Annotated in this window: 119 protein-coding genes (2 of these 119 only partly in view); 69 read left to right on the forward strand and 50 right to left on the reverse strand. The window is 66.2% G+C overall.

Translation table 11 applies throughout. The features are described from left to right. Positions 1-426, forward strand: partial view of a hypothetical protein gene (locus tag ACRYLO_RS10280; RefSeq protein WP_482660063.1) — the 3' end only. Its footprint begins 444 nt before the window's first position; the window shows 426 of its 870 coding nt (coding positions 445-870); its start codon lies off the left edge, out of view; its stop codon occupies positions 424-426. A gap of 257 nt (positions 427-683) precedes the next feature. Then, positions 684-1,430, forward strand: coding sequence for an isocitrate lyase/PEP mutase family protein (locus ACRYLO_RS10285; protein ID WP_482660064.1), 747 nt, complete (start codon positions 684-686; stop codon positions 1,428-1,430). Between the two features lie 122 nt (positions 1,431-1,552). Here the strand turns inward: ACRYLO_RS10285 and ACRYLO_RS10290 are convergent, their stop codons facing one another. Beyond that, entirely contained in the window at positions 1,553-1,831 is a 279-nt protein-coding gene (locus tag ACRYLO_RS10290) for a DUF3297 family protein (protein ID WP_482660065.1), read from the reverse strand. 81 nt (positions 1,832-1,912) lie between these two features. Beyond that, the gene (locus tag ACRYLO_RS10295; RefSeq protein WP_482660066.1) at positions 1,913-2,281 is read right to left on the reverse strand and encodes a hypothetical protein; all 369 of its coding nucleotides are present in this window, start codon (positions 2,279-2,281) and stop codon (positions 1,913-1,915) included. A gap of 179 nt (positions 2,282-2,460) precedes the next feature. Between ACRYLO_RS10295 and ACRYLO_RS10300 the strand changes: the two genes are divergently transcribed. The 13 genes from ACRYLO_RS10300 (at position 2,461) to ACRYLO_RS10360 (ending at position 9,927) form a co-directional block, all read left to right on the forward strand. Further along, on the forward strand, positions 2,461-2,847 hold the full coding sequence (locus tag ACRYLO_RS10300) for an EVE domain-containing protein (RefSeq protein WP_482660067.1): 387 nt from the start codon (positions 2,461-2,463) through the stop codon (positions 2,845-2,847). Positions 2,848-2,935: 88 nt separating this feature from the next. Continuing rightward, positions 2,936-3,403 carry a tol-pal system-associated acyl-CoA thioesterase gene (gene ybgC, locus ACRYLO_RS10305; protein WP_482660068.1) on the forward strand — a complete coding sequence of 156 codons (468 nt, stop codon included), beginning with the start codon at positions 2,936-2,938 and terminating at the stop codon, positions 3,401-3,403. A 7-nt stretch (positions 3,404-3,410) separates the two neighbouring features. After that, positions 3,411-4,124, forward strand: a complete 714-nt coding sequence (gene tolQ, locus ACRYLO_RS10310) for a protein TolQ (protein ID WP_482660069.1) — start codon at positions 3,411-3,413, stop codon at positions 4,122-4,124. After that, entirely contained in the window at positions 4,124-4,558 is a 435-nt protein-coding gene (tolR, locus tag ACRYLO_RS10315; RefSeq protein WP_482660070.1) for a protein TolR, read from the forward strand. The genes tolQ and tolR overlap by 1 nt, the downstream gene beginning before the upstream one ends. Beyond that, positions 4,558-5,373, forward strand: coding sequence for a cell envelope biogenesis protein TolA (locus ACRYLO_RS10320; protein WP_482660071.1), 816 nt, complete (start codon positions 4,558-4,560; stop codon positions 5,371-5,373). Before tolR ends, ACRYLO_RS10320 begins: the two co-directional genes overlap by 1 nt. Beyond that, a complete protein-coding gene (gene tolB / locus ACRYLO_RS10325) occupies positions 5,374-6,747 on the forward strand; it encodes a Tol-Pal system beta propeller repeat protein TolB (RefSeq protein WP_482660072.1) in 1,374 nt (457 codons plus the stop codon). It begins immediately after the preceding gene. Positions 6,748-6,833: 86 nt separating this feature from the next. Then, a complete protein-coding gene (pal, locus tag ACRYLO_RS10330; protein ID WP_482660073.1) occupies positions 6,834-7,346 on the forward strand; it encodes a peptidoglycan-associated lipoprotein Pal in 513 nt (170 codons plus the stop codon). 97 nt (positions 7,347-7,443) lie between these two features. Then, positions 7,444-7,842, forward strand: a complete 399-nt coding sequence (locus tag ACRYLO_RS10335) for a hypothetical protein (RefSeq protein WP_482660074.1) — start codon at positions 7,444-7,446, stop codon at positions 7,840-7,842. 80 nt (positions 7,843-7,922) lie between these two features. Then, positions 7,923-8,222, forward strand: coding sequence for a hypothetical protein (locus tag ACRYLO_RS10340; RefSeq protein WP_482660075.1), 300 nt, complete (start codon positions 7,923-7,925; stop codon positions 8,220-8,222). Positions 8,223-8,325: 103 nt separating this feature from the next. Then, positions 8,326-9,219 (forward strand): SPFH domain-containing protein, encoded by an 894-nt coding sequence (locus tag ACRYLO_RS10345; RefSeq protein ID WP_482660076.1) that lies wholly within the window; start codon positions 8,326-8,328, stop codon positions 9,217-9,219. 16 nt (positions 9,220-9,235) lie between these two features. Then, complete coding sequence (locus ACRYLO_RS10350) at positions 9,236-9,436, forward strand: type II toxin-antitoxin system antitoxin (RefSeq protein WP_482660077.1); 201 nt, start codon at positions 9,236-9,238, stop codon at positions 9,434-9,436. Between the two features lies 1 nt (position 9,437). Beyond that, positions 9,438-9,653 (forward strand): PF20097 family protein, encoded by a 216-nt coding sequence (locus tag ACRYLO_RS10355; protein ID WP_482660078.1) that lies wholly within the window; start codon positions 9,438-9,440, stop codon positions 9,651-9,653. 1 nt (position 9,654) lies between these two features. After that, positions 9,655-9,927 (forward strand): hypothetical protein, encoded by a 273-nt coding sequence (locus ACRYLO_RS10360; RefSeq protein WP_482660079.1) that lies wholly within the window; start codon positions 9,655-9,657, stop codon positions 9,925-9,927. A gap of 3 nt (positions 9,928-9,930) precedes the next feature. Here the strand turns inward: ACRYLO_RS10360 and ACRYLO_RS10365 are convergent, their stop codons facing one another. Genes ACRYLO_RS10365 through ACRYLO_RS10380 form a run of 4 tightly spaced genes read right to left on the reverse strand, consistent with a single transcriptional unit; the run spans position 9,931 to position 14,257 of the window. After that, positions 9,931-10,803 (reverse strand): S1/P1 nuclease, encoded by an 873-nt coding sequence (locus ACRYLO_RS10365; RefSeq protein WP_482660080.1) that lies wholly within the window; start codon positions 10,801-10,803, stop codon positions 9,931-9,933. A gap of 10 nt (positions 10,804-10,813) precedes the next feature. Further along, positions 10,814-11,875 (reverse strand): isoaspartyl peptidase/L-asparaginase family protein, encoded by a 1,062-nt coding sequence (locus tag ACRYLO_RS10370; RefSeq protein WP_482660081.1) that lies wholly within the window; start codon positions 11,873-11,875, stop codon positions 10,814-10,816. Next, positions 11,872-13,029: an acyltransferase family protein gene (locus ACRYLO_RS10375; RefSeq protein ID WP_482660082.1), complete on the reverse strand. Its 1,158-nt coding sequence runs from the start codon at positions 13,027-13,029 to the stop codon at positions 11,872-11,874. The genes ACRYLO_RS10370 and ACRYLO_RS10375 overlap by 4 nt, the downstream gene beginning before the upstream one ends. Before the next feature lie 31 nt (positions 13,030-13,060). Then, positions 13,061-14,257, reverse strand: coding sequence for an acyltransferase family protein (locus ACRYLO_RS10380; protein ID WP_482660083.1), 1,197 nt, complete (start codon positions 14,255-14,257; stop codon positions 13,061-13,063). 51 nt (positions 14,258-14,308) lie between these two features. Between ACRYLO_RS10380 and ACRYLO_RS10385 the strand changes: the two genes are divergently transcribed. The 8 genes from ACRYLO_RS10385 (at position 14,309) to ACRYLO_RS10420 (ending at position 19,803) form a co-directional block, all read left to right on the forward strand. Next, positions 14,309-15,358 carry a DUF3089 domain-containing protein gene (locus tag ACRYLO_RS10385; RefSeq protein WP_482660084.1) on the forward strand — a complete coding sequence of 350 codons (1,050 nt, stop codon included), beginning with the start codon at positions 14,309-14,311 and terminating at the stop codon, positions 15,356-15,358. A gap of 32 nt (positions 15,359-15,390) precedes the next feature. Beyond that, positions 15,391-16,515: a flavodoxin-dependent (E)-4-hydroxy-3-methylbut-2-enyl-diphosphate synthase gene (gene ispG, locus ACRYLO_RS10390; protein WP_482660085.1), complete on the forward strand. Its 1,125-nt coding sequence runs from the start codon at positions 15,391-15,393 to the stop codon at positions 16,513-16,515. Continuing rightward, entirely contained in the window at positions 16,512-17,276 is a 765-nt protein-coding gene (locus tag ACRYLO_RS10395; protein WP_482660086.1) for a hypothetical protein, read from the forward strand. Before ispG ends, ACRYLO_RS10395 begins: the two co-directional genes overlap by 4 nt. A gap of 99 nt (positions 17,277-17,375) precedes the next feature. After that, complete coding sequence (locus ACRYLO_RS10400; RefSeq protein WP_482660087.1) at positions 17,376-17,672, forward strand: AbrB/MazE/SpoVT family DNA-binding domain-containing protein; 297 nt, start codon at positions 17,376-17,378, stop codon at positions 17,670-17,672. Continuing rightward, positions 17,669-18,049, forward strand: a complete 381-nt coding sequence (locus ACRYLO_RS10405) for a type II toxin-antitoxin system VapC family toxin (protein ID WP_482660088.1) — start codon at positions 17,669-17,671, stop codon at positions 18,047-18,049. Before ACRYLO_RS10400 ends, ACRYLO_RS10405 begins: the two co-directional genes overlap by 4 nt. Positions 18,050-18,087: 38 nt before the next feature. Further along, entirely contained in the window at positions 18,088-18,987 is a 900-nt protein-coding gene (locus ACRYLO_RS10410; protein WP_482660089.1) for a DMT family transporter, read from the forward strand. Continuing rightward, entirely contained in the window at positions 18,984-19,463 is a 480-nt protein-coding gene (locus ACRYLO_RS10415; protein WP_482660090.1) for a GNAT family N-acetyltransferase, read from the forward strand. Before ACRYLO_RS10410 ends, ACRYLO_RS10415 begins: the two co-directional genes overlap by 4 nt. Continuing rightward, positions 19,453-19,803, forward strand: a complete 351-nt coding sequence (locus tag ACRYLO_RS10420) for a TfoX/Sxy family protein (RefSeq protein WP_482660091.1) — start codon at positions 19,453-19,455, stop codon at positions 19,801-19,803. The genes ACRYLO_RS10415 and ACRYLO_RS10420 overlap by 11 nt, the downstream gene beginning before the upstream one ends. 6 nt (positions 19,804-19,809) lie before the next feature. Here ACRYLO_RS10420 and ACRYLO_RS10425 read toward each other — a convergent pair whose 3' ends face one another. Continuing rightward, on the reverse strand, positions 19,810-20,685 hold the full coding sequence (locus tag ACRYLO_RS10425) for an AraC family transcriptional regulator (protein ID WP_482660092.1): 876 nt from the start codon (positions 20,683-20,685) through the stop codon (positions 19,810-19,812). A 151-nt stretch (positions 20,686-20,836) separates the two neighbouring features. Between ACRYLO_RS10425 and ACRYLO_RS10430 the strand changes: the two genes are divergently transcribed. Then, positions 20,837-21,565 (forward strand): SDR family oxidoreductase, encoded by a 729-nt coding sequence (locus ACRYLO_RS10430; protein ID WP_482660093.1) that lies wholly within the window; start codon positions 20,837-20,839, stop codon positions 21,563-21,565. 59 nt (positions 21,566-21,624) lie between these two features. Here the strand turns inward: ACRYLO_RS10430 and ppa are convergent, their stop codons facing one another. Together ppa and ACRYLO_RS10440 are read right to left on the reverse strand one after the other, a co-directional pair. Next, positions 21,625-22,173 (reverse strand): inorganic diphosphatase, encoded by a 549-nt coding sequence (gene ppa, locus ACRYLO_RS10435; RefSeq protein WP_482660094.1) that lies wholly within the window; start codon positions 22,171-22,173, stop codon positions 21,625-21,627. 111 nt (positions 22,174-22,284) lie between these two features. Continuing rightward, complete coding sequence (locus tag ACRYLO_RS10440; protein WP_482660095.1) at positions 22,285-24,201, reverse strand: M61 family metallopeptidase; 1,917 nt, start codon at positions 24,199-24,201, stop codon at positions 22,285-22,287. A gap of 124 nt (positions 24,202-24,325) precedes the next feature. Between ACRYLO_RS10440 and ACRYLO_RS10445 the strand changes: the two genes are divergently transcribed. Continuing rightward, on the forward strand, positions 24,326-25,654 hold the full coding sequence (locus ACRYLO_RS10445) for a methyltransferase family protein (RefSeq protein WP_482660096.1): 1,329 nt from the start codon (positions 24,326-24,328) through the stop codon (positions 25,652-25,654). Here the strand turns inward: ACRYLO_RS10445 and ACRYLO_RS10450 are convergent. Both ACRYLO_RS10450 and ACRYLO_RS10455 read right to left on the reverse strand, forming a co-directional pair. Then, positions 25,651-26,079 carry a hypothetical protein gene (locus ACRYLO_RS10450; protein WP_482660097.1) on the reverse strand — a complete coding sequence of 143 codons (429 nt, stop codon included), beginning with the start codon at positions 26,077-26,079 and terminating at the stop codon, positions 25,651-25,653. The two genes, ACRYLO_RS10445 and ACRYLO_RS10450, sit on opposite strands and share 4 nt — an antisense overlap. A 138-nt stretch (positions 26,080-26,217) precedes the next feature. After that, complete coding sequence (locus tag ACRYLO_RS10455; protein WP_482660098.1) at positions 26,218-27,267, reverse strand: DUF2332 domain-containing protein; 1,050 nt, start codon at positions 27,265-27,267, stop codon at positions 26,218-26,220. A 59-nt stretch (positions 27,268-27,326) separates the two neighbouring features. Between ACRYLO_RS10455 and hisG the strand changes: the two genes are divergently transcribed. From hisG to nusB, 3 genes are all read left to right on the forward strand, one after another. Continuing rightward, a complete protein-coding gene (gene hisG, locus ACRYLO_RS10460; protein WP_294018709.1) occupies positions 27,327-28,001 on the forward strand; it encodes an ATP phosphoribosyltransferase in 675 nt (224 codons plus the stop codon). After that, complete coding sequence (gene hisD / locus ACRYLO_RS10465) at positions 27,998-29,281, forward strand: histidinol dehydrogenase (RefSeq protein ID WP_482660099.1); 1,284 nt, start codon at positions 27,998-28,000, stop codon at positions 29,279-29,281. Before hisG ends, hisD begins: the two co-directional genes overlap by 4 nt. Positions 29,282-29,372: 91 nt before the next feature. Next, complete coding sequence (gene nusB / locus ACRYLO_RS10470; RefSeq protein ID WP_482660100.1) at positions 29,373-29,834, forward strand: transcription antitermination factor NusB; 462 nt, start codon at positions 29,373-29,375, stop codon at positions 29,832-29,834. Between the two features lie 43 nt (positions 29,835-29,877). On the opposite strand, the gene ACRYLO_RS10475 is transcribed toward nusB, so the two are convergent. Both ACRYLO_RS10475 and murA read right to left on the reverse strand, forming a co-directional pair. Beyond that, positions 29,878-31,611, reverse strand: a complete 1,734-nt coding sequence (locus tag ACRYLO_RS10475) for a bifunctional metallophosphatase/5'-nucleotidase (RefSeq protein WP_482660101.1) — start codon at positions 31,609-31,611, stop codon at positions 29,878-29,880. 215 nt (positions 31,612-31,826) lie between these two features. After that, positions 31,827-33,110, reverse strand: coding sequence for a UDP-N-acetylglucosamine 1-carboxyvinyltransferase (gene murA / locus ACRYLO_RS10480; RefSeq protein WP_482660102.1), 1,284 nt, complete (start codon positions 33,108-33,110; stop codon positions 31,827-31,829). A 124-nt stretch (positions 33,111-33,234) separates the two neighbouring features. On the opposite strand from murA, the gene ACRYLO_RS10485 reads away from it, so the two are divergent. After that, positions 33,235-33,969: a Crp/Fnr family transcriptional regulator gene (locus ACRYLO_RS10485; RefSeq protein ID WP_482660103.1), complete on the forward strand. Its 735-nt coding sequence runs from the start codon at positions 33,235-33,237 to the stop codon at positions 33,967-33,969. Between the two features lie 153 nt (positions 33,970-34,122). Beyond that, positions 34,123-34,599 carry a protein tyrosine phosphatase family protein gene (locus ACRYLO_RS10490; protein ID WP_482660104.1) on the forward strand — a complete coding sequence of 159 codons (477 nt, stop codon included), beginning with the start codon at positions 34,123-34,125 and terminating at the stop codon, positions 34,597-34,599. 4 nt (positions 34,600-34,603) lie between these two features. On the opposite strand, the gene clpS is transcribed toward ACRYLO_RS10490, so the two are convergent. The 3 genes from clpS to ACRYLO_RS10505 form a co-directional block, all read right to left on the reverse strand. After that, a complete protein-coding gene (gene clpS, locus ACRYLO_RS10495; protein ID WP_482661718.1) occupies positions 34,604-34,945 on the reverse strand; it encodes an ATP-dependent Clp protease adapter ClpS in 342 nt (113 codons plus the stop codon). Positions 34,946-35,116: 171 nt separating this feature from the next. Continuing rightward, positions 35,117-35,860, reverse strand: a complete 744-nt coding sequence (locus ACRYLO_RS10500) for a phasin family protein (protein WP_482660105.1) — start codon at positions 35,858-35,860, stop codon at positions 35,117-35,119. Positions 35,861-35,950: 90 nt separating this feature from the next. Beyond that, entirely contained in the window at positions 35,951-37,663 is a 1,713-nt protein-coding gene (locus ACRYLO_RS10505; RefSeq protein WP_482661719.1) for a PHA/PHB synthase family protein, read from the reverse strand. Between the two features lie 304 nt (positions 37,664-37,967). On the opposite strand from ACRYLO_RS10505, the gene ACRYLO_RS10510 reads away from it, so the two are divergent. After that, positions 37,968-39,173 (forward strand): LL-diaminopimelate aminotransferase, encoded by a 1,206-nt coding sequence (locus ACRYLO_RS10510; RefSeq protein WP_482661720.1) that lies wholly within the window; start codon positions 37,968-37,970, stop codon positions 39,171-39,173. Positions 39,174-39,230: 57 nt separating this feature from the next. On the opposite strand, the gene ACRYLO_RS10515 is transcribed toward ACRYLO_RS10510, so the two are convergent. Next, positions 39,231-39,815, reverse strand: a complete 585-nt coding sequence (locus ACRYLO_RS10515) for an outer membrane beta-barrel protein (protein WP_482660106.1) — start codon at positions 39,813-39,815, stop codon at positions 39,231-39,233. A gap of 168 nt (positions 39,816-39,983) precedes the next feature. Between ACRYLO_RS10515 and ACRYLO_RS10520 the strand changes: the two genes are divergently transcribed. Then, a complete protein-coding gene (locus tag ACRYLO_RS10520; protein WP_482660107.1) occupies positions 39,984-40,400 on the forward strand; it encodes an acyl-CoA thioesterase in 417 nt (138 codons plus the stop codon). A gap of 72 nt (positions 40,401-40,472) precedes the next feature. Continuing rightward, positions 40,473-42,248, forward strand: coding sequence for a sensor domain-containing diguanylate cyclase (locus ACRYLO_RS10525; protein WP_482660108.1), 1,776 nt, complete (start codon positions 40,473-40,475; stop codon positions 42,246-42,248). On the opposite strand, the gene ACRYLO_RS10530 is transcribed toward ACRYLO_RS10525, so the two are convergent. Continuing rightward, entirely contained in the window at positions 42,249-42,743 is a 495-nt protein-coding gene (locus ACRYLO_RS10530) for a winged helix-turn-helix transcriptional regulator (protein WP_482660109.1), read from the reverse strand. It lies immediately after the preceding gene. A gap of 145 nt (positions 42,744-42,888) precedes the next feature. Here ACRYLO_RS10530 and ACRYLO_RS10535 point away from each other — a divergent pair, with 145 nt between their 5' ends. The 3 genes from ACRYLO_RS10535 (at position 42,889) to ACRYLO_RS10545 (ending at position 46,134) form a co-directional block, all read left to right on the forward strand. Then, a complete protein-coding gene (locus ACRYLO_RS10535; protein WP_482660110.1) occupies positions 42,889-43,191 on the forward strand; it encodes a CC_3452 family protein in 303 nt (100 codons plus the stop codon). A 112-nt stretch (positions 43,192-43,303) separates the two neighbouring features. Further along, positions 43,304-45,391, forward strand: a complete 2,088-nt coding sequence (locus tag ACRYLO_RS10540; protein WP_294018729.1) for a RelA/SpoT family protein — start codon at positions 43,304-43,306, stop codon at positions 45,389-45,391. Between the two features lie 116 nt (positions 45,392-45,507). Beyond that, positions 45,508-46,134, forward strand: a complete 627-nt coding sequence (locus ACRYLO_RS10545) for a hypothetical protein (RefSeq protein ID WP_482660111.1) — start codon at positions 45,508-45,510, stop codon at positions 46,132-46,134. Here the strand turns inward: ACRYLO_RS10545 and ACRYLO_RS10550 are convergent. After that, positions 46,118-47,149, reverse strand: a complete 1,032-nt coding sequence (locus ACRYLO_RS10550; RefSeq protein ID WP_482660112.1) for a helix-turn-helix transcriptional regulator — start codon at positions 47,147-47,149, stop codon at positions 46,118-46,120. The two genes, ACRYLO_RS10545 and ACRYLO_RS10550, sit on opposite strands and share 17 nt — an antisense overlap. A 282-nt stretch (positions 47,150-47,431) precedes the next feature. On the opposite strand from ACRYLO_RS10550, the gene ACRYLO_RS10555 reads away from it, so the two are divergent. The 3 genes from ACRYLO_RS10555 to ACRYLO_RS10565 are packed head-to-tail and all read left to right on the forward strand — an operon-like array spanning position 47,432 to position 51,086. Beyond that, a complete protein-coding gene (locus tag ACRYLO_RS10555; protein WP_482660113.1) occupies positions 47,432-48,517 on the forward strand; it encodes a glycosyltransferase family 2 protein in 1,086 nt (361 codons plus the stop codon). A gap of 5 nt (positions 48,518-48,522) precedes the next feature. Further along, a complete protein-coding gene (dacB, locus tag ACRYLO_RS10560) occupies positions 48,523-49,956 on the forward strand; it encodes a D-alanyl-D-alanine carboxypeptidase/D-alanyl-D-alanine endopeptidase (protein ID WP_482660114.1) in 1,434 nt (477 codons plus the stop codon). Positions 49,957-49,985: 29 nt separating this feature from the next. Next, complete coding sequence (locus ACRYLO_RS10565) at positions 49,986-51,086, forward strand: tetratricopeptide repeat protein (RefSeq protein WP_482660115.1); 1,101 nt, start codon at positions 49,986-49,988, stop codon at positions 51,084-51,086. On the opposite strand, the gene ACRYLO_RS10570 is transcribed toward ACRYLO_RS10565, so the two are convergent. Further along, entirely contained in the window at positions 51,061-51,789 is a 729-nt protein-coding gene (locus ACRYLO_RS10570) for a class I SAM-dependent methyltransferase (protein ID WP_482660116.1), read from the reverse strand. The two genes, ACRYLO_RS10565 and ACRYLO_RS10570, sit on opposite strands and share 26 nt — an antisense overlap. Before the next feature lies 1 nt (position 51,790). Then, positions 51,791-52,174 (reverse strand): GtrA family protein, encoded by a 384-nt coding sequence (locus tag ACRYLO_RS10575; RefSeq protein WP_482661721.1) that lies wholly within the window; start codon positions 52,172-52,174, stop codon positions 51,791-51,793. A 107-nt stretch (positions 52,175-52,281) separates the two neighbouring features. On the opposite strand from ACRYLO_RS10575, the gene ACRYLO_RS10580 reads away from it, so the two are divergent. Then, positions 52,282-54,084 carry an AcrB/AcrD/AcrF family protein gene (locus tag ACRYLO_RS10580; protein WP_482660117.1) on the forward strand — a complete coding sequence of 601 codons (1,803 nt, stop codon included), beginning with the start codon at positions 52,282-52,284 and terminating at the stop codon, positions 54,082-54,084. A gap of 42 nt (positions 54,085-54,126) precedes the next feature. On the opposite strand, the gene ACRYLO_RS10585 is transcribed toward ACRYLO_RS10580, so the two are convergent. Both ACRYLO_RS10585 and galE read right to left on the reverse strand, forming a co-directional pair. Continuing rightward, positions 54,127-54,750 (reverse strand): MarC family protein, encoded by a 624-nt coding sequence (locus tag ACRYLO_RS10585; protein WP_482660118.1) that lies wholly within the window; start codon positions 54,748-54,750, stop codon positions 54,127-54,129. Next, positions 54,747-55,748, reverse strand: a complete 1,002-nt coding sequence (galE, locus tag ACRYLO_RS10590; RefSeq protein WP_482660119.1) for a UDP-glucose 4-epimerase GalE — start codon at positions 55,746-55,748, stop codon at positions 54,747-54,749. Before galE ends, ACRYLO_RS10585 begins: the two co-directional genes overlap by 4 nt. Positions 55,749-55,818: 70 nt before the next feature. On the opposite strand from galE, the gene msrA reads away from it, so the two are divergent. Continuing rightward, positions 55,819-56,373, forward strand: coding sequence for a peptide-methionine (S)-S-oxide reductase MsrA (msrA, locus tag ACRYLO_RS10595; RefSeq protein ID WP_482660120.1), 555 nt, complete (start codon positions 55,819-55,821; stop codon positions 56,371-56,373). A gap of 131 nt (positions 56,374-56,504) precedes the next feature. Here the strand turns inward: msrA and ACRYLO_RS10600 are convergent, their stop codons facing one another. Beyond that, a complete protein-coding gene (locus ACRYLO_RS10600; RefSeq protein ID WP_482660121.1) occupies positions 56,505-57,443 on the reverse strand; it encodes an L-threonylcarbamoyladenylate synthase in 939 nt (312 codons plus the stop codon). A gap of 48 nt (positions 57,444-57,491) precedes the next feature. Here ACRYLO_RS10600 and ACRYLO_RS10605 point away from each other — a divergent pair, with 48 nt between their 5' ends. Continuing rightward, entirely contained in the window at positions 57,492-59,183 is a 1,692-nt protein-coding gene (locus tag ACRYLO_RS10605; RefSeq protein ID WP_482660122.1) for an acyl-CoA dehydrogenase family protein, read from the forward strand. Here ACRYLO_RS10605 and ACRYLO_RS10610 read toward each other — a convergent pair. From ACRYLO_RS10610 to ACRYLO_RS10625, 4 genes are all read right to left on the reverse strand, one after another. After that, positions 59,150-59,896 carry an ATP-binding cassette domain-containing protein gene (locus ACRYLO_RS10610; protein WP_482660123.1) on the reverse strand — a complete coding sequence of 249 codons (747 nt, stop codon included), beginning with the start codon at positions 59,894-59,896 and terminating at the stop codon, positions 59,150-59,152. The two genes, ACRYLO_RS10605 and ACRYLO_RS10610, sit on opposite strands and share 34 nt — an antisense overlap. After that, on the reverse strand, positions 59,893-60,918 hold the full coding sequence (locus tag ACRYLO_RS10615) for a hypothetical protein (protein WP_482660124.1): 1,026 nt from the start codon (positions 60,916-60,918) through the stop codon (positions 59,893-59,895). Before ACRYLO_RS10615 ends, ACRYLO_RS10610 begins: the two co-directional genes overlap by 4 nt. A gap of 19 nt (positions 60,919-60,937) precedes the next feature. After that, positions 60,938-61,294 (reverse strand): GntR family transcriptional regulator, encoded by a 357-nt coding sequence (locus ACRYLO_RS10620; RefSeq protein WP_224921468.1) that lies wholly within the window; start codon positions 61,292-61,294, stop codon positions 60,938-60,940. A 69-nt stretch (positions 61,295-61,363) separates the two neighbouring features. Beyond that, a complete protein-coding gene (locus ACRYLO_RS10625; RefSeq protein ID WP_482660125.1) occupies positions 61,364-61,945 on the reverse strand; it encodes a nitroreductase family protein in 582 nt (193 codons plus the stop codon). Positions 61,946-62,121: 176 nt separating this feature from the next. Here ACRYLO_RS10625 and ACRYLO_RS10630 point away from each other — a divergent pair, with 176 nt between their 5' ends. Continuing rightward, on the forward strand, positions 62,122-63,897 hold the full coding sequence (locus ACRYLO_RS10630; protein WP_482661722.1) for a peptide MFS transporter: 1,776 nt from the start codon (positions 62,122-62,124) through the stop codon (positions 63,895-63,897). Between the two features lie 24 nt (positions 63,898-63,921). Beyond that, complete coding sequence (locus tag ACRYLO_RS10635; protein ID WP_482660126.1) at positions 63,922-64,614, forward strand: NnrU family protein; 693 nt, start codon at positions 63,922-63,924, stop codon at positions 64,612-64,614. On the opposite strand, the gene ACRYLO_RS10640 is transcribed toward ACRYLO_RS10635, so the two are convergent. Beyond that, positions 64,606-65,112 carry an O-acetyl-ADP-ribose deacetylase gene (locus tag ACRYLO_RS10640; RefSeq protein WP_482660127.1) on the reverse strand — a complete coding sequence of 169 codons (507 nt, stop codon included), beginning with the start codon at positions 65,110-65,112 and terminating at the stop codon, positions 64,606-64,608. The two genes, ACRYLO_RS10635 and ACRYLO_RS10640, sit on opposite strands and share 9 nt — an antisense overlap. Before the next feature lie 174 nt (positions 65,113-65,286). Here ACRYLO_RS10640 and ACRYLO_RS10645 point away from each other — a divergent pair, with 174 nt between their 5' ends. The 4 genes from ACRYLO_RS10645 to ACRYLO_RS10660 are packed head-to-tail and all read left to right on the forward strand — an operon-like array spanning position 65,287 to position 70,070. Next, a complete protein-coding gene (locus tag ACRYLO_RS10645; RefSeq protein ID WP_482661723.1) occupies positions 65,287-66,777 on the forward strand; it encodes an efflux transporter outer membrane subunit in 1,491 nt (496 codons plus the stop codon). After that, positions 66,777-68,159, forward strand: coding sequence for an efflux RND transporter periplasmic adaptor subunit (locus ACRYLO_RS10650; RefSeq protein ID WP_482660128.1), 1,383 nt, complete (start codon positions 66,777-66,779; stop codon positions 68,157-68,159). The genes ACRYLO_RS10645 and ACRYLO_RS10650 overlap by 1 nt, the downstream gene beginning before the upstream one ends. Beyond that, positions 68,152-68,862 (forward strand): ABC transporter ATP-binding protein, encoded by a 711-nt coding sequence (locus ACRYLO_RS10655; protein WP_482660129.1) that lies wholly within the window; start codon positions 68,152-68,154, stop codon positions 68,860-68,862. The genes ACRYLO_RS10650 and ACRYLO_RS10655 overlap by 8 nt, the downstream gene beginning before the upstream one ends. After that, a complete protein-coding gene (locus ACRYLO_RS10660; RefSeq protein ID WP_482660130.1) occupies positions 68,862-70,070 on the forward strand; it encodes an ABC transporter permease in 1,209 nt (402 codons plus the stop codon). Before ACRYLO_RS10655 ends, ACRYLO_RS10660 begins: the two co-directional genes overlap by 1 nt. 30 nt (positions 70,071-70,100) lie before the next feature. Here the strand turns inward: ACRYLO_RS10660 and ACRYLO_RS10665 are convergent, their stop codons facing one another. From ACRYLO_RS10665 to ACRYLO_RS10675, 3 genes are read right to left on the reverse strand one after another with little or no spacing between them, the layout of a single operon-like run. Continuing rightward, positions 70,101-70,958 (reverse strand): EamA family transporter, encoded by an 858-nt coding sequence (locus ACRYLO_RS10665; protein WP_482660131.1) that lies wholly within the window; start codon positions 70,956-70,958, stop codon positions 70,101-70,103. Further along, a complete protein-coding gene (locus ACRYLO_RS10670; RefSeq protein WP_482660132.1) occupies positions 70,951-71,523 on the reverse strand; it encodes a nucleotidyltransferase family protein in 573 nt (190 codons plus the stop codon). The genes ACRYLO_RS10665 and ACRYLO_RS10670 overlap by 8 nt, the downstream gene beginning before the upstream one ends. Next, entirely contained in the window at positions 71,510-72,427 is a 918-nt protein-coding gene (locus tag ACRYLO_RS10675; RefSeq protein WP_482660133.1) for an XdhC family protein, read from the reverse strand. The genes ACRYLO_RS10670 and ACRYLO_RS10675 overlap by 14 nt, the downstream gene beginning before the upstream one ends. Positions 72,428-72,516: 89 nt before the next feature. Here ACRYLO_RS10675 and ACRYLO_RS10680 point away from each other — a divergent pair, with 89 nt between their 5' ends. Together ACRYLO_RS10680 and ACRYLO_RS10685 are read left to right on the forward strand one after the other, a co-directional pair. Further along, positions 72,517-73,542, forward strand: a complete 1,026-nt coding sequence (locus ACRYLO_RS10680; RefSeq protein ID WP_482661724.1) for a glycerophosphodiester phosphodiesterase — start codon at positions 72,517-72,519, stop codon at positions 73,540-73,542. Between the two features lie 22 nt (positions 73,543-73,564). Beyond that, the gene (locus ACRYLO_RS10685; RefSeq protein WP_482660134.1) at positions 73,565-73,816 is read left to right on the forward strand and encodes a hypothetical protein; all 252 of its coding nucleotides are present in this window, start codon (positions 73,565-73,567) and stop codon (positions 73,814-73,816) included. A 125-nt stretch (positions 73,817-73,941) separates the two neighbouring features. Here ACRYLO_RS10685 and ACRYLO_RS10690 read toward each other — a convergent pair whose 3' ends face one another. After that, positions 73,942-74,664, reverse strand: a complete 723-nt coding sequence (locus tag ACRYLO_RS10690; RefSeq protein WP_482660135.1) for an alpha/beta fold hydrolase — start codon at positions 74,662-74,664, stop codon at positions 73,942-73,944. 77 nt (positions 74,665-74,741) lie between these two features. On the opposite strand from ACRYLO_RS10690, the gene phhA reads away from it, so the two are divergent. Further along, positions 74,742-75,611, forward strand: coding sequence for a phenylalanine 4-monooxygenase (gene phhA, locus ACRYLO_RS10695; RefSeq protein ID WP_482660136.1), 870 nt, complete (start codon positions 74,742-74,744; stop codon positions 75,609-75,611). 89 nt (positions 75,612-75,700) lie between these two features. Here the strand turns inward: phhA and ACRYLO_RS10700 are convergent, their stop codons facing one another. From ACRYLO_RS10700 to ACRYLO_RS10720, 5 genes are all read right to left on the reverse strand, one after another. After that, positions 75,701-76,678: a 50S ribosomal protein L11 methyltransferase gene (locus ACRYLO_RS10700; protein WP_482660137.1), complete on the reverse strand. Its 978-nt coding sequence runs from the start codon at positions 76,676-76,678 to the stop codon at positions 75,701-75,703. After that, on the reverse strand, positions 76,675-77,574 hold the full coding sequence (gene bla / locus ACRYLO_RS10705) for a subclass B3 metallo-beta-lactamase (protein ID WP_482660138.1): 900 nt from the start codon (positions 77,572-77,574) through the stop codon (positions 76,675-76,677). The genes ACRYLO_RS10700 and bla overlap by 4 nt, the downstream gene beginning before the upstream one ends. Then, the gene (locus ACRYLO_RS10710; RefSeq protein WP_482660139.1) at positions 77,564-78,265 is read right to left on the reverse strand and encodes an SDR family NAD(P)-dependent oxidoreductase; all 702 of its coding nucleotides are present in this window, start codon (positions 78,263-78,265) and stop codon (positions 77,564-77,566) included. The genes bla and ACRYLO_RS10710 overlap by 11 nt, the downstream gene beginning before the upstream one ends. Before the next feature lie 218 nt (positions 78,266-78,483). Then, positions 78,484-79,848, reverse strand: a complete 1,365-nt coding sequence (locus ACRYLO_RS10715; RefSeq protein ID WP_482660140.1) for a methyl-accepting chemotaxis protein — start codon at positions 79,846-79,848, stop codon at positions 78,484-78,486. A 12-nt stretch (positions 79,849-79,860) separates the two neighbouring features. After that, the gene (locus tag ACRYLO_RS10720; RefSeq protein ID WP_482660141.1) at positions 79,861-81,204 is read right to left on the reverse strand and encodes a methyl-accepting chemotaxis protein; all 1,344 of its coding nucleotides are present in this window, start codon (positions 81,202-81,204) and stop codon (positions 79,861-79,863) included. A 210-nt stretch (positions 81,205-81,414) separates the two neighbouring features. On the opposite strand from ACRYLO_RS10720, the gene sdhC reads away from it, so the two are divergent. The 3 genes from sdhC to sdhA are packed head-to-tail and all read left to right on the forward strand — an operon-like array spanning position 81,415 to position 84,079. Next, positions 81,415-81,879, forward strand: coding sequence for a succinate dehydrogenase, cytochrome b556 subunit (gene sdhC / locus ACRYLO_RS10725; protein ID WP_482660142.1), 465 nt, complete (start codon positions 81,415-81,417; stop codon positions 81,877-81,879). Further along, positions 81,879-82,277 carry a succinate dehydrogenase, hydrophobic membrane anchor protein gene (gene sdhD, locus ACRYLO_RS10730; protein ID WP_482660143.1) on the forward strand — a complete coding sequence of 133 codons (399 nt, stop codon included), beginning with the start codon at positions 81,879-81,881 and terminating at the stop codon, positions 82,275-82,277. Before sdhC ends, sdhD begins: the two co-directional genes overlap by 1 nt. After that, the gene (sdhA, locus tag ACRYLO_RS10735) at positions 82,277-84,079 is read left to right on the forward strand and encodes a succinate dehydrogenase flavoprotein subunit (protein WP_482660144.1); all 1,803 of its coding nucleotides are present in this window, start codon (positions 82,277-82,279) and stop codon (positions 84,077-84,079) included. Before sdhD ends, sdhA begins: the two co-directional genes overlap by 1 nt. Positions 84,080-84,103: 24 nt before the next feature. Here sdhA and ACRYLO_RS10740 read toward each other — a convergent pair whose 3' ends face one another. Beyond that, positions 84,104-84,439: a type II toxin-antitoxin system RelE/ParE family toxin gene (locus ACRYLO_RS10740; protein ID WP_482660145.1), complete on the reverse strand. Its 336-nt coding sequence runs from the start codon at positions 84,437-84,439 to the stop codon at positions 84,104-84,106. Continuing rightward, positions 84,436-84,678, reverse strand: a complete 243-nt coding sequence (locus tag ACRYLO_RS10745; RefSeq protein WP_482660146.1) for a type II toxin-antitoxin system ParD family antitoxin — start codon at positions 84,676-84,678, stop codon at positions 84,436-84,438. The genes ACRYLO_RS10740 and ACRYLO_RS10745 overlap by 4 nt, the downstream gene beginning before the upstream one ends. A gap of 98 nt (positions 84,679-84,776) precedes the next feature. Between ACRYLO_RS10745 and ACRYLO_RS10750 the strand changes: the two genes are divergently transcribed. The 6 genes from ACRYLO_RS10750 (at position 84,777) to zapE (ending at position 90,700) form a co-directional block, all read left to right on the forward strand. Beyond that, complete coding sequence (locus ACRYLO_RS10750) at positions 84,777-85,760, forward strand: C13 family peptidase (protein WP_482660147.1); 984 nt, start codon at positions 84,777-84,779, stop codon at positions 85,758-85,760. A 168-nt stretch (positions 85,761-85,928) separates the two neighbouring features. Further along, positions 85,929-86,555 carry an ATP-dependent Clp protease proteolytic subunit gene (locus tag ACRYLO_RS10755; RefSeq protein ID WP_482661725.1) on the forward strand — a complete coding sequence of 209 codons (627 nt, stop codon included), beginning with the start codon at positions 85,929-85,931 and terminating at the stop codon, positions 86,553-86,555. A gap of 117 nt (positions 86,556-86,672) precedes the next feature. Continuing rightward, on the forward strand, positions 86,673-88,025 hold the full coding sequence (gene creD, locus ACRYLO_RS10760; protein WP_482660148.1) for a cell envelope integrity protein CreD: 1,353 nt from the start codon (positions 86,673-86,675) through the stop codon (positions 88,023-88,025). Between the two features lie 199 nt (positions 88,026-88,224). Next, on the forward strand, positions 88,225-89,007 hold the full coding sequence (locus tag ACRYLO_RS10765; RefSeq protein ID WP_294018319.1) for a succinate dehydrogenase iron-sulfur subunit: 783 nt from the start codon (positions 88,225-88,227) through the stop codon (positions 89,005-89,007). Positions 89,008-89,028: 21 nt separating this feature from the next. Next, on the forward strand, positions 89,029-89,484 hold the full coding sequence (locus tag ACRYLO_RS10770) for a PaaI family thioesterase (RefSeq protein ID WP_482660149.1): 456 nt from the start codon (positions 89,029-89,031) through the stop codon (positions 89,482-89,484). A gap of 103 nt (positions 89,485-89,587) precedes the next feature. Continuing rightward, positions 89,588-90,700 carry a cell division protein ZapE gene (gene zapE / locus ACRYLO_RS10775; RefSeq protein ID WP_482660150.1) on the forward strand — a complete coding sequence of 371 codons (1,113 nt, stop codon included), beginning with the start codon at positions 89,588-89,590 and terminating at the stop codon, positions 90,698-90,700. Here zapE and ACRYLO_RS10780 read toward each other — a convergent pair whose 3' ends face one another. Then, positions 90,701-91,246 (reverse strand): winged helix-turn-helix transcriptional regulator, encoded by a 546-nt coding sequence (locus ACRYLO_RS10780; protein WP_482660151.1) that lies wholly within the window; start codon positions 91,244-91,246, stop codon positions 90,701-90,703. Positions 91,247-91,304: 58 nt separating this feature from the next. On the opposite strand from ACRYLO_RS10780, the gene ACRYLO_RS10785 reads away from it, so the two are divergent. Together ACRYLO_RS10785 and ACRYLO_RS10790 are read left to right on the forward strand one after the other, a co-directional pair. Beyond that, the gene (locus tag ACRYLO_RS10785) at positions 91,305-91,721 is read left to right on the forward strand and encodes a VOC family protein (RefSeq protein WP_482660152.1); all 417 of its coding nucleotides are present in this window, start codon (positions 91,305-91,307) and stop codon (positions 91,719-91,721) included. A gap of 43 nt (positions 91,722-91,764) precedes the next feature. Then, complete coding sequence (locus ACRYLO_RS10790) at positions 91,765-93,195, forward strand: transglutaminase-like domain-containing protein (RefSeq protein WP_482660153.1); 1,431 nt, start codon at positions 91,765-91,767, stop codon at positions 93,193-93,195. On the opposite strand, the gene ACRYLO_RS10795 is transcribed toward ACRYLO_RS10790, so the two are convergent. Then, entirely contained in the window at positions 93,173-93,610 is a 438-nt protein-coding gene (locus ACRYLO_RS10795) for a hypothetical protein (protein ID WP_482660154.1), read from the reverse strand. The two genes, ACRYLO_RS10790 and ACRYLO_RS10795, sit on opposite strands and share 23 nt — an antisense overlap. A gap of 139 nt (positions 93,611-93,749) precedes the next feature. Here ACRYLO_RS10795 and ACRYLO_RS10800 point away from each other — a divergent pair, with 139 nt between their 5' ends. The 5 genes from ACRYLO_RS10800 (at position 93,750) to ACRYLO_RS10820 (ending at position 97,989) form a co-directional block, all read left to right on the forward strand. Continuing rightward, positions 93,750-94,088: an ArsR/SmtB family transcription factor gene (locus tag ACRYLO_RS10800; protein WP_482660155.1), complete on the forward strand. Its 339-nt coding sequence runs from the start codon at positions 93,750-93,752 to the stop codon at positions 94,086-94,088. Beyond that, a complete protein-coding gene (locus ACRYLO_RS10805) occupies positions 94,085-94,555 on the forward strand; it encodes an ArsI/CadI family heavy metal resistance metalloenzyme (protein WP_482660156.1) in 471 nt (156 codons plus the stop codon). The genes ACRYLO_RS10800 and ACRYLO_RS10805 overlap by 4 nt, the downstream gene beginning before the upstream one ends. Before the next feature lie 10 nt (positions 94,556-94,565). After that, entirely contained in the window at positions 94,566-95,000 is a 435-nt protein-coding gene (gene arsC / locus ACRYLO_RS10810; RefSeq protein WP_482660157.1) for an arsenate reductase (glutaredoxin), read from the forward strand. A gap of 10 nt (positions 95,001-95,010) precedes the next feature. Next, positions 95,011-96,060, forward strand: coding sequence for an ACR3 family arsenite efflux transporter (arsB, locus tag ACRYLO_RS10815; protein ID WP_482660158.1), 1,050 nt, complete (start codon positions 95,011-95,013; stop codon positions 96,058-96,060). Between the two features lie 120 nt (positions 96,061-96,180). Further along, positions 96,181-97,989, forward strand: a complete 1,809-nt coding sequence (locus tag ACRYLO_RS10820; RefSeq protein ID WP_482660159.1) for an SLC13 family permease — start codon at positions 96,181-96,183, stop codon at positions 97,987-97,989. Here ACRYLO_RS10820 and metH read toward each other — a convergent pair whose 3' ends face one another. The 8 genes from metH to ACRYLO_RS10860 all read right to left on the reverse strand — a co-directional run bounded on the left by metH (position 97,990) and on the right by ACRYLO_RS10860 (position 107,602). Next, the gene (gene metH / locus ACRYLO_RS10825) at positions 97,990-100,596 is read right to left on the reverse strand and encodes a methionine synthase (RefSeq protein ID WP_482660160.1); all 2,607 of its coding nucleotides are present in this window, start codon (positions 100,594-100,596) and stop codon (positions 97,990-97,992) included. It abuts the gene before it with no gap. Positions 100,597-100,714: 118 nt separating this feature from the next. Further along, positions 100,715-101,761, reverse strand: coding sequence for a homocysteine S-methyltransferase family protein (locus tag ACRYLO_RS10830; RefSeq protein WP_482660161.1), 1,047 nt, complete (start codon positions 101,759-101,761; stop codon positions 100,715-100,717). A gap of 119 nt (positions 101,762-101,880) precedes the next feature. After that, positions 101,881-102,801: a methylenetetrahydrofolate reductase gene (gene metF, locus ACRYLO_RS10835; RefSeq protein WP_482660162.1), complete on the reverse strand. Its 921-nt coding sequence runs from the start codon at positions 102,799-102,801 to the stop codon at positions 101,881-101,883. Beyond that, on the reverse strand, positions 102,798-103,772 hold the full coding sequence (locus ACRYLO_RS10840; RefSeq protein WP_482660163.1) for an ArsR/SmtB family transcription factor: 975 nt from the start codon (positions 103,770-103,772) through the stop codon (positions 102,798-102,800). Before ACRYLO_RS10840 ends, metF begins: the two co-directional genes overlap by 4 nt. A 207-nt stretch (positions 103,773-103,979) precedes the next feature. Next, positions 103,980-105,002, reverse strand: coding sequence for a glycosyltransferase family 4 protein (locus ACRYLO_RS10845; RefSeq protein WP_482661726.1), 1,023 nt, complete (start codon positions 105,000-105,002; stop codon positions 103,980-103,982). 11 nt (positions 105,003-105,013) lie between these two features. After that, positions 105,014-105,898 carry a UDP-2,3-diacylglucosamine diphosphatase gene (locus ACRYLO_RS10850; protein WP_482660164.1) on the reverse strand — a complete coding sequence of 295 codons (885 nt, stop codon included), beginning with the start codon at positions 105,896-105,898 and terminating at the stop codon, positions 105,014-105,016. Between the two features lie 85 nt (positions 105,899-105,983). Further along, positions 105,984-106,601 carry a glutathione S-transferase family protein gene (locus ACRYLO_RS10855; protein WP_482660165.1) on the reverse strand — a complete coding sequence of 206 codons (618 nt, stop codon included), beginning with the start codon at positions 106,599-106,601 and terminating at the stop codon, positions 105,984-105,986. After that, positions 106,598-107,602: an NAD(P)H-quinone oxidoreductase gene (locus ACRYLO_RS10860; protein WP_482660166.1), complete on the reverse strand. Its 1,005-nt coding sequence runs from the start codon at positions 107,600-107,602 to the stop codon at positions 106,598-106,600. The genes ACRYLO_RS10855 and ACRYLO_RS10860 overlap by 4 nt, the downstream gene beginning before the upstream one ends. 133 nt (positions 107,603-107,735) lie before the next feature. Between ACRYLO_RS10860 and ACRYLO_RS10865 the strand changes: the two genes are divergently transcribed. After that, positions 107,736-107,927 (forward strand): DUF1192 domain-containing protein, encoded by a 192-nt coding sequence (locus ACRYLO_RS10865; protein ID WP_482660167.1) that lies wholly within the window; start codon positions 107,736-107,738, stop codon positions 107,925-107,927. A gap of 140 nt (positions 107,928-108,067) precedes the next feature. Then, positions 108,068-108,581, forward strand: partial view of an ATP-dependent Clp protease ATP-binding subunit ClpA gene (gene clpA, locus ACRYLO_RS10870; protein ID WP_482660168.1) — the start only. 1,799 nt of this gene lie beyond the right edge of the window; the window shows 514 of its 2,313 coding nt (coding positions 1-514); the start codon lies at positions 108,068-108,070; its stop codon lies off the right edge, out of view.

Below are 108,581 nucleotides of genomic sequence, written 5' to 3' on the forward strand. Positions count from 1 at the left end.
GTGGTGGTGAAAACTGTCCTTTCGCCCGGCGAAGCGGGGATCGATGAGCCAGACCTGACTATCGAAATCACGATTCGGAATCTTGGATCGACGCCAGCTAAAATCCTCTCCTTTGCCTATTCGTGCGTTGTCGATCTCAAAGAGCGCGAGGGGCAATGGCCCCGTCCCGAACCGCTCGACCGAAAGAAATTCACCGGACGTCTCTCTCAGAACGGCGAAGAGACGCTATCTTGCCCGGTTTTTGTTGGCAGCGCCCTCTGGCGCGCGAACCAACGGGAGTGGGAGGTCTACTTCTACGGCACCATACAATATGCGGACGTATTCCAGAGGACTCACACTCTGCCGTTTTCCTTCATCAAACCTGATGAGGGCTTTTGGGAGGGGAAAAAGATGCGACAGTCTCCCGAGGGGAACGACGAAGAGTAGAGCCGCCGGCAATATAAACACTCACCAGCGCCTCCCAGGGCTCGGCATTATGTCAGACATCGCATCCGCAGAATTGCGGAAAGGTGATCAGCACATCTGATACGGTGACACCCGCAGTCACGCTGTGCAATTTGCTACTTGATGCCGGTCTGCTGCGCTGACACCTCTCTCTGGCGCGGGAGGATCGAGACCCGCAAGGAATGACTTGTTCTGTTTTCGTTCCACCCCTATCATGGCCGGAACGTGGGAGGATGTCCGTGAACCGATTCGCTGAATTTGCCGCGCTGCATGCGCCGGGTGCGCCGCTGGTGCTGGTGAATGTGTGGGACGCCGGATCGGCCAGGGCAGTTGCAGCTGCCGGGGCGAAGGCGATCGCCACGGGTAGTGCATCGGTGGCGGCGGCGAACGGGTTTTCGGACGCTGAGGCGCTGCCGCTCGACCTGGCGCTGGGCAATGCGCGGCGGATCGTCGGGTCGGTCGACCTGCCAGTGTCGATCGATTTCGAGGGGGGATATGCGGTCGCTCCCGATGCAGTGGCGTCGAACGTCGCGCTGCTCGCAGCGACCGGGGCGATCGGGTGCAATTTCGAGGATCAGGTGATCGGCGGCACTGGGATGCACGCGCCGGAGGTTCAGGCCGCGCGCATCGCCGCGATCCGCGCCGCGACCGGGCCGGACTTCTTCATCAACGCACGGACCGATATCTTCCTGCAGGCGGCGGCGGAGACGCATGATGCGGTGAAGGTCGATGCCGCCATCGCCCGCGCGCATGCCTATGCGGCGGCGGGGGCGAGCGGGTTTTTCGTGCCGGGGCTGGCCGATCTCGACCTGTTGGCGCGGGTGTGCCGCGAATCGCCGCTGCCGGTGAATTTCATGGCGTTTCCGGGCGCGCCGGATGCGGCGGCGGTGGCGACGGCCGGTGTGGCGCGGATCAGCCATGGGCCGTTCCCGTTCCGCGCGGCGATGCGGGCGGTGGAGGACGCGGCGGGGGCCCTGCTCCGCTGAATAGCGATGGTCACCCCGGCCATGTGCCGGGGTCCACTGGGAGGCGAGTGCGAAACAAGAGGCTCAAGCGCCGGACGCGGGGAGCCGTGGACCCCGGCACAAGGCCGGGGTGACGCGGTATTTCAGGCTTCGGCCTCGGGATCCGCTTCGCCTTCGCCCTCAGACGTGCTCTCGAACCATGCTTCGACCGGGCCGGACAGCTTGATCGTCAGGGGATTGCCCTTGCGGTCCATGGTCTTGCCGACCTGAACGCGGATCCAGCTTTCGGAGATGCAATATTCCTCGACATCGCGGCGCTCGACGCCCTTGAAGCGGATGCCGATACCGCGCTGGAGCAGCGCCTGGTCGAAAAAGGGGCTCTTTGGATTGACCGAGAGCCGGTCGGGAGGAGTGTCGCTCATGGCGCGCGCCTCTAACCTGAAATGCGCGCAAACAAAAGCGGCGCGAAACCGGAGTTTCGCGCCGCCCTGTTATCGCGCCGTTTAGCGGCAGTAGCGCACCTTCACGCGATGCCCCAGATAGGGGTCATAGACGCGGCGAATGGTGCAGCCGCGCCAGTTGCGCCGCTCATAATCGCGATAATGATAGCTTTCGCGCGGATAATAGCCGCGCTGGCGGTAATAGCCGTCATAGCGGTCATAGCCGCGATAGCGGCGGTCATGATAACGGTCGCGGTTCGAGCTGGCGATTGCCGCGCCGATCACGACACCGGCAATGCCGGCGGCGATGGCGGTGCCGGTATTGTCACGGTCGCGATGGCGATAGCGCTGGGCCTCTGCCGGCGCGGCCGCGGTGAGCGCGGTGGCGCCGAGGGTGAGACCGAGCACCGCCTTGGTGATCATCGTCTTCATGGCTTCCTCCTCGTGCATCTGCACATTCCGACGTCTCAACGCATTTGAGGTCCGTCTGGATGCCCTTTTTGGGCGAGTCGGCCTGAACGGCTGCGGAATCGCGCATTCACTTGTGGTTTAGATAAAGTGACGCGATGGAGGCGGCGAACAAGGAGCTTGTCCCGATGAATCTTTGGCTGATGAAATCCGAACCCGATGTGTTCAGCTGGGACGATCTGGTGCGCGACGGCAGCACCGAATGGGACGGCGTGCGCAATCATACGGCTGCGGGCAATCTGCGCGCGATGAAGGTCGGCGACCGCGCCTTCTTCTATCACAGCAATATTGGGCTTGAGATCGTCGGCATCATGGAAGTGAGCCGCGAAGCCAAACCCGATGGCGAGGGCAAGCATTGGGTGTCGGTCGAGATGAAGCCGGTGGAGCCGCTGGCGAATCCGGTGACGCTCAAGCAGGTGAAGGCCGAGCCCCGGCTGGAGGCGATGGAGCTTGTCAAATATTCGCGGCTGTCGGTGGGGAAGGTCAGCGCGGCGGAATGGGATGTGGTGCTGGAGATGGCGAAAGTCTGACCCGCAGAACCACGCCGCCCCCGCCCCGTTCGTCGCGCGTGCGCCCCATCCTGCCCGTGACAGTTGAACTTCGATTCCCCCCGCCGCTATGGGCAGTGCGGTGAGCGAACTAGACCTTCCCCCCGCGTCGGGCCGTTTCGACGGTGTCGAGCATGTCTTCCCCGTCCGTGTCTATTTTGAGGACACCGACCTGTCGGGAGTGGTGTATCACGCCAATTACTTGCGGTTCATGGAGCGCGCGCGATCGGATATGCTGCGCTGTGCCGGGATCGATCAGCGGGCGGCGCATGAGGCGGGCGAAGGCGTCTATGTCGTGCGTGACATCGCCATCCGTTACGTCGCACCCGCGCGGCTCGACGATGCGTTGGTGGTCGTCAGCCGGGTTCTGCGCGTGCGGGCGGCGGCGGTGAATATTCAGCAACGAGTCATGCGGAACGGGGAATTGCTGACCCAGGCGGATGTGGAAGCGGCGTTCGTGACCCCGATGGGGCGCGCGCGGCGGCAACCGCCGGAGTGGGTCGAAGCGTTCGTGCCGCTGGTCTGGAAGGGAAACTGAGCGACACATGGACTGGTTCGCAAATCTGAAATTCGACAGCGCATCCTATATCGGCCTGTTCTTGCAGGCCGAATGGGACGTGAAGGCGATCATGATCGGCCTGGTGCTGGCCAGCATCTGGACCTGGGCGATCATCCTGTCGCTCCGCGGCCGCATCGCCGCCGCGCGCAAGGCCGCCGACCGGTTCGAGGGCGATTATCGCAAGACCGACGATATCGACGCCTTTTACAAGCTGCATGGCGACGAGGATCATCCGACCGCGCGGGTGTTCGCGGCGGGCGTGACCGAATGGCGGCGCTCCACTGGCGGGCGCGCGCTCGACAAGGACGGGACGCGCGAGCGGCTGGCGACGACGATGGGCACGGCGGTCGCGCTGGAGGTCGACCGCCTGTCCGACCGGCTGAACATCCTCGCCACGGTCGGTGCGACCGCGCCGTTCGTCGGGCTGCTCGGCACGGTGCTCGGCATCATGCGCAGCTTTACCGCGATTGCGGGGCAGCAGAGCACGTCGCTCGCGGTGGTCGCGCCGGGCATTGCCGAGGCGCTGTTCGCGACCGCGATCGGGCTTTTCGCGGCCATCCCCGCCGTGATCGCGTATAACCGCTTCAGCCATGGCATCGACAAGGTCGAAGCGCGGCTGAACCGCTTCGCCGATGGCTTCCACGCCACGCTCAGCCGCCAGCTCGACAGCGCGCCGGCGGGCAGCAAGCCGGTGCTCTGATGGGCGCGAAGCTTCCCTCTTCGCGCGGCAAGGGGCGGCGCGCGCCGATGGCGGACATCAATGTCACGCCATTGGTCGACGTGATGCTGGTGCTGCTGATCATCTTCATGGTCACCGCGCCGCTGCTGACCGCAGGCGTGCCGGTGAACCTGCCCGAAAGCCGTGCCAAGCCGCTGGAGCAGGACGAAAAGCCTATCCAGATTTCGATCGACGAACGCGGCACCGTGTTCCTCGACGACAGCGAAGTGGCGGAGGGCCAGTTGCCCGGCCTGCTAGCCGACATCGCCAGCGCGCGCGGGGAGCAGAAGCCGCAGGTGTTTCTGCGCGCCGACACAAGGCTGGATTACGGCAAGGTCATGGTCGTGATGGGCGAGCTCAACCGCGCAGGGCTGAACAAGGTGTCACTCGTCACCACGGGTGAGGGCAAGAACTGATGGCGGTGGCGATCGACCGCAGGGAAGGTGTCGGCGTCGGCGTGGCCGTGATCGGCCATGCCGCGCTGTTCGCCCTGCTGTCGCTCACGATCATGCCCAAGGTCGACCCGCTCGACATCAAGCCGACCCCGATCGAAGTGTCGCTGACCGATGAAGCGGGGCTGGTCAGCGAGGCCCCGGTGATCGAGACCGAAGCACCGGCCGAGCGGCTGGCCGAAGTCCCCGCCCCGCCCGAACCCAATTCACCGCCACCGGTGCCGGAGACTCAGCCCGAGCCGGTGGCCAAGCCCGACCCGACTCCGCCCAAGGCCGCGCCCGCCCCGGCTCCACGGCCGCAGCCCAAGGCGGAGGCGAAGAAGTCGAACCCGGCCCCCGCCAAGGCACAGCAAAAGAGCGAGCGACAGGCGGTGCGTCCGACCGGTCGCCTGACCGGCATCACCGACGGCCTGACCGACCAGGCGAGCAAGGGCAAGGCGACGACGCCCCAGGCCGCGCAGATGGGACCTGAGGTCCGCTCATCGATCTTCGGCCTGATCCGGCGGCAGGTGAAGCCGCATTGGCGCGCGCCGACCGGTGCGGACGTCAATCTGCTCGCAACGATCGTCGAGGTGCGGCTGAACCGCGATGGATCGCTCGCGGGGCAACCGCGCGTGGTCCAGCAGACCGGGCAGACCGCCAGCAATCGCCCGCAGCAGGAGTTGCACAAGGAGCGCGCGCTTGCCGCGATCCGGCTTGCCGCACCCTTTGAAGGGTTGCCCGAGGAATATTATGACGGCTGGAAAGCCTTCCGACTGTCCTTCGACAGGAGACTGTAAATGAAGTTGCGCACCCTTTTTGCCGCCACGACGACGTTCCTTGTTGCGGTGCCGGCCCTGGCACAGGAGCAGCCGACCGCCCAGCCTGCGGCCCCGGCGGGCGAGAGCCAGGAGCTGCCGACCATCGACGTGACCGATGAGAGCGCGCAGGACCTGACCATCATCATCCCGCCGATGCCGACGCAGCAGGTCGTCAGCACGGCGGCGGGCAGCACCGACGTGCTGGGCCGGCAGGTGTCGCAGATCATCGCCGACAATCTGCGCAACACCGGCTTGTTCAAGCCGCTTGGCCCTACGGGCGTCCGCGCGATTCCGGTGAGCGAAGTGAGCGCGCCGGACTTTGGCTATTGGCGCGGCGCGACCGCGCAGGCGCTGGTGCACGGATTCGTGCGGGCCAATGGCGACGGCAATCTGACTGTTGGCTGCTACCTCTATGACGTCGCGCTGGGCACCGAGCTGGCGCGCGAGGGCTTCGTTGTGCGCCCGGCCGACTGGCGGCGGGCCGCGCATAAATGCTCCGACACCGTCTATACCCGCTTGACCGGGGAGGGGCCGTATTTCGACAGCCGGGTGATTTATGTCAGCGAGACCGGGCCGAAGAACCGCCGCATCAAGCGGCTGGCGATCATGGATCAGGACGGCGCGAACCACCGGTTCCTGACCAACGGCCAGTCGATCGTGCTGACCCCGCGCTTCTCGCCGGACGAGCGGCGCATCGCCTATATGAGCTACCAGAACGACAAGCCGTCGCTCTATGTCTATGACCTCTCGAACGGCACGCAGCGGCTGTTGGTGACCAATGTCAGCCTGGCGTTCGCGCCGCGCTTTTCGCCCGATGGCCGCTGGATCCTGTTCACCATGTCGGTGGCGGGTAATGCCGATGTCTATCGCATCGCGGCGGGCGGAGGCACGCCGCAGCGGCTGACGACCGCGCCGGGAATCGACACCGGGGGGAGCTACTCGCCCGACGGATCCAAGATCGTGTTCGAGAGCGATCGTTCAGGCAGCCAGCAGCTCTATGTCATGAACGCCGACGGATCGAACCAGCAGCGGATCAGCTTTGGCAGCGGGCGCTATGCCACCCCGGCCTGGAGCCCGCGCGGCGACCTGATCGCGTTCACGCGCATGGGCGGCGGATTCCGCATCGGCGTGATGAACCCGTCGGGCGGTGGCGAAAAGCTGCTGACCGACGCCTGGGGCGACGAAGGACCGAGCTGGTCGCCCAATGGCCGCGTGCTGCTGTTTTCGCGCGGGGCGCAGGGGCCGTCGGGCAAGTCCGACATCTGGTCGGTCGATTTGACCGGCAGCACGTCGCGACGGATTCCGACCCAATTGGACGGTTCCGATCCGTCATGGGGACCGTTACGACCGTAAACGGGTTGACGCAGCGGGAACTCACCCGCACCCTGTCCGTTACGCAGGGGTATCGAAATTCAAGATAGCCAAGGGAGAATAGGCCAATGGCGAAGTTCAAAACCGCCCTGATCGTTGCGACGATGGCAGTTGCCGTCGTCGGCTGCCAGAAAAAGCGGCCCGAAACCTTGCCACCGGGCCCTGGCGGCCCGGTCGATCCCGGCCCCGGTCCCGGACCGGGCGGCGGCGGCGCACAGCCGGGTACCGCTGAACATTTCAAGCAGAATGTCGTCAGCGACACGATCAACTTCGATTTCGACCAATATGATATCGATGCGCGTGCGCGGCAGATTCTGGACAGCCAGGCGCAGTGGCTAACGCAATATCCCAACACGCGGATCACGCTGGAAGGCCATGCCGACGAGCGCGGGACGCGCGAATATAACCTGGCGCTGGGCGACCGGCGCGCCAATGCGGCGAAGAACTACCTCGCCGCGCGCGGCGTTTCGCCGACGCGGATCACGACGATCAGTTATGGCAAGGAACGCCCGATCGCGCTGGGTTCGGACGAAGCCAGCTGGGCGCAGAACCGTCGCGCGGTGACCATCGTCATCAATTGACCGGTTCAAGCTGTATCGACGAAGGGGCGCGGCAATCGTCGCGCCCCTTTTGTTTGGGCGGGCAATTCGCGCCGCCATCGCTATATCGCCGCTACGCATGACGCCTGAGCCTTCCTCCAGTCCCGCGCTGACCCGTGCGCCGCGCCACTTATGGCTGTGGCTGGCGGGGCTGTTGCTGGCGTTCAATGCGATTGCCGCGACCCCGGCGCTGCCGCAGCTTGACGGCGCCGGGCTGCGCGCGGCGGCGCTGACCGCACCCGCTCCGGTCCATGCCCAGTTTCGCGACCCAGCGTCGCTCATCAAGGCGGCGGCGCAACGGTCGCTGAAGGCACAGGATCGCCCCGATGGCGATCCGCCGCTGCCGGTGCACCATGCCGCAGTCGTTTCACCCTACCCCGCGCCGCAGCTTCGCCCGGCCGTGCCGCGTGCGGACGCCGCGCCAGGCTCGCCTCCGGCTTCGCGCTATCGCGCCCGCGCACCGCCGCTCTCCGCCTGAACCCCGCAACCTGATCGATCAAACACGCCGCCTTTGAGGCGGCCGGCGTGCGCGCGCGTGCGCCGCAACGGGAATTCAGCATGGACGACATTGTTACCGACACCAGCCTGCGCGAGCGCATCGCCGGGCTCCTCAACCGCTACCCCGCGCTCGACCCGAGCGAGCGCACGGAGTTGATCGCCTTCCTCAAATCGGGTTCCGCGATCGACCGCGGGATGCTGAAGGGCGATCCGATCCATGCCGCCGCGATCCGCCGGGTCGAGGCGGATCATCCCGAGCAGTTTCGCCTCAGCATCGCGCGCCAGCTGTTCGTGGCGGCGGCCATCGCCCTGCCCTTCCTCGCGATCTGCTGGCTGGCGTGGGAGGCTGGTGCGAAGTGACCGAACGGCCCCCGCCGGCACCGCTGGCGGGGGCCATCCGATTTCACTTGCACGCCACCCGATTCGATATAAATATGATATCATCTTTTCAGGGAGGCAAATTATGTCGGAGTTCGATTCGCGCGCGCTGCGCTCCAGTGCCGAGCGCCCCGCCCGCACTGCCAGCGGCTATGCCATGCTGCTCGTCGCACTCGCCGCATTGATCGGCATTATCGCGTCCGCGCCGCAGATCGGCGAAGCGGCATGGGCACCGTTTGCGCTGGTGCTGGGCGTGCTGATCCTCGCGTTTGTCGCGCCCGGCTTCTACCTGCTTCAGCCCAATCAGGCGGCGGCGATCCTGTTGTTCGGCGATTACAAAGGGACCGATCGGGTCACCGGTCTGCGCTGGACCTGGCCGTGGATGATCAAGAAGAAAATCTCGGTCCGCATCCACAACATCACATCGGAGCGGCTGAAGGTGAATGACCTGCGCGGCAACCCGATCGAGATCGCGTCGAACGTGGTGTGGCGCGTGGCGGATACTGCACAGGCACTGTTCGACGTCGATGACTATCGCGAGTTCGTGCACATCCAGATCGAAAGCGCGGTACGCGCGATCGGATCGCGCTACCCCTATGACGACTTCACGCATGAGGAGATGACGCTGCGCGGCAATGCCGAGCATGTCAGCGAGGAGCTGCGCGTCGAATTGCAGGAGCGGGTGCTGGCGGCGGGCGTGCATATCGACGAGTGCCGCCTGACCCACCTCGCTTATGCGCAGGAGATCGCCCAGGCGATGCTGCGCCGGCAACAGGCCGAGGCGGTGGTCGCCGCGCGCAAGACATTGGTCGAGGGTGCGGTCGGCATGGTCGAAATGGCACTGGAGCAACTGTCGGAGAAGAATGTCGTCGAGCTGGACGACGAGCGTCGCGCGGCGATGGTGTCGAACCTGATGGTCGTGCTCTGCTCCGAACGCGACACGCAGCCGGTGGTGAACGCCGGGTCGCTGTACCAGTAACGGGAGAGAAAGGCCCATGGCCGCTCCACCCAAGAAGGCGTTCCCGCTCCGCCTCGACCCCGCGCTCTATGCGGCGATCGAGCGGAGCGCGGCGACCGACCTGCGCAGCGTCAACGCCCAGGTGGAATGCCTGCTGCGCGAGGCGCTGGCGCGGCGTGGCGTGAAACTGGCGGATCCGGTGCGCGCGAAGCGCGGGCGGCCGCCGAAGGAGGAATAGGATGCGTTCACACAGCTGCCCCAAATGCCAGAGCCAGATGGTCGAGGGCTTCGTCGCTGACGAGGGCTATGGCACCAAACATGTCAGCAAATGGATCGAGGGCGCGCCGGAAAAGAGCTTTTGGACGGGCCTCAAGATCGGCAAGCGCCGCAAGTTCGAGATCCGCAGCTGGCGCTGCCGCAGTTGCGGCTTTCTCGAACATTACGCCACCGCCTGATATGAGCATGAAACGCTATCGTGACGCACTGCGGGTGCGCGAGGGTTACTGGTTTGCGCCCAAGCTGTTCGGCTGGGGCGCAACGCCGGTGACGTGGCAGGGGTGGCTGACGATGCTGCTCTTCATCCTCGCCTTTGTCGCGGTCCTGCATTGGGCGCCGACCCAGTTTGTGCGGATCGGGGTGGTGGTGCCGATGCTCGCGCTGTTCGTCTGGTTCGTGTGGACCAAGACCGACGGCGGCTTCCGCTGGCGCTGGGGCCCGGACCGGGACTGAGGATCAGCGGCGCGGCTGAACCGGCGGCGGCGGGCCAAAGGCTTCGTCGAGCAGTCGGGCGAGGCGCAGGCCGCCGCGCTTGATCTGTTCCTGCATCATCGGGACCAGCTTTTCGATATCGGCATCGTCGAGCTTGCCGCGTGCGGGGACATCGGCGCGGCACGGATCGCCGTCGAACGCGGCTTCATAGGCCATATGCGCCGCCTGCCAGTTTTCGCGGCTCCAGTCCTCGACCGTGCCGGCGCTTTCCTTGGCGCGTTCTTCGGCGGAATAGACCTGGATCACCGGCGGCGGCGTCGTGATCGCGCGCTCGGCCAGCCAGCCGTCCAGGATGCTGTGCAGGTTGAGCCGCTCGGGCGCATAGATGCCATAATCGGTGCGCGCGCGATTGCCGCCGAGGTCGCCCTTGTCGCCCGCGTGCAGCGGCTGGTGCAGGTCGCCCACGAAGTGGGTGAGGAAGGCGAGCGCCATCACCTTTTCGCGGACCGGCACATCCTTGTCCTGCAACAGCTTCACGCCGCGCTCGATCTGCGCCGACACGCAATTGCCGTCGGGGCAATTGCCCTTGAGCGTGAACGGCTTGCAGATGTTCACATTCTGATAGTGCCAGTTGTAGGCGTAGCTGAACCGCGCGCCGAGCGGCTTGATGCAATCGGCCCACACGCTCGCCTCTTCCAGCGTTTTCGCGGGACAGGTCGGGGTTTCCAGCAGGCCCTGCCGCGCCAGCAGCCGGTCGATCGCGCGGCGCGTTTCGGGCTTTGCGTTCTTGTAGGCGATGGTCGCGACGGTCTGATGCCCGAACTCCCAATAGGCGAGCGCGGGAGTGGCAGCGAAGCTGGCGGCGAGCGCGAACAGCGCGATGAGGGAGCGAATCATGACGCGGTCCTTACTGTTCGTCGCCATAGATCGCGACGGTCTTGGCACCGTTGGACGATACCTTGCCGCGGTACATGCCCGGGGTGTTGAAGCTCCAGCCGCCTGCACCTTCGGGCGTGACGAAGATCACCCCGCCCGAGCCGCCAAGATCCTTCACCTCGTCCATCACCCTCGTCGCGATATTCGATGCCGTCTGCAAGGCGACTGGTTGACGCTCCCAACAGAATGCCAGCTCGCCGCTCTCGCCTGGACATTCTACATGTTGCGAAACCCGCGCACTGCGCATGTCGGCGCAAATTTCGTGCGCCACGCCAACTCGGATGAAGAACTCACCTGCCCCGGTCGCCGACACGGCGCAGGCGCGGTTGTCGGCATAGGTGCCGGCGCCGATCAGCGGCGAATCGCCGACGCGGCCCCAGCGCTTGCCGGTGACGCCGCCGGTCGAGGTCGCGGCCGCGACGTTGCCGGCCTTGTCGCGCGCCACCGCGCCGACCGTGCCGTACTTCATGTCGACGTCGAACCAGCTGGTCTTCTGCGCCTTCATCTTTTCAAGCTGCCGGCGGCGCTCGTCGGTGGCGAACCAGTCGGGGCCGACCTGCTCCAGCCCCTTCTCCGCGCTGAACACATCCGCGCCCTTACCCGCGAGCATGACGTGCGGGCTGTCCTCCATCACCTTGCGCGCGAGACTGATCGGGTTCTTGGTCCGGGTGACGCCGGCCACCGCACCTGCCTTGCGGTCCGCGCCGTCCATGATCGCGGCGTCGAGTTCGTTGGTGCCTTCATAGGTGAAGACTGCGCCGCGCCCGGCGTTGAAGTGCGGATCATCCTCCAAGACTTTCACCGCCGCCTCAACCGCGTCGAGCGCGCTGCCTCCCGTTGCGAGCACCTTCGATCCCGCCTCGAGCGCGGCATCCAGCCCCTTGCGCGCCGCCGCCTCACGCTCCGGCGTCATCTTGTCGCGTTCGAGCACGCCAGCGCCGCCATGGATGACAAGCGTCCACTCGGGTTGCGTCTGGGCGGTGGCGGGGACGGACATCAGCAAGGCTCCGATCAACAGGGAAAGGCGGTTCATACGGCCTCCGGGGTCAGTTTTGGCGGCGCGGCGACGCGCGGGGCGTAGCGCAGGCCGATCAGCGGCCGCAGCCACGGCACGTCGCGCCCATAGCGGTAGAAGAGCCAGCAGCCCAGCGCGGTCACCGGCACCAGCACCACGAACTCGACCGCGGCGGGCAGCGACAGTTTGAGCAGCCAGTACATCGCGACGACGATGATCGTCTGGTGGATCAGGTAGAACGGGAACACCGCTTCGGTCAGCATCGGGCGCCAGCGATGGTCGCGGTTGAGATAGACCTCTGCAATCCCGATCAGCGCCGCGATCATCATCCACGCCTGGATGTAGCGCGCGGCGAGCATGATCCTGCTGGGCAGCCACGGGATCTTGCCGGTATAGGCGACGTCGATCGCGGCGGTGACGGCATATCCGGCGAGGCCGATCGCCAGCGCCGGTTTCCACAGCCGCGCGATCCACCCCATGACCGGCTTCGACCCGGCGAGCGCGAACCCGAACAGGAAGGCGGGGAAATAGGCAAGGTGCGCGACGCCGTCGCCGATCACGTCATGAGTGTCGCTCCAGCGCTGAAACACCACCACTTGGGTCATCAGCAGCCAGGCGGCGGGCAGCCACAAGACGCGGGTTCCGGCAAACAGCTGGTCGAACACCCGCTGTACCGTCGCGCCGCCGGGCAGGCTGGCGATCAGCACCAGGCCGAGCGTGTAGATGTAGAGATAGCCGACGAACCACAGATGGTTCCAGGTCGGCAGGATGAACGGGCCGAAGTCGCCGAAATACCAATAATGTTGGGTCCAGAAGGTCCAGAAATCATAGGGATAGGGCCATTGGGTGCGTAGTTCGACCCAAGCCTGCGGCGGCACGATCACGGCGACGCCGAACAGCAATGGCAGGATCAGCCGCCACGTGCGATCGGCAACGAAGTGCCCTGCTCCGCGCGACTTCAGCCACAAGGCGCGGCTGGCATAGCCCGACACGACGAACAACAGGGTAAGTCGCCACGGGTTGGTGAACAGCATCGGCACCGTCACCCATTCCGCAGGCTCGGCGGTCTTTACATGATACCCCCATGGCACAAAGACCATGCCGATATGGTAGAGGATCAGCAGGCCGAACGCCCCGATCCGCAGCCAGTCCATGCCATAATGCCGTTCCACGCGCGCGCCATAGCGCCGGCGAAGCAGCTTGTCAGGCGGCTTGCGGCGAGATTTTGGCGGGCGTGGCGCGCTGGCGGGGGCCAAGGCCGATCAACGGGCGCAGCCAGCCGATCTCCCGCCCGATCAGATAGCTGAATGTGCAGACCAGCGCGGTACCGCCGAGCAGGACCAGGAACTGCACACCCGCCGAGAGCCGCAGCGGCAATGTGTGCCAGGCGATCAGCACGATCGCGGGCTGATGGACGAGGTAGAAGGGAAACACCGCCTCTGCCGCCGTCTTGCGCCAGCGATGATCGCGGTTCCAGAAGCGGTCGGCGAGCTGGATCAGGACGAGGGTCATCGCCCATCCCATCGCCACCTGCCCGGCGCGCGCGAGCGCCATCACCCAGTGCGGCGGCACGGCGTTGCCGGGATAGGTGGTTTCGACCAATACCACGGCGACCCCGCTGACTGCAGCCAATGCGAGCGCACCGCCCCAGACGCGGCGCAGCACGGGCCACAGCATCGGAGATCCCGCGAGCACGAACCCGAACAGGAACAGCGGGAGATAATTGGCATGCCCGGCCCAGTCGCGCAGCAACCCCTGCTCATCCGCGACAACGAACTGCAGGCATAGCCGCGCGATCACCAGCATCACTGCAGGCACCCAGACAAGCCGCCACCCCTGCGCCATCCACGGCACGACCCGATCATTCACCAGGTCATATAGTCGGCGACCGCGCCACAGGATCATGGCGAGGACCACCGTATAGGCCCAGAGATAGACGACGAACCACAGATGCTCCCAGCTGGGGAAGCTGCGGCCCCAAAATTCGCCGATGCGCCAATAATCGCTGGTCCAGAAGCGCAGATAGCCGTGCGGATAGCCTGCCTCGACCACGCGCACCCACATTTCGACCGGGATCAGCACCGCCATGCCAAAGCCGAGCGGAATCAGCAGGCGCAGGTTGCGCGCGTACAGAAATGTGCGCGGATCGCGCGACTTGGCGAACAGATGCCAGGAGGCAAAGCCCGACACCGCGAACAGCAAAGGCAGCCGCCACGGCGTCAGCAGCGCCATCGGCGCGATCAGCCAGGAAAGCTTGTAATCGGTATGGATCACCCATGGCCAGGGCGAGAAGACCATGGCGATGTGATAGACGATCAGCAGCGCGAACGCGGCGATGCGCAGCCAGTCGAGGCCGTAATGCCGCCCGGAGCGCTCAAGACCATGGTTCGCTTCACTCACCCGCCGCGCTATAGGCGGTCGAGCCTCACCAATTGGTTAGCGGGAGCGTCGATGCGGCGGACGACATTATTCTGCATGGCGCTGGCGATCGGCGCGGCGTTTGCGCCGGCACAGGCGCAGCGGACGATCACCACCGATACGCCCCCCGCCGGCCGCTTCGATGCGGCCAACGTGCCGCCCGCGCCCGACTATGACGGCCCCGCCAACTGGGCATCGCTGCCCTGGATCCGCGACGATGGCGACATGACGCCGCAGGGCGTGGCCGAGCCACCGCAGCTGAAGGCACCGGTCGATGTCTTCTTCATCCATTCGGCCGTCCCGCTGCGAAATGCGGTGTGGAACGCCGACACGCGCGATGTGTGGTTCAACGGCGATGTCGGGCAGACGACGATCCGCAACCATGCGAGCGCGTTCAACGGATGCTGTGCGATCTATGCGCCGCGATACCGCCAGGCGAATCCGGCGGGAGGCGATTCCGCTGCGCGCGCGCTCGCCTATTCCGATGTCGCGCGCGCCTTCGCCGCCTTCCGCGCCCGCGTCGGCGACCGACCCTTCATCCTTGCCGGGCATGGTGAGGGCGCGCGGATCGGGCAGATGCTGATCGAGCGGGTGATCGATGGCCAGCCGGTCGCGGGCCGCATGGTCGCGGCCTATCTGGTGGGGACGCCGATCACGCAGGACTGGCTGGCGGCGCGACGCGGCATCGCGGCGTGCAGCAGCGCCACCGATACCGGCTGCGTCGTCAGCTGGGTCAGCCGGAGCGAGGGCAGCAAGCGGCTACGCCAGCGCCCGCCGATCCTGTGCTCCAATCCGATCAGCTGGACGACCGGCCCCGAAGCCGCGCCACGCAGCGCCCATCGCGGGGCGTGGATGCGCAACGGTGCGGAGTTTCCAGAGGCGCTGCGTGCACCCGATGCGGGACAAGTGAGCGCGCGGTGCGACCGTGATGGCGTGTTGCGCGTGTCCGATCCGGGCGGGGCCTATGCCGAACTGGTCGGGCCGGATGGCAGCTTTGCCGCGCTCGACATCCCGCTGTTCTGGATGGACCTGCGCCAGAATGCGGTTGACCGCGTCGCCGCCTTTCTCGCCGCCCGGCGATAGGCTATAGGCGCGGCGAACCTAGAGGAACTTCCATGTCCGTGCGTCCCTGGCGCGATATCACGCGCCGCCATAGCCGTCAGATCATGGTCGGCAACGTCCCGGTCGGCGGCGATGCCCCGGTCACCGTGCAGACGATGACCAACACCCCGACGTCGGACCCCGTCGCGACGCTCAACCAGATTCGGCGCTGCGAGGATGCCGGCGCGGACATCATCCGCGTCTCCTGCCCCGATGTCGAAAGCACGGCGGCGCTGAAGCAGATCGTCCGCGCCGCGCGCGTGCCGATCGTCGCCGATATCCATTTCCACTATAAGCGCGCGCTCGAAGCCGCGGACGCTGGTGCGGCGTGCCTGCGCATCAATCCCGGCAACATCGGATCGGCCGAGCGCGTGAACGAGGTCGTCAACGCGGCCAAGGCCAATGGCTGCGCGATCCGCATCGGCGTCAACGCCGGGTCTTTGGAAAAGGACTTGCTCGAAAAATATGGCGAGCCGTGCCCCGAGGCGCTGGTCGAAAGCGCGCTCGACCATATCAAGCTGTTGCAGGACCGCGATTTTCACGAGTTCAAGGTCGCGGTGAAGGCCAGCGACCTGTTCCTCGCAGCCGCCGCCTATCAGCAGCTCGCCGAAGCGGTCGATTGCCCGCTGCATCTGGGCATCACCGAAGCGGGCGGATTTGTCGGCGGGACGGTGAAGAGCGCGATCGGGATGGGGTCGCTGCTATGGTACGGCATCGGCGACACGATCCGCGTGTCGCTCTCCGCCGAGCCAGAGGAAGAGGTCCGCGTCGGGTTCGAGATCCTGAAGGCGCTCGGCATCCGCAACCGCGGTGTCCGCGTGGTCAGTTGCCCGAGCTGCGCGCGCCAGGGCTTCGACGTGATCCGCACCGTCCAGGCGCTGGAGGAACGGCTCCAGCATATCCGCACCCCGCTGTCGCTCAGTGTCCTCGGCTGCGTCGTCAACGGCCCCGGCGAAGCGCGCGAGACCGATATCGGCCTGACCGGCGGCGGCAACGGCAAGCATATGGTCTATCTGGCCGGGGTCACCGATCATACGGTCGAGGACGCCGACATGCTCGAGCATATCGTCAAGCTGGTCGAGGCCAAGGCGGCGGAGATCGAGGCAGCGGATGAGGCGGCGGCGGTTGCGGCGGCGTGATCGCGGCGTACCAGGTCCTACGGCTCGTCCTTTCCGCGCTCATCGACACTTACCGCCGGGGCATGTGGTTGTTTGCACTCGCCCCACTTGTTGTGGCGCTGGTAATCGTCCCCGAATTCGCCCAGCACGTGGTCGAAATTCAGAACGGAATGTTCGACGACCGCGCGGGCGCGCTGGCCTTTGCCAATGCACCGCTTCGCTGGCAGTTCGGGGCGGTGAAGCTTACGGGGCTCGCGCTCACCTTCTTCGCTGCGGCGCGCTTCTGGTGGTGCCACGATCAGGGTGGGCGCTGGTGGCGACCTGGCGACATTGCCTGGGGTCGGCTGCTTCTGGCGGCGGGCATGTTCATGTTGATTTCGTCATCAACCTACCCGCTGCGCGGTCATATGCCCGATGCATGGCTCGATGGCGCGGACCTCGTCCTGTCATTGGTCATATTGCCGCTGGTCTTTTATTTTCTCTCGGGCCTGTTCGGCGACCGGCGCATATCGCTGGGGGAAATGTACCGTCGGAGCTGGCCTTACGCCCTGCTCTTGCTGATCCTGCTGGTCGCCGCGTTTGCACCCGCCCAGATGCTGCACGGTTTGTTGCACAAGTGGGCGATCGGCCAGGATCGCTGGTTGATCTGGACCCTGATGACGACCGATGCGCTGGTGGTCGGCCTGCTCGCTTCAATGACCGGGGCGGCGTTCTACACGGGGTACGCCGCGATGGCGCGTCGCGTCGGGGCGATGCCGATAGACGCGTCCCGTCCGAATTGACGCAACGCCAAGATGGTCGACGCGAAGGCGGCAAACGACGTGCAGGTAGTGGCGGCAGAATAGGTCCTGTGCTACGTGTCAGGTCCGAAAGGACCCAACATGAGCTACCATGCCAAGATGATCTCCGGCGGCAAGATCGTCGTTCCCGCTGAAGTGCGCCGGGAGCTCGGCGTCAAGGACGGCGATTCGATCGTGATCGAGCGCGACGATCGCGGCCAGTTCATCCTCAAAACCTATGCACAGGTCGTGAAGGAGGTGCAGGCTGCCTTCAAATCCATGATCGGGCCGTATGAAGGCAGCATGGTCGATGCGCTGGTCGCGGAGCGGGAGCGCGAAGCGGCGGAGGAAGAGCGCCGCACGGAGCAATGGCTCGACCGATATCATCCGTCGAAATGAGCTATGTCCTTGATGCGTCGGCGCTGATTGCCCTTGCGCTGGGGGAACCTGGCTCGGGCGTGGTCGCGAAGTTCGCGCAACACGCGCTGATCTCCACGGTCAATGTGAGCGAGTTCCTGCAACGCTTACGCGACAAGGGCGTCCCGGAAGAGCAGGCGCTTCATCAACTCGCGCGGTTCGAGATCGACATCGTGCCGTTCGGGCTCGATCATGCCCAATTGGCAGCGAAGTTGCGGTCGGCCACGAAGCATCTTGGCTTGTCACTGGGCGACCGGGCCTGCCTGTCGCTCGCCCTCGCTCGGGATCGCCACGTCCTGACCGCCGACCACCGCATGGCGGAGGCCGATGTCGGGCTCGACATCCGCATGATCCGTTGACGCTCGCCTTCCCGCCGCCGCCGCGCTAGTCGCGCGGCGTGACTCGCCCCGCCTCCCCCCTCATCGCCTTTGCCGTCGCGTCGCTTGGTATCGCCATCTTCTCGTCGATGGACGCAGTGATGAAGGGGCTGGTGCTGGCGCTGGGTGCGTATAACGCGCTGACCTGGCGGACGATGGCGGGGATTGTTGCGAGTGGCGTTCCCTACGCACTGTCGCGTCCTCCGCGCCCCAGCCGCCAAGCGATGCGGCTGCATCTGATCCGCGCGGCGGTGTCGGCGGTGATGGCGTTTCTGTTCTTTTGGGGGCTGGGTCGCGTGCCGATGGCGCAGGCGATTGCGCTGGCCTTCATCGCGCCGATCATCGCGCTGTTCCTCGCCGCCTGGCTGCTCAAGGAGCGCATCACCCGCGTCACGATCGTTGCCACCGCGCTCGCCTTTGCCGGGGTTGTGTTGATCCTGTTCGGGCAGGCGCAAGCGGAATTGGGGCGCGAGGCGTTCTGGGGCGCGATTGCGATCCTCGTGTCCGCCGTGGCCTATGCCTGGAACATCATCCTGATGCGGCAACAGTCGCTGGTCGCCGGGGCGATCGAGGTTGCCTTTTACCAGTCGCTGTTCATTTCGATCATCTTCCTGTTCGCCGCGCCGTGGCTGCTGACGCTGCCGCCGGTCGAGCATGTCCCGGCGCTGGCGCTGGCGGCGGTGCTGGCGACGATGTCGCTGTTCCTGCTCAGCTGGGCCTATGCCCGCGCCGAGGCCAATTATCTTGCGCCGACCGAATATACCGGCTTCCTGTGGGCGACCATGTGGGGATGGGTGGTGTTCGACGAAGGCGTGTCCTTCTTCACCGTGGCGGGAGCGGCGCTGATCGTCGGCGGTTGCATCATCGCGGCGCGGCGGCGCGACCATGCGCCGGTCGCCGATACGGAGGCACAGATTTGATCACGATCCGTCAGGCTGAGGCGCAGGATTTCGAGCTGGTCGCGGAATTCATCCGCAAGCTCGCCGACTATGAGAAGCTCGCCCACGAAGTCCGCTTCGACGATGCGACGCTGCACCGCCATCTGTTCGGCCCGCACCCCGCCGCCGAAGTGCTGATCGGCGAAGTCGACGGTGCGCCCGCGGGGTTTGCGCTGTTCTTCCAGACCTTTTCGACGTTCGAGGGCAAGCCTGGCATCTGGCTGGAGGATCTGTTCGTCGAACCGCATGCGCGCGGCGCGGGGCTGGGCCGGGCGTTGCTGTCGCGGCTCGCCGCGCTGGTCATCGAACGCGGCGGCGCGCGGCTGGAGTGGAACGTCCTCGACTGGAACGAGCTGGGCAAGGGCTTCTACCGGACCATCGGCGCGGCGCATGTCGACGGCTGGGAGCGCTGGCGGATGCAGGACGAGGCGTTGGAGGCGCTTGCAAATGCCCTATGACGCTGCGCTGATCGCGTGGGCCAAGGAGGCGCTGGAGCCGCTTGGCACCATCACCCACCGCCCGATGATGGGGGCGGCGGTGCTCTATTGCGACGGGCTTGTCTTCGCCGTGGTCGATGAGGAAGCGATCTACTTCAAGAATGACAAGGTGAGCGCACCGCTATGGGACGAGGCGGGCTGCCCGCCCTTCACCTTCACCGGCAAGGACGGCGAGACCGTGTCGATGAACTACCGCCGCGCGCCGGATGACGTCTATGACGATGCCGAGGCGATGCAGCGCTGGGCGGCGCTAGGGCTGGAGGCGAGCCGGCGCGCGCCGGTAAAGAAGAAACGGGGCTGACGCGGGTCACGCACCCTGCAGCTGCGCAATATCACGGCGCGGCGGGGCACCGAACAGACGGCGATATTCGCGGCTGAACTGCGACGGGCTGTCATAGCCGACGGCAAAGCCTGCGCTGCCCGCGCTCGCCCCTTCCGCCAGCATCAGCCGCCGCGCTTCCTGCAGCCGCAGCTGTTTCTGATATTCGATGGGCGTCATCCGGGTCATCGCCTTGAAATGCGCATGGAGTGAGGATTCGCTCATGCCCGCCGCGTCGGCGATGTCGCGGATGCGCAGTTGCTTGTCGAAGCTGCTGCGGATTGTCTGTATCGCGCGGCTGACCTGCCGCAAATGGCTGTCGCCCGCCGCGATATGGCGCAGCATCGGGCCGTGCGGGCCGGCGAGCAGGCGGTACAGGATCTCGCGCTCGATCAGCGGCGCGAGCATCGCGATGTCGCCCGGCGTATCGAGCAGCGCGATCAGCCTGCACGCCGCGTCGATCAGCCCCGGATCGCTGGGACACACCGCCAGCGCCGGCATTCCTGTGGGGGCGCCCGGCCCGCCCTGCGCCACCACCAGATCCGCCAGTGCCGCCATGTCGAGGCCGATTGCGCAGCAGAAATAGGGCCGCTCGGGACTCGCCTCCAGCACATGTCCGACCAGCGGCAGATCGACCGAGACGACCAGATAGTTGGCGGCGTCGTAGATCAGGCTATCGCCCCCGACCGAAATGCGCTTCGATCCTTGGGCGATCAGGCAAAGCGAAGCTTCATAAACCGCCGGTGTCGGGTCGGTCGGCGCATGTCCCCGGATCAGCGACACCCGCGGCACCGCTGACGCAAACATGCCGGGTTCGTGCGTGTGGCGGGCAATGATCGCCGTGAGGTCGGTAACGCGCTCCATGCGCTCGCATGTCGCGCACAGGGAAAGCGATCGCAAGGCGCCGCGCACAGATTTGGAGGATCGTGCAATTTCTTCGGGCAATCGCTCTACCGCTCCGACGGGGATCGGCGCCATTTCCGCTGCACCCACTCAAGCGGAAAGGAACCGACCCATGACCACCGGAACCATCGACAAGACCATCCTCGTCACCGGCGCATCGAGCGGCATCGGCGAGGCGACCGTGCGCGTACTTGCCGCCGCCGGTGCCCGCCTGTTCATCGGTGCGCGCCGTACCGACCGGCTCGCCGCGCTCGCCGACGAACTGGGCGCTAACGTCGCCTGGCAGCAGCTTGACGTTGCCGATGGCGACAGCTTCGAGGCGTTCGTCGCGGCGGCGGAAGCACGCTTCGGGCGCGTCGACGTGCTGGTCAACAACGCGGGCGTCATGCCGCTCTCGCGCCTCGATGCGCTGAAGCGTGACGAGTGGAAGCGGATGATCGACGTCAACGTGCATGGCGTGCTGAACGGTATCGCCGCGGCTTTGCCGCGCTTCACCGCGCAGGGCGGCGGGCATGTCGTCAATGTCGCATCGGTCGCGGCGCACATGGTTGCGCCGACCGCGGCGGTCTATTGCGGGACGAAATACGCCGTCTGGGCGATCACCGAAGGACTGCGGATGGAGCATGACGATATCCGCACTACGGTCATTTCGCCCGGCGTGGTCGCGACCGAACTGGGCGACGACATCACCGTGCCGGAGATCGCAGATGGGCTGAAGCAGTGGCGGCAGAAGTCGCTGACGCCCGACGCCATTGCCCGCGCGATTGCCTATGCCATCGCCCAGCCCGACGGGGTCGATGTCAGCGAGATCATCGTCCGTCCGGCGGGTGGTGCATTCTGAACAAACAAGGCCCCGGATGCTGCATCCGGGGCCTTGCGAACTTCGATACGGGAAGCGGGTCAGGCGACTGCGGCGGCCTTGGCCTGCTTCGCCGCTTCGATCGCTTCGAGCACGATCCGCTTGGCTTCCTCGGCATCGCCCCATTCGCCGATGCGGACCCACTTTTCGGACTCCAGGTCCTTATAATGTTTGAAGAAATGCTCGATCTGCTGAAGCACGATCGAGGGCAGGTCGCCGCGCTCGCCGACATCGGTGTAGTAAGGGAAGGTCGTGTCGACCGGCACGCACACCAGCTTTTCGTCGCCGCCGGCCTCGTCTTCCAGCTTGAGTACGCCGATCGGGCGCGCGCGCACGACACAGCCCGGGATGAAGGGCGAGCGCGAGATCACCAGCGCGTCGAGCGGATCGCCATCGGGCGACAGCGTGTGCGGCACGAAGCCGTAATTTGCCGGGTAGCGCATCGGCGTATGCAGGATGCGGTCAACGAACAGCGCGCCCGATTCCTTGTCGAATTCATACTTCACCGGCTCACCGCCGGTCGGCACTTCGATGATGACGTTGAGGCTGTGCGGCGCGTTGTCGCCGACAGGGATTTTGTCGATACGCATTGGTCGTCCTCTGTTTGGTCGAGCGGCACCAGCCCGCTCCCCCACCCGGCCACCCAACGCCAGTATCCTATGGGTGGCCGGGTGGGGGAGCGGGCTGGTGCCGTACTCGCGTCAGCGAGCTGACAAAAGTCTATCCAGGCCACCCTCTCCGGTGCCGATTTTTTCGAGGCGCGGATAGCGCAGGCCGCCGGTATAGTCGATGGTCGTTTCACGATAGCGCGTGCCGCTTTTCACCAGCAGCTTGATCGGAGCCTTGGTCGCCTTCGCCTCGGTTACCGCCGCCTTCAACCGCTCGTCGCTATATTCCCGACCCGCGATCGCCACGATCGTGTCGCCCAGATCGAGGCCAGCGTTGAACGCGGGCGAATCCCAGGTGACGCTCGACACCGCCCCGCCCTTGCCCACGGCCAGCCCCAGCGAATAGCTGAGATCCGTCCGCCCGCCGCGCTTTTCCGCATTCTTGAACGCCGCGGTCGGTTCGTCGGTGTAAATCAGGCGGTAGCCATTTTCGGTAAAGCCGGCGAGCGGCGCCTTGGGCGCGACATCATAGACGCGCGCTTTGAGGAACCCGGCCCAGTCATAAGGCTGGATGGTGTTGAGCGTCGCCGCGACCTCGGTCAGGTCATAGGTGAGCACGCCCCAATCGCCGTCGCGCATCCCGAAAAAGGCACGCGCGAAATCGTCCATCGACTTCTTGCCGCGCGACAGCTCACGCAGCTTGGCGTCGGCCTCCAGCCAGATCAGCAGGCCTTCATTGTAATAGTCCTCCGACCGCTGCCAGCTTACCCAGCCCTTGGGCCGGCGCGCGGAGATGATCGGATCATTGGTGGTGTCGACCAGGGGGCGCCATTCGCGTGCTGGGCGGTTGTCGAGGCTGGCGGCGATATTGGCGAGCATGTCGAGCGTGTCCTGCTTCGACACGATGCCCGAGCGCGCCTGGAGGACATAGCCCCAGAATTGCGTCTGCCCCTCATAAACCCACAACAAGGAGTCGCGCATCGGGGTGCGGAAATCGGGGGTCCAGCTGTCGTTGCCGCGGCGGAACTTTCCGTTCCAACTGTGGACGAATTCATGCGGCAACAGGTTGCGCGAGCCCGGCCCCTCGCTCCACTTGGTGAAATAGCCCGGCCCGACGCCATTCTCGGAGCTGCGGTGATGCTCCAGGCCGATCCCGCCCATCTCGTCGCTGATCGACAGCAGAAATTCATATTGGTCGTAATGCTGCGCGCCGAACAGCTTCACCGACTGTTCGACCAGCTTCCTGTGCGCCTCGATCTGCTCGGGCTTGGCGTCCAGCTCCTCCGGCTCGTCGGCAAAGACGTTGAGGTCGACGCGATCGGACAGCTTGAACTCGCGATAATGCTTCCCTGCGAACACCGGCGAGTCGATCAGCGTCTCGTAATCGGTGGTTTCGTAGACATAGGCGTCACCCTGCTTCGTCGCGGGCAGGCCTGAAACCGCAGTCCAGCCCTTGGGGTAGGTCACGGTCGCCGACACCGGGATGCGGCGCGTGAAATAGCCGGCGGGATAGAGGCTGACCTGCTCGAACTGCAGGTTGAGCATATTGGGCGCAATCGACACACGGCCCTGATCGCGGTCGGTGGCGCCGACGAACTGGAATTCGATATCGAGCTGCTTCGTGCCGGCGGGCACGTCGAGATGGAACGCCCAGACGTCGACCGTATCGCGGGTCCAGGCAACGGGCTTGCCATTCGCGCTGATCTTGAGGCCCGCCAGCTTCTCGATCTCGCCGCGCGCGGCGTGCTTGCCGGGCAGCCAGGCGGGCATCATCAGCACCATCGGCCCGGCATCGGCGACGGGGATGGTCTGGCGCACGCGGTAGATCGCCTGCTGGATATTGGTCGCATCGACCGTGACCGTCATCGTGCCGGGATAGGCGATGTCCCTGGCGACCGGGATGCGGTTGTCGAACGGCAGCGGCTGGGGGGTGCTGTTCTGGGCGGTGGCGCCAAATGAGACGGGCGCGGTGGCGAGCAACAGGGCAGTAAGCGCAACGGCGCGACGCATGAACGAACCTTTCGGGAGGGATCGGGTTATTTTGTTACCCTAATCGGTCCGGGGCGGAGAGGTAAACCCTTGGCGCAAACAGGCTTCACGGCTTGCTTACCATTTTCGCGCTAGACGATGCGCCATGTATCACGACCCCGCCCTTGCCCGCAGCGTCAAGGCCGATCCGCGGCCCAAATCCGCCGTCAGCACCGGATGCGGCCTGGCCGGTCTGGTCGGGATGGCGATCTGGCTGACCGTCGCGCGCACCTATGGCCTGGACGGCCCGTTCGCGGCGCTGGTGAACCTTGCCGCGGGTGGCATTCCGATGGTGTTGTGGGCGGTGTTCGTCGACAAGGTGCACCGCAATCCGACCACCGGGGTCAAGTGGAGCGACCCGCGTCCCTTCAGCGAAACGCGCGACATTTCGATCACCAAGCTGGCCGGGCTGTGGCTGACCTGGGGTGGGATCGCCGGCATCTATGCCGTGTGTCGTTTCTATTGGGAGGGTAATTTCGCCTTTGCCATGTGGTGTTTCCAGATGGCGGCGCCCGCATTGTTCATCCTGTCGATCCCCTATGTGCTGTGGATCGACCGGTATCTGGAAAAGCCCAAGGACGGTGCCTTCATGCTGGGCGCGTGGCTGATCGGATCGAAGGAGCCGGTGGACGAGGCCGCGATCCACAACCATTTGCGCAGCTGGGCGGTGAAGGCGTTCTTCCTCGCCTTCATGCTCGCGATCGTGCCGCCGGGGTTCGGCGCGTTCGTGCGCGCGGACGCGAGCGGCATCCTGACCAACCCGATCGCGCTGGCCAACTGGCTGATCACCGGCATGTTCATGCTCGACGTGGCGTTTGCCACGGTGGGTTACATCCTCACCTTCCGCCCGCTCGACAGCCATATCCGCACCGCCAATCCCTATGCGGGCGCGTGGGCGGTGGCGCTGATCTGCTACCCGCCGTTCATCCTGATGGGCAATGGCGGCCCGCTCGACTATCATCCCGGCACGTCGGACTGGACGCACTGGCTGGCGGGGCATGACGTGCTATTGTGGATCGTCGGCGCGGTGCTGGTGGCGCTGACCGCGATCTATGCCTGGGCGACGATGGCGTTCGGATTTCGCTTCTCCAACCTCACCCATCGCGGGATCATCACGCATGGGCCGTACGCGTGGACGCGGCACCCGGCGTATCTGTCGAAGAACCTGTTCTGGTGGATCGCGACCTGCCCGCTGCTCGTCACGACCGGCAGCCTCGCCGACGCGGCGCGCGCGAGCCTGCTGCTCGGGCTGGTCAGCCTGATCTATTATGTCCGCGCGAAGACCGAGGAAAAGCATCTCGGCGAAGACCCCGAATATCGGGCGTATAGCGAGTGGATGGAGCGCAATGCGCCGATCCCGCGGTTGTTTGCGTGGGTGATGGGGAAGACGGGGAAGGCTGAGGTGGCTGTGAAGGCGGAGACGCCGCGGGGTTAATCGCGCCATCCGCCCCGAGAGTAATCCAGCAGTTTTCGGACGACCGCCGCCGGCATCGTCACCATCCTTCCATTTACGCGCGCGCGCACTGGCGCGGGGCTGTCACCCCAGTCTGGATACTCGATCAGGATCGGCTCCCGATCCTGTTCACCCGCGACAAAGACGACGATCCGCGGTGAAAACTCACCGGACGCGATGTCGGCATCTGGCAAGCGCGGGTCACAGATCACGCTCATCGTTGCCTGCCAGAACGCACGAACCATTGCGGCCTCGCCACCCTTTTCCATGATTTCGTTCGTAGAGGGGAAGACACGACGTACGAACCCGATTGGGAACACGCGGACCTGCACCAAGTCGCGCGGTTCACCAGCAGCGCAAGCCGAGGACGTCCTCAGTGGTTCTCCTGCCGGCAGATCGGCTGACATCGGAACATCCGCTGCCATAAGGGCTACAATCAAGCTCGCTAGCATTCCACGTCCTTCCGCTCAGTTCTGCTCCACATGGCTTCGCGCCTGCCGCCCGGTGGACCCCGGAACAAGTCCGGGGTGACAATTGGGGTGTGGTCAGCCCATCCACTCCACCCATGCGCCATGGGGATGCGCTGCGGCCAGCAGCTGCGGTTCCCCGCTGCTCGGCCACATCAGCACCGTCAGTTCGTGGCGGAAGGTCAGCCGGTTCGCCTCGACCGCGATCCAGGCCAGCGGGCGCTCGGGCGTTGCCGTCGCACCCGCAGCCTCCATCGCGGCCGTAATCGCCGCCTGCCGCTCGGCACCGAGATATTGCCAGACGATCGAATGCATCAGCACACGGGTCGTCCCGGCCGCCTGTGGCCGGGCGAGCGCCTCGACAACGAATGCCGCCGCGTCCGCCTCGACCAAATCGGGCGCGTGCCGGGCCGCCTCCGCCGCCGCGATCTCCAGCCGCTCTGCGCGCACGCGATGCTCGGGCCAGGCATAGGCGCGCAGGCGCAGCAACGCCTCGGGGTCGGTCAGGTCGATCGGCGCGACGTCGCAGCCGCGTAGCGACACGATCTCGACTCCGGCTTCAGGCGGTGGCGGGCCGCGCCAGTCGGGGGCGATCCGCATTTCCGCATCCTGCGGCCCCACCCCCACCCCGCCCAGGTCGTAGCGATAGCGGTCCATCATCAGGTTGATCCCGGCGCTCGACCCGATCTCGATACATTCGAATCGTCCGGGCAGGCCGTGCGCCGCCAGCCACAGCATCGCGGCGGCATAGTTGCTCGACCGCGCTGCCTCATTGGTCTGCGGCGGGCCGTCGAGCCACGGCAGCAGCGCCGAGTCATGCGCGTCGATCGCGGCGTTGACCAGCGGCCCGGCATCCACCGCCTCCCCGGCATAGAGGTCGCCCAGTGACGGCGCCGCCCCGGTCAGGTGCAGCGCATGCAACCCGCCCGCCGCGCGCAACGGCAGCGCGTCGGCCATCGGCTTGCCCGGCCAATCGCGCAGCCTTGCGCGGAACGTCCCCGGCCCGTCGATACCGTCGAGGATCGCCTGCACCACGCTGGCGGTCAGGCTCGCGTCGTTCGCCCGGCAATAGTCCACCTGATTGGCGAACGCGGTCCGCACATCCTCCAGCGTCATCCAGTCGGCCATATGTACCTCCGGCCCTCTTGTTGCGCCGCAACGCCCACCCAAGTAAAGGCGCGCAACCCATGACCGATACCAGCACCGATCCGATCATCCTTGCCGTACCCAAGGGCCGCATCCTCGAAGAGGCGCTGCCACTGCTCGCGCATGCCGGAATCGTGCCCGAGGCGGCGTTTTCGGATGAGAGCAGCCGCGCGCTGCGCTTCAAGACCAACCGCCCCGATATCGACCTGATCCGGGTGCGCGCGTTCGACGTCGCGACCTTTGTCGCGCATGGTGCGGCGCAGCTGGGTATCGTCGGATCGGACGTGCTCGCGGAATTTGCCTATTCGGAGCTGTATGCGCCGGTTGATCTTGGCATCGGGCATTGCCGCCTGTCGGTGGCCGAGCCGGCCGCGCTCGCCGCGACCGACGATCCGCGCGGGTGGAGCCATGTTCGCGTCGCGACCAAATATCCGCATCTGACGCGCAAGCATTTCGAGGCGCGCGGCGTGCAGGCCGAGTGCATCAAGCTGAACGGCGCGATGGAGCTGGCACCTTTGCTCGACCTGGCCCCGCGCATTGTCGATCTGGTGTCGTCGGGCCGCACGCTCAAGGAAAACGGGCTGGTCGAGGTCGAGACGATCATGGAGGTGTCGAGCCGCCTGATCGCCAACCGCGCCGCGTTCAAGACGCGCCCTGAAATTGTCCCGCTGGTCGACGCCTTCCGGCGCGCAGTGGAAAGCGAGGCTGCCGCATGATCCGCCTGTCCACGTCCGAGCCGGGCTTCGCCCAGGCCTTCCGCGAACTGGTCGATGCGCGGCGTGAGGCCGATGCCGATGTTGCGCGCGACGTGCGTACGATCGTCGCCAGCGTCCGCGACGAGGGCGATGCCGCGCTGCACGCCTTTACCCGCAAGTTCGACCGCCACGACCTCAACGAAACCGGCTGGCGGATCGAGAAGAGCGACTGCATCGCGGCCTATGAGGCGCTGGCCCCCGATCTGCGCGACGCGCTTGAGCTGGCCGCCAAGCGGATCACCGCCTATCACGAAAAGCAGAAGCCGGCGGACAGCGACACCACCGATGCCGATGGCGTGCGCACTGGCGCGCGCTGGGGCGCGGTCGAGGCGGCGGGCGTCTATGTTCCCGGTGGCCGCGCGGCCTATCCGAGCTCGGTGCTGATGAACGCGATTCCGGCCAAGGTTGCGGGGGTCGATCGCGTCGTGATGGTCACGCCGACCCCGGATGGTGAGATCAACCCACTCGTCCTTGCCGCCGCGCACATCGCCGGGGTGGACGAAATCTGGCGTGTCGGCGGGGCGCAGGCGATTGCCGCACTCGCCTATGGCACCGGGCGGATCGCCGCCGTCGACGTGATCACCGGCCCCGGCAATGCCTGGGTCGCGGAGGCCAAGCGCCAGCTCTATGGCGTAGTCGGCATCGACATGGTCGCGGGGCCGAGCGAGATCGTCGTCGTCGCGGACGGCAAGAACGACCCCGAATGGATCGCCGCCGATCTGCTCAGCCAGTCCGAACATGACCCGACCAGCCAGTCGATCCTGCTGACCGATGATGCGGTGCTGGCGGGCAAGGTGGCCGAGGCGGTCGACCGCCAGATCGGCGAACTGGCGACGCGTAAGGTCGCGCGGCAGAGCTGGGACGCCAATGGCGCGATCATCCTGACCGCGACGCTCGACGAGGCGATCCCGCTGGTCAACAAGCTCGCGCCCGAGCATCTGGAACTGGCGGTGGACGATCCCGACGCGCTGTTCGCGCGCGTGCGCCATGCTGGCTCTGTGTTTCTCGGCCGAATGACGCCCGAAGCGATCGGCGATTATGTCGCCGGCCCCAACCACGTCCTGCCCACCGGCCGCCGCGCGCGGTTCGCCAGCGGGCTGTCGGTGCTCGACTTCATGAAGCGCACCAGCTTCCTCGCTCTCGACGCGCAGGGGCTGGCGGCGATCGGCCCGGCGGCGGTGGCGCTGGCGGAGGCCGAAGGGCTTCCGGCGCATGCCAAGTCGGTGGCGCTTCGCCTATAATAGCTCGCGACCTTGCCGAATGGCGGTCACGGTCCCTACAGACCTTCACATAGAGGGCCGCGCGCCGCGTGGCCCGAACGGAATTTGATCTATGCCCAGTCCCTCTGCCAAATCCCGATCCAAAGCCCGCGCCGCTGCGCGGCTTGCCGCCGTGCAGGCGCTGTACCAGCAGGAGATGGAGAAGACCCCCCTGCCCCAGCTGCTCACCGAGTTTCACCAGCACCGGCTGGGCGCGACGATCGAGGACGCCGAATATATCGAGGCTGATCCGACGTTCTTCGACGACATCGTCAAGGGGGTCGACGCGCGGCGCGACGAGATCGACGCGCTGATCGCGTCGAAGCTGGCGGTGGACTGGAGCTTTGACCGGCTCGACCGCCCGATGCGCCAGATCCTACGCGCCGGGACCTATGAGCTGCTGGCGCGCAAGGACGTGCCGGTGGGCGCGGCGATCAGCGAGTATCTCGACGTGACCGACGCATTCTACGACCGGCGCGAGAAGGGGTTCGTCAACGGGCTGCTGGATGCGATTGCGAAGGTGGTGCGGGCCTGAACGATCTTGAGCCCCTCCCCTTCAGGGGAGGGGCTAAGAAGGCTTACTGCGGCCCCACATTCTTCACCCGGCCCAGCGCAGGCGGCTCCACGACCTGCCCCCGCGCGAACCACGCCTCCAGCGCGTCGATATCCAGCACGCCGCCCGCGACGATCCGCCCGACCTTGAGCGCCGTAAATCCGTCACCGCCCCCGGCCAGAAAGCCGTTCATCGCCACGCGATAGGTCGCCGCCGGATCGAGCGGCTTGCCCTGCACCAATGGTGTGATGATCCGCTGGCCCTCCGGCTTCGAGCGGTCATAGCTATAGGTCAGCCCGGACGGGAACAGCAGCGTCGGCCCATCGGCGTCGGTGAATTGCTGCTCGAGCACTGCCAGCAGCTGCGCACCGGTGTACTCGCGCACCTGCAGGTTATTGCCGAAGGGCTGGGTCGTATAGAGGTCGCCATAGGTGACCGTGCCGTCGGCTGCCGGCGTGATCGAGGCGCGGACGCCGCCAGGGTTCATCAGCGCGATCTGCGCCCCGTCCTTGCGCGTCGCAGCGAGCTGCGAATCCGCGATCAGCAAGCCGAGCGGCGATTCGCGCAGTTTGCTATCCTCGTCGCGCAGGATCGGCGCGGATGCCTTCCCCACCGGGCGGCGGGCGAGCGGGGCAGCGGCGGCGGCGTAGCGCGCGACATGCGCTGCAACCGCCGGGTCGGCGGGATAGGTCGGGAATGCCGGGTTGGCCTTGACCGGGCCGCTGGCGCTGACCGCGCCATCGCCCTGCACGATCACCTGCCGCGCCGATCGCGCCGACACCTTGCGCGTGACGGGATCGAAGCTGAGGTCGATGCCGGTCAGCATCACGCCATTATTGCCCGCGCTGGTCAGCAGCACCGGCTTGGCGGGATTGGTCGCGGAGTAATCACAGACATAGGCGCGGTGGGTGTGGCCAGAGACGATCACGTCGATACCGGGGTCCAGCCGCTCCATGATGTCGAGGATCGGCCCCGACAGCCCTTCGCACTGGTTCGGCTGGTCCGACCGCGCGGGATAGCCGCCCTCATGCACCATCATGACGATCGCGTCGGCGCCCTGTGCCTTGAGCTGCGGGATCAGCTTGTTCGCGGTCTCCGCCTCATCGGCGAAGCGGTAGCCGGTGATCCCCGCCGGATCGACATAGGTGCCGGTCATCCGCGTGGTCAGACCGATAAAGCCGATAGTGATCTTGCTGCGCCCCTTACCGAATGTCTTGAGGCCGGTCGCGGGCATCAGGCTCTTGCCCGATGCATCCAGCGTGTTCCCGGCGAGATAGGTGTAGGACGCGCCCTTGAAGGGTTCGAGCTGGCATGGCTGCGCGACCGCGTTCTTGTCGCACCCGCCCTGCTGGAGGCGCAGCAACTCCTTGGTCCCGCGATCGAATTCGTGGTTGCCGGCGGCATTGAACTCAAGGCCCGCCATGCTCAGCGCCTTGACCGTCGGTTCGTCGAGGAACAGCGAGGAGACGAGCGGGCTGGCGCTGGTCAGATCGCCCGCCGCGACCACGACGTTGTTGGGGTTGCCCGCCTTGAGCGCTTTTACCGCCGAGGCGAAATAGGCCCCGCCCCCCGCGGGCACCTTGACCGTCGTGCCGTCCGCCGCCTGGACGGCGATCGGCCATGCCGGGGTTTCGAGCGCGCCGTGGAAATCGTTGAACGCGATGATCCGCACGCTGACCGGCGCGGCCGGCGTCTCGGCTCGCTGCGCCGCGCAACCGCCCAGCGCCAGCACGGCGAGTAGTCCAACGATTCTGCGCATGTCATTCTCCCGGCGAGTCGTTCTCGCTGATCCGGTATCAGCAACCTCGCGCATCCGCGATCTCTATCCTCCCCCGCAAGGGGGGGTGGCAGCCCAGCTGACGGAGGGGGAGGAACCGGTGACGCAAGAAGGGGGAGGACATTGCCGTCCTCCCCCTCCGTCGCCTGCGGCGCCACCTCCCCCTGGCGGGGGAGGATCAGGTTTTCCGACCAGCCCTAGCCGTCGCCGACGCGTTCGATGTCCGCGCCCACGCCCTGCAGCTTTTCCTCGAGCCGCTCATAGCCGCGGTCGAGGTGGTAGATGCGGCTGACCTGGGTCTCGCCCTCGGCAACGAGGCCGGCGAGGATCAGGCTCATCGATGCGCGCAGGTCGGTCGCCATCACCGGCGCCCCGACCATGCGGTCGACGCCGCGCACCACGGCGGTGCGCCCGCTGACGGTGATGTCGGCACCCATGCGCGCCAGTTCGGGCACGTGCATGTAGCGGTTTTCGAAAATCGTCTCGGTCAGCACGCTGGCGCCATCGGCCTTGCACAGCATAGCCATGAACTGTGCCTGCATGTCGGTGGCAAAACCCGGATAGGGCGCGGTCGACAGGGTGATCGGCTTGAGCGGGCCGTCAGCGGCGACGCGGATGCCGTTCGCCTTTTCCTCGATCGTCACGCCAGCCTCGATCAGCGCGTCGAGCGTCGCGCGCATGTCATCGGCCCTGGCCCCTTCCAGCACCACATCGCCACCGGTGATCGCTGCGGCACAGGCATAGCTGCCCGCCTCGATCCGGTCGGGCATCACGGCATAGGTCGCGCCGTGCAGCCGGTCGCGACCCTCGATCGTCAGCGTCTCGGTACCGATGCCATGGATCGACGCGCCCATTGCGACCAGCAGGTTGCACAGATCGACAATCTCCGGCTCGCGCGCGGCATTGTCGAGCACCGTCGTGCCGCGCGCGGTCGATGCCGCCATCACCGCATTTTCGGTTGCGCCGACCGACACCACCGGGAAACGATAGTTGCCGCCGGGCAAGCGCCCGCCGGGAGCGGTCGCCTTCACATAACCCGCCGCGAGCTCGATCTCCGCGCCCATCGCCTCCAGCGCCTTCAAGTGAAGGTCGATCGGACGGTTGCCGATCGCGCAGCCGCCGGGCAGCGAGACCGTCGCCACGCCTTCGCGGCCCAGCAGCGGGCCGAGCACCAGGATCGACGCGCGCATCTTGCGCACGATGTCATAGGGTGCGACGGTGGAGGTCAGACGCGAAGCACGCACGGTGAGCACGCGACCGAAATCGCTGGGCCGCGTCCCTTCGATCGCGGTCGAAGCGCCAAGTTCATTGAGCAGATGCCCGAAACTGTCGGCATCGGCGAGACGCGGCAGATTGCGCAGCGTCAGCGGCTCGTCGGTTAACAGCGCGCACGGCATCAGCGTCAACGCGGCGTTCTTCGCGCCGGATATAGCAATATTACCGGATAGGCGGTTTCCGCCGCGGATGAGAATACGGTCCATTGAGGGGCTTCTATCGCGTGAAAGGGCGCGCGCAAGTGCGGCCAACCGTTACGCGGCTTGATCGACTTTAATGCGCTGATTTTTCAGGGCTGCTTTGCAGGAGGAAGTTGGGGGAAGAGACAGAGTGTCAGGGAGTTGTTTCGCGGAGATCCTGGGCGAGCTGGTTACGCTCGTGCCGGGAGAACGGGCCGCGCTCGAACGGCTGGAGGAACGGCAACGCCATATCCGGCGTGGCGCGATCCTGTTGCGCGAGAATGAATCGGCCGATGAGCTGTATATTCTGCGCAAGGGACTGGTGATGAGCTATGTCCTGCTCGACGATGGCAGCCGCCAGATTCTGCGCTTTCACTTCCCCGGCGATGTGCTGGGCATTTCCGGCATCATCTATCGCGAATCGCCCGAAACCCTGTGCGCGCTGTCCGATTGCGTGGTCTGTCCGTTCGATCGCCAAGCGTTCAGCGCGCTGTGTGTCGCGCACCCGCGCCTGTCCGCGCTGATCCTGGTGCTGTGCCAGATCGAGCGGGTGGCGCTCACCGACCGACTCGCCGCCCTGGGGCGGACGTCGGCCAAGGCGCGCGTCGCCGCACTGTTGCTCGAAATGCGCAACCGGCTGCGCGGGACCGACAAGACGATCGCCAAGGCCTTCAACCTCGGCCTGACGCAGGAAGAGATTGGCGACGCGACCGGCCTGACCTCGGTCCATGTCAACCGCATGCTGCGCCAGTTGGAGGAAGAAGGGATGATCGGGCGCGAATCGGGCCGGGTCACGCTGATCGACGAAGCGGCGATGGCGCGCGCGGCGAATTATGTGAACCGCTATGAGGGGCTGGATCTCAGCTGGCTGCCGGAGCCGCGCTGAGACGACCCTTTTCGTCGTCCCGGCCTTGTGCCGGGACCGGGCTTCTTCTTTCTCACCGGTGCCAAGGAACAGCCCAGCCCCGGGTCAAGCCCGGGGCGACGGGGAAGGTTCGGGCGCGGTGCACAATCCGTATCGGCGTGCTAGGCTGACCGCATGACCGAACCTGCGATCCTGAACTGGCGCCGTCTTGGCCCCGCGCTGACCAGTTCGGGCCAGCCGTCCGAGGCACAGCTCGCCGAAATTGCCGCACTGGGCGTGAGCGAGATCATCAATCTCGGCCCGCATGCGCATGTGCAGGCATTGCCCGACGAGGGTGCCAGCGTCGCAGCACTGGGGATGCGCTATACCTATATCCCGGTCGATTTCGCCGCACCGACCGAGGGCGATTACGCCGCCTTTGCCGCCGCGATGGCCGCGGCACAGGCGGCGGGACGGACGGTCCATGTCCATTGCATCGTCAACGCGCGCGTCTCAGCCTTTTTCTACCGCTATCGCCGCGATGCGATCGGCGAAAATGCTGCGCGTGCGGAGCTGGAGTCGGTATGGCAACCTGCCGGCGTGTGGGCCGCATTCATCGGCGATACGCCGGCCGAGGGGGCGGACCACCGCTATCGCGGGCGGGATTACTGACCCGCTACGCCTTTTCCAGCGTGCACTGCAGCGGGTGCTGGTTCTGCCGGGCGAAGTCGAGGACCTGCGCGACCTTGGTCTCCGCGACCTCATAGCTGAACACGCCGCATACGCCGACGCCGCGCTGATGCACCTGCAGCATCACGCGGGTCGCCTCTTCCATGTCCATCTTGAAGAAGCGCTGCAGCACCAGCACGACGAATTCCATCGGCGTGTAATCGTCATTGAGCATCAGCACGCGGTAGGGCGTCGGCTTCTTGGTCTTGGCGCGCGTGCGGGTGACGACACCGGTGCCGGTGCCTTCGTCATCGTCGCGATCGGGATCGCCCATCGTGATCGGAGCCATCGGGGTCGTGGTGCGCAGCGCTGTCATGAGACTTGCGAAAATATGGCAGCGGTGAGTCGAGGGCAAGGGGGGAGCGGCCCGGGGGCCGCATTTCATTGCAACCGAATACGAAAAAAGGGCGGCCGCACCTGGCGACCGCCCTCTATCTGTCCGATCCGGACCGGTGCCTGATCAGGCCGCGGTCTTGATCTTCTCCATCGCGACCGCGACGCGGTTCGAGACAGGCTGCGCGGCGTCGCCGGCAAGCTTGATGAACGCTTCGGTGTTCTTCGAGGTCTCGGCGACCATCGAATCGAACGCGGTGCGGACATAGTCGCTCTGCAGCTTGAAGAAATCGGCCGGCGACTTGACGGCGGCCAGGCTCTTCATGGTGGCGGTCGCCTGCTCGAACTGCTTGCGGCTATATTCGGCGGCGTCCTGACCCATGGTCTCAAAGCCCTTGGCAGCGATCTTGCCGCTCTCGACCAGCGCTTCGACATTGCCCTTGGCCAGGTCGGTCATTTCGCCGACCAGCTTGGTGTTCTTTTCGACAGCGGCCTTCGCCTTGTCGTTCAGTTCGGCGAACATCGCCTGGCTCTTTTCAATGGCTTCCATGGTATAGATTCCCTTGCTTGCGGTGTCCGCCATCTGGGGGGCGGTCTCTTCGATAATCTCGGTTACAGGTGCGGCGACCGTTTCGACGGTTTCCGCGACAGTTTCGATGGCCGGTTCGACAATCTCTTCGATCATCGGCTCGGCCACTTCAGCGATCGGTTCGACCGCCGCGGCAACGGCCTCGACGACCGGCTCCACGACGGGTTCGGGCTTCGCTTCGATCACCGCAGCCGCCGCTGCGGCAACCTTGGGTGCGGCCTTCGCGGCCGGTGCTTTGGCTACCGGCTTTTTCGCCCCGGTACGCGGACCCTTGCTGGCCATATCGACGTCCTCGCTGCGATTATTGCAATGCAGCATATACGTCGATGATGGCCGTGTTTCAAGAGGCTTATTGTGCAGTGCACAAAAAATTTAGCGGGTTCGAACGTAACGCCCTGGCGCCGCGCCAAGTTCCTCATCTACCTTGGGAATTCTGGATTTTTTTGCTGGCACGCGCCTGTCGTCGAGCGCCTCGATCCACGTGATCCAGTCGGGCCACCAGCTGCCCTTGGTCTCGACTGCACCTGCAACAAAATCGTCAAGATTTGCTGCGCCTGCCTCGTTGATCCAGTACTGATATTTGCCCGATGCCGGCGGATTGACGACGCCCGCAATATGCCCCGATCCGGCGAGCACGAAGCGGATCGGCCCGGCGAGATGTCCGGTCAGCTTCCACACGCTACGCGGCGGGGCGATATGATCCTCACGCCCCGCCTGAACATAGGCAGGCGTGGTCACGCGGGTCAGGTCGATCGGCGTCCCCCCGATCGCCAGCGCCCCCGGCTGGATCAGCAGATTGTCGCGATACAGGTCGGACAGATAGCTGGCATGCCACTTCGCCGGCAGGTTGGTGACGTCCGAATTCCAGTGGAGCAGGTCGAACGGGGTATATTCCTCACCCAGCAGATAATTGCTGGTGACATAATTCCAGATCAGATCGCGCCCGCGCAGCAGGTTGAAGGTCGCGGCCATGTAGCGCCCGTCGAGGAAGCCATCGCTGGTCAGCGACTGGATCAGCGCCAGCTGCTCGTCATCGACGAAGACGTTGAGGTCGCCGGCCTCGCTGAAATCGACCTGTGCGGTGAAGAAGGTCGCGCTCTTGACCTTCGCCGCGTCGCCCCGCGCGGCGAGCACCGCCAGCGTCGCGGCGAGCGTCGTGCCCGCGACGCAATAGCCGATCGCGTGAACGCTCTCGACGCCCAGCAGGTCGCGGATGGCGTCGATCGCGTCGATCTGCCCGCGCTCGACATAATCGTCCCACACCACATCGGCCATGCTGGCATCGGCCGATTTCCACGACACGACGAACACCGTCAGCCCCTGCTCCACCGCCCAGCGGATAAAGCTCTTCTCCGGCGTCAGATCGAGGATGTAGAAGCGGTTGATCCACGGCGGAAAGATGACCAGCGGCGTTTCGAACACCGTGTCGGTCGTCGGCGAATATTGGATCAGCTCATAGAGCGGGGTGCGCTTGACCACCCGGCCCGGTGTGGTCGCGATGTTTTCGCCCACTGCGAACGCACCCTCGACCGTCTGAGTCATCTGCCCCTTGGACAGGTCGTTGAGGATATGCGCGAGGCCCTTGAGCAGATTCTCGCCCTTGGTCTCGATTGTCCGTTCGAGCACCAGCGGGTTGGTCGCGGGAAAGTTGCTCGGGCTCATCGCGTCGATGAACCCCTGCGTCGCAAAGCGCAGCTGATCCTTCTGCTTCGGGGTCAGCCCTTCGATCTGGTCGACGCCCTTGAGCAGGTGGCCGGACAGGGTGAGGTAGCTCTGGCGGATGAAGTCGAACACCGGCTGTTCGCGCCATTGCGGCGCCTTGAACCTTTTGTCGCGCGCCTGTTCGGGGGTTTCCTCGAACTTCGGCGCCTTGGCGGGATCAAGGAAGCGCTGCCACAAGGTCATGGTGTCCGCCCAGAATTCCGCGCCCGCGCGCATTGCGGCGGCGGGATCGACCGGCGGCACCATCGGCATTGCGGGCAGCTGCGGCATCGTTGGCATCTGTCCGGTGAAATCCAGCCCCTGCTCCATCATCATCTGCTGCGCGCGCCCGAACACCCAGGTCCAGTGCTGAAGATCCTCCAGCGCCGGCGCGGCTGCGGTCGTGGCCTCGGGCTTGGGTGCCTTGGCCGCCTTGGGCTTGGGCTGGGGCGACCGTTTCGGCTTGGGCTCGGTCGCAGCATCGGGCTTGGGTGCGGCCGCAGCCTTTGGCTTGGCCGCCCGCTTGGGCTTGGCGGTCGTCGCGTCGGTCGGCTCAGCTTTCGTCTTTGCGGTCGTCGTCTTTTTCTTTGCCGTCGCCACGCGCCTCTCCTCTGGCTTGCCGCCCTGCCCCCTGTATAACGAGGCATCGCGCGTCGCGCACCACCCCGAGGAGCCGGAACCCAAGACGATGTCCGAAGAATTCTACCGCATGAAGCGCCTGCCCCCCTATGTCATCGCCGAAGTCAACGCGATGCGGGCCGCGGCGCGCGCGGGCGGAGAGGACATTATCGACCTGGGCATGGGCAATCCCGACCTGCCTCCGCCCGACCATGTCATCGAAAAGCTGATCGAAGTCGCGCGCAAGCCCGATGCACATGGCTATTCGCAGTCCAAGGGCATTCCCGGCCTGCGCCGCGCCCAGGCGAATTATTATGGCCGCCGCTTTGGGGTCGATATCGACCCGGATACCGAAGTCGTGGTGACGATGGGATCGAAGGAGGGGCTGGCCAGCCTCGCCACTGCGATCACCGCGCCGGGCGATGTCGTGCTCGCGCCGAACCCCAGCTATCCGATCCACACCTTCGGCTTCATCCTCGCTGGCGCCACGATCCGCGCGGTGCCGACAACGCCCAATGAGGCCTATTTCGAAAGCCTTGAGCGCGCGATCGCCTTTACCGTGCCGCGCCCGAGCATATTGGTCGTGAACTATCCGTCCAACCCGACGGCGGAGACGGTCGACCTCGCTTTCTACGAGCGGCTGGTGGCGTGGGCGAAGGAGAACAAGGTGTGGATCCTGTCCGACCTTGCCTATTCGGAGCTGTATTTCGACGGCAAGCCGACGGTCTCGATCCTGCAGGTGCCGGGCGCGAAGGACATCGCGATCGAGTTCACGTCGCTGTCCAAGACCTATTCGATGGCCGGCTGGCGCATGGGCTTTGCGGTCGGCAACAAACAGCTGATCGCGGCGATGACGCGGGTGAAGTCGTACCTGGATTATGGTGCCTTCACTCCGATTCAGGCCGCTGCCTGCGCCGCGCTCAACGGCCCGCAGGATATCGTCGAGAAGAACCGCCAGCTCTATCACAAGCGCCGCGACGTGCTGGTCGAAAGCTTTGGCCGCGCCGGGTGGGACATCCCGCCCCCGCCCGCGTCGATGTTTGCCTGGGCCCCGCTTCCGCCCGCACTCGCGCATCTTGGCAGTCTTGAGTTTTCCAAGCAGCTGCTGACCCATGCCAAGGTCGCGGTCGCGCCGGGCGTCGGCTATGGCGAGAATGGCGAAGGGTTCGTGCGCATCGCGATGGTCGAGAATGAACAGCGGCTGCGTCAGGCCGCGCGCAATGTGAAGAAATACCTCCAGTCGATGGGCGTCAACACCGGCGCGAAATCGGCCTGAGCGCAAAAAGGGGCGCCCCGGGTGGAGCGCCCCTTTTCCGTTGCCGATCCAAATGGGTCAGAAGCGGAAGCCGAACCCGACCGACGCCTGACGGCGCTGCAGGTTGAAGCCGGTGCCGTAGAAGTCACCGAAATCGGCGTAAGCGCCCTCAACGTTGATATAGGCGTTCTTGGTGACCGCGATCTCGACACCCAGCGCGCCGTAAACGCCACCCTTGCTGTCGCTCGCCGCGAGCGCGCCGCTGCTCGCCTCAATCGTCAGCGAGGCATAGCCAAGCTTGCCATAGAGCGCGGTGGTCGGGCTCAGCTCGACGCCAACGCGACCGCCTGCCGCCAGATTGCCCTTGACCTTGAGGCAGTCGGGACCGTCGCACAATTCGACGCCCGAAAATTCATAATTCACGAACGGGCCGACGGTGACCTTGTTGCTGACCGCGAGGTCGAAGCCGATCTCGGCGCCATAGGATACCGCGCTGCCGATCTTGTAGATGTCGCCGTCGCCGCTGACGGTCGGGGTTTCGTAGCCGAGACGCGCCTCGATACGGGCACCGTCGAACAAATTGCCTGCCGATTGCTCGTCCTGTGCGAAGGCGATGCCGGGCACGCATGACAAAGCCGCCGCAGCGACCAGAAGCTTCTTCATAATTCCCCCCAATATTGGCGGCCGGAATGGCCTAAAACACCTGCCATAAGTGTTTGATTCGGCAGGCGCGTCGCGGATATTGCGGCGGGACTTCACCGTCCATTTGAATTTGGTGCGAAGCCGGTGTCTGCGATTGAATTCGGGACAGTGTTGCGCCACTGCAACGACATGACCCGACCCGGCTTCATCTTCTCCCATCGGCTGCGCGTGCGTTATGCCGAAATTGACGGCCAGAAGGTCGTGTTCAACTCCCGCTACCTGGAATATGCCGATGTTGCGCTCAGCGAATATTGGCGCTGGCTGGCGCTGGCCGAACTGCCCGAATGGCGCACGATGGAGTTTCACGTCGCCCGCGCCACGGTCGATTACAAGGCACCGTTCCGCTATGACGACACGTTCGACGCCTATGTCCGCACGGCGCGCATCGGAACGTCGAGCATCACCAGCCTGATCGACCTGGTCCATGCCGATACAGGTGCGCTGCACACGGTAATCGAACTGGTCCATGTCAATGTCGATCTGGACACCGGACGGTCGGCGCCGATCCCGGCGACAGTCGGCGCGCGGATGCTGCCAACCGACTGAAACGCCTGCGATACGCGATCAACCGGGGTCGCGGGAAACGCGCTGTTAACCGGCGCGGACTAGCGTCCGGACATGCGCCGCAGCAGCCTGTTTCGAACCGATCTGTTGGTCGTCGCCGCGGTGGCGATCGTCTATTTCCTGTGCGCGGCGGCGGCGATCGCGTTCACCATCCTCAGCGGCAATGTCGCACTGTTGTGGATCGCCAATGCCGTGCTGATCGCGGCGCTGCTCACGCGCCCGGCGACCGAGCGCCCGCTGCATGTCGCCAGTTGTTTCGCCGCATCGGTCGCAGCATCGGTTGCGGTGTCGCCCTACATCCCGCTCGCCCCGCTGTTCGGCGTCGCCAATATCGCCGAGACGCTGATCGCCTGGGCATTGCTGCGACGGTTCAACGTCGACGCGCGCCTGTTTCTCTCGCTCCGCGCGCTGGGGGTGTTCGTCGCGACCGCCGGGGTCATCGCACCGCTCGCCAGCGGAGTCATTCCCGCAGCGGCGCTTGCACTGTATCATGGGGCGGACCCGTGGGTGGTGTGGATGAGCTGGGGCATCGGCCATGGGCTCGGCGCGCTGATCGGCACGCCGATCGCGCTGCTCGCGCTGGCCGGAACCACCTATCGCGACCGGTTTTCGGGGCCAGCCGCACTGCCGCGTTTTTTCGGCATCGCGTTGCTGATGATCGCCGTAACCAGCCTGAGTTTCGCGCAGACGCGCCTGCCGCTCTTGTTCGTGCCGATCCTCCCGCTGATCGCCGCCACCATGGCGTTCCGGGTTGCCGGCGCGACGCTGGGCGTCTTTGCGATTGCGCTGATCGGCGCGGGCTTCACCGTGGCGGGGACGGGCCCGCTGCAGATGATCGACGGCACCGAAGCGTTCCGGTTGCAATTCTTTCAATTCTACCTGGCGGTTCTGTTCCTGATCGCGGTCCCATTTGCGACAATGATCGCCCAGAACCAGCGCCTCGCCGCGTCGGTTGCGGTGAGCGAAGCGCGCTACCGGCTGATCAGCGACCATGTGTCCGACGTCGTGCTGACGCTCGACCCGCAGGGCGCGGTGCGGTTCGCCTCCCCGTCAATGCGTGAGGTGACCGGCCATGCCCCCGAGACGATCATCGGAAGAAGCCCGGCGCAGCTGGTCCACGAAGTCGATCGTGAGCGGGTACGCGAAGCCTATCGCCGGGTCATGGCCGAGCCGGAGACAGTCCATCGCTTCGAATTTCGCGGCCATACTGCGACCGGCGGCATCCGCTGGTTCGAAACCACCGCCCGCGCCGTCCGCGATGCCGACAGGGCAGTGCTGAGCGTCGTCACGGTGATGCGCGAAGTCAGCCACCGCAAGGCGCGCGAAGCCGATCTGCTGCGTCAGGCCAACACCGATCCGATGACCGGCGTGCTCAACCGCCGCGCGTTTCAGGACCGCATCGACCGGTTCCGCACCGACACCCCCGACCGCCCCGGTACGCTGGCGCTGTTCGACCTTGACCATTTCAAGCAGGTCAATGACGGGCATGGCCATGATGCAGGCGACGCCGCCCTGCTCCATTTCGCCGATGTGCTGCGCGCCCATCTGCGGGTCGAGGACGTCATCGGGCGGCTGGGCGGGGAGGAATTTGCGGTGCTGTTCCCCGGCCTGTCCACCGCCGCCGCAATGGCCGCATGCGAGCGGGTACGCAATTCGCTTCAGGACGCGCGCATTCACGCCGGCGACGCGACATTCACCATCACCGTCAGCGCCGGCGTCGCACCGATCCGCCCGGACCTGTCGTCGGACGAAGTGTTCCGCGTCGCCGATGCCGCGCTGTATCGCGCAAAATCGCGTGGCCGCAATCGCAGTGAACTCGCGGCGGCCTGATTACTCGGCAGCCTCGACCGACCCGTCGCCCACCACATCCTCGGGCAGCGACCATAGCAGATCATGCTTGCCGAGCACGCGTCCGTCATGGCTCCGCACCTGCACCGGGGCGATGCGGCGATGGTCGCGCGCATCGACCAGCACCGGCGTGGCGAGCGTCCCAGTCTCCCAGCGCTCGCCCCATTGCCGCAGTGCAACCATGGTCGGCAGCAGCGCAAAGCCCTTTTCGGTGAGGCGATATTCGACCTTGCGGCGATCATCGTCACAGGTCTGTCGCGCCAAAATGCCATGATCGACCAGCCGCGCGAGCCGGTTGGCGAGAATGTTGCGCGCGATCCCGAGCTCCGACTGGAACTCCTCGAAATGATAGAGGCCGTTGAACGCGGCGCGCAGGATCAGGAAGGACCAGCGCTCTCCCATCGCCTCCAGCGCCGCCGGAAGGCTGCAATTGGTGGCGAGTTGTCGCAGCGGTTCTCGCAGTCCAGTGTGACCCATGACCGGCAAATCTACCTTAATTTCACCGCTGCACAACGCGATAAGTTCCTTGCGGTGCAGCAACAGTTTCTCGTTGCAACTGAATACCTATGGGAGTAAGTAGCGATTCGCAACCTTTGTTGCAGTGCACCCCAGGGAGAGTATCATGATCCGCTTCGCCCCGATCGCCGCTGTTGCGCTCTGCCTCAGCGCCGCGACCCCCGCTCTGGCCCAGTCCGGCCATTACACCGCCACTCCGACCGAGGCGCCGAAGAAGGCCAGCTTCATCACCCAGACCACCGTCTGGAAGTGCAAGGACGGCACCTGCGCAGCGCCCAAGTCGACGATGAGCGACAAGGTAATGTGCGAGCGCGTGGTGCAGCGTGTCGGCGCCCTGACCACCTTCACGGTCGGTGGCACCAATTTCGACGCCGAGGCACTGGCCGCCTGCAACGCGCGCGCCAAGTAAGCCACACAGCCGTCACTTCGACGCAACAGTAAAACGGGCATCGGCCAGCGCCGGTGCCCGTTTTGTGTGAATCCTGTTGCAAAGCAGCAGCATCCCCCCCCACATTCACACCGTGCTGCGTCAATATGAACTCGTCGACCGGGTCCTGTCCTACGACCCCGAAGCCAATGAAGCGCTGTTGAACCGCGCCTATGTGTTTTCGATGCACGCGCATGGCAGCCAGAAGCGCGCCAGCGGCGACCCCTATTTCAGCCATCCGATCGAGGTGGCGGGCATATTGACCGATCTGCACCTCGACGACGAGACGATCGCGACCGCGATCCTGCACGACACGATCGAGGATACGGTCGCGACGCCCGAGGAAATCCTCGCCAAGTTCGGGCCGAGCGTCGCGCGGCTCGTGGATGGCGTGACCAAGCTGTCCAAGATCGAGGCGCAGACCGAAAGCGAGCGTGCGGCGGAGAATCTGCGCAAATTCCTGCTCGCCATGTCCGACGATATCCGCGTGCTGCTGGTCAAACTCGCCGACCGGCTGCACAATATGCGCACGCTGCACCATATCGCAAAGCCCGAGAAACGGCGGCGGATCGCGCGCGAGACGATGGACATCTATGCCCCGCTCGCCGAGCGGATCGGCATGTACGAGTTCATGAAAGAGATGCAGACGCTCGCCTTCCAGCAGCTCGAGCCGGAAGCGCATGAATCGATTACCAAGCGGCTCGCGGCACTAACCGTCGAGGGCGAGGACCGCATCGCCAAGATCGGCTCCGGCCTCAAATTGCTGCTGTCGCGCGGCGGGGTCGAAGCAGAGATTTCGGGGCGTGAGAAACACCCCTATTCGATCTGGAAAAAGATGTCGGAGCGGCACGTCAGCTTCGAACAGCTGTCCGACATCATGGCGTTCCGGGCGATCGTCGGCACCGAAGAGGAATGTTACCGCGCGCTCGGCATCATCCATCGCCGCTGGCCGATGGTGCCGGGGCGGTTCAAGGATTATATCTCGACGCCCAAGCGCAACGGCTATCGCTCGCTGCACACCAGCATCATCCATGCCGGCGACACCCGCGTCGAAATCCAGATCCGCACGCGCGAAATGCACAGCCAGGCCGAACACGGCCTCGCCGCGCACTGGTCGTACAAGCAGAATGCGGTGCGCCCCGACACCCAGGTCAGCTGGATCCGTGACCTCGTCGACATCCTCGAACAGGCCGAAAGCCCCGAGGAGCTGCTCGAACATACCAAGATGGCGATGTATCAGGATCGCATCTTCGCCTTTACCCCCAAGGGTGAGCTGATCCAGCTGCCCAAGGGCGCGACGCCGATCGACTTTGCCTATGCCGTGCACACCGATCTTGGCGATCAGGCGGTTGGCGCGAAGATCAATGGCCGCGTCGTCCCGCTGCGCACCGAAATCGCGCAGGGCGATCAGGTCGCGATCCTGCGATCCAAGGCGCAGCGGCCGCAGGATAACTGGCTCAATTTCGCGATCACCGGCAAGGCGCGCGCCGCGATCCGCCGTCACCTGCGCCACAAGGAGCGCGACGAGTCGATCGCGCTCGGCCGCAAACTCTATGACGACATCGTCGGCCGCCTGCCCGTGCCGATCGGGGAGGAGGCGCTGGGCGCTGCGCTCACCCGCCTCAAGCTCGACGATGCCGACGCGCTAATGGAGGCGATCGCGCGGCAAAAGGTCACCGACGCGCAGGTGATGGAAGCGCTGATGCCCGGATCGACGGAGGATGAGGCAGCGCTGATGCCCGTCCAGCGCGTACCGATTTCGATCAAGGGCCTGACCCCCGGCGTCGCCTTCACCCTCGCCGCCTGCTGCCACCCGGTCCCCGGCGACCGCATTGTCGGCGTGCGCCACCCCGATGCGCCGATCGAAATCCACCAGATCAGCTGCGCCAAGCTCGACGCGGTCGAGGATCAGGACTGGGTCGATATCGGCTGGGGCGACAAGGCCGAGGGCGGCACCGCGCGGATCGCGGTGACGCTGAAGAACGAACCCGGCGCGCTCGGCGCGGTCGCGACATTGCTCGGCCAGCACAAGGCGAACATCCTCAACATCCGCTTCGATACGCGCGACACGACCTTCCACACGAATCTGATCGATCTGGAAGTGCGCGACGCGGCACATCTGATGAAGCTGATCGCGGCATTGAGGGCAGCGGATGCGGTGAGTTCGGCGGAGCGGGTATAGCCGTTTTCGACAAAACATGGCTGAAACGTGCACGTTTCAGCCGATTGCAGCGATCGGCGAGACCCGGGTAGCGGCCCGGTTAGGTGCGGCATTCTCTCAGTCTGAAAGAGGATGTCATGCTCTCTGTTCCACTATGTTGCGTCGCGCTTTCTCTCGCCCCTGCCGTGCCTGCCCCGGCACCACCCATCGAGCCAGATCAGGCCCCGCGCGCCGAGCCTGCAGCCGATGGCGGCGTCGCGCGCAACCTGCGGGTGCGCGCGCAATATCTAATGCCGCAGCGCCGTGCGCTGTTCGGGCAGGAGCGCGACATCGATATTGCGACGCTGAACATCTATCACGATTGGCAGCTGCCGCTCGGCGTGACCCTGAGTGCGACCGGGGGATTCCTTGTTGCGCAGGGCGAACTGCGCAGTCCTGGACAAGCACCGCGAGCCAGCAATGCGTCGGGCGTCACTGCGGGTGGCGTGGTGCGAATTGCGCCGCTGCGAATCGGGCCGGTGACCCCGTTCGCCGAAGGGTCGATCGAGTTCCTGTACACGTTCGGCAAGCCCTTCCCCGCAGGCGGCACCAGCGTGAACGGGTTCCTGCGCTGGGGAGCAGGGGCAAGCGTCGCGGTATCGCGGCACTTGTCGATCGAGGCGGGCTGGCAGGGCGCGCATATCTCCAATGGCGGCAAGGATGGCAGCTACAACCCTGGGTGGGACGGACGGGGGCCGTTTGTCGGCGTCAGCTTCCGCCGTTAGCTTCGCGATAGACGGTCGGTGTCACACCGAACCGCTCCCGGAATGCGCGATTAAATGGCCCGATCGATCCGAATCCATGGTCCAGCGCCAGGGTCAGGATCGGCGTGCGCGCGCATTCCGGATTTGCCAGCTGAAGCGCGATCGCGTCCAGCCGCGCGGCATTGACGAAAGCCGGGAAGTTGCGGTGGCCCAGCTCACGACTGATCAGGCGGCGCAGGCGATAAACCGGGATACCGGCCAACGCGGCGAAACGGTCGAGGCTGAGGTCGCTGTCGCGCCAGGGTTCTGCTGCCATTGCTTGCTTGACCCGAGCCAATTCGGCTGCGTCCGGCGCATCGGCAGCGGGCCGCAGCGCAGGCTGCGGTGGCGCGATCACCGCCTCCACGCGCAAAACGAGCGATGCCACGACGAGCGCGAAGCCCAATATTAGGGCCGATTCGACGCGCAACAGGATCGAGGGGCGCTCAGCAACGGGCAGCATGGGTGCGAACAGCAGCAGCGCGATCGCAAGCGGGCCGGCCAGGACAAGCGCGGCGCGAAGGCGGCGACGCGCGTCGATCAGATCATCGCGATAGCCCCGCCACGCGGCTTGCAGTGCGTCGACGACCAGCACAAGCGCCAGTCCGCGCAGCACAAGCCCGACGATCGCGGCCATGGCGCTGCCCCGGCCCGCCAGTCCGAGCACGAGGACAAGTCCGATCGCCTCAAGCACGATCAGCAGCGCCCAATGCCAGAGCCGCACGCGCCAGCCATCGACAAGGATGATCCGCGCAAGCATCCAGTAGAGCAATGGAGCCGCCAGCGTCGGCACCGCCAGCAGGACGACCGCTTCCGGCCATAACTGGCGTGCGATGGGCAACATCGCGTGCGCCGCAAAGGCTAGGCATGCGGCAATACCCAGCCCGCGCCCCCGTGGCGGGAGAACGTCGGAGCGCGCCAGCGCCGCCACCTTGGCCAGCGCGATGCCCGCTGCCATGCTCCGCACGACCAGATCGAAGATCCATCCGGAATCCATTGCGCGACATTGGCCTCAAACCGCCCGACGACGCCAGCCCCCAGTGGGATCTCACCCGTCATCAGCGTCCTGACCGCTGCGCCGGGGGCTGATCCGGACTGGGCCATCTTGGCGTTGTCCAGCCAATGGGCCCAGCCGCCGGGAACACTCTGGTGGCGATTGACGCCGAGATCGCGGTCATAGATCGGCCCGCGGATCGCATCGCGCCGGGCGTTTCGGGTGTCGACCGGATCGCCACAAATCCCGCATGACGAGGGCCGCGCGGCGCGCTAAGACCGCGCCATGCAACGTCCAAAGCTCTCGGTCGTCGTGCCGTGCTACAATGAGGAAGGCTGTCTCGAGCTGCTGCACGCCCGCGTGTCGGCGGCGGCGCGCGCGGCGGTTGGCGACGATTATGAGGTCGTCCTGGTCAATGACGGATCGCGCGACGGCAGCTGGTCCGTCATGCAGCGGCTGTCGGCGGCCGACCCGCATCTCGTCGCGGTCAATCTGTCGCGCAATCACGGGCATCAACTCGCGCTGACCGCCGGGCTCGACCTGTGCGCGGGCGACGAGATCCTGGTGATCGACGCCGACCTGCAGGACCCGCCCGAGCTGTTGTCCGACATGCGCGCGACGATGCGCGAACAGGGTGCGGATGTGGTCTATGCCGTGCGCCGAAAGCGCGATGGCGAGACGTTCTTCAAAAAGGCGACCGCCGCGCTGTTCTACCGCATGCTCGACCGGATCACCGACACGCCGATCCCGCTCGACACCGGCGATTTCCGCCTGATGAGCCGCCGTGCGCTCGACGCCTTTCTGTCGCTGCCCGAACAGGCGCGCTTCATCCGTGGCATGGTCGCCTGGGTCGGCTTCCGACAGGTACCGTTCGTCTATGACCGGCATGAGCGGCATGCGGGCGAGACCAAATATCCGCTCGCCAAGATGGTCCGCTTCGCGCTCGACGCGGTGACCGGCTTCTCGACCGCGCCGCTGCGCTTTGCCAGCCATGTCGGCCTCGCGCTCACCGGCCTGTCGGTGCTGCTGTTCCTTTACATCGTCGTCGGCTGGCTGTTCGGCAATGCGGTGCAGGGCTGGACCTCGACCATGCTGGTGGTCGTGTTCCTGGGCGCGGTGCAGATGTTCGTGCTCGGCATGATCGGCGAATATCTCGGCCGGCTCTATGTCGAATCGAAGCGGCGGCCGCTCTACCTCGTCGCGGACGTTGCGGGTCCGGTGAAGGGCCATGCCTCACTTGGCTATCGCTTTCAGGATTCGGGCGAGGTCACCGTTTCTCCCTTCGCGCCGCCGCGCGCGGATCTGGAAGAGCCTGCTTCGGCCCCGGCCAAGCCGCCAAGGCGCAAGTCCGAGCCGCCCACGCTGCTGTGAGGGGCATGCTCGCCCTGGTCGCGCTCGCGCTGGCGCCGCCGGTTCTGGCGCAGGACGCTCCGGCGCTGCGCGACCGGGTCGAAGCGGAGTTCGCAAAGGCACCGGCCGGAGCGCGGTTCGGGCTGCTCGTCGGCGACGGCGCTGGGCGCGAGATTGTCGCGATCCGCCCGGACGAACGCTTCATCCCGGCATCGAACACCAAGATCGTGACCACCGCCGCCGCGTGGTGGAGCATGCCCGATGCGATGATCGCGCCCGATGCGACCGGCGGCGCTGCTGTCCGCGTCGCGGGCAAGGACCTGATTCTCACCGGGCGCGGCGATGCCCGGCTGTCGAGCGCAGCGGACTGCGTCACCAATTGCCTGAGCCAGCTTGCCAACGCCATCGCCGCAGGCATCCGCCGGGTGCGCAACATCACCGGCGACGCCACCTTGTTCCCCGACGAGCGCTGGAGCGCGGGGATGAGCTGGAACAACATCCCGACGCGTTCGGGCACCGCCAATGCCGCGCTCAGCCTCGACGATAATGAGCTGGTCGCGACGGTCACACCGGCCAAGCCCGGTGCGGCACCGAAGGTGGATCATCTCGGCTATGTGACGATCGACAATCGCGTGGCGACGGTTGCGGAGGGCGGCAAGACCGATATCGCGTTCGACCGGCTGCCATTCGACCGAACGATCCGCCTGACCGGAACGATCGCCGCCGATGCGTCGCCACGCACGCTTCGCTTCGCCATCGACGATCCGGCGCATTATGCGGCGTGGCGGCTGGCAGCAATGCTGCGCGAGCGGGGCGTGAAGGTCAGCGGAACGGTGACGTCGCGCTATCGCACGCTCGATTCCGCCACCGACGATCCGGCAAAGCGCACCGCCCCGCCGCCGCGCCCACCCGAACCGGTGTGGGTCGCCGCACTAACTCCGCCCCCGCTGGCGGAGGATGTGCGCACGATCAACAAGGTCAGCCAGAACCTGCACGCGGAACTTCTGCTGCGTCGCACCGGCCTGATCGACGGCACCGGGTCGGTCGCCGACGGGCAGCAGCGTGTCGCCGCGATGTTCGCCGCCGCCGGGGCACCGCGCACCGCATTCGACTTTTCCGACGGGTCGGGCATGTCGACCTATAACCGCATCGCCCCGCGCGGCATGGTGACGCTGCTCGACTGGATCGCGCGCCAGCCCTGGGGCGCGGCGTGGCGCGAGACGTTGCCGGTTGGCGGTGTCGACGGCACGCTGGCGCGGCGGTTCAAGGGGACGGCGCTGGAGGGGCGGATCTTCGCCAAGACCGGGTCGATCAACGCGACCAATGCGCTGGCTGGCTATATGCTCGCCAAGAGCGGGAAATTGCTCACCTTCGCCGCCTATGCCAATGATGTGCCGGGGGATGCGTCGGGCACGCCGATGATCGACGCGGCGCTGGTGGCGGTCGCTGAGGCGAACTGAGGCTACGCCGCCCCGACCGGGGATAGGCCATGCTGCTCGCCGCGATGATGCTTGTTCAGGATGCGGCTTCGCTTGAAGCCGCCGGTCGCTATGCCGACGCCGAACGCGCGCGCCGATCCAGCTACGAACAAGCGCAGCGCCGCAGCGCTGGCACCGTGGCGACGGCGGATGCTGCGGAGAAGCTGGCGGACAATCTGGCGATGCAGCTGCGGCTTGCCGATGCCGAACCCTTTTACCGGCGCGCATTCGAAATCCGGCTGGCGAAGCGCGGCGAGAAGCATGGCGACACTGCACGCAGCCTGCGGCAACTCGCCTCGCTATCGATGGCGCGCGGCGCACTGGGCGAGGCGGAGGCACTCGCGCGGCGCTCGCTCGATATTCAGCGTGGGGTGGTGCCGGCGGGCGGTATGGAGCTGGCGTGGGCGCTCAATACGCTGGCCGAGGTGCTGGCGGCGCAGGGCAAGGCGTTCGATGCCGACCCGTTGTTCGGCGAGGCGATCGTCATCGCGCGGGCGCAGGGCGATGCCGACCTCGCCATCCTGCTCAACAATCACGGCAATAATTTCTACCGCATGGCCACCGCCACGGTGATCCCGCCGATGTTCCGGCGCCGCGCCGGGGCGACGCGTTCGGTCGTCGCGCCGAGCGATCAGGAGGCGAACGGCGGACTCGATCCGCTGCGCAAGCGCGCCTTTCTGGCGCAGGGCCGCGATCTGTTGAACGAGGCGATGCGGATGTTCACCGCCGCATCGGGGGCGGACCATCCCGATGTCGCCAATTTGCTCAACGGCCTCGCCGCCAATTACCGCGCCGCCGGGATGCCGGTCGAGGCCGAGGCGCGCTATCGTCAGGCAGTGGCGATCAAGGCGCGCTTCCTGCCGCCCGACAATCGCGACCGCATCGTCGGCGAATGGAGCCTGGGCGACCTGCTCGCCACCCGTCCAGGCCGCGAGGCGGAGGCGCGGACCCGGCTGCGCGCCGCGATCGCGGGGGCAATGGCATCGCAGGCACGTTTCCGCACCTTCGACGCTGCGGCGAGCAATGAGTTGCGCAGCTATGCCCCCGTGTTCGCGACCAGCATCCGCGTCGCGTGGCGGTTGTCGGTTACTTCGGCTCGGCCAGCACGATGATCGACAGGCCGGGCGGCATCGGCAGGCGGCCGAGCAAATGGCGCTCCAGCCCGAAGATCTTCTCGAACGCCCAGTTGAGCAGCTTCGGCGGCGGCGAATCGTCGCTGTCGTCCTTGCCGGTCAGCTTGCCCGCGACCCGCGCGGCGACTGCTGCGGGGAACAACAGCGAGTTGAACCAGCGCAGCTTGCGCCATTTGAGGCCGGCCTTGTCGAGCGCGGCGGTCAGCGTTGCCTTGGAATAGCGGCGCTTGTGGTGGTTCACCACGTCATGCGCGCTCCACATCCACTGATGCGCGGGGACCGTGATCAGGATCTTACCGCCGGGCTTCAGCCGCTTCGCCATGCCGGCGAGTGCCGCGACGTCGTCCTCGACATGTTCGACCACGTCGAGCACCGCGATCAGATCATATTGCCCCTCAGCCACCCCGGTGAGCTCGGGCAGGGGCGCGGTGCCGACGTCCTTGCCCAGCCGTGCGCTGGCGACGGTGCGCGCCGCTTCGTCGATCTCGATCGCATCGACCGTGCCGAATGCGCCGAGCATTGGCAGGTTGTGGCCGGTGCCGCACCCAATCTCCAGGATCCGCGCGCCCTTCGGCGGCTGAACATAGCGCGCGATGTAATCGGCGAGGATGTCGCGGCGCGCCACATACCACCAATGGGTGGAATCATGTTCGGCCATGCGGTCGTAAACGATGCGGTCCATATCAGCGGAATACCAGCCAGCGATTGAGGATGAAGGTAAAAATCGTCGCGAGGCCGACTGCGGGTAACAGCGGCACCCATCCGGGATAACCGAGCACTGCCGTGCCAAGCCAGGTGATGATCGCGTTCAACGCGACGCCCGACCCCTGCACGGCAACGAACTGCACCTTTTGTCGCGGGCCAGGATCACGCGTGCCATGACCCTTGAAGCTCCAGCGGCTGTGCAGGAAATAGCCCGCCGTCACCGCCACGGCAAAGGCGAAGGGCACGGCATAGACCGCATCCTTGCGCGCAAATACCCAAAAGGTCAGCGGCAGATAGACGGCGGAATAGATCACGGTGGAAATGCCCCCCGCGATGCCGAAACGGATCAGCTGGCCCAGCATCCCGCTCCGCCGCAAATCGTCCAGTCGATGATTGAGTGAAGCCACGCCCGCCTTGCCCTGAAGTCGCGCGCCGCCCTAATGCTCGCGCTGCAGAAGGGGAAGCGGTTTTGAGTTCGACACGATTCGCGGGGTTCGACCTCGAACGGGAACTGCGGACGCGCTGGGTGCGCTGGACCTTGCTCGTCTGGGTCGCGATTGCGGCCTGGTATGTGTGGCAACGCTGGGGGTTGATCAACGCGCTCGCGCTCAGCGACACCGACGACAATATGCGGATGATGCAGGTGCGCGGGTTGCTCGCCGGGCAGGACTGGTATGACCTGCGCCAGTATCGGCTGAGCCCGCCGGGCGGCCTCGACATCCACTGGTCGCGGCTGGTCGACCTGCCGATCGCTGGGCTGATCCTGATCTTTCAACCCTTTACCGGGACCGCGATGGCCGAGCGGCTGGCGGCGGGGATCGCGCCGCTCTTCCCGCTGGCCGTGACAATGCTGGCGATGGGCGCGGCAGTGCGCCGCCTGATCGCGCCCGCCGCCTGGCCGCTGGCGGTGCTGATCCTGATGGGCTGCACCGCGACGATGGCGCAGTTCGTGCCGCTGCGCATCGACCATCATGGCTGGCAGCTCGCCTTTCTTGCGCTCGCCGTCATGGGCATCGCCGACCCGCAGCGCACGCGCGGCGGGCTGACCATCGGTCTGACCAGCGCAGGATCGTTGACGATCGGGCTGGAGCTGCTGCCGTTCTGCGCGATGGCCGGCGCAATCGTCGCGCTGCGCTGGGTATGGGACCGTGACGAAATGCCGCGCATGCGCGCTTATGGCCTCAGCCTGGCGGGCGGGAGCAGCGCCGGGTTCGTGCTGTTCGCGTCCAACGCCAATTACGCGATGCGCTGCGACGCGCTGACGCCCGTGTGGCTGTCGGTGATGGTCGCGGCGGGCGCGCTGGTGGTGGTGCTGAGCCTGCTCAACCCGGCCAACCGGCTCGTCCGGCTGGGCATCGCAGCAGTAGGAGGTGCGGTCGTCGTGGGCGGCTTTGCCGGGTTGTTCCCGCAATGTCTGCAACGCCCGGAAGGCGTGTCGGACGAGCTGGCCAACACCTGGCTCAACAATGTCCGCGAAGCGCGGCCGATCTACAAACACAGCTTTACCATGGCGTTCCCGATGGCGGTGCTGCCAGTGATCGGGATCATCGGCGCAGGATTCGCCGCGTGGCGCGCCAGGACTGCCGACCAGCTCGTCGCCTGGGTTGCAATCGGGCTGTTCACCGCCTTCGCCGGCGCAATGCTGATGTGGCAGGTGCGCGCAGGGCCGGCGGCGCAGCTGCTGGCGGTGCCGGGCTCGGCGTGGCTCGCCTGGACCATTGTGCCATGGTTCCTGCGCCAGCGCTGGATGCTGGTGCGAGTGCTGGGATCGGTGGTCGCGTTCCTGCTGGTATCGGGTCTGTTCGCCGGGTTCGTGGTCAAATATCTGCCGGTCAGCGACCCGCCCTCCAAATACCGCAGCACGGTGAGCCGGGCCAACAACCGCTGTGCCAGCGCGTCCGGGATGCGGATGCTCGACCGCACGCTGCCGCCATCGACGCTGTTCACCCATGTCGACCTGGGCCCGCGGCTGATCGTGATGACGCGACACAAGGGGATTGCCGGGCCCTATCACCGCAACGAGCGTGCGATCCTGGACGTGCATCATGGCTTTACCGGCAAGCCGGAGGCGTTTCGCGGCATCGCGCAACGTTATGGCGCGCAATATCTGCTGGTCTGCCCGAACATGGCCGAGACCACCGTCTATCGCGCACGGGAGAAGGACGGATTCTACGGGCAGCTTGCCAAGGGCAAGGTTCCGGACTGGCTCGAACCGGTGCCGCTGCCCAAGGGTGCGCCCTACCGGCTGTGGCGGATCCGGTACGAGCGGTAGTTTCTTAGCCCCTCCCGCCTTCGCGGGAGGGGTGTGAAGACCCTAGACCCCGAAGCTCTGCTTTACCCCGTCGATCACGAACTGGATCGCCAGCGCCGCCAGCAGCACGCCGAGCAGCCGGGTGATGACCGATTCGATCTTTGCGCCGAGCACCCGCATCAGCGGCCCGGCGGCGAGCAGTGCAGCCAGCGTCAGCGCAAGCACCAGCGCCAGCGCGCCGAACACCGCGGCGGTCTGCCCCGGCCCATCGGCGCGCGAGACGAGCAGCATGATCGTGGCAATCGATCCCGGTCCCGCGATCATCGGCATCGCCATCGGAAAGACCGAGACATCCTCGACCTCGGGCGTCTGCATCACCTTTTCCGCGCGGTCCTCACGGCGCTCCTGGCGCTTTTCGAACACCATTTCGAGCGCGATGATGAACAGCATGATCCCGCCCGCGATGCGGAATGCGCTGAGACTGATGCCCAGCGTGCGCAACAGCGCTTCGCCCACCAGTGCGAACACCAGCAGGATCGCGGTCGCGATCATCACCGCGCGCACCGCCATTGCCCGCTGCAGCGTCGGGCGGGCACCCTTGGTCAGGCCCGCATAGATCGGCGCGCAGCCCGGCGGGTCGATCACCACGAACAGCATGGCAAAGGCGGACAGGAACAGCTCGATCATTGGGCTTGCCTCTCTGCCAATTTGCGTTCCCAGCTAAGGGCATCGCGAACGATGCGCTCCAGATCGTCATATTGCGGCCGCCACGGCAAGGCCGCGAGGATCGCGCGATTGTCCGATACCAGTTCGTCGGGATCGCCTGCGCGGCGCCCCTCAAGCCTGCGTTCGATCGTAACGTTGGTCACGCGGTCGACCGCGTCGAGCACTTCGAGCACCGAATAGCCACGGCCATAGCCGGCGTTGAGCGTATGGCTGCTGCCCGGATCGGCGATCAGCAGGTCGAGTGCATGGACATGCGCGGCGGCAAGGTCGCTGACATGGATATAGTCGCGCACCCCGGTGCCGTCGGGCGTGGCAAAGTCCGTCCCGAACACCGAAACCCCGTCGCGCTTGCCGGTCGCCGCCTCGACCGCGACCTTGATCAAATGCGTCGCGCCCGCCGTGCTCTGCCCGCTGCGCCCCTGCGGATCGGCACCAGCGACGTTGAAATAGCGCAGCGCGCAATAGTTGATCGGGTGCGCAGCAGCGACGTCCTTCAGCATGATCTCGGTCATCAGCTTGGACATGCCATAGGGGTTGATCGGCTGCTTGGGCGCGTCCTCGCGCACCGGTACGACCTCAGGAATTCCGTAGGTTGCGGCGGTGGAGGAGAAAATGAAATGCTTCACCCCTTCCGCCACCGCGCTCTCGATCAGGCTGCGGCTGGCGGCGGTGTTGTTGCGGTAATATTTGAGGGGGTCGCTGACCGATTCCGGCACCACCACCGACCCGGCGAAATGCATGATGGCGGTCACCCCGTGCTCGCGGATCGCGGCGCGGACCTTGTCCTCATCGGCGATATTGGCGACGACCAGCGCCGCGCGCGGATCGACCGCCCAGTCGAAACCCGTGACCAAATTGTCCAGAACGACAACGCGCCAGCCCGCATCGAGCAGCGCGAGCACCGCATGGCTGCCGATATAGCCCGCCCCGCCCGTCACCATCACCGTGCCGTCATGCATGTTCGTCTTGCCCCTAGTTGCGCGTCGCGCTCAATCCTATCTTGGCTCCCGTAGCAAGGAGTTGAAGCGTATGACTACCGAAACCGCAATTCTCGCGGGTGGTTGCTTCTGGTGTGTGGAAGCGGTGTTCAAAGACCTGATCGGCGTCGAGTCGGTCGAAAGCGGCTATATTGGCGGGCATGTCGACAACCCGACCTACAAGGCGGTGTGCAGCGGCAATACCGGCCATGCCGAGGCGCTGAAGGTCACGTTCGACCCGCAGCAACTGCGCTATGACGACCTGCTCGACATCTTCTTCGCGACGCATGATCCGACGACGCTGAACCGCCAGGGTGGCGATGTCGGCACGCAATATCGCTCGGCGATCTTCCCGCAGTCGCCCGAACAGGAGGCGGCGGCGCGCGCGGGGATCGAACGCAACGCCAGCGAATGGCCCGCGCCGATCGTCACCACGATCGAACATGCTGACACCTGGTGGCCCGCAGAGGATTATCACCAGAATTACTGGGAAGGCGAAGGCCAGCGGAATCCCTATTGCCTGGGGGTCATCCCGCCCAAGCTCAACAAGCTGCGCAAGAGCTTTGCCGAGCGGCTGAAGGCGAAGGCGGGGGCAGGCTCGGCCTGACGCACGTGCTTACATGTCGTCATTCCCGCGCAGGCGGGAATCCATTCTGGCTGACCGACCGGATAGGGTCGCATCGTTAGTGCCAATGGATCCCCGCCTTCGCGGGGATGACGATATTCTTAATGGGAGAGCTAACGCGCCGCTGCCCGCTTCAGGCGGTCGTTGATGGCGAGGCCGATGCCGTCCTCCGGGATGGCCGCCACGGCCATCGCGGCGCGATCCGATGCATCCGCGCGGTGGAGTGCATCGAACAGGCGGGCAGCGGCCTCGGTCAAATCGCCCGTCGCGGACAGCGTGTCATCGCCGTCGACCGCGCCAAAGCCGATCAGCCACTCGCCATCCCGCGCCTCGGTCGCGTTGAGTCGCAGCGGCTTGCGCGGCGCATAGTGGCTGGCGAGCTGGCCCGGCGCTTCGATCGCCTCCCCTGCCCCCGCCAACCAGCGCCCGATCTCCCGCTCGATCGCCGCCGCCGACACGGGGCCGGGGCGCAGCAGGCGCGGTTGCGCGCCGACCGCGACGATGGTCGATTCGATCCCGCCGCTGGTCGCACCATCGTCGATGATCAGCGGGACGCGGTCTCCGAGCGATGCGGCGACATGGCTCGCGCGGGTCGGGCTGATCGTGCCGCTGGCGTTTGCCGACGGCGCGGCGAGCGGCTTGCCCGTCGCTGCCAGCAGCGCCTGCATCGCGCGATGCTGCGGCACCCGGATCGCGACGGTCGAAAGCCCGGCCGTCACCAGCCCGGCAATCGGCGCATCCGGCCGCAGCGGCAGCACCAGGGTCAGCGGACCCGGCCAGAAGGCATCGGCGAGCGCGCGCGCATCGCGGTCGAACATCGCGATCGCCTCAGCCGCGCGGCGGTCGGCGACATGGACGATCAGCGGGTTGAAACTCGGTCGCCCCTTGGCCGCATAGATGCCCGCCACCGCCTCTGCATTGGTGGCGTCGGCGGCGAGCCCGTACACCGTCTCGGTCGGAGTCGCGACGCATCCTCCCGCTGCAATGATCGCGGCGGCCTCGGCAATGGCAGCCTCGCCGTAGGGTAAGATGCGGGGATTTGGCGCGGTCATTTCCGATGGCTATAGCGCAGGCAAAAGCGCCGCAAGAGAGAGGACGAAATGAGCTTCACCCCCGCCATCGCCGAACAGCGTTTCGTGCTGGAGCATGTCGCGCAAATCGCGGACCTGGGCGTCGAATCCGACATCCTCGATGCGGTGCTGGAGGGCGCGGGCGCGTTCGCCGCGGGCGAATGGGCGCCGCTCGACCGCGCAGGCGACACGGTCGGCGCAAAATGGTCGCCCGAGGGCGTGACCATGCCCGACGGCTATCGCGCGGCGTATCAGGCCTATGTCGAGGGCGGCTGGGGCACGATCGGCTCGCCCGAGGCGTTCGGCGGACAGGGCCTGCCCTTTGCGCTGTCGACCGCGGTGCTGGAGATGCTGGGCAGTGCGAATATGGGCTTTGCGCTGTGTCCGACGCTGACGGTCGGCGCGATCGAGTCGCTGATGCACCATGGCACGCCCGAGCAGCAGGCGGCGTATCTCCCGCACCTCGCCACCGGCGCGTGGACCGGAACGATGAACCTGACCGAGCCCCAGGCCGGATCCGATGTCGGCGCGCTCAAGACCAAGGCCGAGCCGCGCGCCGACGGCAAGTGGAGCATCAGCGGGACCAAGATCTATATCAGCTTTGGTGACCATGATCTGGCCGATAACATCGTCCATCTGGTGCTCGCGCGCACGCCGGGGGCCCCTGCGGGGACCAAGGGCATTTCGCTGTTCCTGGTGCCGAAATTCCGGCTGAACGCCGATGGCACGCCGGGCGAGTTCAACGATGTCCGCGTGGTGTCGATCGAGCACAAGATGGGGCTGCACGCCTCCCCCACCTGTGTCCTGAGCTTCGGCGACAATGGCGATTGTGTCGGCGAGCTGATCGGCCCGGAAATGGGGGGCATGCGCGCTATGTTCACGATGATGAACAATGCGCGGCTGAACGTGGGGCTGCAGGGCGTGCAGGTCGCCGAGCGCGCGACCCAGCGCGCCGTCGCCTATGCCCGCGACCGCGTGCAGGGCGTGCGCGAGGGCAAGCCCGCCACCATCGTCGAATTCCCCGATGTCCGCCGCATGCTGATGCGGATGAAGGCGCAGACCATGGCGGCGCGCGCGCTGGTCTATCTCGCGGCGGCGCAGGTCGATCGCGCCAATGCCGGCGACGCAACGGCGCGCGCGCTGCTCGACCTGCTCACCCCGCTCGCCAAGGCGCATGGCACCGATATCGGATGCGAAGTGACCAGCATCGGCATCCAGGTCCATGGCGGCATGGGCTATATCGAGGAGACCGGCGCGGCCCAGCATTTCCGCGACGCGCGCATCACCCCGATCTATGAAGGCACCAACGGTATCCAGGCCGCCGATCTGGTCGGGCGCAAGCTGAACATGGATGGCGGCGCGACGCTGACCGCGCTGCTGACGCGAATGAAGGCCGACGCGCAGGATGCCGGGCTGATCGCGCTGATCGATGCGTGCGCGGAGGTGACGCAGCATATGCTAGCCAGCGAGATGGATGACCGGCTGGCGGGCAGCTACCCGTTCCTCACGATGCTCTCCACCGCCGTGTGCGGCTGGCTGATGGAAGCGCAGGGGCGGATCGCGGCAGGGGCCGAAGGCGACCCGGCGTTCCTGGCGATGAAGACCGCGGCGGCGCGTTTCCATGTCGCGCAGATCGTGCCCGAAGCGATGGGGCTGAAGGCGGCGGCGATGGCGAGCGCGGAGGCGCTCTACGCTGTCGATGCAGGGACGTTTGCCGCCTGACCCCGCAGATGCGCGATCGTCTGCGCTTCGAATGCGGCGGGATCGGTGCGCGCGCTGGCCAGCGCGGCGGCGTCGAGTTCGAGCGCGACGCGTCCTTCGGCCAATAGTGCGCCGGCCTGGCACGCGCTGCTGAGCGTCGCGAGGTCGTGGAGCGCGGTGACCAGGGTCAACCCGGCGGCAACCCGCGCGGCGAGTGCGTGGCGCAGGTCATAGGCCGCGACCGGATCGAGCCAGTTGAATGGTTCGTCGAGGATCACGATGCCCTGCCCGGCGGCGAAGGCACAGGCGATGGCGATGCGCTGGCGCTGTCCCGCCGAACAGGCGCCGATGCGGCGGTCGAGCAGCGGGGCGAGCACCAGTGCGTCGGCGATGCTCCCGACTGCCGCGAGTGCGCGGTCGGAGTCGCCCGCGACGATCCCAAGCACGGCGCGCGCCGTCAGCACGGGAGGGAGCATCGCGGCGTCGGGCGCATAGCCGATCGCCGCTGCTCGCCTCGCCCGGTCGGCGGTGCAATCGGTGCCGTCGATCCGCACCGTTCCGCCCTGGACCTCCAGCCGCCCCGCGACCGCACGCAGATAGCTGGTCTTGCCCGATCCATTGGCGCCGATCAGCCCGAACCAGCTGCCCCGTGCGATCGACAGCGAGATGTCGCGCACCGCCGGCACGCCGTCGCGCACAACCGAAAGCGTCGCGGTGCCGAGTGCCTCGATCATGCCATGCTCCAGGTTGCGCGCGACGCACGGCGCAGCAGGGCGAAGCCGACAATCGCCACATAGGGCACCAGCAGCGGGGGGAAGCTGGCGCCGAGCACCGCGCCACCGACCGCGCCGAACAGCAGGATCATGTCGGCAAAGCGCTTCGAATAGGCGCGAAGGCTCCACACCCGCAGCAGCGTCAACAGGGCGATTGCAACGACCGCCGCTGCACAGGGCCAGACGGCGTGCGGCGCGAACAGCAGCATGAGCGGGAGGAGGATCGCGGCATAGCGTGCCGATGCGCCGAGATGCAGCATCGCGCTGCGCCACGCTCCGTGCCCGGCGCGGGCCAGAAAGACGACGATGTCGGCGTCGACACGGGTGAATGCGAGCATTGCCAGCACAACGGCCCCCGCCGGAACGGCAAGGCGCAGAATGGGGTTCCAATGGGTCGGCAGCAGCAGGGCGAGCGCGACACTCGCCAGCGCGGCGACCAGCGGGACGACCGTGCGCCAGTGCGGGTGGCCGGCGAAGATCTGATACCCACTGACCGCGTCCGCGGGTGAGAGGGACCAGGTCGCGCGGCGCAGCGGCTGCACGCGCGGGCGGAGACGAAGGATGCGCAGGGGGAGCAAAGCTGCGGCGACCGCCCCGGCCACCTGACCGACGAGCAGCGCAGCCATGGCGGACGGACGCGCGAGCGCGCCGAGAGCCACCAGCGCCAGCGCCACCAGTGCCAGGACTGCCGCGAAAAAGTGCCGCTGTCCCACCGGATCGAGCGCGGCCGCAGCAACCACCGATTCACGCGCCAGATGGTCGAGCCGGTGCTGTGCCGCGCGGATGCTTGCCCATCCGGCAAGCGCGCCGACAGCCGCTGCCACGCGGCTATCGCGCAGCGCGGCGGCAGCATCCGATCCGATGAGGAGTGCCAGCCCAAGCGCGGCCATAACGGCGAGCATCAGCCAGTCGCGCCAGCCCGGCAGCGCCAATGCGGCCTCGCCGCGCGCTACTGCCCGTTCATGGCGCAACAGCGGGTGCATCGCGCCGCGCCCGGCAGGCTCAGGCGATCTCGCGGTCCAGCAGTTCGTGGGCGCTCAGGCCCAGCAGCGCGATATGGTCGCGCACCTTGGGCCAGTAGCCGGTGAGGAAGCGGTCGCGCTCGGCCAGTTTCAGCCGTTCGACCGCGCCGGGCAGGACGAACATGCCAACGCCGCGGCGCACTTCGACATAGCCATCGTCCTGAAAGCTCTGATACGCCTTGGCCACGGTCAGCGGGTTCGCACCATGTTCGGCGGCAAGCGCGCGCACCGATGGCAATTGATCCCCCGCCCGGTATTCGCCGCGCAGGATCGCCGTTGCAATCGTCGCACGTAGCTTCAGGTAAACCGGGCTGTCTTCATGTTCGAGCGCTGTCATGGTGCCTTAATACAGCACGGGGGATTAAAGTTCCACCCCCAATGCGGTTTCTACTGAAACCGTCTGACCCTAACCTGCCCAGTTTGACACGACAGCATCGAGATCGGGCCGGGGGCGCTCTTCCAGCGGTTTGGACTGGGTGCCGATATAGACAAATCCCGCAATCCGCTCGGGATGGGCACCGAACAGGTCGCGCACGGCGTCGCTGAACGTGGCCCAGCCGGTGAGCCAGTTTGCGGCGAATCCCATCGCATGCGCGGCGTGGAGCAAGTTCATCGTCGCCGCGCCGACCGACAATTCCTGTTCCCATAACGGGATGTGGCTGCCGACCTTCGGCGAATAGAGGACCACCACCAAAGTCGGCGATTGCCGCGCAAATTGCTCCATCGCCTCGATCTCGAGCCGCGCGGCGGTGGGGCGCTCGGCGCGATAGGCAGCGACCAGTGCGGCGGCAAAGGCATCGCGCGCCTCGGGTGGCACCACCACAAAGCGCCACGGCGCGAGTTTGCCGTGATCGGGCGTGCGCGCGGCGATTTCGAGGATGTCGCGTAGCTGCGCCGCATCAGGGCCGGGCGCGACCAGATCGCGCGCCTTGCCCGAGCGACGGGTGCGCAGGAGCGACAATGGGGTGGTGGTGTCGTTGAAGTTCATGTCCGCCCGTTAGCCGCTCCGGCCGCACGCGCCAAGCGTTTTTGCGAACGGTTCGCAAGTCTCGCGGTGGTCTCTGGTTACCAGTGTGACAATCAGGCTTCACATGCGGGTGTTTGCCGCTAGTCTCCGCGCCATCCGGCCCCCAGAGGCCAAAAATGTCAGGGAGTTTCGTGCCGATGGCGCACACACCAGCAGCCGCACCAGGCGGTGAGCGAACCTTTTTGGGCCACCCGCTCGGCCTGTTCATCCTGTTCTTCGCCGAAATGTGGGAGCGGTTCTCCTACTACGGCATGCGCGCGCTGCTGATGTTTTATCTGACGAAGCACTGGCTCTTTTCCGACCAGTCTTCGAGTGTCATCTACGGTGCCTACACCGCGTTGGTATATATCACCCCGGTGCTCGGCGGCTATCTTGCCGACAAGTATCTCGGGCAGCGCAAGGCGGTGCTCTACGGGGCGGTGCTGCTGACCTTCGGCCATTTCCTGATGGGGTTCGAGGGGACCGGCGGCCAGGACGCTGCCTCGCTCAATATTTTCTGGCTGGCGCTCGCGTTTATCATCGTCGGATCGGGCTTCCTAAAGGCCAATATCTCGGTGATCGTGGGCCAGCTCTATCCGCGCACGGACGTGCGTCGCGACGGTGCTTACACGATTTTCTACATGGGCATTAACCTCGGCGCGTTCCTGGGTTCGCTACTGTGTGGCTATCTGGGCGAAACCTATGGCTGGAGCTATGGATTCGGCGCGGCGGGTGTCGGGATGCTACTCGGCCTGATCGTCTTCGTAATCGGCAAGCCGCTGCTTATGGGCAAGGGCGAAGCGCCCGATTCCGCGAAGCTGGCGAAGTCGGTTCTCGGCTTCAAGCTGGAATGGCTGCTGTATCTTGTTGGACTGGTCGCGGTCGTGGTCTGCTGGTGGCTGGTCCAAAATCAGGCGGTCGTAGGCACTCTGCTCGGCATCGGCGGCACGATCCTGATCCTCTATGTGCTCGGGGTTGCCACTTTCGTCTTCGTGCATGGATCCTACAATGCCGCGCCGAAGCTTCCGGTTGCTCTGTTCGCGCTGGGCGGCGTGCTGGCGATCATCGCCTTCGTTGCGATGTTCGTCGGAGCCATGACGGATACCGCCGCGCAGAATCTGGCGCTCGGCGGTTTCGGCTTGTCGCTGCTCGTTGTGATTTGGCAATCGATCGGACGCACCAATCACGACCGCGATCGAATTTTTGCGGCCATGTTCCTGATCATTGGGTCGATCTTGTTCTGGGCACTATTCGAGCAGGCCGGTTCGTCCCTGAACTTGCTGACCGATCGCCATGTCGATCGCACCGTGATGGGCTGGAACATCCCGGCCTCCATGTTCCAGTCGCTGAATGCGATGTACATCGTGCTGCTAGCGCCGCTGTTCGCGTGGCTGTGGACCGCGCTGGGGCGGAAGGGTATCGAACCCTCGACGCCAGCGAAATTCGGCCTTGCCGTAATCCAACTTGGTGCAGGCTTCCTCGTCCTTGTCGCCGGTGGTGGCAGCGACGGCGCGCTGATCCCGCTGGTGTTCATTTTCCTCATCTATCTGCTGCACACGACCGGCGAGCTTTGCCTGTCGCCGGTGGGTCTGTCGGCCATGAACCGGCTTGCGCCCGCGCACATGGCGAGCCTCATCATGGGCACCTGGTTCTTCGCATCGGCCACCGGCAATTTCGTCGCCGGCCTGATCGCGGCGGCGACGGGGTCTGAAAGCGCAAGTGGCGAGGCGGCGAACGTGCAGACGGTGCTGGACGTGTACAGCACGATCGGCTGGGTCGCGATCGGCGTCGGCGTGGCGATCATCTTTATCTCGCCACTGATCAAGAAGCTGATGCATCTCGACACGCTGCGCGATGACGATGAACTTGCCGGGACGGCCCAGCTGGCCGAGCCGCAAGCTCCGGGCGTTCATCTGGAAGATGAGAAGCGCTGATCGTCTGACAATCGGGAGGGGAATATGGGACTTTTGATCGCGGCCTGTGCGGCGTTTCTGGGGACCCATTTCCTCCTTTCCCACCCCTTGCGAAAGCCGCTGGTCGACGCTGTCGGCGAGCGGCTTTTTCTCGGGATCTACTCGCTGGTCGCGTTCGCCACGCTGGGCTGGATGGCGCATGTCTATGGGCGGATGCCGGATGAGGCACCGCTCTGGGCGGTCGGCGATGGCCTGTGGGCGGTGGCGAGCGCGATCATGTTGCTCGCTTCGGTGCTGATGGTGGGATCGCTGATCGGCAACCCCGCCCTCCCCGACCCGACCGGAAAGCCCAAGGCGGTGCCCCGCCCGCGCGGGGTGTTCGCGATCACGCGCCATCCGATGATGTGGAGCTTTGCCCTGTGGGCGCTCGCGCACATCCTCGTCTTCCCGCAACCGGCGCAGATCGTGCTGGCGTCCAGCATCGGCCTGCTCTCGCTGGTCGGCGCGGCGTTGCAGGACGGCAAGAAGCGGCGGCTCCAGCCCGATTTCTGGCCGCGCTGGCAGGATGTGACCAGCTATTGGCCATTCGTCGCCATCGCACAGGGCCGCGCGCAGGGCGCTGCCGCGTGGCCGGGCACGATAGCGCTGGTCGGCGGCACATTCCTGTGGCTCGGCGCGACCTGGGCGCATCTTCCGCTGGCGGATTTGCCGGCGGGCGTGTGGCGGTGGCTAAGCTAAAGCCGCCTCGATCGCGTGGTGGATATCAGTGGCGTAGGCGACCAAGGTAACGTGTAGATCCGTTCGCTCCTTGATCGCTGCACGACTTTCGCGCACCGCGATGATCGCGGCCTGATCAATGGGATAGCGAAATACACCACAACTGATCGCAGGGAACGCGATGCTTGCGATCCCTCGCTCCGCAGCGATTTCGAAGCAGCGCCGGTAGCAGCGGGCGAGAAGCTCGGCCTCTCCCTTCGCCCCGCCCTGCCACACCGGGCCGACCGTATGGATGATGTATCGCGCGGGAAGCAGGTAGCCCCCTGTGATCTTCGCATCGCCGGTCTTGCAGCCGCCCAGGGAGTAAAGCTTCCGACATTCCTCCAAGAGCCCAGGTCCAGCCGCACGATGGATCGCGCCATCGACGCCTCCCCCTCCCAACAACGAGCTGTTTGCCGCGTTGACGATGGCGTCGACGGCGATTTTGGTGATGTCGGTTTGGACCAGTTCGATGCGCATGATGCACGTTTCGACCGCGCCTCGGCATGGGTCAAGGCGCTGGCGACGACGCACCCGGAAATCTGGATATGGCTGGCCGCAACCAAATCGTTTCGCGCGTGTTCCAACGCGATGCGTACAATTTGCGACACTCTTTTGGTGGACGTGCCGACGGGCGCTGGCCATTTTCGGGGCATGATGGTTCGCCCCTTCCTGATCCTCGGCATCGCCGCGCTTCCGCTCGCCGGCTGTGCGGCCGGCCCCGACTACCGTCCAGGCACAGCGACGCAGCTTGGCGTGCCGCCCGCCTTCTCGGTCGCGGCGGACCAGCAGGCTCAGGCTGATCTCAAACGCTGGTGGACCGCGTTCAACGATCCGATGCTGACCACACTGGTCGAGCAGGCGGCCGGTCAGAATCTCGACGTCGCGCAGGCCGTGACCCGGCTGCGTCAGGCGCGCGAGGCGCTGGTACAGTCGCGCGCATCCCTGCTTCCGTCGGTCAGTGCGGGCAGCAGCGCATCGCGCAGCGAACCCGTGCGCGGCAACAGCACGCAGGTGACCCTGCCCGACGGCACCGTCACCACCGTGTCGCAGGGCGGCAGCACCAGCTTCTCGCTCGGCGGAGACGTCAATTATCAGGTCGACCTGTTCGGCGGCGTGCGGCGCGGGGTCGAGGCGAGCCGCGCGCAGCTCGAGGCATCGGGCTACAGCTACGCCGCGACGCTCGTGTCGATCCAGGGCGAGATTGCGCGCAACTACATCCTTGCCCGCGCCGCGCAGGCGCAGCTGGCCAATGCGCGCGAGAGCCTGACGATTCAGGACGACAATCTCGAGATTGCGGGCTTTCGCGTGCAGGCGGGCCTGGTCTCCTCGCTCGATCAGGAACAGGCCCGCGCCAATCGCGCGCAGACCGCCGCGTCGATCCCGTCGATCGAGGCGAGCTACAATAGCGCCGTCTCGCGCCTCGGCGTGCTGACCGGGCAAGCGCCGGGCGCGCTCAAGGCGCAGATGGAGGCGGTGCGCCCGATCCCGCAGGGGCCGGAACGGATCGCGGTCGGCATCCCCGCCGATACGCTGCGCCAGCGGCCCGATGTGCGGCTGGCCGAACGCAACCTCGCCGCCGCCGTCGCGCAGATCGGCGTGTCGGAGGCGCAGCTCTACCCGCAGCTTTCGCTCGGCGGCAGCATCGATGCGGGTGCGGGCAGCGTCGCCAGCCTGTTCGACGTGATCACGGGCCGCGTCTTTGCCAGCATCGCGCAGACGATCTTCGACGCCGGGCGCACCCGCGCGCAGGTGCGCTCGGCCCAGGCGGCGGCGGACGGTGCCTTCTACGCCTATAAGCAGACGGTGCTGATCGGCATCGAAGAGGTCGAGAATGCAGTCGTCGCGCTGCAGACAGCGCAGGCGCGCGAACGCGAATTCACCATCGCGCTCGATGCCGCGAACAACAGCGCGATCCTGTCGCGCAGTTCCTACCGCGCCGGCCTTGCTGATTTCCTGACGCTCAGCCAGGCCGAAGCGTCGCTGATTTCCGCGCGTAACGGCCTCAATCAGGCGCGGTCGGACAAGGCATCGGCGCTGATCCAGCTGTACCTCGCATTGGGCGGCGGCTGGGATGCCAGCGCCGCGCCGACGCCCGAAACCGTCCCCGCCCCGCCCCCCGCACTCATCACCGGAAGCAATTGATGGCCGACGCTGCAAATCCCAAGATCGACGAATTTCTGGGCGGCAAGGCGACCCCGGCGTGGCAACGCTACGCCAAATGGATCGCGCTCGCACTGATCGTCGTGGCCGTCCTGTTCGGGGCATGGAAGATGTTCGGCGGGACCGAAGAAGCGGGCTATGCGACTCGCGCGGTCGAGAAGGGATCGCTGACCGTCACCGTCTCTGCGACGGGCAAGCTCGCGCCGACCAATCAGGTTCAGGTCGGCTCCGAACTGTCGGGTCTGGTCAACCGCGTGCTGGTCGATGTCAACGATCGGGTGACGGCTGGCCAGCCGCTCGCGCTGATCGATCCCGAACGGCTTGACGACGCGATCACCCAGGCGCGCGCCTCCGTCGCGGCGGCACAGGCGACGGTCGCACAGAATCAGGCGACGCTGACCGAAGCACAGAGCCAGCTCGCGCGGTTCGAGGAAGTCAGCCGCCTGTCCGGCGGGCGCGTGCCGGCCAAGACCGAGCTCGACAATGCCCGCGCCGCTGTGGCGCGCGCGGTCGCGACAGTGCGCGCGAGCCAGGCACAGGTGACGTCGCAGCAAGCAGCGCTGCGCTCGGCGGTGACGCAGCGGAACAAGGCGATCATCCGCTCGCCCGTCAACGGCGTGGTGCTCGCGCGGCAGGTCGAACCGGGCCAGACGGTCGCGGCATCGTTCAACACCCCGACCCTGTTCGTGATCGCCGAGGATCTCAGCGCGATGGAGCTGGAAGTCGCGATCGACGAGGCCGATGTCGGCCAGGTCAAGCAGGGGCAAAGGGCGAGCTTCACCGTCGATGCATTCCCCGGCGAAACCTTCCCCGCGGTGATCCAGCGCGTCGATGTCGGCTCCAACCTGTCGGCCCAGACAACCACGACGACCAGCAGCACGACGGCACAGGTCGTTTCCTACGCCGCCACGCTGTCGGTCGCCAACCCGGAGCAGAAGCTGCGTCCCGGCATGACCGCCACGGCCGAGATCGTGACTCTACAGAAGAACAACGTCCTGCTCGTCCCCAACGCCGCGCTGCGCTTCACGCCCAGCGCCGGCGGGCAGGAGGCGGCGAAGGGCGGCATCTCGGGCGCCCTTGTGCCCAGTCGTCGACGTCGCGGCGGAGACAATGAGAAGGCTGCAACAATCGCCCGCGGCGCCCGTCAGACGGTCTATGTGAAGGGCGAGGACGGCCAGCCGCGTGCGATCGAGGTCACCACCGGCGACACCAACGGTCAGGTGACCGAAGTGCTGTCGGGCGATCTGAAGCCGGGGATGGAGGTCATTACCGGACAGTTTGCGGGCGAAAGCTCGGGCAGCGGAAAGCGCTCCGGCGGCGGGTCGGGCGGCGGCCAGCGCAAGGCGGGAGCGTCGGGTGGCTGATCCGATCATCCGCCTGCGCGGCGTCACCAAGACCTATGGCGAGGGGCCGACCGCGTTCCAGGCGCTGAAAGGCGTCGACCTCGACATCGAACAGGGCGATTTCGTCGCGGTGATGGGGCCGTCGGGCTCGGGAAAATCGACCACGATGAACATTCTGGGCTGTCTCGACGTGCCGACGCGGGGGCAATTCCTGTTCAAGAATGTCCATGTCGAAACGCTCGACCGCGACCAGCGTGCCTTGCTGCGCCGTCGCTACCTTGGCTTCGTGTTTCAGGGGTTCAACCTGCTCAGCCGCACCAGTGCGCTGGAGAATGTCGAGCTGCCCCTGCTCTATCGCGGCGAGGACAAGAAGACGCGGCACCGGCTGGGCATGGCGGCGCTGGAAAAGGTCGGGCTCGACCAATGGTGGGACCATACCCCCGCCGAACTGTCCGGCGGCCAGCAGCAGCGCGTGGCCATCGCCCGCGCGATCGTCACCAGCCCCGATGTGCTGCTCGCCGACGAACCCACCGGCAATCTGGATTCGGAACGGTCGGTGGAGATCATGCAATTGCTCACCGGCCTCAACAAGGACAGCGGCATCACTGTGCTGATGGTCACGCATGAATCGGAGATGGCGGCGTTCGCCCGCACCATCGTGCATTTCAAGGACGGGCTGGTCGAACGGATCGAGACGGGCATGCGCGCGGGGGTTCCCGCCTGATGCTCGGCACCACCTTCACCCTCGCGATCCGGTCGATCCTGCGGCACAAGCTGCGCTCGTTCCTCACCACGCTCGGCATCATCATCGGCGTGGCGGCAGTCGTGGCGATGGTGACGCTCGGCAATGCGACGACCGCAGCGGTGCAGCAACAGATCGCCAGCCTCGGCACCAACATCCTCCAGGTGCGCCCCGGCCAAGGCTTTGGCCGCGGCGGCGGCGGGCCGCGTCCGCCCGATTTTGAGCAGCAGGATGTCGAGGCGATCCGCGAGCAGATCGCCGGGGTCACGGCGGTCGCGCCACAGGCGCAGGCGACCGGGACCGCAATCTATAACGGCGCGAACTGGTCGACCACGATCAACGGCACCGGCAACGCCTATTTCGAGGTCCAGCCCTGGCCGCTGACCGGCGGGCGCACCTTTTCCCCGGCGGAGGAAGCAGCGGGCAAGGCGGTGTGCATCATCGGCAATACCGTGCGCCAGAACCTGTTTCGCGGTGGTGAGGCGGTCGGGCGGCGCATCCGCGTCAACGATGTGTCGTGCGATGTGATCGGGACGCTGTCGACGCGCGGGCAGGCGGGGTTCGGCGGCGATCAGGACGATGTCGTGCTCATGCCGATCAAGACGGTGCAGCGCCGCTTTTCGGGCAATCGCGACATTCGCGTGATGCTGGTCGGGGTGGATAGCGCCTATGATTCCGCCGCCGTACAGGCTTCGCTGAGCGACCTGTTGCGCGAGCGGCGCGGGATCGAGCCGGGCGAGCAGGATAATTTCAACATCTTCGATACGGCGCAGATCAGCGCGACGCTGACCGGGACGACACAGCTGCTGACCAGCATCGTCGCGACGGTCGCGGCGATCAGCCTGATCGTCGGCGGCATCGGCATCATGAACATCATGCTGGTCAGCGTGACCGAACGCACGCGTGAGATCGGCATCCGCCTGGCGATCGGCGCGGTTGCGCGCGAAGTGCTGATGCAATTCCTGGTCGAGGCGATCGTCTTGTCGATGCTGGGCGGCGTGATCGGCCTGTTGGTAGCGCAAATCGCCGTCGCTGCCCTGACCCCGATCATGCAAGTGCCGTGGACGTTCGACCTTCAGATCAACATCATCGCCTTTGCCATCGCGGCGGGGATCGGGGTGGTGTTCGGCTATTTCCCGGCGCGACGTGCGGCAAGCCTGAACCCGATCGACGCGCTGCGGCACGAATAGGGTTGCGGCACCGGCGGAGCTGAATTCGACTTAGCTGAACTGCAGCAGGATCAGGCCGAAGGCGAGCACGGCCGCCGCAGCGATTCGGCGGCCGCCGAACCCTTCGCCCAGCATCCACGCGCCCATCAGCGCCGCCCATACCACTGCCGTCTCACGCAGCGCCGATACCTTTGCCACCTCCATCAGCGAAAAGGCGTAGAGCGCGGACCCGAACGACACGCTCGACAAGGCGCCGGCCGCAACGCCGTGCTTCCAGGTAGCCTTGACCGCCCGACCCAATTCGCGACGGCGGAGCAGCAGCGCGGTGGTGGTGATGCAGATGCTGTCGAGCATGAACAGCCACACGATATAGGTGAAGGGGCTCGGCGCGACGCGCACCCCGCGCGCATCGGCCATATTGTAGAGCGCGACCCCGATAGCCGTCGCGAAGGCCCAGCCCAGCGCCACCTTGTCCGGATGCGCCGCAAGTGTCACGCCGCGCGCGGGCAATGCGAACACGATCACCGCACCGGTCGCGATCACCAGCCCCAGCCAGCCGATCAGCGGCAGATGCTCCCGCAGCACCAGCATCGCGAACCCGGCAGTCAGCAGCGGCGCGACGCCGCGCATGATCGGAAAGACCAGGCTTAAGTCGCCCCGCTGCATCGCGCGGACCAGGCAGATCTGATAGGCGAAATGCGCCGGCACTGCCCAGGCGAGCGCGGTCCAGGTCGCGGCATCGGGCAGCGGCACGATCAACGCGAACGGCGCGATCACCACCGCCGCGCTCGACGACAACAGCGCCCGCGCGACAAGAATATCGTCGCCGCGCTTCACCACCAGATTGGTGAGCGCCAGGCTGAAGGCCGAGATCAGACCCAGCGCGATGGCAAGTGCCTGATCACCCATGGATCAGCCGATCCAGATCCTCCGGCGTATCGACATCGACCAGCTCGGCGGGCGGCACCACGATATGACGCCCCCGCCGCACCAGATCGCGCGCGCCCATGTCACCCTGCGCGGCGAGCAGGTCGGGAAGATGCGCCCGGCCGAACAGCGCGGGCGGGCGCGGGACCACACCGTCGCTCGACGCCACGATTGCGGCATCATCCTCCGCTGCGTCAAGCAGGCGATAGATTTGCGTCGCGGTGACGCGCGGCATATCGGCGAGCGCGATCACCACCGCATCGGGGTCGCTCAGCATCGCCGCCTCCACCCCCAGCCGCAGCGATCGGCCCAGCCCTGCCGCCGGATCGTCGTTGACCACGACATCATAGCCACAGCTGGCGAGGTCGAGCGCGGTTTCCGCCACCACGGCGATCCGCTTGGCGAACGGCACCGCCTCCAGCGCCACGACGACATGCAGGCCGAGCGGGCGGCCCAGATAGGGGATGGTCAGCTTGTCCGCGTCGCCGAACCGGCGCGAGCGTCCGGCGGCGAGCAGCACGAGCGCGGCCCGTTCAGCGCGGATCATGCAGCGCCCGCACCATGCCCGCCGCGATCGACAGCGCGATTTCCGCCGGGCCGACCGCGCCGATAGCGATCCCCGCCGGCCCCTCGACCCGGTCAATCTGCTCGGGCGACAGCCCCGCCGTCGACAGCCGCTCGCGCCGCGCCGCATGGCTCCGCCGCGATCCCAGCGCCGCGACATAGCCCGCCCCGGCCCGCAGCGCCGCGATCAGTGCCGGGTCGTCGATCTTGGGATCGTGGCTCAGCGTCACCACCGCCGTCGCGCGGTCGGGGCGCAGCGCCGCAACCGCCTCGTCCGGCCAGCGATCATCGAGCATCACACCCGGAAAGCGCTCGGGCGTCAGGAACCGCCCGCGCGGGTCGATCACTACCGTGGCGATACCGAGTTCGCGCGCGAGACCGGCAAGCACCTGCGCGATCTGCACCGCGCCGACGATCAGCAAGCGGCGCGGGGGTTCGTAGCGGTTGATAAAGGCGCCGGGCAGCGGGTCGATGCTGCTGCGCCCGGTCGTCAGGTCGGTCGCAACCTCCAGCGCCCTGCCCTCGTCCCGCGCCGCCGCAATCGTATCGAACAGCGCCGGGTCAAAGCCGTGCGCGGCGACGGGCTGGACCATCACCTCGATCTCGCCGCCACAGGGCAGGCCGACCTCCCACGCCGCCGCATCCGCGACGCCATAGCGGCGCAGCGCGAACGGTGCGCCGGCGATCACCTCCGCTGCGAGCGCCATGATATCGGCTTCGACGCACCCGCCCGACACCGATCCTTCGAACCGGCCGTCTTCATGCACCAGCAAGTGGCTGCCGCGCGGACGCGGGGCCGATCCCCAGGTCGACACCACCGTCGCCAGCGCCATCCGCGCCCCGGCCCAGCTGCGTGCGGCGGCGATCACGCTGTCGTTATCGGCCACGGTGCCTCCAAATTGTCATCCGAATCACCTAGCCGCCGGGATGGTCGGATGGAGATAGGGCGATGACGGGAATGTTGCGAGCGGCGCTGATGCTGGCCATGATCGCGACGCCCGCGCTCGCCAAGGAGGCCGTCATTTCGTCCAAGCCGATCATCATCGCGCATCGCGGCGCCAGCGGGGAACGGCCCGAACACACGCTCGCCGCCTACCAACTGGCGATCGAACAGGGGGCGGATTTCATCGAGCCCGATCTGGTGATGACCAAGGACGGCCAGCTGGTCGCGCGGCACGAGAATGACATCACCGGCACCACCGATGTGGCAAGCCGCAAGGAATTTGCCGACCGCAAGCGCACCAAGACGATCGACGGCACCAGCCACACCGGCTGGTTCACCGAAGATTTCACGCTCGCCGAACTCAAGACGCTGCGCGCGAAGGAACGGCTGCCGCTGCTGCGCCGGGGCAACGCCAAGTTCGACGGCCAGTTTGAGGTGCCGACGCTGCGCGAGATCATCGCGCTGGCCAAGGCGGCATCGGCCAAGACCGGGCGCACCATCGGCATCTATCCCGAAACCAAGCACCCCAGCTATTTCGCCAGCATCGGCCTGCCGCTCGAAGCCGCGCTGGTCGCGGAGCTCAAGGCGGCGGGTTGGGACCGCGCCGATGCGCCGGTGTTCATCCAGTCGTTTGAGGTCAATAACCTGAAGGCTTTGAAGCGGCTGACGCAGGTTCCGCTGATCCAGCTGATGGCGGCCGACGGCGGCCCGGCGGACGGTGCGGAGCCGAGCTACAAGACGATGGCGACGCCCGAGGGGCTGAAGACGGTCGCCGCCTATGCCAATGGGGTCGGCCCGCAAAAGGACATGGTGGTGGCGGGCGACGGTACCGTTTCGCCGCTGGTCGCCGATGCGCATGCGGCGGGGCTCAAGGTCCATCCCTGGACCTTCCGCGCCGAAAACTATTTCCTCCCCTCCGGCCTGCGCAAGGGCATCAACCCCGCTGGGCATGGCGATATGGCCGCCGAAATCGCGCGCTTCCTGGCTGCGGGCGTGGATGGTTTATTTACCGATTACCCTTATCTGGGAGTGCAGGCGCGCGATCGGCATTCCCGCTGAACGCCCGTTGAGGGACTGCGCGATGCGCAAGGGACTGATTATCGCCGTCGTCACGCTGCCGCTGCTGTCGGGCGGCTGCGTCGCCAAGACCGCTTTTGACGTCGTCACCGCGCCGGTCAAGGTCGTGGGCAAGGCGGCCGACTGGGCAACCACCAGCCAGGACGAAGCCGACCGCAATTACGGCCGCAAGATGCGCGAGAAAGAGGCCAAGGAAGGCCGCGAGCGCAAGAAGCAGGACGAAAAGTGCCGCAAGGATCCCGACGACTGCGATTGATGCGGGTTGCGCAGTTCAACGTCCGTTTGCCCTGAGCTCGTCGAAGGGCGGAATACCGCGCTTGATTGAGAGTGCGGGAGCCGTGCTTCGACAAGCTCAGCACAAACGGATGTGGTACGCGGCCTCTACACTGCTGCGCCCCGCCCCAAAGTCTGCGCGATTGCGCGCAGCACTTGCGGTTTCATCTGCACCCACAAATGGCTCGAATCGACCTCGATCGACCGCGCCGTTTCGCAGTCCGGCTCGTGACAGATCGCGCCGTTGACCAGCCCGTCGCTCGCGCTCCAGATCGCAGTGGCCGGGACGGGTAGCGGCGTCGCCGCCTCCTCTAGCATCGCGCGCACGGCGGGATCGTCGGCGCGCTGACCACTCGCCAGTTCGAACACGCGCCAGACATTGGTCGCAGTGGGCAGCCCGGCAAAGGGCGAGCTGACCGTAATCACTTCGCGCACCAGCTCCGGGTGTCGGTGCGCCGCGATCCGCGCCATAATGCCGCCCAGCGACACGCCGACCAATGTGACCTTCTGTCCGGTCTCACCATGCACCTGCGCGATCCGGTCAAACAAGCGCTCGCCCTCCGCCCCGATCGCACGCGCGCCGAAATTGCGGCCGAGCGCCCAAGGGTAAGCGCGATAGCCGAGCGCATCGAGATAGCGGCGCATGACGATGTTGCTCAGGTCGCTGTTGACCAGTCCCGGCAACGTCATCACCGGCCGCCCGTCGCCGCGCGGCTCGGCCAGCAATTCCTTCCACGCGAACGGCAGCGAGCCCAGCGACAGCGCTGCACGCGGCCATTCGGCGAGCAGGGCCGATGCGGGGGGCGCCTTGGCGTCGACATTTACGGGCATCGCATCACTCCTTGCCGACACAAGCTCCGGCAAACCCCTTGGTTCCGCGCGTCGCGTCGCCATGCTATGCTGCGGACATGATGAGTGAAACCCATGTTTTGGAGCGTCCCCCGGAAGGCGCGGGCGCCGACTGGACGATCCCGCAGAACTGGGACGCCTTCACGGCCGAAGAACATGCCGTGTGGGACACGCTGTATGAGCGCCAGATCAAGCTGCTGCCCGGTCGCGCGTCCAAGGCGTTTCTGCGCGGGCTCGACCTGCTGAAGCTGTCCGAAAGCGGCATTCCGAATTTTGAGGAACTGTCCGACCGGCTGATGAAGGCGACGGGGTGGCAGGTGGTCGCCGTCCCCGGCCTCGTCCCCGACGACGTGTTCTTCGACCATATGGCCAATCGCCGCTTCGTCGCGGGCAATTTCATCCGCCGCGCCGACCAGCTCGATTATCTGCAGGAGCCCGACGTCTTCCACGACGTGTTCGGCCATGTCCCGCTGCTCGCCGACCCGGTGTTCGCCGACTATATGGAGGCCTATGGCCGCGGCGGGCTGCGCGCGCTGGAGCATGGCGCGCTCAAGCAGCTCTCCCGCCTCTACTGGTACACGGTCGAGTTCGGGCTGATCGAGGAGGATGACGGTCTGCGCATCTATGGCGCGGGGATCGTGTCCAGCCATGGCGAGAGCCGCTACGCGCTCGACAGCGACAGTCCCAACCGGATCGGCTTCGACCTGAAGCGCGTGATGCGGACCGAATATCGCATCGACGATTTCCAGCAGAATTACTTCGTGATCCCGAGCTATGACGAACTGCTGCGCGTGACGGTCGAGACCGATTTCGCCCCGCTTTATGACGAGATCCTGGCCCAACCGGACATCGCCATCGCGGCGATCGAGCCGGGCGACCGCGTGATCACGCGCGGGACACAGGATTATGCGCTGGGGCGGGACCGCTAACCATCGTCGCCCCGGGCTTGACCCGGGGCCGGGCTGTTCTTGCGGAAGAAGAAGCCCCGTCCCGGCTCAAGGCCGGGACGACGAAAGTGTCACCAGCTCCCGAACCCCGGGGCCAGCCCCTGCCCGTCCGGACCCGGGCGGGTGGTACGGTCCCAGCCATAGCGCGTGCGCTTGCGCAGCCGCAGCGTCGGCCAGTCGCCCATCGGCGTCTTGCCCGCCAGCCGCAGTCCGTGGCGGCGATACGCACCCGCGACCCGCTCCGCCTGCGTCTCCAGCAAGCCGGCCAGGATCAGCGTCCCGCCCTCGGCCAGCACCGCGCTGATGCTGGGCGCGAGTTCGATCAGCGGGCCGGCCAGCACATTGGCGATGACGAGGTCATAGGGCGCGCGACCGGTGAGCAGCGGATGCTCCAGCCCGGCGGCAGCGGCGAGCGCGAGCTGGCCCTGCATCACGCCGAGCGGCACCCCGTTGATCCCCGCATTCTCCGCCGTCACCTCGACCGACACCGGATCGATGTCCGACGCGGTGGCATAGGCGCGCGGCCACAAATGCATCGCGGCAAAGGCGAGCAGCCCGGTGCCGGTGCCGATATCGATGAGATTATCGACCCGCTCGCCCCGCGCGCGCATCGCATCGAGCGTGCGCAGGCATCCCGCGGTGGTCTCATGCGTACCCGTACCGAACGCGCGGCTCGCCTCGATCTGAAAGCTCTTCGCGCCAACCGGCACGTCCCCGCGATTTGTCGAGGTGTGGACATAGAAGCGCCCGGCATGGACCGGCGCGATCCCCTGCTGGCTGAGCGTCACCCAATCCTCGTCGGGGATCTGCTCGATGACCTCCTTGGCCTTCGCCGCGCTCGGCACCAGCGTCCGGACCGCCGCGATGTCGGCCTTGCCCGGTTTCGCCTCGAAATAAGCCTCCAGCTGCCAGGCGAGCGGATCGTCGGGGATGGTCTCGCTGGTCAGCAACACCGGCGCGGGATCGATGCCCAGCAGCTCCGCCCCCTCGAAATCGATCGCCTCGGCCTCGTCGCGGGTGCAGGGCAGGGTCAGTTTCCAGCTGGTCATTGTGTTTGTTCCTTGGCCAGCCGCGCATTCAGCCGCGCGCGTCCTCCGGCGGCATAGTTGGCGCATGCCTTCGCATCGACTAGCGGCGCGCCTCCGGCGAGGCGTGCGTGAAAGTCGCTCGCGCCGGGATGTGGGGTGATCAGGATATCGCACTCCAGCCCCGCCAGCCGGTCAAGCCCGGCGCGGAAGGCCGCGACATAGGCGGGGTGGTCGGCGAAGCGGTAGCTGTCGTTGGACAGTGCGCTGATGCTGTCGCCGTAAACGATGTTCCGGCATTCCGCGCCCGCGCAGCTGCGCCACGACCAGCTGGTCGATCCTGGCGTGTGGCCGGGCGTCGCATGGGCGGTGAGTGCGAGCGGGCCGAGCCGGACGACCTCGCCGTCCGCGACGATGCCGTCGACGCGCGCGCCGGGGAATTTCGGGTTCATGCCCAGCTGCGGATCGTCCGCCGACGCCTCGCCGCTTTCCAGCGCGGCGCGGGCGGGGGCGCGCGCGAACAGGCGCGCGCCGGTCTTCCGCTGGAGCGCACCGATCCCGCTGGCATGATCGAGATGCTCATGCCCGTTGAGGATGATCTTCACGTCGGACAGCTTGAAGCCGAGCCGCTCGATATTGCGCGCGATGCCGGGCGCGACTTCGTCGGTCGCGGCGTCGATCAGGATATGGCCCGCGTCCGACGTGACCAGTAGCGCGACGATGCCGCAGGTGCCGACCTGCCAGACATTGGCGTAGACCTGCACCGGCGGCGCGGCATCGCTCCACCCGTCGCGGCCCTTGCATTGCGCGACATGCTCCGTGCCGGATACGCCTCCGGCGGGCGCACTCGCCTGCGGAGCCGGGGCCGATGCCGCGCATCCGCCGAGTAGCGCCGCAAGCAGCGCTGCCTTAACGGACATAGCTCGCCCCGTTCACGTCGAGCACCGCGCCGGTCATGGACGCGGGTGTCTCGAGCGCGCAGAAGCGGGCCATGGTCGCGACCTCATCGGGCATTGCGACACGGCCGAGCGGGATGTCGGCGAGCAATTTGTCGCCGCCGCGGCTGGCGAGATAATCCTCGGCCATGCCGGTCATGGTGAAGCCGGGGCAAATGGCGAAGGCGAGGATGCCCTCCTTCGCATAGCCGCGCGCGATGCTCTTGGTCATGCCGATCATGCCCGCCTTTGACGCGGCATAATGCCAATGCGCCGGCGAGTCGCCGCGATAGGCGGCGCGGCTGGCGATGTTGATCAGGCGTCCACCTTCGCCCCGCTCCTGCCAGTGCCTGACCGCAAAGCGGCTGAGCTGGGCCGAGGCGGTCAGATTGACCTGCATCGTCCGCTCCCACGCCGCGAGCCAGTCAGCGTCGTCGAGGTCGATCGGCGCCGCCTCGAAAATCCCGGCATTGTTGACCAGCACGTCGATCCGCCCGTCGAGCTGGTCGAGCGCGGCCTGCCACAAGGCGGCGGGCGCAGCCGGGTCGGTGAAGTCGGCGGGGATGCCGCTCGCCGTCCCCTGCCCCACCGTACGCACGTCGCAGCCGTCGAAGCTGGCGAGGATCGCGGCGCCGATGCCGCGGCTGGAACCGGTCACTAGGATATGGGTCGTCATGGCGACCCGGTTAGTCGCAACGCCCCGCATGTCAAATCTCCCCTCCCGCTTGCGGGGGAGAGCTTAACAGCCGTTTGCCCTGAGCCTGTCGAAGGGCCGTTCCAAACATCTGTTGTGCTGCGGCCCTTCGACAAGCTCAGGGCAAACGGGCGTCTGGTCGCCTGCGTGGACAGGCCCTCCCCTAGCCCCTCCCGCATGCGGGAGGGGGATGAAGAAGTTTAGGCCGCCACGTTTGCCGAAAAGCTGGTCGCCGCATCACTGAGCTGCCCCAGCCGCGCGTCAATCTCGCCAAATGCGTGCTCCAGCGAGTCGATCTCGCCCGCCACGGCATGGCTGTCCTCACGGATCGCGCTGATCGTGTCGGACATCGAATCCGCCGCCAGTGCGGTTTCGTCGACCGCCGCCGTGATCGCGGTCACCGTCTGTGCCTGCATCGCCATCGCGTCGCGGATGCGGTCGGCGCTGGCCTGAACCTCGCTCACCGTCGCGCGGATCGTGGTGCTGGTCGCCACCGTCTGGTCGGTCGCCGACTGGATCGCGGCGATCTTGGCCGCGATATCGTCGGTCGCACGCGCAGTCTGGCTGGCGAGGCTCTTCACCTCTTGTGCCACCACCGCAAAGCCGCGTCCGGCATCCCCGGCACGCGCCGCCTCGATCGTCGCATTCAGCGCCAGCAAATTGGTTTGCCCCGCAATCTCGCGGATCAGGCCCAGGATCGATTCGATCGACTGGGCGTGCCCGGCGAGCGTCGCGCTCATCATCACCGCCTCGCTCGCATGCGCGCTGGCCCGCTGGGCGACGTCGCTCGCGCCTTCGACCTGCGCGCGGACATCCTCGATCGCGCGGATAAGCCCGGCGGCGGTCGACGCGGCCTCGCGCATCGCCAGCGCCGATTGCTCGGCGGCGGCGGCAACCTCGTTGGTCTTGCCCTGCATCCCGCGCGCCGCGTTCGCCGCGCCGCGTGCCTGATCGCGGACCCGCGCGCCCAGCGTGCTGGTCATGTCGATCGTTCCGGCAATGTCGGCGCGGAACCGGTCCGACTGCCCCTTGCGCTCATTCCGGGCGAGTTCCGCGTCGCGCACGCCCAGCCGCGAGGCCATGAAGTCCGCCTCCAGCATCGACATGCGCGTGGCAACGTCGCTCAACTGGCGGAAGGTCGCGACATCGTCGGGCAGTCGATCGCTCAGCACTTCGAAGGTGCGGGCATGGGCAAAGGCAAATGCCGACAGCAACGCACGCAACGGAATCCGCGCGCGATGCGTGTCGTCGGCGTGCTTGGCCGCCATCTCGACCCATTCGCGCTCGAACGGGCGCGCATATTTGACGCGGGTGTAGCGCGTGCTGACGGCGATCTGCTTTTCCAGCCGCTCCCCGACGAAATAGCCGCGGACATGTTCGGTGCCGGGAAGCGTCAGATAATGCGTCCAGAAGGCGCGCGCGATGGTCTCGAAATCGTCGCCGATCAGCTCGGCGATGCGCGCGCATCCCGTGGCAATCGCGCCGTCCCAGTCATAATCGCGGATTCGCTCGGCAATGGGGCGGTCGTCGCCGCTCCACTGCCCGAGCTCCTTGGCTCCGGCCATTAATCCCCTCCATCATGCAGCGACTTTTGCGACGAATTCGCCCGCGCTGTTCTTGAGTGTGCCGAGTTCGGCATCGAGTGCGGCAAAACCGGCCCCGACCCGCTCGATATCGCTGGCGACGCTTTCGGTTTCCTCGCGGATCGCGCCGATCGTCGCGGACATGGAATCCGCCGCCAGCGCGGTTTCGTCGACCGCCGCCGTGATCGCGGTCACCGTCTGCGCCTGAACTTCCATCGCACCGCGGATGCGGTCGGCGCTCGCCTGCACTTCTTGTACCGTGTTGCGGATCGAAGCGTTGGTTTCGACCGTGCCGCGCGTCGCCGACTGGATCGCGGCGATCTTGCCCGCAATGTCGTCGGTCGCACGTGCGGTCTGGTTGGCTAGGCTCTTCACCTCCTGCGCCACCACGGCAAAGCCGCGCCCGGCGTCGCCCGCGCGGGCGGCCTCGATCGTCGCATTGAGCGCCAGCAAATTGGTCTGGCCGGCAATGTCGCGGATCAGGCCCAGGATCGATTCGATCGACTTGGCGTGGTCGGACAGCATCTCGCTCATCGCCACCGCCTCGCCCGCCTGTGCCGAAGCGCGCGTCGCGACATCGGCGGCGACCTCAACCTCGGTCCGGGCATCCTCGATCGCGCGGATCAGGCCCGCTGCGGTATGCGCCGCTTCGCGCATCGCGAGTGCCGATTGTTCGGCGGCGGCAGCGACCTCGCTCGCCTTGCCCAGCATGCCGCGTGCGGCCGACGAGGTGTGGCTCGCCTGCGCGCGCAAGGATTCGCCCTCGCTCGACGCGCGCTCGACTGTGGTGCCGATCGAGTCGCGGAATTGGCTGGCAAGCCGATCGCGCGCCACCTGCGCGCTATATTCGCGATAGAGATTGTAGATTTCGACGGTGATGTCGCTTTCCAGCGCGGACAGCCGCATCAACGTGTCGATCAGCGTGGACAGGCGCACATCGCCCGGCTCCACGCGACGCACCAGCACGTCGAGCGCCGCGCGGTCGCTGGCGTTGATCATCGACAGCAGCGCCGTCGGGGCGACATCGGCACCATAGGCAGCGGCCACGGACCGCTCGATCGATTCGATCCACGCCCGCCCGCGTGTGTCGAGAAACCGGTTGCGCAGGAAGACGACCCCGACATCGATCATCTTCTGGGTATCGTCGGGCGCCCAGTCGCGCTCATCGGCAAAGCAGCGCAGCCATTGCTGCCAATAGGCTTCAGAAACCGAGCGAATCTCCGGCTCCAGCAACGCCCAGACATCCCGACTCAGGCGGTCCATTGACCCGTCAAAGTCAAAGATTCGCAGCCGCTCGGCGATGTCGATCCGCGCGCTCATCGCTCCGCTTGCGGGCATATCGGTGTTCGCTCGCACTCCAGCCACGGAAACAGTCCCCCATTGTCCCGGACGCACTTCGCTCCGGACCTTACTCATATCGCTACAAGCAAAGTGGTTAAGGGTGAGTTAGGGACAGATGATTTGCAGCCTGAAGCCCATTCGGGCTCTAGCTTCTTGCATCGGCGGCGGCGGGGGCTATTTGGAGGCGCAAATCATAGGGGACACGCCGTGGCCAAGGCCCGCAACATCAACCGCCCGCTTTCACCGCATCTCCAGGTCTGGAAATGGGGACCGCACATGCTGGTCTCGATCCTGCACCGCGTGACAGGCACCGGGATGGCGACCGTCGGGGTCGGTGTGTTCCTGTGGTGGCTGTACGCGCTGGCGTCGGGGCCTGAGGGCTATGCCAAGTTCCTCGACTGCATCACGGTCGAAAGCGGCGCACCGAACCTCATCGGCTATGTCTTGGGCATCGGGCTGACGCTCAGCTTCTTTCAGCACATGATGACCGGCATCCGCCACTTCTTCCTGGATGCCGGTGCCGGCTATGAGCTGAAGACGAACAAAAGCTTCGCGGTGCTGACCATGGTCGTGTCGGTCGCGCTGACCGCCGCTTTGTGGGGCTGGATCGTCTATGGCGAACTGGCCAAGGCACCGAAGACCGAAACCCCGATCGCGGTGGAGAAGAAGTAATGGGTACCGGAACCAGCATCGGCCGCGTGCGCGGTCTCGGCTCGGCGCATGAAGGCACGCATCACTGGCTGCACCAACGCATGACGGCGGGGTCGAACCTGCTGCTGATGACCTGGCTGATCGTCAGCCTCATCCGCCTCCCCGACCTGGGCTATGAAACGGTTCAGGCGTGGTTGTCGGCACCGATCGCCGCCGTGCCGATGATCCTGCTGGTGATCAGCGTCTTCGATCATTTCCGTCTGGGGCTGCAGGTGGTGATCGAGGATTATCAGCATGACGAAACGCGCATCGTGCTGCTGACGCTGCTCAACTATTTCACCCTTGCCGCCGGAACGTTCGCGATCTTCTCGATCCTGAAGATCGCCTTCACCACCGTTGCTACCGGAGCACCCGCCTGATGTCCGCCGCCTACAAGATCATCGATCACAGCTATGACGCCGTCGTCGTCGGCGCGGGCGGTTCGGGCCTGCGCGCAACCATGGGCTGCGCCGAGGCGGGTCTGAAAACCGCGTGCATCACCAAGGTGTTTCCGACCCGGTCGCACACCGTGGCGGCGCAGGGCGGCATCGCCGCCTCGCTCGGCAACAATTCGCCCGATCACTGGACCTGGCACATGTTCGACACCGTCAAGGGGTCGGACTGGCTCGGCGACCAGGACGCGATCGAATATATGGTGCGCGAAGCACCGGCGGCGGTGATCGAGCTGGAACATGCCGGCGTGCCGTTCAGCCGAAACGACGACGGGACGATCTATCAGCGCCCATTCGGCGGCCATATGCAGAATATGGGCGAAGGCCCCCCGGTGCAGCGCACCTGCGCCGCGGCCGACCGCACCGGCCATGCGATGCTGCACGCGCTGTACCAGCAGTCGCTGAAGTATGACGCGGACTTCTTCATCGAATATTTCGCGCTCGACCTGATCATGGAAAACGGCGCGTGCCGTGGCGTGATCGCCATGTGCATGGAGGATGGCAGCATTCACCGCTTCCGCAGCCACGCCGTGGTCCTCGCCACCGGCGGCGGCGGGCGCGTGTACCAGTCAGCGACCAGCGCACACACCTGCACCGGCGACGGCAACGGCATGGCACTGCGCGCCGGCATCGCGCTGCAGGACATGGAGTTCGTGCAATTCCACCCGACCGGCATCTATGGCGCGGGCGTGCTGATCACCGAAGGCGCGCGCGGTGAAGGCGGCTACCTCACCAACTCCGAAGGTGAGCGCTTCATGGAGCGCTACGCTCCCTCGGCAAAGGATCTCGCCAGCCGCGACGTCGTTGCGCGTTCGATGGCGATGGAGATCCGTGAGGGCCGCGGCGTCGGCAAGGACAGCGACCATATCTTCCTGCACCTCGACCATGTTCCCGCCGATGTGCTCGCACAGCGGCTGCCGGGGATCACCGAAACGGGCAAGATCTTCGCAGGCGTCGACCTGACCAAGAAGCCGCTGCCGGTGGTGCCGACGGTCCATTACAATATGGGCGGCGTGCCGACCAACTATCACGGCGAAGTCGTGCAGCTGCGCGACGGCAACCCCGATGCGGTCGTCCCCGGCCTGTTCGCGGTCGGTGAAGCGGCGTGCGTGTCGGTGCACGGCGCCAACCGCCTGGGTTCGAACAGCCTGATCGATCTGGTCGTGTTCGGCCGTGCGACCGGCCTGCGGCTGAAGGAGCTGCTCAAGCCCAACACGCCGCACAACCCGCTGCCCAAGGGGTCGGAGGAGTTTGCGCTCACCCGCCTCGACCATTTCCGCAACGCCAAGGGCGGCACCCCGACCGCGAAGATCCGCGCGGAAATGCAACGCACGATGCAGCGCAACGCCGCCGTGTTCCGCGACACCGCGCTGCTCGCCGAGGGCGTGACGAAGATGGACGCGATCTATCAGAGCATGAACGATGTCGGCGTGACCGACCGCTCGCTGATCTGGAACACCGACCTGATCGAGACGCTGGAGCTGGACAATCTGATCAGCCAGGCCGTCGTCACGATCCGCAGCGCCGACAACCGCAAGGAATCGCGCGGCGCCCACATGCACGAGGACTTCCCGGATCGCGACGACGCGACCTGGATGAAGCACACCGTGGCGAGCTTCGAAGGCTGGGGCGGCAAGGGCGGCGCGGTCGCGATCGACTATCGCCCGGTCCATGACTACACGCTCACCGACGAGGTCGAGTATATCAAGCCGAAGAAGCGGGTGTATTGATTTGCTGGCGGTCCAGGCCGCCAGCTAAATCTCCGCGCGATACTCCGGTGCTGGCTGCTGGAGCGTGAAGCGCGCGCGCTTTGTGTCCATGCGGTCATGCAGGACGCGGACGATCAGCACCGTCTCGTCGCGGATCAGATAATAGATGCTGTGGCTGCCCTCGCCGATCCGGCGTAGTCCGGGGTGTAACGCGTCCTGCGCGGTGCCAAGTGCGGGGAAGCGCCGCAACCCCTGCATCCGCGCATTCAACGCCCGCAGGTAGGCTTCGGCCTGTTCCAATCCCCAATGTTCGGCCGAATAGGCGTAGATCGAGTCGAGGTCGGCAATGGCGCCAGGCAGGAGTTCCAGCGCGAGCGTCACTCAGCGGCGGTCTTCGATGCGAGCCACGCCTCAAAGTCGAAGGGAACGGGCTCACCACTCGCCAAGCCATCCTCGATTGCCGCCCGCAATTCGGCAAAGCGCTGCTCCTCATCCTCCAGCAGCCTCAGTCCCGCGCGGATGACCTCGCTCATCGAGCCGTAGCGTCCCGACGCGACCTGCTGCGCGGCGAAGGCGGTAAAGTGGTCGCCCAGGGCGACGCTGGTGTTCTTGGCAGCCATGCCACGATATTACCAAAATCCGGTACCGGCAGCAACGCCGAGCGGACGCTTGACCAGATCGCCTTGGCCCATCACCTTCGCCGTCAGGGGGTGAATTGATGCGTTCGATCCTGCCATTAGCCTTGGCGCTGCTCGCGCTTCCCGCCGCGTCTGCGCAGCAACGGCCCTATACTCCGCCCAGGCACACCGCACCCCCGCCGCCCGCCCTGACGCGCTCGACGCCGGAGGAGGTGGTGCAGCAGGCCGATGGCGGCACCCAGATCGAGCGGGATCGGCCGGCAACCTATGCGCTGGCCGAACATCGCCGCCTGACCCGCGCGCTTGGCGCCCTGCTCCCCCAGCGCAAGGGGGTGGTCGATGCCTATGTCCTCTCGGTCGCGCTCGATAGTGATCCGGTGTTCGGGCGCGAGGCGCGGGAGGCGGGCAAGGTGCTTGCACGCCGCTACGACGCACTCGGCCGCACGATCACGCTCGGCGGCAGCGACGGCAAGGCACCCTCCCCGCTCCCGATGGGATCGCCCGCTAATTTCGAAGCCGCGCTCGCCCGTATCGCGGAGTTGATGGACGAGCAGGAGGACGTGCTGATCCTCTACACCACCAGCCACGGCGCGCCGTTCGGGGTCGTCTATAATGACGGCAATGAGGGGTTCGGCGCGATCTCGCCCCGCCGCCTTGCCGCGCTGCTACGCGCACATCGGATCGAGCGGCGGCTGCTGATTGTCAGCGCCTGTTATTCGGGCGTGTTCGTGCCACCGCTGTCGGGGCCGCAAAGCGCCGTGATCAGCGCCGCAGCTTCGGACCGCTCCTCCTTCGGCTGCGCGGCGGAGAATGACTGGACCTTTTTCGGCGACGCGCTGGTCAATCGCGCGCTGCGCAAGCCCCAGCCGCTAGGTGCGGCCGTGACCGAAGCGTTCGCCGAGATCGCCGGATGGGAGACGCGCGGCCGGCTCAAGCCGTCGCTGCCCCAGCAGAGCATCGGGGTCGAGGTGCAGGCGTGGCTGAAACCTTTGGAAGCGCGCATGCCCAAGATCGCGACCCAGCCCGTGGGCAAACCGTCGGTCGATAGCCTGCAGCGTCCCTAGGGCTGATCCTTTTGCCCACTTGCGGGTTGAGGCGGCGTGGAACCGCTCATCCCCCTCGCCTTCGTCGCGCTGATCGCGGCCGGTGTTGTGCTGGTCGCGATCGGCGTGCGCGACGCGATGCGACGAAGGCGGCGGGAACCTAGTCCGCGGCCGATGGTTGCGCGGGCGATGACTCAGACATTCGACATCCCCGCCCCGGCCTCCGACGCGCCCCCCGCGCCCGCCGCGCCAGCCCCCTACAGTACGCGCTACCCGCTGCTTGCGACGCCGCATATCTGCCTGTCCGGCCCGGTCGACCATGCGATGTACCACAGCTTCCGCGACCAGCTCGCTGCGGCACCGACCGAGGGCACGCTGGTGATCGCGATCTCGACGCTCGGCGGCGACCCCGAAGTCGCGCGGCTGATGGGTGACGAGGTACGGCTGCTGCGCGAGTTCACCGGGCGCGAAATCCTGTTCCTGGGTAAGGTCGCGGTTTATTCGGCCGGCGCGACCTTCATGGCGCATTTCCCGGTCGACAAGCGCTTCCTGACCCAGGGAACACGGCTGATGATCCATGAGCGCAAGCTGACCTGCGACGTGCATCTCGAAGGTCCGCTCAAGACGCTCGTCCCGATCCTGCAGGCCAAGCTGCATGAGATCGAGGAATCGATCCGCATCGAGGAAGAGGGGTTCCGCGACATTGTCGCCGGATCGAAGCTCGGTTTTGACGAACTGTGCAAAAAGGCCCCGTCGAACCTGTATCTGGAGGCGGAGGAAGCGCGCGACCTGGGGCTGGTGCTCGACGTGATCTGACCTGCTCAGGAAAAGCTCACCGATCGCTCATGGCGGCGGGACTGCGGCGCGCTACGCTGGCGACTTCACTGACAGGAGTCGCTCATGGACCTGCCCGCCACAAATCGTTCGCCGGGAATGAAAATGCTGCTCGCGCTGCTCGTCGGCGCGGTGCTGACGATCCCGCTCTTCGCGGTCTATCTGCTCGTCTATGACCGGCAGAGCCAGTCGGAGACCGCGCGCAGCAGCATCGCCGAGGGGTGGGGTGGGCCGCAAACGCTGGCCGGTCCGCTGCTCGTCATTCCCTACGCGCTGCCGGTGACCGAGACGGTACAGGAAAATGGCAAGCCCGTGACCCGCACCACCACGCAGCGCCGCCAGCTGTTTATCGCCCCCGACACGCTCGACCTCGACACGCGGATCAATCCGGAGCGGCGCACGCGATCGATCTATGAGTCGGTGGTGTACGATGCCGACATCTCGGGCAGCGCGTCCTTCCGCCTGCCGCCCGACGCTGCGCGCATCGTCGATCTCGCCACGCTGGAGTATGACAAGGCCGAGCTGCGCTTCGGCGTCGCCGACCCGCGCGGCCTGAAGCCCACCAACCGCATCACGATCGACGGCCAGCCCGCCCCCGCCCAGCCCGGCAACGGCGTCGCCGCCACCGGTGGATCGGGCTTCTTCGCCAATCTCGACGCCTCGGCCCTGCGCGAGCGGCCGGTTACCGCAAAATTCGCCTTTGCCCTGCGCGGCCATTCGGTCGTCGCACTCGCCCCGCGTGCAGGGGCGACGCGCTGGACCGTGACCTCGCCGTGGCAGCACCCCAGCTTTACCGGCGGCTTCCTACCCGAAGCGCGAAACGTTACGGCCAGCGGGTTCAGCGCGACCTATCGCATCTCGAACCTTGCGCTCGGCACGACGCTGGTCACGACCAGCGACTCGCCCGCAGACTCCCGCGAGCCCCAGCCCGCCTATGACTCGCGTTCGCCCAGCGTTGCGCCATCGTCCGCAGCGCAGGTCGGGCTGATCCAGCCGGTCGACCTCTATGCGCAGGTCAATCGCAGCGTGAAATACGGCTTCTTGTTCATCGGCTTCACTTTCATGGCCTTCCTGCTGTTCGATGTCGTCGCGGGCGTGCGCGTGTCGGCAGTGGAGTATCTGCTGGTCGGCGCGGCACTTGTGCTGTTCTTCGTGCTGCTGCTCGCCTTTGCCGAGGTAATCGGGTTCACCCCGGCCTATCTGGTCGCCGCCGGCGGGGTCATCGCGCTCCTCACCGCCTATAGCGGCGCGGTGCTGGGCAGCCGCCGCCGTGCCGGGTTCATCGCCGGCCTGCTCGTGGCGCTCTATGGCGTCCTCTACATCCTGCTCAGCCTCGAAGCCTATTCGCTGCTGATCGGATCGCTGCTGCTGTTCGCGGCGCTGGCGGCAGTGATGTATCTCACCCGCAATCTCGACTGGAGCGGTCGCAGCGCCGACCCGTCGGAAAGCTGAACAGCATGGCATGGGAGAGGGATGTTTTCCTCTCCCATGCTGTCGCCTGGCGCCGACAATTTCGATCCCGCTCCGATTGAGAACGGTCCAACGTCACCTTATATTTGCAGGGCGGGCAGCGGTTATGTATCTGGCCTGCAATAAGGGCCGGAGCGGCTGCGTCGCTGCCCTGTCCGCAGTGTAGTTTAAGAGGTTCCCGATGGCCGATTTCGTCCTGCCGAAGAACAGCAAGATCACGAAGGGCAAGGCGCATCCGGCGCCGGCGGGGGCATCGCGGAAAAAAACCTTCACCATCTATCGCTATGACCCGGATTCGGGGAAGAACCCGCGCTACGACAGCTTCACCATCGACCTGGACGAATGCGGCCCGATGGTCCTGGACGCGCTGATCAAGATCAAGTCGGAGATCGACCCGTCGCTCACCTTCCGCCGCTCGTGCCGCGAAGGCATTTGCGGGTCGTGTTCGATGAACATGGACGGCAAGAACGGCCTCGCCTGCACCACCGCGATCGAGGATATCAAGGGCGACATCAAGATCACGCCGCTGCCCGCGATGGACGTGATCAAGGACCTGGTCCCCGACTTTACCCATTTCTACGCGCAATATGCCTCGATCAAGCCGTGGGTGCAGACCGTCACCCCGCCGCCTTCGGGCAAGGAGCGGCTGCAGTCGCCGGAGGATCGCGCCAAGCTCGACGGCCTCTATGAGTGCATTCTGTGCGCCTGCTGCTCGACCAGCTGCCCCAGCTATTGGTGGAACAGCGACCGGTTCCTGGGACCGGCGATCCTGCTTCAGGCCTATCGCTGGCTGGCCGACAGCCGCGACGAGGCGACCGGCGAGCGGCTCGACGAGCTGGAGGATCCGTTCCGCCTCTATCGCTGCCACACGATCATGAACTGCGCCAATGTCTGCCCCAAGGGCCTGAGCCCCGCCAAGGCGATTGCAGAGATCAAGAAGATGGAAGCCGAGCGGGTCGTCTGATCCGCCTCGGCACCCTCTGACTTGTCGCAGGCCGACACGCATTTCGTCTATGTGGACGACCCGGACCATCCGGGTTGGAAGCGTTGGGAGCTGCGCGATCCGACGCGCTTCAACGCGTTTCTCGGCCCGATCCTGACGCGGATCGAGGACGGCAAGGCGCTGGTGCGGATGGTGCCGGGGCGCGAACATTCGAACCTGCGCGATTCGACCCATGGCGGCGCGCTGCTCGGCTTCATGGACGTCGCGCTGTTCGCCGCCGCGCGCAGCTTTGGCGTGCTCTCGGCAGGAGGCGCAGTGACGCTCGACCTGTCGGCGCAGTTCATCGGCACCAGCCGCATCGGCGAACCGATCGTGGCCGAGGTCGAACTGCTGCGCGAAACCGGGCGGATGCTGTTCATGCGCGGACTGGTGCGGCAGGAGGACAATGTCCTCGCCAGCTTCTCCGGCACCGTCCGCAAATCCTCGCCGGTGCCATGACCGTCCAACATCCGTTTGCCCTGAGCCTGTCGAAGGGCCGCAAGCGCAACGTCCGGGGCGGGGCTTCGACAAGCTCAGCCCAAACGGACGTTAGGAACTTCCAATGACCGGTGTGCTCGAACGCTACCAGGCGCTGGTGGCCGCCGGCGAGTTGCGCGCCGACCCGGACCAGGCCGCAGCGGCACGCCGCCTCGCGCATCTCGCGCACGAGCTCGAACAGGGCCCGCGCAAGGGCAGCGTACTGTGGCGCCTTGCCCGCCGCGCGCCCGAGGCACCGCGCGGCGTGTATATGTGGGGCGGCGTCGGGCGCGGCAAATCGATGCTGATGGACCTGTTCTTCGGCTGCGTCCGCATCGAGCGCAAGCGCCGCGTGCATTTCCACGAGTTCATGATCGAGGTCCACGCCCGCATCGCCGAGGAGCGCAAGAAGGAGGCCGGCGACCCAATCCCGCCGGTGGCCAAGGCGCTTGCCGAGAATCTTCGCCTGCTCGCATTCGACGAAATGGTGATCAACAACACCGCCGACGCGATGATCCTCAGCCGGTTGTTCACCGCGATGATGGCCGAGGGGCTGACCGTGGTGGCGACATCGAACCGCCCGCCCGACGATCTCTACAAGGACGGGCTGCAGCGCGACAGCTTCCTGCCCTTCATCGCGCTGCTCAAGGACAAGCTCGACGTCCTGCCATTGAATGGCCCGACCGATTATCGCCGCGACCGGCTCGGCACGATGGATACTTGGCTGGTGCCCAACAGCCCCGCCAACACCGCCACCCTCTCCGCCGCTTTCTTCCGCCTGACCGATTATCCGGTCGAGGATCGCGCGCATGTGCCGAGCGAGGATCTGTCGGTACAGGGCCGCACGCTGCACGTGCCCAAGGCGCTGAAGGGCGTCGCCGTCTTCTCGTTCAAGCGGCTGTGTGAGGAGGCGCGCGGCGCGTCCGACTATCTCGCCATCGCCCGCCGCTATCACACCGTCATCATCGTCGGCATCCCACGCCTAGGTCCGGAAAACCGCAACGAGGCGGCGCGCTTCGTCACGCTGATCGACGCGCTGTACGAGCATAAGGTCAAGCTGCTGGCGATGGCCGACGCCGCCCCGATCGACCTCTATGCCGAGGGTGACGGCAAGTTCGAGTTCGAGCGGACGGTGAGCCGCCTGATGGAGATGCAGTCGGAGGAGTACCTGGCGCAGGGGCATGGCACGGCAGCCTGATCACCCCGCCACCGCCTCCGCCAGTTCCGTCCCCCGCCCGGTAAGGCCATAGAGCGCCACCGGCGGAAACCGGTCCTCCAGCCGCCGCGTCACCAGATCTTGCCCGATCATCGCCTGCAGCGTCAGCGACAGCGCGCGCGGCGTGACCGGGGCCAGCCGCGACTGGAGCGCGTTGAAGCGGGTCCAGTCGTCGCCCAGCCCGCCCGCCACCGGCAGCGTCCAGCGCGACAGGTCGGGTGCTTGCAGCCCCAGGCGCACGCGCACATCCTCGATCCGCTCGCACGCCGCGCCGATCGCGCGGCCGCTGTCGGTCAGCACATATTCGGGGCGCAGCGGGTGGCCATGGCCGGGATTGGGGATCACCCAGCCCTGTTCACGCAAATACGCCAGCGTCCGCGTGAGGCTGTTGCGCGACAGGGCAAAGCGCCGCTCGATCACCGCGAAGCGCGATCCCTGTTCGCGGCTGAGCAACGCCAGCACGGGGATTGTCCACCGCCCCGCCGCCAGCCGCTGCAGCACCGCACTTGTCAGAACAGGATCATCCACGCGCTTGACCAAATCACAATCTGCTATACAAATGGAACCATAGAGTCGGGAGGACGATATGGCAAGTGAAGCTACTCTTGAGGCACCCACAACTGCGATCAGCTATGACGGCGGACTGACCTGTGCGCTCAGCGTCACCAGCCTCGACCGCTCGATCCCCTGGTATGAGAATGTGCTCGGCATGGAGCTGATGTACCGGATGGACGAGATTGCATGGTGCGAACTGCGCTCAGCGGTTGCACGCGTCAGCGTCGGCCTGTCGCAGGTCGAAAGCGCGGGCGGGCCGGGCGGCGCGACCCTGACCTTCGGCGTCACCGATCTCGACGCGGCGAAGGCGGCGCTGGATGCCGCCGGCGTGCGGCAGGACGGCCCGATCAACGAAATCCCCGGCATGGTGCGCCTGCTCACCTTCTACGACCCCGACGGCAATGCGCTGATGTTCTATCAGGACCTGTCCGGCGGCGAGGCGGGGTGAGCGGCCTCTAGCGCTGCACGCACGTGCGGCGTAGCATCGCGGGATGCTGCGCCGCCTGTTCTTCCTGACCCTCGCCGCGGCAGCATTGCCCGGCGCGCGTCAGGCCGATCCCGCGCCGCAGGGCTGGTATGTCATCGCCGACGATGCCGGGGCAGTGCTGGGCCACGCTTCCACCACCAGCCGTGCGCTGCCCGACGGACGCGAAACGGTCGAACAGCGCGAGCTGCGGCTGGCCGATGGCGAGCGGCCGAGCACCACGCTGACCGATACGACCACGACCCGCTTCGATGCATCGGGCCGCCCGCTGCTGATCGTGACCGAGTCGCGCGACGGCCGCACAATCCGCCGCACCGAAACCCGGATCGCGGCGACCAGCGCCACCATCACCCGCCAGAGCGAAAGCGGTCGCCACGTGACCCGCGTTGCGCTGCCCCCCGGCACCCGCTTCGACAATGGCGAGGGACTGATGCGCGGCTGGATGGGCGACACGCCGCTCGCCTTCCTCAACCTCAACCCTGCCGCCGGGCTGGTCGAGCGCATGACGATCGAACGCGCGCCGACCCAGCGTCCCGGCACGCTGACGGCGTTGCGCAAACGCTATGACGGCACCGAACTGCGCGGGATCATGCGGCTCGACCTCGACGCATCCGGGCGCATCGTCGCGGCGATTCAGCCGATGTTCGGCGTCGCGGTCACCACCCGTCCCGCCGACCGGGACACCGCGCTGCGCCCGCATCCGCCCTATCGCCTGCTGCGCAATGTCATGGCCAAGTCGCCCGTGCGGATCGGCCCGGCAGCCGCACAGGGCCATATCCGCTACCGCTTCGGCTTTATCGACGGCATCGCCTTTACCCCGCCCGCAACCCGGGAGCAACGCGTGACCGCCGACGCGACCGGCATCACACTCGATATCTGCACCAGCTGCGGCCCCGGCCTGCCCAGCGATCCGGCGACCCTTGCCGATGCCCGCCGCGCCACCGCCTGGCTGCAGCATGACCATCCCCGCGTCATGGCGCTCGCCCGCCCGGTGATCCGCCGCCAGCTATCGCCCGCGCGAACGATGGAGGAACTGGCGGTCCGCGCCCGCACCGTCATGCACAAAATCGACTTTACCGGCCATCGCAGCGCCGCCGATGCGCTCGCCTCAGGCAGCGGGGACTGCACCGAAGACGCGGTCGTGCTCGCGGCACTGGGACGCGCGGCGGGCATCCCCACCCGCGTCGCCAGCGGCCTCGTCTATTCGCGCGAACGCTATCACGGCGTCAGCAACGTGTTCATGCCGCACAGCTGGACGCTCGCCTATGTCGACGGCGCCTGGCGCAGCTTCGACATGTCGCTCGACGGGTTCGACGCCACGCATATCGCGCTCACCATCGGCGATGGCGATGCACGCGCGATCGCGGCGGCGGGACAGCTTGCCAGCCTGCTCGACTGGCAATCGCTGGCGGAGGTCAGGACGCGGGCTTCACCGTGACCGGCTGCGGCGCGTCGTCATAGACCACCGGCAGTTCGGGCAGGTTCGCATCGGCCGGATCCTCGACCATCGCCACCGCCTTGGGATCCTTGACCCCGCCGACGATGATCATGTCATAATCCTCGTCCGGCACTGCTGTGTCGCCATAGACCACCGTCGGCTCCTGCGCCGCCACCGGCAACGCGATCACCGCCGCCGCCAGCGCCGCAGCAGCCAGCGCAGGCCGCACCGGGAGCGTGTAGCGCACGCACACCTCGGTCTCGCATCCTTTCAGGAACGCCACCCGCTCGCCGTCGCTCCAACCCGACAGGTCGAACACCTCACGCTTGCACATGCGACAGAAATCGCCGTCCAGGATCGCGGCCAGATCGGCCTTGTAAGGACAGGGGCTGTCGATCTTCGGGAACTTGGCCATGGCATGCTCTCCGGTCGTTTGCGCCAGCGTAACCCAATTTGCGCCGCGAGTCAGGCGCGATTTCCAGTACACTTCGACGTTTCCACGATTGTCAAAATATGACTTGCGCCCGGCACGTCGATTCGATATTTCAACAATCATGGAAATAAAGAACGACAGCGCCGCCGTAACCGCCCTGGCCGCACTGGCGCAGGAACATCGCCTCGCGCTGTTCCGCCTGCTGGTTCAGGCCGGGCCGGACGGCCTGCCCGCCGGCATGATCGCCGAAAAGCTCGGCGTCCCCGCCTCCTCGCTGTCCTTCCATCTCGCCCATCTCAACCGCGCCGGGCTGGTCAGCCAGACGCGGCAAGGGCGATCGCTGATCTACGCCGCCGACTATGCCGCAATGAACGGCCTGCTTGGCTATCTCATGGAAAATTGCTGCGGCGGCGCGGGATGCGCGGCCCCGGCCGAACAGCCCGAAAGGAAATCCGCATGAAGCGTATGCACGTCCATGTCGGCGTCACCGATCTCGATCGCTCGATCGCCTTCTATTCCACTCTGTTCGGCGCGGAGCCCAGCGTGACCAAGCCCGATTACGCCAAGTGGATGCTGGAGGATCCGCGCGTCAACTTCGCGATTTCCAGCGGCAATCACGCCGCCACGGGGATCGAACATCTCGGCATTCAGGTCGAGGATGGCGACGAGCTGGTCGAAGTCTATGGCCGCCTGCGCGCTGCCGACCGCCCGGTGCTGGAGGAAGGGGCGACCACCTGCTGTTACGCCAAGAGCGAAAAGAGCTGGATCGCCGATCCCGACGGCGTCGTGTGGGAAGCCTTTCTGACCGAGGGTGAGGCCACCGTTTACGGCGAATCCCCCGCTTTGTCCGCGCTGTCGGACAATGCCCGACCCGATGCATGCTGCGCGCCGCAGATCGCGCCGGCTCCGAAATCCGCCTGCTGCTGAGGAGCGCGCGATGTCAGAGCCGGTCGATATCGTCATTTACCACAACCCCGATTGCGGCACGTCGCGCAACGCGCTGGCGATGATCCGCAATGCCGGGATCGAGCCGCATGTGGTGGAGTATTTGAAAACCCCACCCAGCCGCGCGCTGCTGGTCGAGCTGCTCGCCCGCGCACGCGCGACGCCGCGCGACTGGCTGCGGGAGAAGGGTACGCCCTATGCCGAACTCGGCCTCGACGACGCCAGCTTGTCAGACGATGCGCTGCTCGACGCGATGCTGGCGCATCCGGTGCTGATCAACCGCCCGGTGGTCGTCTCCCCGCTCGGCGTTGCCTTGTGCCGTCCGTCCGAAGCGGTGCTCGACCTGCTCCCCACCGCACAGCGCGGCGCCTTTGCCAAGGAAGATGGCGAGCGCGTCGTCGACGCCGCCGGCAACCGACTTTCCTGACAGGACCACCATGACCGACACCTCCTCCCCGCTCGGCCTGTTCGAGCGCTGGCTTTCGCTCTGGGTCGCGCTGGCGATCCTTGCTGGCCTAGCCCTTGGCCTGATCGCGCCGGGCGTCACCACGGCGCTGGCGGGGCTGGAAGTTGCCTCGGTCAACCTCGTCGTCGCGGTGCTGGTCTGGGCGATGATCTATCCGATGATGGTCGGGGTCGATTTCGCCAGCATCCGCGATGTCGGGCGCAAGCCCAAGGGGCTGGTCATCACGCTCGTCGTCAACTGGCTGATCAAGCCCTTCACCATGGCCGCGCTCGCGATCCTGTTCTTCGACTGGATCTATGCCGACCTGATCCCGCGCGACCTGGGCCAGCAATATATCGCGGGCCTGATCCTGCTCGGTGCCGCCCCCTGCACCGCGATGGTGTTCGTCTGGTCACAAATGACCAGGGGCGACCCCGCCTATACGCTGGTGCAGGTGTCGGTGAACGACCTCGTCATGATCATCGCCTTTGCCCCGATCGTCGCGCTGCTGCTCGGTGTCACCGATATCGTCGTGCCGTGGCAGACATTGCTGCTGTCGGTCGTGCTCTATGTCGTCATCCCGCTGGTGGCCGGGGCCATCACCCGCCGCCGCGTCATCGCCAGCCATGGCGGCGATGCGGCCGCAGTCGACGCCTTCACCGCGCGGCTCAAGCCTTGGTCCATCATCGGCCTGCTCGCCACCGTCGTGCTGCTGTTCGCGTTTCAGGCGCAGACGATCGTCGCCAACCCGCTGCTGATCGCGCTGATCGCGGTGCCGATCCTGATCCAGTCCTACGCGATCTTCGCCATCGCCTATGCTGCGGCCAAGGCATGGCGCGTGCCCCACAACATCGCCGCGCCATGCGCGCTGATCGGCACGTCGAACTTCTTCGAGCTGGCGGTGGCGGTCGCGATCGGCCTGTTCGGCTTGTCGAGCGGTGCCGCGCTCGCCACCGTAGTCGGCGTGCTGGTCGAGGTTCCGGTAATGCTCAGCCTGGTCGCGTTCGCCAACCGTACGCGCGGCAGCTTTCCGACAGCCTGAACTCGGGGTCAGGCTGGCGCCGCGCGCAGCGCATCGCTAGGGAGCAGGGATGACCTCCCGCAATGCTGCCGATCGCGCGTCGCCCTGCATCCCGTGTCCTGACCACTCGGTCCAGCCGCGATGATCGATGCGGCCGGCGCAGCGCTTGCGCCGCTCCAGCCCATTTTGGGCCTGGCGTTCATCGTTGCGCTGTTCATCGCCTTTGCGACCGAACGCTTCCCCCCGGTGACGATTGCGGTGTTCGGCACCGCTGCGGCGATCGCCTTTGGCTGGCTGACCCCCGACATGATCGGGGCGTCCTTCGCCAACCCCGCACCGATCACCATCGCCGCCTTCTTCGTCCTGTCGAGCGCGCTCGTCCGCACCGGCGCGATCGAGGCGGTGGCAAGCATATTGGTCCGCCGCGCAGCCGATGCGCCGCGCCGCACCGTCGCCGAAATGTTTGTCGGCGCTGCCACGGCCCCGGCCTTCATCAACAACACGCCCGTCGTGATCGTGCTCATTCCGATCGTCAAACGGCTGGCCAAGGCGGTGCAGATCCCTGCCACGCGCCTGCTGATCCCGCTCTCCTATCTCAGCATCCTGGGCGGCACGCTGACCCTGGTCGGCACCTCGACCAACCTGCTGGTCGATGGCGTCGCGCGGGCACAGGGGCAGCCAGGGTTCGGCATTTTCGACATCACCCTGGTCGGGCTGTGCACCATGGCCGCGGGCGTCGCGACGTTGCTCATCCTCGGCCCGCGCCTGCTGCCCGCCCGCGATGATGACGACAGCGCCGACCAGCATCACTTGACCTATCTCACCGACCTGCAGCTGATCGGCGAGCTTGCCGACCGCCCGCCGATGGTCTCGGAACTTGGCTTCCTCAAGCGCGATGCGGTGCGGCTGGTCGGAGTTCGGCGCGGCAACGATCTGCTGCGCGATCCGGCACCCGACCTTGTGATATCCGGCGAGGACCGGCTGGTCGTCTCCGCCTCAGCGAACGAGCTCGACGGGCTGGCGCGACGTGCCGATGTACGGGTCGGGCTGCAGAATGTCGGCCAGCCGATTCGCCTGTCGGAGGATGTGCGCGCCGAGGATGTGCGGCTGATCGGCGTGACCATTGCCCCCTCACACCCAACGCTTGGGCGCCAGCTGCGCGAGATTCCGTTCCTGTCGAACCTGCCTGCCCGGATCCTCGGCATCGGCCGCGCACGCCATTTGCCCGGCCCGTTTCTGGGCAGCGTGCGACTGCGCGCGGCCGACAGCCTGCTCGTGGCCGCCGATGCGAATGGCGCCGCCGCACTGCGCGAAAATCCCAATCTGATCGTCGGCGATACCAGCGCGGTGCGCGCCTATCGCCGCCGCCGCGCGCCGATCGCGGTGCTGACGCTTACGGCTGTGGTGCTGCTCGCGGCGCTCGGCATCGCGCCGATCCTGACACTGGCCATTCTCGGCGTCGGGATCGTGCTGGTCACCGGCTGCATCGACCCGGAAGAGGCGTGGAATTCGATCGATGGCAGCGTGCTGGTGCTGATCCTCGCCATGCTCGGCATCGGCGCCGCGCTCGACAGCATCGGCACCGTCGGGCTGATAGTCGACACCGCCTCCCCCTGGCTCGGCACGCTATCGCCGCTGATGCTGATCCTGGTGCTGTATTTCCTGACCTCAATCCTGACCGAGGCGGTGACCAACAATGCCGTCGCCGTCATCATGACCCCGGTGGCGATCGGCCTCGCTCAGGCCACGGGCAACGATCCGACCGCACTGATCATCGCCGTCATGTTCGCCGCCTCGGCCAGCTTCGCCACGCCGATCGGCTATCAGACCAACACCATGGTCTATGCCGCCGCCGACTATCGCTTCTCGGACTTCGTGAAGATCGGCATTCCGATGAACGTGACTGTCGGCGTCGCCACCTGCATCGCGATCCACCTGCTGATCGGTTGATCAGTCCAGGTTCGGTCGCAGATACCGCTCCGCCAGCTCGACGCTCACCCCGCGCCGCGCGGCATAATCCTCCAGCTGGTCGCGCCCGACGCGCGCCACGCCGAAATACTCGGCCTGCGGATGCCCGAAGTAGAAGCCGCTGACCGCGGCGGTGGGCAGCATCGCAAAGCTCTCGGTCAGCGACACGCCGGTATTCTTGTGCGCGTCGAGCATCTCGAACAGGATCGGCTTGAGGCTATGCTCGGGGCAGGCGGGATAGCCCGGCGCCGGGCGGATGCCGCGATATTGTTCCTTGATCATCGCCTCGTTGGTCAGCTGCTCGCCCTCGGCATAACCCCACAGCGCCGTGCGCACGAAATGGTGCAGCCGCTCGGCAAACGCCTCGGCCAAGCGATCGGCGAGCGCCTTCAACAGGATGTCCGAATAATCGTCGATCGCCGCCTTGAACCGCGCGAGATGCGGCTCGATGCCGTGGATCGACACCGCGAACCCGCCGATCCAGTCGCCCTGCCGGTCGATGAAGTCGGCCAGGCACATATTCGCCCGCCCCTCACGCTTCTGGATCTGCTGGCGCAGCATCGGCAGCGTGACATGCTTTTCGTCCTCGACATGGACGATGATGTCGTCGCCCTGACGGCGGCACGGCCACAGCCCGGCCACGCCGCGCGCGGTCAGCCATTTCTCGTCGATGATCTTGTCGAGCATCTTCTGCGCATCGGCGAACAGGCTGGTCGCGCTCTCGCCGACCACCTTGTCCTCCAGAATCGCCGGGTAGTTGCCCGCCAGCTCCCACGCGCGGAAGAATGGCGTCCAGTCGATATAGTTGCGCAGATCCTTGAGATCCCAGTCGGGGAAGCTGTGGACGCCGGGCATGCGCGGACGACCCGGCTTCAGGCTCATGTCCGCATCGAACGCATTGTCGCGCGCTGCTTCGATCGGGACCAGCTCGCTCTGGCCCTTGTTCGCGCGGGCGACGCGCACCGCTTCATACTCGTCGGCGATTTTGGCGACATAATCGTCGCGGATCGTCTCGGAGACGAGCGTCGTCGCAACACCCACCGCTCGGCTCGCGTCGAGCACATGCACCACCGGCCCGTCATAGGCCGGAGCGATGCGCAGCGCGGTATGCACCTTCGACGTCGTCGCGCCGCCGATCAGCAGCGGCATGGTCATGCCGGAGCGCTTCATCTCCTCCGCCACAGTTACCATCTCGTCGAGCGAGGGGGTGATCAGGCCGGACAGGCCGATCATGTCGGCATCATTCTCATTGGCGGCGGCAAGGATCGTCGACCACGGCACCATCACGCCCAGGTCCACGACCTCGAACCCGTTGCACTGCAGGACGACGCCGACGATGTTCTTGCCGATGTCATGCACGTCGCCCTTGACGGTCGCCATGATGACCTTGCCCTTGCCCTTCGCGCCGGGCTCCTTCGCCGCCTCGATATAGGGGAGGAGGTGCGCGACCGCCTTCTTCATCACGCGCGCGCTCTTCACCACCTGTGGCAGGAACATCTTGCCGCTGCCGAACAGGTCGCCGACGACGTTCATCCCGTCCATCAACGGGCCTTCGATCACGTCGATCGGCTTGGCGGCCTTCTGGCGGCATTCCTCGGTATCCTCGACCACATATTGGTCGATGCCCTTGACCAGCGCATGCTCCAGCCGCTTCTCGACCGCCCAGCCGCGCCATTCCGCCGCCTGCTTCTCCGCCACCACATCGGTGCCGCGAAATTTCTCCGCCAGCGCGACCAGCCGGTCGCCCGCCTCGGGATCGCGGTTGAGGATAACATCCTCGCACGCGGCGCGCAGTTCCGGCTCGATCTGGTCGTAAATGTCGAGCTGCCCGGCATTGACGATCGCCATGTCCAGCCCTGCGGGGATCGCGTGATACAGGAACACGCTGTGCATCGCGCGGCGCACCGGCTCGTTGCCGCGGAAGCTGAACGACAGGTTCGACAGACCGCCCGAGAAATGGACATGCGGGCAGCGCGCCTTGATCTCCTTCACCGCCTCGATGAAGTCCACGCCGTAATTGTTGTGCTCCTCGATTCCCGTGGCGACCGCGAACACATTGGCGTCGAAGATGATGTCCTCGGGCGGGAAGCCGATGGCCATCAGTTCCTTGTAGGCCCGCTCGCAAATCTCGACCTTGCGCGCCTGGGTATCGGCCTGCCCGACCTCGTCGAACGCCATCACCACGACCGCCGCGCCATAGGCCATGCACTTGCGCGCATGCTCCAGGAATTGCGGAATGCCCTCCTTCATGCTGATCGAATTGACGATCGGCTTGCCGCTGACGCACTTCAGCCCCGCCTCGATCACGTCCCATTTGGAGCTGTCGATCATCACCGGCACGCGCGCGATATCCGGTTCTGCGGCGATCAGCTTGAGGAACGTCGTCATCGCCTCATGCGCGTCGAGCAGACCTTCGTCCATGTTGACGTCGATCACCTGCGCGCCATTCTCGACCTGCTGCCGCGCGACCTCGACCGCGGCGGTATAGTCGCCGGCCATGATCAGCTTCTTGAACTTGGCCGATCCGGTGACGTTGGTGCGCTCGCCGATATTGACGAAGGCGGTGGAGGTGGTGGCAGTCGCGGTCATTGGTTCTTCTTCTTCCCCCCTCCCGCTTGCGGGAGGGGTCGGGGGAGGGCGTGTCAGTCTCGGGCGGCGCAGAGGAGGACAGGCCCTCCCCTAGCCCCTCCCGCAAGCGGGAGGGGAATTACGCCGCCATCACAAATGGCTCCAGCCCGGCCAGCTGCGTCCGCACCGGCGGCGTCGGGATCGCGCGCGGGGGCAAGTCCTTCACCGCATCGGCAATCGCCTTGATATGCGCCGGGGTCGATCCGCAGCAGCCGCCCAGGATGTTGACCTGCGCCTGATCGGCCCATTCCTTGACCAGCCCTGCGGTCGTGTGCGGTGCCTCGTCATAAGCACCCAGCTCGTTGGGCAGGCCGGCATTGGGATAGACCATGATCAGCGTGTCACAGAGCTTGGAGAGCGTCGCGACGTGCGGGCGCAGCTGCTCCGCGCCGAACGAGCAATTCAGCCCGATCGTCACCGGCTTGGCATGGCGGATCGCCGCCCAGAACGCCTCGACCGTGTGGCCCGACAGGTTGCGGCCCGACAGGTCGGTCAGCGTCATCGACATCATGATCGGCAGGTCGCGGCCCAGATCGTTCGCTGCCTCGATGCACGCCATCACGCCGGCCTTGGCGTTCAGCGTATCGAACACCGTCTCGATCAGGATGAAGTCGACCCCACCCTCGACCAGCGCGTCGATCTGCTCGCGATACACGTCCTTCAGCGTATCGAAATCGATCTCGCGATAGCCCGGATCATTGACGTCGGGCGACAGCGACAGCGTCTTGTTGGTCGGGCCGAGCGCCCCGGCGACGAAGCGCGGCCGCCCATCCTTCGCCTCGAACTCGTCCGCGATCTGACGCGCCAGCTTCGCGCTTTCGACATTGATTTCGCGCACCAGATGCTCGGCACCATAATCGGCCTGGCTGATCCGGTTGGCGGAGAAGGTGTTGGTCTCGGCAATATCCGCCCCCGCCTCGAAATAGGCGCGGTGGATGCTCGCCGGCACATCCGGACGGGTCAGCGCGAGGATGTCGTTGTTGCCCTTCTGGTCGTGCCCCAGATTGAGGTCGCCAGCATAATCCGCCTCGGACAGCTTCCAGTTCTGAATCTCGGTCCCGAACGCCCCGTCGGTGATCAGGATGCGCTTGGCAGCTTCCGCCAGCAGTTTTTCGCGTGGTGTCATGTCTTTTCTCTCTCCCCTCCCGCTTGCGGGAGGGGCCGGGGGAGGGCCTGTTCAATCACGGGAAGGTCTGGCCTCCGACAGGCCCTCCCCTAACCCCTCCCGCAAGCGGGAGGGGAACTTTAAGCCGCCACGCTCGCCGCCGCACCACGCGGGCGCACGCCCAGCATGTGACAGATCGCGTAGCTCAGCTCTGCCCGGTTGAGCGTGTAGAAGTGAAACTGCCGCACGCCGCCGGCATAGAGGTTGCGGCACAATTCCGCCGCCAGCGTCGCGGAAACGAGCTGACGCGCAGCCGGGTGGTCGTCCAGCCCGTCAAACAACCGCTCCATCCAGCCCGGCACCGCCGTACCGCACATCGCCGACATCTTCTGGACCGCGGCAAAGCTCATCACCGGCATAATCCCCGGCACGATCTCCGCATTGATCCCCGCCGCCGCCGCCGCGTCGCGGAAGCGCAGGAAGGTATCGGCCTCGAAAAAGAACTGCGTGATCGCGCGGTTCGCACCTGCATCAATCTTGCGCTTGAGGTTATCCAGGTCATGCGCCGCATCGGGAGAATCCGGGTGGCATTCGGGATAGGCCGCAACCGAAATCTCGAACGGGTGCAGCTTGCGCAAGCCAGCGACCAGATCGGCGGCATTCTCATAGCCGCCCGGATGCGTCGCGTACTTCTCTCCCGCACGCGGCGGATCGCCGCGCAGCGCGACGATATGGCGGACGCCCGCCGCCCAATATTCCTCGGCCACCGCGTCGATCTCGGCCTTGGTCGCATCGACACAGGTCAGGTGCGCGGCGACCGCGATCGGCGTCTCGCGCGCAATGCGGGCGACGGTGTTGTGCGTCCGCTCACGCGTCGTCCCGCCCGCGCCATAGGTCACCGACACGAAGCGCGGATCGAACGGGCTCAGCGTCTCGACCGACTCCCACAGCGTCTTTTCCATCGCCTCGGTCTTGGGCGGAAAGAATTCGAAGCTGACGTCGATGTCGCCTGCAACGTCCGCGAACAGCGGCGGAGAGGACGGGTCGCGATCGATACTCATGCTGCCTTCACCTCATTCACTGGCAGTTGTTCACCCGGCTGTCCCGCCTTGCGGCCCAGCCATAATTTTACGGTCAGCGCGCCGCCTTCCAGCGTCTGGGTCTGGACCGGCGCCAGCCCCGCCTTGGCGAACCAGCCGAGCATCTGCTCGTCCGAAAAGCCCAGGCGCACATGGCCTTCGCGCGTCCGCAATTCCTCACGATCATGCGGCGCGAAATCGACAATCAGCAGGCGCCCGCCGCCGTTCAGCACCCGCGCCGCTTCGCCGATCGCGGCCCCCGGCTGCTGCGCGAAGTGCAGCACATGGTGCAGGATCGCGGCATCCGCCTCGCCATCGCTCATCGGCAGCGCATAAAGGTCCGCCTGGCGCAGCTCGGCATTGGCGACGCCCTGTTCCGATAGTTTCGCCCGTGCCAGCCGCAGCATTTCCGACGAGCGGTCGATCCCCAGCGCGCTGTCGGCATGCGGCGCGAACAGCTCGAGCATCCGCCCGGTGCCAGTGCCGATATCGATCAGCCGCGCGATCCGCGCCTCGCCCAAGGCCGCGACCATCGCCGCCTCGACCTGCTCCTCCGCCACATGTAGCGACCGGATCGCATCCCACTCGCCGGCATGCGCCTCGAACCATTCTGCCGCCGCCGCCGCACGATCAGCGCGCACCGCTGCCAGCCGCGCGCTGTCGGCAATTGCCCAATGATCCTCACCCTCGCTGCGCCAGGCGTCGAGCGCGGCGAAGATCGGCCCGGTGCGCTTGGTGTCGCCCAGCGCGACGAACACCCAGCTCCCCTCCTTGCGCCGCTCGGCCAGCCCCGCATCGCACAGGATTTTCACGTGACGCGACACGCGCGGCTGGCTCTGCCCCAGCACCTGCGCCAGCTCGCCCACCGACAGCTCCATCAGCCGCAGCAGCGCAAGAATGCGCAACCGCGTCTGGTCCGCGAGCGCGCGGAAGGATTCGAGAGCCGTGTTCATAGGTATGTAGATATAAAGATATCTTTATATCAGGTCAATGCGGGATGGCCGCGCGCACGCCTTAATCCTCCCCCGCCAGGGGGAGGTGGCATCGCGAAGCGATGACGGAGGGGGAGGATTGCGATCTGCAAGAGGCTCAGGGACACAGCCGCCCTCCCCCTCCGTCGCCTTCAGCGACACCTCCCCCTAGCGGGGGAGGATTAGAAACTATGCCGCCCGCGCTTCCTCGATAATCGGCACCAAAGCCGCCAGAAACTGCGCCGCGCTCGCCTCCCAGGTGAAGCCGCGCCCATAGGCCGCGCAATCCGCACGGTCGCGGGTCAGCGCCTCAGCGATCGCCGCATCCAGATCCTCGGCCATTGCCCCGGTTTCCGGCGTCAGGATATCGACCGGCCCCGTCACCGGATAGGCCGCGACCGGCGTGCCGCATGCCAGTGCCTCGATCATCACCAGCCCGAACGTGTCGGTCTTGCTCGGGAACACGAACACATTAGCCGCGCGATAGGCCTGCGCCAGTTCGGCGCCGAACATCGATCCCATGAACCTCGCGTCGGGATATTTCGCCTGCAACGCGGCGCGCGCCGGACCATCGCCGACCACGACCTTGGTCCCCGGATGCGACGACGCGAGGAAGGCTTCCAGGTTCTTCTCGATCGCCACGCGCCCGACATAGAGCTGCACCGGTCCGGGAAGTTCGGCCATCGCCGGATGTGGCGTCACGCCGGGATGGAAATTGGCCAGGTCTACGCCTCGCCCCCAATGCTGCACTCGGGTCAGCCCATGATCGACCAACGCCTGCCGGATCGATGCGGTGGAGGCGAGGATCGACTGCGCGGGCGCATGGAACCAGCGAATATAGCGCCACACCCACTCCGCCGGCACACCCGACCGCGCCTCGACATAATCCGGGAATTGCGTGTGATAGGCGGTGGTGAACGGGAAATCATGCCGCAGGCACCAGCGCCGCGCCGCGACGCAGACCGGCCCCTCGGTCGCCAGATGCACCGCATGCGGCGAAAATTCGTCGAGCAGATCGCCGATCGTCCGGCTACGCACCATCGCGAGGCGAATCTCGGGATAGGTCGGGCACGGCACCGAATAGAACAGGTCAGGGGAGATCACCTTGACCTTATGCCCCTGCCCCTCGAGCACGCGCCGCACCGACTGGAGCGTGCGCACGACACCGTTCACCTGAGGCTCCCAGGCGTCGGTTACGATTGCGATCCGCATCTCCGTTTCGCTCAAGCCGCTACGCGCTCCTCGACCCGCTCCGGGTCGAGGTCACGCTTGGCGATCTCATCGGCCCAATGGAGGATTTCCATCGTGCCATCGTAATGTTCGACCAGAGCGGTGCAACCCTCCACCCAGTCGCCGTCATTATAATATTCGATCCCGTCGATCGTGCGCATCTCGGCGGTGTGAATATGCCCCGCGATCACCCCGTCAACACCGCGCGCGCCCGCTTCTTTCGCGACGATTTCCTCAAAGCCGCAGATAAATTCGACCGCGTTCTTGACCTTCTGCTTGGCGTGCTTGGACAGCGACCAATAGGGCAGGCCGCGCCAGCTGCGATATTTGTTGCACCAGCGGTTGAGCGCCATCACCGCCGTGTAGGCCGCGTCGCCGACATGGGCGAGCCAGCGATGGCTCAGCGTGATCGCGTCGAACTCGTCGCCATGCAGCACCAGCAGGCGGCGGCCATCGGCGGTCTGGTGGATCGCCTGCCGCTTGATCTCGACCCCGCCAAAGCTGAGGCCCGTGAACTGGCGGAAAATCTCGTCATGGTTGCCGGGGATATAGATCACCCGCGCGCCGCGCTTGGCGCGCTTCAGGAGGCGCCAAACAATGTCGTTATGCGCCGCGGGCCAGTAGAATTTCTTCTTGAGCTGCCACCCGTCGATAATGTCGCCGACCAGGTAAATGGTGTCGCTGTCGACATGATCCAGGAAATCGATCAGCATTTCGGCGTTGCAGCCGCGCGTCCCCAAATGGATATCGCTGATCCAGATCGTGCGATATTGCCGCCGACCGCCGATCGTCTTTTCCGGAATCGCGGGTTCGGCAGTCGTAAAGTCGGCGAAGTCCGCAACATTCGTGTCGAACGGAAGTCGAGTGATCGTGGCCATACTAGCGCCCCGTGCAATGCCCTTGCCCGGGTCGCCTATGGCGATGGAATGTTACAGCTCGAATCGTTCGCGCGTCACCGAAGTGTCACGCAGTGATCGCGATATAGTCATCGAGAGCCTCGACCCGCGCGATCCAGTCACGCACCGCCCGATAAGGCGTGAGGGCAAACCCGCCCTCCTCGGCGACATGGGTATAGGCGTAGAGGCAGATGTCGGCGAGGCTCGGCGCATCGCCCACGAACCAGTCGCGCCCTGCCAGATGTTTGTCCATCAGCTTGAGCGCAGCCACCCCCGCCGCGCGCTTGCCCGGCAACAGCGCGCGCTGGAGGTCATCGAGATTGGCCTCCCCCACCCATCCCATCCAAAATCGCACCGTCGCGATGTTCGGTTCGTGATTATATTGCTCCCAGAACATCCAGCGCAGCATGTCCGCCCGCTCGAACGAGTCGGCCGGAATCAGCGCGCTGCCATCGGCGAGGTAGAAGCACGCCGCATTGCTCTCGGGCAAAAACCGGTCGCCATGCTGCAACACCGGAATCCGCCCATTGGCGTTGACCTTGGCCAGGAAGTCAGCCGTCCGCGTCGCCCCCGCCATGATGTCATAGCTGCGCCGTTCGATCGCCGTGCCGGTCAGCGCTGCGGTCAGGCGGATCTTGTAGCAATTGCCCGAAGGGGCATATTCATGCAGGATCACGCCGGTCACGCCGCCACCTGCAGCACGATCTTGCCCATATGCGCGCCGCTCTCCATCCGGCGATGCGCTTCGGCGGCTTCGGCGAGCGGATACGTCCGGTCGATCACCGGGCGCAGCCGCCCCTCGGCCACGAACGGCCACACCGACCGCGACAGCTCGTCGGCGACCAGCGTCTTGAACGCCGTGTCGCGCGCCCTCAGCGTCGATCCGGTCAGCGTGAGGCGGCGGCGCATGATCTCGAACACCGGCACGGTCGCCATGGCACCGCCCTGCACCGCGATCGACACGTGCCGCCCGTCATCGGCCATGCACTTCATATTGCGCGCGACATAGTCGCCGCCAACCATGTCGAGCACGACATTGGCGCCGCGCCCCTCGGTCAGATCCTTGACCTTTGCTACGAAATCCTCGGTCTTGTAGTTGATCGCATGATCCGCGCCATGCGCCAGACAGGCGGCGACCTTGTCGTCGCTCCCAGCCGTCACGATCACGGTGACCCCGAACAGATTGCACAGGCTGATCGCCATCGTGCCGATCCCGCTGGTCCCGCCATGGACCAGCGCGACATCGCCCTCGCCGGCGTATCCGCGCTCGAACAAATTGGTCCACACGGTGAACAACGTCTCGGGAATCGCCGCCGCCTCGACCATTGACAGTCCGTCCGGCACCGACAGGCACTGACCGAGCGGCGCGACCGCATATTCGGCGTAACCGCCCCCGGCGATCAGCGCGCACATCGGCTGGCCGATCAGCTCGGGCGGAATGTCCGCGCCGACCGCCACCACTTCGCCCGCAACCTCCAGCCCCGGGATCGTCGTCACCCCAGGGGGTGGCGGATAGCCGCCCATGCGCTGGAGCACATCGGGCCGGTTAACCCCGGCGGCGGCAACGCGGATCAGCACCTCGTCGGCGCGCGGCACCGGCACAGGCCGCTCGACCGGGACCAGCACCTCCGGCCCGCCGGGCTGCGCAGGATCGATCGCGATCATCCGGTCGGGCAGGCTGGTCATGCGGATCCCCCTAGAACCGCGCCTGAATCGGGGCCGCGCCGCGTGACGTCAAGGCCGCAGTTGCGCAATTCGGTGAGCATCGACGCGCGTCCGACCGCTTGACAACCCCGCCGCCGCGTCCGACCTTCGCATCATGGAAGACGATCTTCCCCGCCGCACCGACGACCCCGCCGCTCAGCTCGCGCGCCAGGATCTCGACCCGTTTTCGGTGGCGGAGCTGGAGGCGCGGATCGCGCTGCTCGAAACCGAAATCGCGCGCTGTCGTAATATCATTCAACGCGCCGTTAACCATCGCGCAAGCGCGGATGCCTTATTCAAGCGATGAGTGGAGCACCGATCCCCGGGCGTCACGCTATAAGAGTCTTGGGGACAGGTGCGGCGCTTGATGCACGGTGCAACACTCCCGACATAGGGGATGCACGGGCCGCGTGTCTCTCTTCTTCGGCCCGACTGGAGTAAAGCCGAATGCCTAGTTTCGCTTCCGCCCTCGAATCCACCCTCCACCGCGCGCTGGAAGCCGCCAGCTCGCGTCGCCACGAATATGCGACGCTCGAACATCTGCTGCTGGCGCTGGTGGACGATGAGCATGCGTCCAAGGTGATGGGTGCGTGCGGCGTGGACCTGGGCGAGCTGAAGACCACCGTCGCCCATTATCTCGATACCGAGCTTCAGGCGCTGCGCGTCGATCAGCAGACCGATCCCTCGCCGACCAGCGGGTTCCAGCGCGTCGTCCAGCGCGCGATCCTGCACGTCCAGTCGTCGGGCCGCGACGAAGTGACCGGCGCCAACGTGCTGGTGGCCCTGTTTAGCGAGCGCGAGAGCTACGCCGTCTATTTCCTGCAGCAGCAGGATATGAGCCGCCTCGATGCGGTCAGCTATATCAGCCATGGCGTCGGCAAGGGTTCGACCCCGGTCGAGTCCGCCCCGCCCAAGGGTGCGGAAGAGGACAAGGCGCAGAAGAGCGACGGCAAGAAGGGCG

The organism is Sphingomonas sp. SDUR79 (genome assembly GCF_056821745.1).

What these genes read in the sequence shown, in the direction of transcription:
- ACRYLO_RS10290 (WP_482660065.1), bottom strand. Translation starts at nt 1,831, where the DNA reads ATGAGCGACACTCCTCCCGACCGGCTCTCGGTCAATCCAAAGAGCCCC.
- ACRYLO_RS10295 (WP_482660066.1), bottom strand. Translation starts at nt 2,281, where the DNA reads ATGAAGACGATGATCACCAAGGCGGTGCTCGGTCTCACCCTCGGCGCC.
- ACRYLO_RS10300 (WP_482660067.1), top strand. Translation starts at nt 2,461, where the DNA reads ATGAAATCCGAACCCGATGTGTTCAGCTGGGACGATCTGGTGCGCGAC.
- ybgC (WP_482660068.1), top strand. Translation starts at nt 2,936, where the DNA reads ATGGGCAGTGCGGTGAGCGAACTAGACCTTCCCCCCGCGTCGGGCCGT.
- tolQ (WP_482660069.1), top strand. Translation starts at nt 3,411, where the DNA reads ATGGACTGGTTCGCAAATCTGAAATTCGACAGCGCATCCTATATCGGC.
- tolR (WP_482660070.1), top strand. Translation starts at nt 4,124, where the DNA reads ATGGGCGCGAAGCTTCCCTCTTCGCGCGGCAAGGGGCGGCGCGCGCCG.
- ACRYLO_RS10320 (WP_482660071.1), top strand. Translation starts at nt 4,558, where the DNA reads ATGGCGGTGGCGATCGACCGCAGGGAAGGTGTCGGCGTCGGCGTGGCC.
- tolB (WP_482660072.1), top strand. Translation starts at nt 5,374, where the DNA reads ATGAAGTTGCGCACCCTTTTTGCCGCCACGACGACGTTCCTTGTTGCG.
- pal (WP_482660073.1), top strand. Translation starts at nt 6,834, where the DNA reads ATGGCGAAGTTCAAAACCGCCCTGATCGTTGCGACGATGGCAGTTGCC.
- ACRYLO_RS10335 (WP_482660074.1), top strand. Translation starts at nt 7,444, where the DNA reads ATGACGCCTGAGCCTTCCTCCAGTCCCGCGCTGACCCGTGCGCCGCGC.
- ACRYLO_RS10340 (WP_482660075.1), top strand. Translation starts at nt 7,923, where the DNA reads ATGGACGACATTGTTACCGACACCAGCCTGCGCGAGCGCATCGCCGGG.
- ACRYLO_RS10345 (WP_482660076.1), top strand. Translation starts at nt 8,326, where the DNA reads ATGTCGGAGTTCGATTCGCGCGCGCTGCGCTCCAGTGCCGAGCGCCCC.
- ACRYLO_RS10350 (WP_482660077.1), top strand. Translation starts at nt 9,236, where the DNA reads ATGGCCGCTCCACCCAAGAAGGCGTTCCCGCTCCGCCTCGACCCCGCG.
- ACRYLO_RS10355 (WP_482660078.1), top strand. Translation starts at nt 9,438, where the DNA reads ATGCGTTCACACAGCTGCCCCAAATGCCAGAGCCAGATGGTCGAGGGC.
- ACRYLO_RS10360 (WP_482660079.1), top strand. Translation starts at nt 9,655, where the DNA reads ATGAGCATGAAACGCTATCGTGACGCACTGCGGGTGCGCGAGGGTTAC.
- ACRYLO_RS10365 (WP_482660080.1), bottom strand. Translation starts at nt 10,803, where the DNA reads ATGATTCGCTCCCTCATCGCGCTGTTCGCGCTCGCCGCCAGCTTCGCT.
- ACRYLO_RS10370 (WP_482660081.1), bottom strand. Translation starts at nt 11,875, where the DNA reads ATGAACCGCCTTTCCCTGTTGATCGGAGCCTTGCTGATGTCCGTCCCC.
- ACRYLO_RS10385 (WP_482660084.1), top strand. Translation starts at nt 14,309, where the DNA reads ATGCGGCGGACGACATTATTCTGCATGGCGCTGGCGATCGGCGCGGCG.
- ispG (WP_482660085.1), top strand. Translation starts at nt 15,391, where the DNA reads ATGTCCGTGCGTCCCTGGCGCGATATCACGCGCCGCCATAGCCGTCAG.
- ACRYLO_RS10400 (WP_482660087.1), top strand. Translation starts at nt 17,376, where the DNA reads ATGAGCTACCATGCCAAGATGATCTCCGGCGGCAAGATCGTCGTTCCC.
- ACRYLO_RS10405 (WP_482660088.1), top strand. Translation starts at nt 17,669, where the DNA reads ATGAGCTATGTCCTTGATGCGTCGGCGCTGATTGCCCTTGCGCTGGGG.
- ACRYLO_RS10420 (WP_482660091.1), top strand. Translation starts at nt 19,453, where the DNA reads ATGCCCTATGACGCTGCGCTGATCGCGTGGGCCAAGGAGGCGCTGGAG.
- ACRYLO_RS10425 (WP_482660092.1), bottom strand. Translation starts at nt 20,685, where the DNA reads ATGGAGCGCGTTACCGACCTCACGGCGATCATTGCCCGCCACACGCAC.
- ACRYLO_RS10430 (WP_482660093.1), top strand. Translation starts at nt 20,837, where the DNA reads ATGACCACCGGAACCATCGACAAGACCATCCTCGTCACCGGCGCATCG.
- ppa (WP_482660094.1), bottom strand. Translation starts at nt 22,173, where the DNA reads ATGCGTATCGACAAAATCCCTGTCGGCGACAACGCGCCGCACAGCCTC.
- ACRYLO_RS10440 (WP_482660095.1), bottom strand. Translation starts at nt 24,201, where the DNA reads ATGCGTCGCGCCGTTGCGCTTACTGCCCTGTTGCTCGCCACCGCGCCC.
- ACRYLO_RS10445 (WP_482660096.1), top strand. Translation starts at nt 24,326, where the DNA reads ATGTATCACGACCCCGCCCTTGCCCGCAGCGTCAAGGCCGATCCGCGG.
- ACRYLO_RS10450 (WP_482660097.1), bottom strand. Translation starts at nt 26,079, where the DNA reads ATGTCAGCCGATCTGCCGGCAGGAGAACCACTGAGGACGTCCTCGGCT.
- ACRYLO_RS10455 (WP_482660098.1), bottom strand. Translation starts at nt 27,267, where the DNA reads ATGGCCGACTGGATGACGCTGGAGGATGTGCGGACCGCGTTCGCCAAT.
- hisG (WP_294018709.1), top strand. Translation starts at nt 27,327, where the DNA reads ATGACCGATACCAGCACCGATCCGATCATCCTTGCCGTACCCAAGGGC.
- hisD (WP_482660099.1), top strand. Translation starts at nt 27,998, where the DNA reads ATGATCCGCCTGTCCACGTCCGAGCCGGGCTTCGCCCAGGCCTTCCGC.
- nusB (WP_482660100.1), top strand. Translation starts at nt 29,373, where the DNA reads ATGCCCAGTCCCTCTGCCAAATCCCGATCCAAAGCCCGCGCCGCTGCG.
- ACRYLO_RS10475 (WP_482660101.1), bottom strand. Translation starts at nt 31,611, where the DNA reads ATGCGCAGAATCGTTGGACTACTCGCCGTGCTGGCGCTGGGCGGTTGC.
- murA (WP_482660102.1), bottom strand. Translation starts at nt 33,110, where the DNA reads ATGGACCGTATTCTCATCCGCGGCGGAAACCGCCTATCCGGTAATATT.
- ACRYLO_RS10490 (WP_482660104.1), top strand. Translation starts at nt 34,123, where the DNA reads ATGACCGAACCTGCGATCCTGAACTGGCGCCGTCTTGGCCCCGCGCTG.
- clpS (WP_482661718.1), bottom strand. Translation starts at nt 34,945, where the DNA reads ATGGCTCCGATCACGATGGGCGATCCCGATCGCGACGATGACGAAGGC.
- ACRYLO_RS10500 (WP_482660105.1), bottom strand. Translation starts at nt 35,860, where the DNA reads ATGGCCAGCAAGGGTCCGCGTACCGGGGCGAAAAAGCCGGTAGCCAAA.
- ACRYLO_RS10510 (WP_482661720.1), top strand. Translation starts at nt 37,968, where the DNA reads ATGTCCGAAGAATTCTACCGCATGAAGCGCCTGCCCCCCTATGTCATC.
- ACRYLO_RS10515 (WP_482660106.1), bottom strand. Translation starts at nt 39,815, where the DNA reads ATGAAGAAGCTTCTGGTCGCTGCGGCGGCTTTGTCATGCGTGCCCGGC.
- ACRYLO_RS10520 (WP_482660107.1), top strand. Translation starts at nt 39,984, where the DNA reads ATGACCCGACCCGGCTTCATCTTCTCCCATCGGCTGCGCGTGCGTTAT.
- ACRYLO_RS10525 (WP_482660108.1), top strand. Translation starts at nt 40,473, where the DNA reads ATGCGCCGCAGCAGCCTGTTTCGAACCGATCTGTTGGTCGTCGCCGCG.
- ACRYLO_RS10530 (WP_482660109.1), bottom strand. Translation starts at nt 42,743, where the DNA reads ATGGGTCACACTGGACTGCGAGAACCGCTGCGACAACTCGCCACCAAT.
- ACRYLO_RS10535 (WP_482660110.1), top strand. Translation starts at nt 42,889, where the DNA reads ATGATCCGCTTCGCCCCGATCGCCGCTGTTGCGCTCTGCCTCAGCGCC.
- ACRYLO_RS10545 (WP_482660111.1), top strand. Translation starts at nt 45,508, where the DNA reads ATGCTCTCTGTTCCACTATGTTGCGTCGCGCTTTCTCTCGCCCCTGCC.
- ACRYLO_RS10550 (WP_482660112.1), bottom strand. Translation starts at nt 47,149, where the DNA reads ATGGATTCCGGATGGATCTTCGATCTGGTCGTGCGGAGCATGGCAGCG.
- ACRYLO_RS10555 (WP_482660113.1), top strand. Translation starts at nt 47,432, where the DNA reads ATGCAACGTCCAAAGCTCTCGGTCGTCGTGCCGTGCTACAATGAGGAA.
- dacB (WP_482660114.1), top strand. Translation starts at nt 48,523, where the DNA reads ATGCTCGCCCTGGTCGCGCTCGCGCTGGCGCCGCCGGTTCTGGCGCAG.
- ACRYLO_RS10565 (WP_482660115.1), top strand. Translation starts at nt 49,986, where the DNA reads ATGCTGCTCGCCGCGATGATGCTTGTTCAGGATGCGGCTTCGCTTGAA.
- ACRYLO_RS10570 (WP_482660116.1), bottom strand. Translation starts at nt 51,789, where the DNA reads ATGGACCGCATCGTTTACGACCGCATGGCCGAACATGATTCCACCCAT.
- ACRYLO_RS10575 (WP_482661721.1), bottom strand. Translation starts at nt 52,174, where the DNA reads ATGCTGGGCCAGCTGATCCGTTTCGGCATCGCGGGGGGCATTTCCACC.
- ACRYLO_RS10585 (WP_482660118.1), bottom strand. Translation starts at nt 54,750, where the DNA reads ATGATCGAGCTGTTCCTGTCCGCCTTTGCCATGCTGTTCGTGGTGATC.
- galE (WP_482660119.1), bottom strand. Translation starts at nt 55,748, where the DNA reads ATGCATGACGGCACGGTGATGGTGACGGGCGGGGCGGGCTATATCGGC.
- msrA (WP_482660120.1), top strand. Translation starts at nt 55,819, where the DNA reads ATGACTACCGAAACCGCAATTCTCGCGGGTGGTTGCTTCTGGTGTGTG.
- ACRYLO_RS10600 (WP_482660121.1), bottom strand. Translation starts at nt 57,443, where the DNA reads ATGACCGCGCCAAATCCCCGCATCTTACCCTACGGCGAGGCTGCCATT.
- ACRYLO_RS10605 (WP_482660122.1), top strand. Translation starts at nt 57,492, where the DNA reads ATGAGCTTCACCCCCGCCATCGCCGAACAGCGTTTCGTGCTGGAGCAT.
- ACRYLO_RS10610 (WP_482660123.1), bottom strand. Translation starts at nt 59,896, where the DNA reads ATGATCGAGGCACTCGGCACCGCGACGCTTTCGGTTGTGCGCGACGGC.
- ACRYLO_RS10615 (WP_482660124.1), bottom strand. Translation starts at nt 60,918, where the DNA reads ATGCACCCGCTGTTGCGCCATGAACGGGCAGTAGCGCGCGGCGAGGCC.
- ACRYLO_RS10620 (WP_224921468.1), bottom strand. Translation starts at nt 61,294, where the DNA reads ATGACAGCGCTCGAACATGAAGACAGCCCGGTTTACCTGAAGCTACGT.
- ACRYLO_RS10625 (WP_482660125.1), bottom strand. Translation starts at nt 61,945, where the DNA reads ATGAACTTCAACGACACCACCACCCCATTGTCGCTCCTGCGCACCCGT.
- ACRYLO_RS10630 (WP_482661722.1), top strand. Translation starts at nt 62,122, where the DNA reads ATGGCGCACACACCAGCAGCCGCACCAGGCGGTGAGCGAACCTTTTTG.
- ACRYLO_RS10635 (WP_482660126.1), top strand. Translation starts at nt 63,922, where the DNA reads ATGGGACTTTTGATCGCGGCCTGTGCGGCGTTTCTGGGGACCCATTTC.
- ACRYLO_RS10640 (WP_482660127.1), bottom strand. Translation starts at nt 65,112, where the DNA reads ATGCGCATCGAACTGGTCCAAACCGACATCACCAAAATCGCCGTCGAC.
- ACRYLO_RS10645 (WP_482661723.1), top strand. Translation starts at nt 65,287, where the DNA reads ATGATGGTTCGCCCCTTCCTGATCCTCGGCATCGCCGCGCTTCCGCTC.
- ACRYLO_RS10650 (WP_482660128.1), top strand. Translation starts at nt 66,777, where the DNA reads ATGGCCGACGCTGCAAATCCCAAGATCGACGAATTTCTGGGCGGCAAG.
- ACRYLO_RS10660 (WP_482660130.1), top strand. Translation starts at nt 68,862, where the DNA reads ATGCTCGGCACCACCTTCACCCTCGCGATCCGGTCGATCCTGCGGCAC.
- ACRYLO_RS10665 (WP_482660131.1), bottom strand. Translation starts at nt 70,958, where the DNA reads ATGGGTGATCAGGCACTTGCCATCGCGCTGGGTCTGATCTCGGCCTTC.
- ACRYLO_RS10670 (WP_482660132.1), bottom strand. Translation starts at nt 71,523, where the DNA reads ATGATCCGCGCTGAACGGGCCGCGCTCGTGCTGCTCGCCGCCGGACGC.
- ACRYLO_RS10680 (WP_482661724.1), top strand. Translation starts at nt 72,517, where the DNA reads ATGCTGGCCATGATCGCGACGCCCGCGCTCGCCAAGGAGGCCGTCATT.
- ACRYLO_RS10685 (WP_482660134.1), top strand. Translation starts at nt 73,565, where the DNA reads ATGCGCAAGGGACTGATTATCGCCGTCGTCACGCTGCCGCTGCTGTCG.
- ACRYLO_RS10690 (WP_482660135.1), bottom strand. Translation starts at nt 74,664, where the DNA reads ATGCCCGTAAATGTCGACGCCAAGGCGCCCCCCGCATCGGCCCTGCTC.
- phhA (WP_482660136.1), top strand. Translation starts at nt 74,742, where the DNA reads ATGATGAGTGAAACCCATGTTTTGGAGCGTCCCCCGGAAGGCGCGGGC.
- ACRYLO_RS10700 (WP_482660137.1), bottom strand. Translation starts at nt 76,678, where the DNA reads ATGACCAGCTGGAAACTGACCCTGCCCTGCACCCGCGACGAGGCCGAG.
- bla (WP_482660138.1), bottom strand. Translation starts at nt 77,574, where the DNA reads ATGTCCGTTAAGGCAGCGCTGCTTGCGGCGCTACTCGGCGGATGCGCG.
- ACRYLO_RS10710 (WP_482660139.1), bottom strand. Translation starts at nt 78,265, where the DNA reads ATGACGACCCATATCCTAGTGACCGGTTCCAGCCGCGGCATCGGCGCC.
- ACRYLO_RS10715 (WP_482660140.1), bottom strand. Translation starts at nt 79,848, where the DNA reads ATGGCCGGAGCCAAGGAGCTCGGGCAGTGGAGCGGCGACGACCGCCCC.
- ACRYLO_RS10720 (WP_482660141.1), bottom strand. Translation starts at nt 81,204, where the DNA reads ATGCCCGCAAGCGGAGCGATGAGCGCGCGGATCGACATCGCCGAGCGG.
- sdhD (WP_482660143.1), top strand. Translation starts at nt 81,879, where the DNA reads ATGGGTACCGGAACCAGCATCGGCCGCGTGCGCGGTCTCGGCTCGGCG.
- sdhA (WP_482660144.1), top strand. Translation starts at nt 82,277, where the DNA reads ATGTCCGCCGCCTACAAGATCATCGATCACAGCTATGACGCCGTCGTC.
- ACRYLO_RS10745 (WP_482660146.1), bottom strand. Translation starts at nt 84,678, where the DNA reads ATGGCTGCCAAGAACACCAGCGTCGCCCTGGGCGACCACTTTACCGCC.
- ACRYLO_RS10750 (WP_482660147.1), top strand. Translation starts at nt 84,777, where the DNA reads ATGCGTTCGATCCTGCCATTAGCCTTGGCGCTGCTCGCGCTTCCCGCC.
- ACRYLO_RS10755 (WP_482661725.1), top strand. Translation starts at nt 85,929, where the DNA reads ATGACTCAGACATTCGACATCCCCGCCCCGGCCTCCGACGCGCCCCCC.
- creD (WP_482660148.1), top strand. Translation starts at nt 86,673, where the DNA reads ATGAAAATGCTGCTCGCGCTGCTCGTCGGCGCGGTGCTGACGATCCCG.
- ACRYLO_RS10765 (WP_294018319.1), top strand. Translation starts at nt 88,225, where the DNA reads ATGGCCGATTTCGTCCTGCCGAAGAACAGCAAGATCACGAAGGGCAAG.
- zapE (WP_482660150.1), top strand. Translation starts at nt 89,588, where the DNA reads ATGACCGGTGTGCTCGAACGCTACCAGGCGCTGGTGGCCGCCGGCGAG.
- ACRYLO_RS10785 (WP_482660152.1), top strand. Translation starts at nt 91,305, where the DNA reads ATGGCAAGTGAAGCTACTCTTGAGGCACCCACAACTGCGATCAGCTAT.
- ACRYLO_RS10790 (WP_482660153.1), top strand. Translation starts at nt 91,765, where the DNA reads ATGCTGCGCCGCCTGTTCTTCCTGACCCTCGCCGCGGCAGCATTGCCC.
- ACRYLO_RS10795 (WP_482660154.1), bottom strand. Translation starts at nt 93,610, where the DNA reads ATGGCCAAGTTCCCGAAGATCGACAGCCCCTGTCCTTACAAGGCCGAT.
- ACRYLO_RS10800 (WP_482660155.1), top strand. Translation starts at nt 93,750, where the DNA reads ATGGAAATAAAGAACGACAGCGCCGCCGTAACCGCCCTGGCCGCACTG.
- ACRYLO_RS10805 (WP_482660156.1), top strand. Translation starts at nt 94,085, where the DNA reads ATGAAGCGTATGCACGTCCATGTCGGCGTCACCGATCTCGATCGCTCG.
- arsC (WP_482660157.1), top strand. Translation starts at nt 94,566, where the DNA reads ATGTCAGAGCCGGTCGATATCGTCATTTACCACAACCCCGATTGCGGC.
- arsB (WP_482660158.1), top strand. Translation starts at nt 95,011, where the DNA reads ATGACCGACACCTCCTCCCCGCTCGGCCTGTTCGAGCGCTGGCTTTCG.
- ACRYLO_RS10820 (WP_482660159.1), top strand. Translation starts at nt 96,181, where the DNA reads ATGATCGATGCGGCCGGCGCAGCGCTTGCGCCGCTCCAGCCCATTTTG.
- metH (WP_482660160.1), bottom strand. Translation starts at nt 100,596, where the DNA reads ATGACCGCGACTGCCACCACCTCCACCGCCTTCGTCAATATCGGCGAG.
- ACRYLO_RS10830 (WP_482660161.1), bottom strand. Translation starts at nt 101,761, where the DNA reads ATGACACCACGCGAAAAACTGCTGGCGGAAGCTGCCAAGCGCATCCTG.
- metF (WP_482660162.1), bottom strand. Translation starts at nt 102,801, where the DNA reads ATGAGTATCGATCGCGACCCGTCCTCTCCGCCGCTGTTCGCGGACGTT.
- ACRYLO_RS10840 (WP_482660163.1), bottom strand. Translation starts at nt 103,772, where the DNA reads ATGAACACGGCTCTCGAATCCTTCCGCGCGCTCGCGGACCAGACGCGG.
- ACRYLO_RS10845 (WP_482661726.1), bottom strand. Translation starts at nt 105,002, where the DNA reads ATGCGGATCGCAATCGTAACCGACGCCTGGGAGCCTCAGGTGAACGGT.
- ACRYLO_RS10850 (WP_482660164.1), bottom strand. Translation starts at nt 105,898, where the DNA reads ATGGCCACGATCACTCGACTTCCGTTCGACACGAATGTTGCGGACTTC.
- ACRYLO_RS10860 (WP_482660166.1), bottom strand. Translation starts at nt 107,602, where the DNA reads ATGACCAGCCTGCCCGACCGGATGATCGCGATCGATCCTGCGCAGCCC.
- ACRYLO_RS10865 (WP_482660167.1), top strand. Translation starts at nt 107,736, where the DNA reads ATGGAAGACGATCTTCCCCGCCGCACCGACGACCCCGCCGCTCAGCTC.